The sequence below is a fragment of the Companilactobacillus ginsenosidimutans genome, assembly GCF_001050475.1.
In the GTDB taxonomy this organism is placed as follows: Bacteria; Bacillota; Bacilli; order Lactobacillales; family Lactobacillaceae; genus Companilactobacillus; species Companilactobacillus ginsenosidimutans.
Genome location: NZ_CP012034.1, coordinates 1553941 through 1669283, shown reverse-complemented (window position 1 = coordinate 1669283; position 115343 = coordinate 1553941). Strand labels below are relative to the sequence as shown.

The following is a 115343-nucleotide window of genomic DNA, read 5'->3' as shown; positions in this document are numbered from 1 at the left end:
TTAAAGAGGGCACTAGCGACAATGATCCCGAATACGTTGAAGCTGTGGAAAAAGTTTTACTACCACTAGCCACAGTCACGACGCCAAATATTTCTGAAGCAGAACAATTGAGTGGAGTGGAAATCACTAGCAACTCTGATATTGAGTTGGCTGCTGCGAAGATTCAACAATTTGGTGTCCGCAATGTACTCATCAAAAATGGTAGTCAAACCGGAGACGACTTTTTATTAACAGGGGAAAACAGTCAGTGGATTAAGGGGAAAAAGATTAATTCCACGACTACAAATGGTGCCGGATGTACATTATCTGCAGCCATTACAGCATTGTTAGCTAAGGATAAATCGATTTTAGAATCAATCACGATTGCGAAATCATTTGTTCACGATGCAATCGAATCGGGTGTTCCAATTGGCAAGAATTCAGGAAGTGTTTGGCAGGGTGCCACACGTTTAAGGGGAAATTAATATGAAAAAAAATAGAATTAGACAAGAAGTATTAGCGGCAGTATTGACTGCCTTGACGGTCGCAATGTCGATCTTGGTAGTTATTCCAGTACCAGCAACTCACGGATTAGTAACATTGTGTGAAGTGGGGATTTACACAAGTGCAATTTTATTCGGAAATCCAGTCGGACTGGTAGTCGGCGGAGCCAGCGGTTTTTTGATTGATATCATTTCAGGCTACCCAGTTTGGTGCTTATTCTCATTAGTAATTCACGGCCTTCAAGGCTTCACAGTAGCTTACATGTCGAAAAAACATAAGCTTGGACTATTGAACATGTTGTTACCATTACTAGCAGGTAGCGTGATTATGGTGGTCGGCTACTACCTATCAACCAGTCTATTATTCGGTTGGCCAGCTGGACTAGCATCCATTCCAGGAAACTTAGTTCAAGTAGGATTCGGTATTGCGGTCACAGTATTAGTAGTCGGAAGTTTAATCAAGATAAAACCCAATTGGGCTCGGGGGTAGAAAATTATGACTTTTGAAAATTTGGAGAAAGATTTAACAACAATTATTGAGGATGTACTAAAGGAAGCAAAACTAAGACCAAACGACCTATTCATTTTAGGATGTTCAACTAGTGAAGTAGTTGGTGGACATATCGGAAAAGATTCCAATCCTGAAATTGGTCAAAGAATCATCAAAACCTTGCTAGATGAACTAAAACCACGAGAAATAAATCTAGCAGTTCAAGGCTGCGAACACATCAACCGCAGCGTTGTAGTGGAAAGAAAAGTTGCCGAAGCAAAAGGTTTTGAAATAGTATCAGTAGTACCAGCAATGCACGCAGGAGGAGCTTGCTCAGTAGCAGCCTTCCAACAATTTGAAGACCCAGTAGAAGTAGAGCACATAGTAGCTCAAGCCGGAGTGGACATCGGCGACACGTCAATCGGCATGCACGTAAAATTTGTTCAAGTACCAGTAAGACCCACGATTAAAGAACTAGGAAGTGCACACGTAACAGCATTAAGATCACGTCCAAAGTATGTCGGTGGACCAAGAGCAAATTACGAACCAATCGAGCATCAAGAATTTGTGAATCAGAAATAATACATAATATTTATATTAAAATAGACCAATTTCATTTTGATGAGATTGGTCTTTTTTAGTTGGAAATTTAGAAAGGTAATCGCAAGAGTTTGCGTAATTTGTTTTGTAATATAATAAATGAGAAGATAAGTCTTATATCTCAATTGGAGGCAAAAATGCCACTAGAATATGTTGATCAAAATCTATTTGATAGCCCTGCACAAGTATTGGTAAATACTGTGAACACTGTTGGTGTGATGGGGAAGGGTATCGCATTGGAATACAAAAAATTGTATCCAGAAATGTTTAAAGAATACCAAGAGTATTGCCAAGATGGTAGTTTAACTGTTGGAAAACTATATTTATTCAAATCAGCAAATAAATGGATCTTAAATTTTCCCACAAAGGAAAACTGGAGGAGTAAATCAAAGATCGAATATATAGAGTCCGGTTTAAAGAAATTTGTAGAAACATATGCAGATAAGGGAATCGAATCTATTTCATTTCCACAATTAGGTGTAGGGAATGGCGGATTAGATTGGGACAAACAAGTTAAACCTCTCATGGAAAAATATCTATCAGATTTACCAATTAACATTTATATCCATATTTATACTGGATGGCAAAACCATCCTGAATATGTAAAGCAAATAAAAAAAGCTCTCAGAAAGGGATACAATTCAGTATTACTGGATGAATTTAAGTCAGATTTTATAGACGCATTTGAAGGTTCAGAAGAGGGAAAAAATCTAAACATCCAAGTCATGGAAGAATCTGACGATTTGCCAGATAACGAAATATTTGTCACTTTTTTAAACGATGAATTGTATTTGTCGCAACAAGATATTATTGATGTATGGGGCAGTTTATTCAGTCTAGGTAAAATTTATGATGAAATTTGGCCTATGAATATTACTCGAAGTAAGAACTTTGAATTAATCAAAAGTATTTTATCGAAAATAGATTATATTGAGTTAATATCTACAACATTTCTTGATAATTCATCGTCAAGAGTGCCTACGCTGAGACAATCAGGTTTACTAGATCGAAGTAAAGTAAATGTTAAACGTCAACCGTTTGCGATACATGATTCTACTCAACTTGATATTTGGAGAGATAAATAATTATGAGGTATAAGGATATTATCGAAGATTTGGTTAATGATTCAGAAAAGACTGGGCTCAGAAAGTCAAAACGACGTTATTGGCCAAAATACGCCTTTCATTTCACAGATATTGATAATGCAATGGAAATATTGAAAAACAAAAAGATACATTCTAGATACTTTGTTGAACATAATTCTCAGATGTCCAATGATAATGCAAATTTAGGCGTAATTAACCAGACTGATATTGAAGTAGAAAAAGTGATTAGACTATATTTTCGACCAAAGACACCTACACAGTATTACAACGAGGGATTTAAAACTGCTGCTGAAATCAAAGATCAGGATTTTTCGGCAAATTGTCCAATTCCAATTTTTTTCTTATTTGATATGTCGACTCTATTGGAGATTCCGGGAGTCAAATTCACAGATTTTTCGTTGGCAACTAAACGAACTCCACATTATATGAATACACCAGAAGAATTTGAAAGATTACCTTTTGATAAAATTTATTTTGATGATGTAATGACATCTGATATGACAAAAGAGGAAAGAAAAGAGCTAACTGATCAGAAACAAGCTGAAATAGTTGTTCCGGATCCACTAAAACTTAATACTCTAAGGTGGATTTATACAAGATCTGAAGCTGAGAAAGAAACCCTAATAAATTTGCTTCATAAGGAAAATATAACTAATTTAGATTCGAAAATACGTGTTGCATATACAAATACTTATTTTTCCAATAGAAATTATGTTAAAAAGGTTACTCTGAGTTCTAAGGGATATTCAATAGTTAATAATGTTGATGATAATCGTTATCAACCGTATCCTTTGGATTCCTGGGAGGATGTTAAATATGCAGTTAATCCAGATGATACTGATAATTATTTGAATGTACAACTTAAAATCTTCACAGATGGAAATGTGTACACTTGGCCTCAAAAAGGCAAGAAAGCCTTATTAAAGCAGCAAATGACGCGTAATTTTCAAAAGCCAATTGAATCATACACATTGCAAATGTTAATCGATAATCATATTGCATATGAAGGTAAATGCGATACAACCGATGATATGCCATATTAATTTAATGATTGATTAGTTGATATTAAAAGACCAATTCCAGTTTATTGTGGAATTGGTCTTTTACTTGTTAATCGTAGTTTTTAATTCAGATACCGTCTGAGAAACATTTTTAGATTTCATAATTTCACTAACAACAGCAACTCCAGCGATAGGAATATTGCTGAATGATCCAACATTTGAAGTATTGATTCCGCCAATGGCCACAACAGGGATGTCGACCGATTTTGTGATTTCATCCAGAGTCCTAATGTCAGTGTGTTTAGTAATAACCTTTGTCTCGGTGGGAAAGATAGCACCCGTTCCAAGATAATCGGCACCAAATTGCTCTGCATATTTTGCACGTTCAACTGTTTTAGCCGAAACACCGAGAATTTTGTCCGGTCCAAGTAATTTTCGTGATATATCAATCGGCATTTCATCGTCACCGATATGAACACCAGATGCTTCGACCGCTAAACAAATATCAATTCGATCATCGATGATTAACTGAACATGATATCTGTCAGTAATTTGTTTAACTTTGATAGCCAGATCAAATAGCCTTCTTGTTGTAACATCCTTCTCTCGCAATTGGACGATGGTAACACCAGAACGACAAGCTTCGTCGATTATTGAGAAAAATTTTTCATCAGAATAAGCGTATCTAGCTGTCACTAAATACAAACTCATATCAAGCATGTAGAGCACCTCGAATTGATTCATACCAGTATTCATTATTTATCAGTAAGGACAGTTGATTAAGTGTTTCTTGACGAAAATCAGCCAGGCCTTCAGTACTTTCTATGGCATTCTCAGCACAAATGTTCAAATAACTAATCGCGGCAACACCAGCAACTAATCCATCGTGCTCATGTTCAACTAACGCAGTCATTAATGCACCAACAATATCACCAGTGCCAGTAAATCTGTCTAGTTCGGGAACGCCATTTTTAAGCTCTAACCGGGAGTTTTTGGAAACAATCAAGTCGGTAGCTCCTGTGGCAATAAAGGTGGTCTCGGGATGATTTTGAGCTTTTTCAAACATTGCATTCATTAATTCATCGACAGAATTCGAAGATTGATCAGACGAAGCACTATCAACACCACGACCGTGACTTGATAATCCGCAAAAAGTTCGCATTTCGGAGATATTACCTTTGACAATTGTTGGTTTGAAATCCAATAGTTCCTTTGACAAATCAAAACGAATTTTAGAAATAACAATTCCAACCAAATCAATGACAAATGGAATTCTCATTGAAGACGCCATTTTGCCGGCTTCCAATAAAGCAATTTCTCGTTCAGGAGAAATGTGTCCTAGATTCAAAAACAGGCTATCGATTTGTTCAAAAAGTTCAGGAAATTCTCTGATATCAGCTACCATCACAGGTTTTGCATTAATATACAACAGAGCGTTAGCAACAGATTCAATTGTGATTTCATTAGTGATGCAGTGTACTAATGGACTATGACTAAGTGGAAACTTGCATTTAACAAGTTTAGATATCGAATCATTTTGGCTGTAATTTTCCATTCTTTATTACTCCTTGGAATAAAGATTGAGCTCGCAAAAAGGGACGAGTGTCCTTTAACTTGTACAAAACGATAAAGGCAATAATTGATCCAGAAATAGCTCCACCAAAGAATCTAGGAGTATATAAGAACCAATACATACCATTGCTATTACCAGTAAACCAAACCATAACCGGGAAAGAGGTGAGAGATCCAATTAAACCAGTCCCAATAATTTCGCCCAACATAGCACCCCAGATCTTATGAGTATAACGATAACCAAGACCAGCTAACAGTGCGCCAAAGAAAGCACCAGTCAAAGCGAGAGGTGGAATCCCCATCATAGTCATCCGAATAACAGCACAGACTAAAGCCATAACGGAAACATAAGATGGACCCATCAAAACAGCTCCAGTGACATTGATCACACTAGACATAGGAGCCATACCCTCAATTCGGAAAATAGGGGAAAGAACAACATCCAAAGCAATCATCATCGCTAGGATAGTAAGCTTTTGAGTCTTTGAAGAATTAACCATAAGTGAAACTCCTTAATATAATTTTGAATAGAAATAGACAGAGTTCCACAAACAAAAAAATGCCAGTCGCTAAAAAACGTAACGACAGGCACAAATCAACATAAAAAATCATTTCACATTTTCCTGCGCCGGTGTTAGCCGTATCAGGTTCAATGGGTATAATCTCAGCGTTTGTGCACCCCAAATGTTTCGTATTCAATTGTGATATCAGTATATCATGTTTAACGTATATCTCATGATAATTTATGAAATACAATAAATTGAATACAGTAATTATTAATAAGATTGTTAAATTAGGGAAATAAAAAAAGAAGTGAAATAAAAAAATAGCCACACTCCAACTGAATTAGTCGGAATGTGGCTATTGAACTGTGGTTAGGTTTAAGAACTGCTAATTTTAGAAGTTTGCTGTTGACTAGTTCGCAGGGTAGGTTCGCCGGTGGCTCAGCCGTGGCGTTGTTGTTGACGAGGCAAAGGCCTCGTTTACAACAAAGTCGAGTTTTGAGATTTTTCGGTTTGTGAAAAACCTCAAAATCGGCTCACAGCGTTCCAGCCACCGCCGAACCTACCCGGAGAACGGCAGTGAACCGCAATAACCTAAAATTTAGTTGTTCTTATACGATGCTGCAGTAGCATCGTCACAATACAACCAATGCCCAGGCAGAACCTCTTGGAAATGCTGAGCATCATTGAAATGCTTAGAATGATCAAAATCGATACGACGACGAGTCTTTTCGATCTCAGGATCAGGAACAGGAATAGCCGATAAAAGACTCTGAGTGTAAGCGTGAAGTGGATGGTTGTAAATCTCATCCGAGTCAGCCAACTCAACGATTTTGCCGCTGTACATAACAGCAATACGGTCACTAATATATTTAACCATCGACAAATCATGGGCGATAAACATATAAGTCAAACCGCGTTCCTTTTGGATATCTTGCATCAAGTTAACAACTTGAGCTTGGATAGACACATCAAGTGCTGAGATTGGTTCATCAGCGATGATGAACTCGGGATCAACAGCTAAAGCTCTGGCGATACCAATTCTTTGACGCTGACCACCAGAAAACTCATAAGGGTATCTAGTCATATGTTCAGGATTCAAATGAACCATGTCGAGTAACTCTTCAACTCTTTGTGTTCTCTCATCATCATTTTTAGCAATACCGTGAATGTCCAAACCTTCAGCGATAATGTCTTTAACTTTCATTCTAGGGTTCAAAGATGCGTAAGGGTCTTGGAAAATCATTTGCATGTCGCGGCGGAAATCTTTCATCTGGCTGCTGTGATTTTTGATCTTGCTAATATCTTTACCTTTGAACAAAATTTCTCCACTAGTTGGGTTGTACAAGCGGATAATACTACGTCCAGTTGTACTCTTACCAGAACCGGATTCACCAACTAGACCAAAGGTTTCGCCTTTATAAATATCAAAGGAGACGTCATCGACAGCTTTAACTTCATTAGGTTTACCGATGTTGAAATATTGTTTGAGGTTTCTAACTTGAACGATAGGTTCTCTTTCATCAGCCATTATTTAACGTCTCCTCCAATCATTGATTGATATTTTTCAAAACGCTTTTGGATTGATTCAGGTGGTGTAACTTTTGGTGCATCAGGGTGCAACAACCAAGTTGCAGCATAATGCGTTTTTGAAACTTTGAAGAATGGTGGTTGCTCTTCAGTGTCAATTTCCATGGCATAGGCATTTCTAGGTGCAAATGCGTCACCAACTGGTGGATGCAATAAGTTAGGTGGTGTTCCGGGAATTGAGTTCAAACGATTTTGTGTACTTGTGTCGAGGGTAGGCATTGAATCCAAAAGTCCCCAAGTATAGGGATGTTGTGGATCGTAGAAGACTTCGTCAACACTTCCGTATTCAACAAACTTACCAGCATACATAACTGCTACACGGTCAGCAATACCAGCCACAACACCAAGGTCATGGGTGATAAAGATGATGGATGTACCAATTTTTAATTGAAGCTCACGCAACAAGTCGATGATTTGAGCTTGAACAGTAACATCAAGCGCTGTGGTTGGTTCATCAGCAATTAAAATTTCTGGATAATCAACGATAGCGATTGCGATAACAATTCTCTGACGTTGACCACCTGAAAATTGGTGAGGGTAGTCTTTCATTCTAGCTTTAGGATTAGGAATACCAACTAATCTCAAAACTTCTTCGGCACGTTTCATTGCGTCGGCTTTTGACATTTCATTGTGAATCAAAAGTGGTTCTGCAACTTGCTTACCAATTGTCATTGTTGGATCTAGAGAAGTCATAGGGTCTTGGAATATCATCGAAATTTTATTTCCACGAAGGTTGTCCATTTCCTTTTCAGACTTTTTTAATAGGTCCTCGCCGTGATAGAGAATTTCTCCTTGGCTAATCTTGGCGTTTGAAGCTAATAATTGTAAAACTGAACGAACTGTAACTGATTTACCTGATCCGGACTCACCAACAATAGCAAGAGTCTCACCGTCATTTAGATGAAAATCAACGCCACGAATAGCTTTGACTGTACCGTTATAGGTTGAAAAGTCTACATGTAAGTTTTTTACGTCTAGTATTTTTTCCAAAACTATTCTCCTTAGTTAGATGATTGTGGATCAAAGGCATCACGAAGTCCGTCACCTAGAAGGTTAGTAGCAATCATGATGATTGATAAAATTATTGCGGGTGCCCACATTTGATATGGTAGGAATCTGAAGGCTTTTTGACCATCAGATAGCAAAGTACCAAGTGAGGCGTTTGGAGCGGGGATACCAATACCGATGAAACTTAGGAAAGCTTCGAAGAAAATGGCATTGGGAATAGTGAACATTGTTTGAATAATAATTGTTGAAGATAAGTTTGGAATCAAATGTTTTGTAGCAATCTTTGTGGATGATTCACCCAACGTTCTAGCTGCGAGAACATATTCTTGTTCTTTCAACTGGAACGTCTGAGCACGGATCAATCTGGCCATCGTGACCCATCCGGTCAAGGCAATCGCAATAACAATTGATGTTAGACCAGGTTTTAAAATGATCATCATTAAAATAACTACGATTAGGTTAGGGATTGAAGAAATGATTTCAACGATACGCTGAAGAATAATATCAGTCCTTCCACCTTTCCAACCGGAGATAATCCCGTATGGAATACCGATTATCAAGTCAACTAGAGTTGCTAGAACGGCAACGATAAGTGAAAGACGAGTTCCATAAATAATTCTTGAAAGTAGGTCACGACCTAAGTAATCAGTACCTAGGATGAAGAAAGTACCTTTAGGTGCGCCAACTTCTTTATAGGCGTCAACTTTTTTGCCGCCCATGTCTTGCATACCGTTGAATCCGGGAATATTCAAATTACCAATCTTAGGTGGCAAGTTTGAGTACTCAACTTTTTGTTCATTAGGATTTTGTGGTGCGACAACTGGTGCGAAAATTGAAATCAAGACGATGATTCCCAACAAAATTAAACATGTTGTTGCTACTTTGTTTGAGAATAGTCGACGACGAACATCTTGAAGGTAAGTCAGTGAAGGTGTTCCAAGTTTTTCTTGATCTGCATGATCGTCTTTTTTAAGTAGTTTAAATTTATCTTTGGCGATTTTTGGAACTTGTTCCATTATTCTTTACCCCCATTTCCTAATCTAATTCTTGGATCAATGAATCCGTATAAAATATCGACAATCAAGATTACTAAGATCAAAAGGAATGAATAGAAGATTGTTAGTCCCATGATTGTTGGGTAATCGTTAGTTGTGATTGATTTGACGAATTGTTCCCCGATACCAGGAATTGAGAAGATATTTTCAACAACCATTGAACCGGTCATAACTGATACGGCCATTGGTCCGATGATAGTTACAACTGGAATCAATGAGTTACGCAAAGCGTGTTTTGTAACAACTTGCCAATTTGAATTACCTTTGGATTTTGCTAATTCAATGTAATCACTACTCATAACATCAACCATTTCGGTACGCATGAAACGAGCAACATTACCAAGTGGTAGAGCTGCCAAAGCTAATGTTGGCAAGACACTTGATTGGAAGTTATCCCAAAGAGCAACTGGATAAATGTGCCATTTGAAAGCTAGATAGAATTGAAGCAAAACAGCCAACACGAATGAAGGGATTGATAATCCTAAAATTGAAATGAAAGTTGCTAATGTATCAACCCAAGTGTTTTTTCTGATAGCAGCAACGGCACCTAGAAGGATACCTAAAACTGTACCAAGAATCATAGCTTGAGCACCAATTTGCATTGATGGAGCAAGTCTTTGACCGATTAATTGTGTAACAGGTTCGTTGTTAAATTGGTATGAAGTTCCCAAGTTTCCTTGGAATAGTCCACCCATGTAACGAAGGTATTGAATGAAAACAGGTTGATCCAATCCATATTGCGCTTTAACGATCTTCAACTGACCTGGTGAAAGACGATTCTGGTTAGTGAACGGTGTACCAGGTAATAGTTTCATCAAGAAGAAGGTGACGGAAGCAATAATGAAAAGGGTCAGGAACAAGTAAAGAATTCTTTTGAGAATATATTTAGCCATGTTATTTCCCCAACTCCCTATTAATTTTTGTAAGCCGTAACTAAGTTATACATTCCGTTTGGTGATACACGATAATTCTTAACGTTTGGACGTGTTAAGTTAGCTTGATAGTATTGATACAACATAACGACACCTTGGTCCTCAGTTAAAATCTTAGTTGCTTGAACTAGGTCATTCCAACGAGCGTCTTTATTGTTGGCATCGACTGTGGCACTCTTCTTAACGTATTCGTCAAATTTCTTGTTAGAATATTTACCGTTATTTTGAGCATTCCCAGTCTCGAATAATTGTAAGAATGAATATGGATCTGGATAATCGGCATTCCAGGCTGTAACAACCATGTCGAAGTCACCATCTGTAGATTTAGTTAAACGTGATTTGAAAGGAACGTTATTTAATGTCAATTTCAAACCAGGTAAGTTTTTCTCCATTTGACCTTGGATATATTCATTTTGTTTCTTAGCTGTATCAGTATCATCACCAAGAAGTGTGAATGATAAGTTCTTTTGACCGGTTTCTTTGAGACCCTTCTTCCAAAGCTTTGTAGCAAGCTTTTGGTTGTAATCACTGTATGAAGCAAGTGGTTTGATGGCAGGGTCTTTAGTAAAGTCGACACCAGTCTTTGGATTGTAAGACATTCCTGATGGAATTAGTGTTGAAGTAAATCCAGCAGTGTTACCAAGAACATTCTTGTTTAATTGTGTACGGTTAAATGAAAGACTAATAGCACGTCTAATATTTTCATTATTAAAGAAAGGATCTTTCTTACGGTTCATTTCAATATAGAAAGTAGAAGCAAATTTATCTTTTGAGAAAGTTTTATATCCGGAAACTTGGCGAGCAGTGTCACCACCAATTTTTTCTAGACGATTGATACGATTTGAATCATACAAATTGAGTCCAGTGTTTGGATCCTTGTATACGTAGTATTGAACTTTCTTCAACTTAACGCTTTTAGCGTCCCAGAACTTGTTGTTTTTAACTTGAGTCCAACTATTATCTGAAACGTGCCAGTTAACTAGCTTGAAAGGTCCATTAAAGACCATACCAGCACTGTTTAGTCCATATTGTTTGCCAGCTTTTTCAACTGCAGGTTTGTACTGTGGAAAGAAAGTAGCATTGGCCATCAGTTGGTTAAAGTAAGGAATTGGGTCAGAAAGTTGAACTTGGAGAGTATATTTGTCTAATGCTTTCACCCCAAGTGAATTGACTGGCTTTTTACCAGCACTAATGTCGTCGGCGTTCTTTACACCTGAGAAAATATAGGCATATTGAGATGCTGTCTTTGGATCAACTGTTCTTCGCCATGCATAAACGAAATCCCCAGCGGTAACGGGTTTGCCGTTTGACCACTTAGTATGACGTAATTTGTAAGTATAAGTTTTACCATCGTTAGTTGGCTCAACCATACTATTGGCGACGGCTGGTTTTAATTTTTTACCATCGAAACGGTATAAACCATCCATTGTATTAGTTAAACCTTGTCCACCAATAACATCGGTATTGATTGACGAATCCATCGAGGCGATGACGTCAGATGAACTGATTGACAAGGTAGTTTTACTGTCCTTTTCAGTGGCAGAACCGCATCCGGATAACATTAGGACGATACCGAATAGTGGTATCAGCGCTAACAGATACTTCTTCTTTTTCATATTTTCCCCCTTGTGACATACATACTTTTAAGAATACTCTCCTTAAAATTAATGACAATACTTTTTGATTAAAATAATTCTAATTCTTGACAATTAATATTGTAGCTAATCATCAGAAAAAATACAAAATAAAAAAGCTCCTATTCAGGGGCTTTTTCTTGTACGAATCCTTTGTAGTTATTGATTTGTTCAGGACTGAGTTTAGCGGTTAGAAGTGAACCGTCATTGGTGAAATCTTTGGAAATGATTTGAGTATTTCTAAGGATTTCCTCAGCAATTTTTTGATTTTTATAGGGAATCATTAAAGTTACTTCTTCATAATTAGCGAAAAGCTTTAATTTAATCAAATCTACTAATTTAGCAATTGATTCTTTATCAATCGCTGAATAATAAATATTATCTCCCTCGATCATTGGAAATTGTTGTCCTGGCTTCAAGTCAGCTTTGTTAAAGGCATAAATCATAGGTTTGCCTTTTACACCAACTTCGTTCAAAGTTTTTTCAGTTACTTCTATCATATTGCGCCAGTGTTCATCAGAAACATCGATAACTTGAATTAGTAAATCAGCATCGGCAGCTTCTTTCAAAGTTGTTTTAAATGATTCAATCAAGTTATGGGGAAGCTTGCTGACGAATCCAACTGTATCAGATAGGAGGAAACTAGTATTATCTTCCAGATCAATTTTTCTGACACTAGTATCCAAGGTTGCGAATAACATATCTTTTTCAAAAACCTTACGGTCTTCGGAATCGTCTTTGTTGAAATTGAGTAATCCGTTCATAGTTGTTGATTTACCGGCATTGGTATAACCAACTAAGGAAACTAGTGGAACAGTGGTATTGGTGCGGCGACGACTTTGAACATCGATAGTTTTGTCGACGGCCTTTAATTGAGTTCTGAGATAGTCGATACGTTTACGAATGACACGACGGTCCATTTCTAGTTTTGTTTCACCAGCACCACGGTTAGCAAGGCCACCAGATGATGATTGCTGATCCAGTGGATTTCCTGATGGGTGAATTCTTGGAAGTTGATATTGCAATTTAGCAATTTCAACTTGTAGTTTAGCTTGCTTAGTGTGAGCTCGATTCGAGAACACTTGCAAGATCAATTCAGTTCGGTCCATGAAAGAAAGCTTAGTGCTTTTTTCCAAGTTACGAATTTGGGAAGGAGTTAGTTCATCATTCAAAATAATGGTAGTAACATCATCAGCGTTAGCAATTTCAGCAATCTCAGTAACCTTACCTTTTCCAAAGTAAGTAGCACCACTGACAGAATCAGCGTTTTGCTTAATAACATCAGCAACTTCCATGTTATTAGCGACCACCAATGAACCAAGTTCTTCCATAGTATAGTCAAAGTCAGGTTGCAGGTGACTAACACCCGCAATGATAACTCGTTCTTTAGTATTATTTAAGTCTTCCAAATTTGCCTCCAAATATCAGAGCGTGACAGAACTCGTTAAGCTTCCGAGCATTAACACAGAAGTCACAATATCCGTACTGTGGATATCGTGACTTGTGCTGTTAAGCGGAAGAAGCTGAGTTTTGTTACGCGTTTCCGCATACTTAGCAAAACCCGGATATACGCCACGGCTCCGTTTATTTATGTGTGTACTTATTAAAACTTCTTAAGCGCATAAAACGCATGGCAATCAAATCCCTTCAAAATTATTATTACAATGATAACACGATTGTTGAGTTATAACCATTTAGACCAATTACTTAACCTAAGTAGTTGTCTTATGTGTTATCGTTATGACGTATACAAAGGAAGTGAGAATGATGAGTTTAACATCCATAACAATCAGATTAGATAACAAACTTAAACAAGAACTAGATATCCACCTTGGTGAGATTGGTCTTAGCTTTGAAGATTATATGAAGCTTGCTGCTGAACAATTTGTAATTCAAAACAAAGTTCCCTTTGAAATTGTTATGCCAGAAGAGATTCCAAATAGAGTAACGAGGATAGCTATGGTCGAGGCAGAAGCAAAGGACTTGGGAATAATTCCTGATGACATACCTGAATTTACTAATGTAGAAGATTTGAAAAAATATCTAAACAAATAAAACTGCAATTATTAATTTAATTGCAGCTTTACTTTATATTCAATTTTTTCAAAATAAACAATACTAGACAGACTATGAATACAGCTCGGACAATCCAAGCGGTGATGAAAGTTCCAAATAATAAGTAGAAAGCCTGATGAATAAATGAATTACTTGTTATATCTGTTAATAATAATAACCAAGGCATAATGGTGTTCCTCTCTAATATTGTAGTAAGATTCTTCCAGACGAATGTGAGTTTTTGGATTTATTTTGAGCGGCAATGACGTCTCTGAAATTGAAAACTTCTTGAATGTAGGCATGTAATTCATTGTTAGCAAGTTGAGCAATTATTTTCTTGTAATCACTCGGCATAATTGGACCTTGTGTGAATGAAAAAGATTGATTTATTTTTGCCGTTCGGAAATTTGGTAGGGATAAAGATATGATTTGAAGATTGTTCAAATTTTGTGAGATTGTTGAAAGTAGTTCAGGTCTTCCAGCTGTATCTAACACTTTATTTATTTCTGGATGATCCTGTAGATGTCTATCTATGTCAGAAGTGTAGTCGATAAAGTCATCGGCTCCAATTCCTAGTAGGAAATTTTTATTTTGGGGATGTCCCAAAGCGATGACCTTGACGTTTCGCATCTTCAAAAATTGGATCATGTAAGTTCCGACACCACCGGATGCACCAGTAATTAAAACCGTATCGCCTGATCCTGCATGAATTTTTCTAACAGCGCTCAATGCCGCATCTGCCCCACCGAAGATTGTTGCACCCTCAGCCAAACTGACATTATCAGGCAAAGTGAACAAAATAGGGGATACCAACACACGATTGAATTGTTGAGAAGTACCAGACTGTGACACACCGATAACATTTTTCCCTATTAAACTTTTGCTTGCTAAAGCGCCGGTGCCCCTGACGATGCCACTGAAACTGTAACCGATGGTGAACGGAAGTTTGACTGGACGAATTGCTTGCAGCTCTCCAAGTTCGGTTCGCCAATCGTAAGGCAAAACAGGTGTGAATTTCGTTTCCACTAAAGCCGTAAAAGGTGAAATCTTGGGTTCGACGACGTTTCTGATTTTCAAATCTTCGATACCGTTAAAGGACTCTTGTAAAATAGCTTGCATAGTCACTGCCTCCGTAATCTTTAAGGGCATTGTATTTTATCTGAGAGATTTGGTGAAATCAGTATTCTGATATTTTAAAGATGTAGGAGGGAATGCGACCAATATAAAATAAAAATGGAGAGCTGACTTATGTCAGTTCTCTATTTTGTTGAATGTAACTTTTATTAATTTAAATATTTGTATCATTGAAAAAATCTTCGGTGGTTTCAGCAGTTATGAAGTTTGTTCTATCACCTCTACCTGCCTCATCGATGAATTTTTGAGTTTCATTATTTAATATCTCGTTGTCATACTCGTTTGCATATTTTTGAACTAATGCTTCAATGTATTCATTAAATTTAAGACCAGTTCTAGCTTTGATAACTTCTTCTGCCTTTTTTTTAGATTCTTTATTCAAAATTATTTCGATGCTCGTCATGTTCTCAGAATTTCTGTTTTTCATCAATATTCCTCCAATAGGTTTTCAACCCCTCATGTCGTATACACAATAGCACTCGTGATTCTAAACAACCATCCGTAATCCCATGACCAGTAGTAATACACCAATAAATGGTTTCACGTATGAATTAAATTTGATTGGATCTAATTTTGACAAAATTTTTGGCGCTAATAATCCCCCTGCGATGGCACCAATCATTAATGAAACACCGATTTTCCAATCGATATTTCCGGTTGATAAGTGGAAGAGTAATCCGACTCCAGTTGTTCCGACGAGAATATATGAGGAAGTTGCGGCAGCTCGAACCATGTCTAAATTCATAACCAATAGCCCGGCAATGACTGGTCCACCACCACTTAACCCGGCGATTCCGACCATGAGGCCACTGACAATTCCAAAGAAAGCAGTTTTTAAACCAGCGTGAGCAGTTTTCATATTGGTTTTTTGTTTACCGAAGAAACGTGAGTACAAGATTTGAATTCCTAGGACGATTAAGATAATTGCGACGATCCAAGTGTAAACATCTTTAGGTATGAAACGTGATACTAATGCCCCAACAATAGTTGCTGGAATTGCTGATAGCAACATTTGGTTTCCAATTTTAAATCGAATATTACCAGCTTTATAGTGTCCGAATGCGCCAACACAAAGTGAAGGGAAGGCTGTGAACAGTGAAGTTGCTGCAGCCACTGGTGCGCTTAGGTGGAAAACGCTAGTTAAGACGCCAATGTAAAGTGCTGCACCACCGCCACCAGTCGATAGAACGAATAAACCAATTGCAAAACCAATTAATATCAAGGAAACATATGTCATTGTGAAGCCTCCATAACTTTAATATTACTCTCTCTGACAAATTTGAGTATTATGTAAAGATGAACATGCTATAGTTATCGCGGAATAAATTAAAAACTATTTGGAGCTATAGGTTCTGTAAAGGACAATTTTTGACAGGTGATTTAGGATAACGTTGAAATTTAATAAGGACGAAAACCAATTTGGTTTTCGCCCTTATTTTTAGTTATTGAACTTATGCAATTCAAATACAAGATAAAATCCTATTATGAAGATTAACAGTTGGTAAAAATAGGGAATTAAATAAACAAGTACACCGATTAAGATTAATAAAGACCATGACAACAACATATTCAACGGCTTTCCACCAAAGAGTATAGGACGCATATGTTTCATGGCATTTGACTCAGCAAACATATATATGATTACGAGTGATAACAAATGAAATGGGATTCCCCACGCAAAGAGATAATTCAACATCCTGTTTCCCTTCTTCTATTTACAAAACTGGTTCATATCTGTTTGCAGTTTAATTCAGCTTTAACATATACGGAGTTTAAGAAAAACCCTACTAGTTATCATTTTAGCCAATAGGGTAATAATAATTAATCGTTATCGTATCCTTCATGATCTGGATAAACTAAATCAACCGACTGTCCTTTTTCTTGCAGACGCTTGATTCTATCTTCACCCCAGGTCGACATCGCGATTAAAACTTTATTCAAAGTTTCGCCATAAGGTGTGATTTCGTACTCAACGTGAGGTGGAACTTCATTGTACACATGTCTGGCAATGATTTCATCGCGCTCTAATTCGCGTAATTGATCTGTTAAAACTTTTTGGGAAATGCCTGGAACAACTCGAAGTAATTCTGCGGGTCTAATTGGGCCTGCACCCATGTGGCAAAGAATCAGGGGTTTCCATTTTCCTCCCATTACAGAAAGGGTCGCCAAGACGCCATTTTGGTAGCTTGCTTGTTTTTCAGCCATATAATTAACCTTACTTTCAAAAAAATTAATTCGAGCAAATCTTAGAGTCTCAATAAAACTTACTTTTAGGTAAGTTAGGTATATCAAAGTGCGTAATTGTAAAGATTTAGAATCCCGCTAAACTGTGTCCATAACCTAGTTTACAGGAGGATTTAACAATGGAATTCATCAAAAATAAAGTAGTCGTAATCACAGGAGCATCAAGTGGTATCGGTAAAGAAACAGCTACACAATTGGCAGAAAAAGGTGCCAAATTAGTTTTGGGAGCCAGAAGAGAATCGGCACTTAAAAATTTGTCTGATCAACTAACAACAACTTATCCTGATACAGAAGTAATCTATCAATCAGTCGATGTCACAAGAAATGAAGAGGTCAAAAGTCTAATTGATTTTGCCAAAGACCATTTTGGAAAAATTGATGTCCTATTTAACAATGCAGGTTTGATGCCTATTTCCGAATTACGTGATGGAAAAGTTTCTGAATGGGAACAAATGATGTCAGTCAACGTCATGGGTGCTTTATATGGAATCAACGCTGTTCTTCCTATTATGGAGGAACAAGGTGGTGGCCAAATAATCACAACCGACTCAGTCGCTGGACATTTTACAGGAGCAGGCTCAGCAGTTTATTCAGGAACAAAATACGCAATGCGTGCAATTATGGAAGGTTTGCGTGTCGAAGAAGTTGGCAAGAATATTAAATCAACAATGATTTCACCCGGACACGCACAGACGGCCTTGGCACAAACAATCTCGGATCCAGAAACAAGAGCTGCTGTTAAGGCAACTGAAATGAATGAAGGCTTGAACGTCAAAGATGTTGCCAATGCAGTAGTATATGCAATCAATACTGAAGACACCGTTGCGATCAACGAAGTTATTCTTCGTTCAACAAACCAACGCGATTATTAGTTATCCCAAGGAAAATCGAGTGACATATGCTTATTGAGCTCAACTTGTTCTTTAAGCTTCTCTCCACGTTCAAGTTTGCGTTGTTTATAGCCTGCGCAAACAAATATTTCTTCATCACTGACGGGGATTATCTCGGGAAGCTTTATGCTACGGTCAGTTAGTACGAAGGTTGAAAAACACGTGAGACCAAGGAAGCGCTCGCCAGTTTTTAAATGTTCACCAATAATTTTGGTAAAAACTTCGATCGAGGAACTACCAACACCAGTCACATAAGACTCAACACAACGTGAATCTTGTAAGACAAAGGGATGCATAAAATTAACTTGGTCAACAGAGGCAGTAACGGTTTCGATACGAGCAGCACGAGAAGCTGCAATAGAAGAATTATTATCAATAGCAGATAAAATTTGACCACCAAAAACAGTATTGTGTTCGTTTAAATCAGAAGCGAAAACACGGTGATTAGTAATTGAGAGGGTATCTTTACATTTCATTTGAGTCATATGGGAATTTCCTTCCATAAATATATATTTAATTTGATATTACTTCATTAAAGCCTAGATTGATACTGAAATTGTTTCGGCGTGATCTCAAACCGACGTTTGAAACACTGAATAAAGTAAGTTGTATTATCGATTCCAACAGACATACCAACGGATTTAATGGAATCATTAGTATTCTTCAACAAAGACTTAGCATATTCCAAACGAATATTCATCAGCTTTTGTTGCGGAGTCACACCAGTCAGTTGTTTATAAACATGACGTAAATAAGATTCAGAACCATGAATCTGGCTAGATAACGAAGATAAAGTGATGTTTTCAGAATAATGATTATTTAAAAATTCATCGATTTCTTGAACCCAAGTTTCATTAGAAACAATTGAGTTCAAAGGACGACACCTTTTACAAGGACGAAAACCATCAGCTTCCGCCAGTTTAGGGTCGTAATAAATTGAGATGTTCTCCCGTTTTGGAAGACGAGACGGGCAAGAAGGTCGACAAAAAATATGAGTAGTTTTAACCCCATACCAAAAGACACCGTCAAATTCCGCATCGTTATTCGAAATAGCTTTCCACTCAGATGAACTTGCCATGAGCAGCACCCTCCAAATCCAACAAAGCAATTTTACGAGAAATCCCACCGGCATAGCCAGTCAAGGATCCATTACTACCAACAACGCGGTGACAAGGAATAATAATTGAAATAGGATTATGCCCAACAGCACCACCAACAGCCCGAGCAGATGATTTGCGTCCACCACGAAGGTCAGTAATACGAGTGGCAATCTCTTTATAGGTAATAGTAGAACCATAAGGAACCGACTCCAGCACCGACAAAACAAGACCCCGAAATTCAGTAACTTCAGGGGCAAGTGGCAAAGAATCAATAGAAGGACGTTCCCCAGCAAAATAAGAATCCAACCAAGAAGCAGCAAGAGAAAGCGGATGAGACTCGCCAAAATCAACAGAGTCCAAGTCATAACCAGCCCCAAAATGAGCCTGATCAGAAAACCAAACCCCAACCAAAGCCTCATCCTTAGCCAGCAAAGTCATTTCACCAAGAGGTGAAGCATAAACCGATTTAAGATACATAGAAACGCCCCCTTTACTGATACGATAATACAACACAAAAGAATCAAGAAGTATCACAATCTGGCTTTTTAATATCAATAAATACAAAAAAATAGCGCATTCCAATTTTTGGAATGCGCTATTTTAGTGTCTTGACTTTAGATTTTACAATTCAAAATATCGATCTGTGCAGACTAACGATCAGACGAAAACAGTATTACAGTCTGTCCAATCTTATCGTAGGAATTACGCGGAGGAGCAAGCAAAAACCCACAACCAAGTAAGTTTTATTGGAGTACAAGCCCGGAGGTCAGGTTCCTGGGGGCCCAAGCCGTGAGATTTATGTTTGCCTGCCAAAGGGCAGGCTTACATAAAAACCGAGATTCGAGATTTTCCCGAACTTGGAAAAGCTCGAATTCGTGTTCACAGCGACCACGGCCCCCAGGAACCTGACCGCAGGGCGAAAGTGAACCTCCCAACAAAACTAAGCGAGGTTGTCTTTGCGGCGTTCTGCTCGAGCTATCAACGGTAAGATAACCCCGACAGCAATCATCAATAACGGTTCAATAATATTGAGCGCCAAAACATGATACCAAGTACCAGTACCATAAGCCTCATCAACAGGCAAAATCCCAAGAGTAGCAGCACCAAAAGTGATCAAGAAACACCAAGCACCAACAATAACAGCCCACTTCTGATTCTTAATATAAGTGAAATCAGAAGGGAACTTCTTAGGTTTCAAACGAACAATAATGAATGAACTAAATAAGAAACAAGTAGTGTAAGGCGAAACAATACCATTCAAATTCAACAGTTGATTAAAGATTGAATTCATATTTGGCAAAGTAGCACTAAGCACCATAATAACTGTACAAATACCGGTAGTGAGCCAATATCCATTGATAGGCAAACCACGTTTATCCGTCTTAGTTAGACCCTTAGGCAAATAAGATTTTGCCGTGTCAGACAAGAACATACGCGTTCCGGCATCAATTAGCACCGCAAGTTGGGCCATCATGTAGATAGCTTGCGTAATTGCGAATACATATAGGAAGAATCGACCCATTCCAAAGTCATTTCCCATGGCTTGGAAGGCGTAGTATGAACCATTCATTTTCAAGTCATTAGGCAAGTGATGGGCGTTGAAAAACACACCCAATGAGAATGATCCTAAGACTGTCAAGAATCCGGTCATAATTGCTAACATCCACATAGCTTTTGGAAAATCACGTTTACCATTTTTCATTTCCGTAACGTATGGTGCAGCAAATTCAGAGCCATTCATGGCAAAAATTACTAATCCGAAAGTTGATAAGTAGTGCAAATCAAATTTAGGAATAAATGATTTTAGCGTGAAAGGTTGAGTGTGCGGTGCGTTTCCTTGTCCAAGGTAAACTACAGTCATAATTACATACAAAACAGTAACGATGAACATTGCACCACCACCAATGATTCCTAACCATTGAAGTGAGTTCTTTAAATGATGTTGAATGAAAATGAATAATGTGAAGATTGCGGCTGTTAATAACGCAAACATACTATTACTCATCGTATTCGACATCGTATTGTTTCCGTGAATCAACCAACCGAATGAAATTAACATTGAGTTGGCAACATCGACGATATATGGAAGTCCTGAAACCCAGTAAGTCCAGGCACAAATGTATCCCCAGACATTTCCACTAGTACCACGAACCCATGATGACATACCGCCACCCTCGTGACTGAAGACTGAACCCATATGTCCAACCATCATTTCATAAGGAACAACGAATAAAAATAGCATTAAAATCCAAGTAGTAACGATACCGAGACCTTGGTTTTGAAAGTTATAAATAATATCATCAAAACCAATTACGGTAACAAAGTCCATCAAAGCTATGACAGGCCAGCTAATGTATGACTTTTTAGAGTCAAGTTCTGGCATTTTTTCCCCCAAAGCGAAACACCCCTATATACAAAAATTTTTACAACCTTAATAGTATATATTAGATTGTTCAACTTTTTTACTGATAAATCAATTGAATTTGAATATAAAACAATATCAAATTATTGCTAAGTGAGGTTGGCTTACAAAAGTGTAAGTTCTTGTAATATGAATCCAACGACTATTCCCACTATTTTTCATAAGATAGATATATCAGATGGAGGGATATACAAATGACAAAAATAGTTGATGTTAAAAACGTCGAAAAAATATACGGTAAGGCAAATGAGAAACAATTTAAAGCTTTATCAGATGTAAACTTTGAAGTTCAACCAGGTGAGTTCGTTGGTATTATGGGAGCGTCTGGATCAGGTAAAACTACTCTTCTAAATATTTTATCTACATTAGATACTCCAACTAGTGGGGAAGTAAAAATTGCTGGAGAAGATATTACCAAACTTAATACTAATGAAATGGCAGATTTTCGTGCCAACAAAATTGGATTTATCTTCCAAGATTTCAACTTGCTAGAAAATCTAACAGCATACGAAAACATTGCACTACCACTGGCATTACAAAATAAACCTGTAAAAGAAATTAAACCAGCAGTAATGAGCATTTCTGAAAAATTAGGTTTAACAGAAATTTTGAATCACTACCCAACAGAATTATCAGGTGGTCAAAAACAACGTGTCGCTGCCGCTCGAGCTTTGGTTCATAAGCCCAATATCATTTTTGGTGATGAACCAACAGGTGCCTTGGATTCAAAAAGTGCCCGCGCTTTGATGGACACTATGACAAAAATTAACCATGAAGATAATGTTTCTATCTTATTAGTAACCCACGATCCATTCTCAGCCAGTTTCTGTGACCGAATCTTGTTCATTAAAGATGGTGAAATTGGTCAAGAATTGAAAAACGAACAGAATTCACGAGGCATTTTCTACCAAGAAATTCTTGATTCATTAGGAACATTCGCAGAATAAGGGGGGAAAACTGATGTTAAACAAGTTAGCTTTAGGTGGTATTCGACATCGTCTAAGAGATTACAGTGTCTTGTTTTCTGGCTTGATGATTGCCGCAGCCATCTTCTATATGTTTATGACCTTAGCCATGAACAAACAATTTTTAAATTCTAATTCACCAGCCGCGGCGACAGTCTTTATCTTTGGAGTGGGTGCTGTACTTTTAGCAATAATTACTGTCGTCTATATAAATTACGCAAATAAATTCCTTTTGAGCATGCGTCAGAAGGAATATGGAATGTTTATGATGCTTGGTGCCAAAAGTAGCAAAATTTCTAAGATGATTTTTGTGGAAACATTCGCTATTGGCGCTATCGCATCAGCAATTGGTATCTTAATTGGAATTTTAGCAACCGGATTCGTTGGCGATATCTTAGTTAAAAATATGGGCATGCAAATTTCTCACTTTAATAGCTTTTACATGCCAGCACTACTAGTAACAATTGCATTCTTCGCTTTAATTTTCATTATTTCAGCAATCAGAAATTCAATTACACTTCGCATGACAAAAGTTTTAACACTGCTTCAAAAAGACAGTCAACCAACTAAAATTAAACGCAACACTGTTTGGACTGCGGCTCAATCAGTCATTGGAATAATTTTATTAGCAGTCGGATACTTCAGCATGATTTATATGGGAAAGAATCCCGGATTCATTATGATTGGTGTCGTAGTGGCTCTAATCACAATTGTTCTGGGAACATATTTCATTATCAATTCATTAACAACCACAATTATTAATGCGCTTAAGCGCAAGAAATCATTTTCTCAAAAAGGGTTGAACAATTTCACCTTGTCACAATTGAATTTCAGAATTGGTGACTATACAAGAATTCTTTCAGTTGTCTCAATTATGTTTGCTTTGGCACTTGGTGCAATTACGGTTGGATTGGGTTTCCGTGGCCAAATTGATACTACTGTGAACGGCCAACATTGGTATGACACTTCAATCATCAATATTGGTGACAAAGAGAATGCTCAATTGGACAAGATTAATGATAAATCTATCTACGAATATGATTATAAAAATGCTAAAGATGGAATTTATGTTAAACAGTCTGCCTTTAATGATCAGCCACTGAAAATTAAGGTTTTCAATGGTAATGTTATGGATTCAAAAACAGAAACAACTTCAAATGTTGAAAAAGCTAGCTTTGACCTGCAGTCATTATCAGCTACCGGTGAAGATCAAGCACCAGTCAAAGCTGTTAGCAACGAGAAATTCGATCAGATTTCAGCGAAAACTAACAAAGTGACATTTGTTAAAACAGATTCATTCAAGAAAAATTTTGCCGAAATGAAAGCCATCTCTAAAATTCAACAGAAACGTTTCCCAAAGCTGGTACAAATGCAGACTGATAAGTATTCGGCCTACACTGTCATCAACGGATTCTACTCTGGACTCGAATTCATGGGATTCTTCCTGGGAATTGCTTTTCTAGCCATGTTAGCTAGTTGTCTAATGTTCAAGATTTTATCTGGAGCAGCAGGAGACGTAAAACGTTACAACATGCTCTACAAGATTGGTACTAGACAAAGAACTTTACGTAAATCTATCAACAAAGAAATTGCCGTGTTGTTCGCAGTTCCTGGAGTGATTGGAATTGTCCACGTATTAGTTGGTGTTCAAATGTTTAAAGGACTATTGCCACACCCATACGTTGGGATTGAAATACCATTTGCCATCTTCTTAGTCTTGTACTTCCTGTACTATTTCGTCACGAGGTACTTGTATAAGAAGATTGTATTGAAGTAAATTAGTTCTTTCCTGTCGGTTTGCTGCCGTCGTTTTTCAGAAACATATTTCAATATTAATGACTAGAAAAACGTTTATTTATTCACTAAGTAATCACATATATGTTCCTTTTGTCTTGAAAATTGTTTGTCAATATATTGCGATATAAGGCTCTACAACACTCTTTCTGCTTGTTATACTCTTAACAAGCAACTCTCATGGCGAGAGATAAAGAGGAGATTTTTAATGAAATCGAAAGCTATTCTTTTGACTGGATTGATTCTGTCAGGATTTATTGTTCCAGCAAACTCAATTACAGAAGTTAAAGCATTAGATGTGGATGATGTATCAAGTATTAGCAAGAATGATTTAGGTCGCAATTCATCAATGTTTGACGAAGATAATAATGGAAATAATAAAGACCGTGGCAATTACCCATTACCAATCGATCACCCCCTTGCGGATAATGAAGTTATTATCGGAAAACCAATTGATAAAGATAAAATTAATGGAGACACTTTAATTTTGGTGCCGGTTAAGCGAAACACTGATGGTAAGATACTTGGTTATGACCGTTTCAAAATTGATGGTAGGTTCGTATCCAGTTTGTTGGATAGTACTAAGGGCTACTCGGTTGTTCCAGCTGGTGTAAACGTTTCGACTTCTTGGGAAGGTGTTTCAACATATCTTCCACAAAAGAATTCAACAGACAATAACGGCAATGTAGGGACAGTTCGCTTTCCAAAGTTTAAATATAACGACTCAACTAATACGATTGATATCTACGATAATAAAGACAATTTGATGCAAGACGGATATGTTGTATATCACCTTCAATATTCTTCAATTCAAGTAAATTACTTCTTGGAAGATACTAAAGAGAAGATTGCTACTAAGACTGTTCAAGTACCTGTTGAGGAAGGCTTTCAGTTTAATCCGTTGCATAAGGTATTAGAAACTCCTCATCCAGGTTATTTAAACTATTTAGATTACGACAAACCTAATTCGGATGGTAGCTTGTTAACATTCGATTATTTATACGGCAGATTTGATTGGAAAAACAAGAATCCCGAAGATGCTGTTTTCAATGTTTATCTTAAAAAGGCCAAGCCAGCAACAGTTGACGTGACTTATTACTTAAATGGTCGTCAATTACACCGAGTAACTAAAGATGTAGAGGTTAATAAATATTATCCTAATGGCCAGTCAGAGTTTGCTGCTAAACAGTTGGATGAAGTTAAAGACCTTTCTGTTGATACTGAGAAATCAGTTATCAGAACAAAGAATCCTAATTATTCGTTCGACAAACCTTTGTTTGAAAATGCAGAAGCTCTCACAAATATAAAAAATTCTCTTTTAAATGAATCTTTCAATGATGGAACTAATCCATTGAAGTCTTCCACTTCACTATTGTGGGCTTATGTAGCAATGTCTGGTGCCGGTGAGAAATTCCGTTACATGGCATTGTCTGATGGATTTTCCGGTGGAACCTATGAATCAAAATTGTATTTAAAGTCTGACTCGCACACCGTAAATGATTTAACAATATCAACTAACTTGGGAGATAAAGTTATTAAGGATGTTTTTGGAGAGATTGGAACAACTATTACTGTTGATGTACCCAAGGTTGATGGATATACACCAGATAAGACAACTATAAAGGCAAAAGTAAATGGCAATGGAACTATTACGACTGATGAAAAGGTCGTTTATTCAAAGATTGAAACGCCTAAACCAGATCCAGAGCCAATCGAACAAAACGAATTTGATGGGTTTATCGGAACTATGAATAACACGGTGAAGCTATATGAATTGTCGGATAATAAGTTAGTGGCATCCCCATTGCGTTCACTATCCAAGTTTTCTGATTGGAAAGCTGACAAAACATTAAAGTTTGAAAATGAAGTGTATTACCGTGTTTCAACAAATGAATGGGCTAAGGCTTCTGATGTGTACAGATACAAGTATTCAAATGGAATCGTTAGTACAACTGAGCACAACGAAACAAAGATGTTCAGCAGCAATTTAGAACAATCTAACCGTTTCCTAGCAAACGACACCAAATGGAAGTACGACAGGATTGCATATCTCGGATCCGATGAAATTAAACATTTCCGTGTTTCCACCAACGAATTCGTACATCACGAACATGTGACTAAATAATAGATACTAAAAAAACATCCCTCTAATTGACCTGGAGGGATGTTTTTGTGTGCTTATATATTGGGACTAATGTCTTATGTAGTTGTTGGTAGACCCCTGACTAAAATCACTGGGGATGTTCACCCCTCAACAAAATAATAGAAAGTAAATTAGCCACGTAACAATTGAGCATCTCCTTATTTAAGCGGAGGTAGTTGGGTCAACTTACTCGTTGTTTTCAAAAATGGTTGTAAGTACGTCTTCGGACGTTCTTTTTTTAATATTAGAATGTAATCGCTTACACAAAATGTTAAAAATATTTTTAGTTTTTTTGAAAATTCATTTTCGAATTGCCTTACCAGCGGTATCATTGACTTGTTTATTTGATTCAATTGAAATTTAAGTGTAGGTCGAAAATTATTTTGATTGCTAAATTGGATTAAAAACATTAAAATTTCTTTAATAGTCATTTTTAGTTGGAGTGTGGATTACTGGGTTTGGGGGTTGTCGATTTCTATGTTAATGCTCAAAAGTTACCCGGGTTTAACAACGCTCTTATAAACGAAGGGAGAAGTATCTATGTCAATGATTGAATTCCGCGATGTGCAAAAGTATTACGGTAAGTTTCATGCTTTGAAGGACATTAACTTGGAGATTGATAAAGGGGAAACTGTTGTTTTGATCGGACCTTCTGGTTCTGGTAAAAGTACTTTGGCTCGTAGTGTTAATGGTCTTGAAAGAATTCAAGAGGGTCAGCTTATTGTTAATGGTCGTGATATTGCTGACAAGAGTACTGATATTAATCGTATCCGTACTGATGTGGGGATGGTTTTCCAACATTTTAATTTATACGCTAATAAAGATGTGCTTGAAAACGTTATGATTGCGCCAAGAATCGTTTTGAAAATGAATGAAGAGGAAAACAAGAAAGCCGCTATGGCTTTGCTTGACCGTGTTGGTTTGGCTGATAAGGCTCACAATATGCCTTCACAAATTTCCGGTGGACAAGCTCAACGTGTGGCAATTGCTAGATCACTAGCTATGAAGCCTCGTTGTATGTTGTTCGATGAACCAACTAGTGCGCTTGATCCTGAAATGATTGATGATGTTTTGGGTGTTATCAAGTATGTTACTAGCCAAAGTGATATGACATCTTTGATTGTTACTCACGAAATGGGCTTCGCTCAGGAAGTTGCCAACCGTGTTATTTTCATGGCTGACGGCCAAATTTTGGAAGATGATAAGACAGACGTATTCTTCGATCACCCTACAAATGAACGTGCTAGACAATTCTTGAGTAAAATTATTAAGCACTAGGAGGGGAGTAGCGCATGAAAAAATTTAAATATGCTGCAATGCTTGTCATGTCTTTACTCGTCGCATTAGTGCTAGCGGGCTGTGGTTCTAAGCCACTCTCACAACAAAATGTTTTGCAAAACGCAAAAGATGCTAACACTATTAGTTGGGGTGTTAAGGCAGATACAAAATTGATGGGATTGGTCGATGTTAAAGACGGCCAGGAAAAAGGTTTCGAAATCGATATGGCTCGGGCTCTTACTAAGAAAATTCTCGGTAAGAATGGTAAAGCCAAGTTCGTTACTGTTACTTCGCAATCACGTATTCCTTTATTGAAGAACGGTAATATCGATGCAATTATGGCCACAATGACCATCACACCTGAACGTCAAAAGGTAATTAACTTTTCCAATTCATATTTCGATGCTGGACAAGCTATTTTAGTTAAAGATGATTCACCAATTAAGAAAGTTCAAGATCTGAATGGACGTACAATCATTGGTGTTGTTGGTTCCAACTCAGTTGAGAATGTTAAAAAATATGCTCCAAAAGCACGTGTTTTACAACTTCAAGATTATGCACAGGCATTAGTTGCTTTGAAGTCAGGACAAGGGGATGCTTTAACAACTGATAACGTTATTTTAGCTGGTATGGCAGTTGAAAATCCTGGTTACAAAGTTCAAGGTAAAGCCTTCACCACTGAACCATATGGTATTGGTATCAATAAAGACCAGCCAGAATTCAGACATGCTTTGAACAAAGCAATTAAAGAAGTTGAAGAAGACGGTACATATAATAGATTGATTAAGAAATGGTTCGGTAATGTTCCAGGATTCAATTATAGGGAGGTGCTACGCTAATGATTACAGCATTTACAAATAACTGGCAAAACTTCCTAACTGGATTTGGCTGGACAATTCTTTCATCTGTTGTGGCATTGTTCTTCAGTCTAGTTATCGGATCGTTGTTTGCCATTCTTGAAGTAGTACCAGTTAAATTTTTACGTGTAATTGGAAATATCTACGTTGAAATTTTCCGTAATATTCCATTACTAGTTATCACAATGTTTTTCTACTTAGTTATTCCTTTGTACTTCGTTAAAATCAATGGATTTACAGCCGGTACAATCGGTCTAACAATTTATACATCAGCATTTATTGCTGAAACTGTTCGTTCAGGTATTATTTCAGTTGATCCTGGACAAATGGAGGCATCACGTGCCATGGGTATGAAATATACGCAAGCCATGCGCTATGTCGTGTTGCCACAAGCTTTCAAAATGGTAATTCCACCACTAGGTAACCAATTCGTTAACTTAGTAAAGAATTCATCAGTCCTAGCCTTTGTTGCTGGATTTGACTTGATGTATCAAGGAAATGCTATTGCATCACAAACTTTCGATACTGTTAATACCTACTTGGTAGTTGGTCTATTTTATTTGATCATTACATTGCCAATCAGTTACTACATGCAGCATCTAGAAAGAAAATTGGCATAGAGGGGAGAATGAATTATGCAAAATTGGATTGATGCTTATTCAGCAGTAAACCTACGATTCCTTCTCCAAGGACTCTGGGTCACTGTAGAAATTTCAATTATTTCCGTTGTTTTCAGTTTGATTATCGGTTCTATTTTGGGAATTATTAGATATACAAAAATTCCTTGGTTGTCAAAAATAGTTGGTGTCATTATTGATATTATCCGTAACTTGCCACTACTTTTGATTATCTTCTTCGTTTACTTTGGACTACCAGCCTTCGGGTTTAAACCAGATACCATTCCAGCCGCCATCCTTGCGATGTCAGTCTTTGAATCAATGATGGTCGCAGAAATCATCCGTTCAGGTATTTTGGCTGTTGATCCCGGACAAATGGAAGCTGCACGTGCCATGGGAATGCGTTATCCACAAGCAATGTGGCATGTTGTCTTACCACAAGCATATAAAAAGATGATTCCAGCCTTAGTTAGTCAATTGATTTCATTGATCAAGGATACATCTTTGGCAACAATCATCGTTGTTCCAGAATTAATGCAACATGCGCAAGTTATCTATGGGCAAAATGCTAACTTTATCGTTCCAATGTACTTAGCTCTAGCAGTTTTGTACTTCATTGTATGTTATGCATTATCAATAGTTTCAAAACTAATCGACAGACGACTAGCTTAAGTTTAGTTTGACGAGTATCAAAATACTTGTTATGATTCTAGTCATTAAACGAGCAATTCAACATATAGTTAAACCGCTCTCTGTATTGAGTAATCCTGCACTTTAGTGTAAGAAAGCCGGTGGTTGATGCGAACCGGTCAGGGTGTTTAGGATGAAATACCAGATATGACTTGGTTTTCCAAGCGGAAGAGTACCGTTAACACTCACGAGTGAAGGTCTATTTGTGACCTTAAGCTGGGTGGTACCACGGTTACGTCAATCGTCCCTGTTGCAATTGTTGCAGCGGGGACGATTTTTTATTTGGAGAAATATTATGGAGAAAAAAATAAGTTTTCGAGAATCAATTTTAATATTAATCGTTATGTTGATTGTCCTAGGAACAGGGGTAATCGGCTTCGGATTATCACCACAAACACCAGTCTTAGCAGTGATTGCGCTAGTAGTCCTCTGGGCAAAAATCCGCCACAAGAGTTGGGATTCAATCCATGACGGAATAATGGATGGAGTAAAAAATGGTATCGTGCCAATTTTTATTTTCATCCTAATCGGAGCCCTAATTGGAACTTGGATAGCCGCTGGAGTTATTCCATCAATGATGGTCGCCGGATTCCACCTAATTTCTGCACAGTGGTTTGTGCCCTCAGTTTTCCTAGTATGTGCGCTAATCGGAACATCAATCGGATCAGCGTTCACCATCGTTTCCACAATCGGAATCGCCTTGTTCGGAATGGGAACAACCATGGGAGTGAACCCGGCCCTCGTTGCTGGAGCAATTATTTCTGGTGCTATCTTCGGAGATAAGACGTCACCGTTGTCAGATTCTACAAATTTGGCAGCAGCCATAGCTGATTCAGATTTATTTGCTCATATTAAAAATTTGATGTGGACCACAATTCCAGCCTTTGTAATTTCTTTTATTTTGTACTGGATTTTAGGATTAAATGAAGCAGGCGCCAAGCTAACTAACATTCAACCAACTCTTAATACATTAAACACGCACTTTGCGGTTTCTTGGTGGGCTGTTTTACCGATTATATTATTATTCGTCTGTGCAATAATGCGAGTTCCAGCTATCGCAACCTTATTACTCAACGTAACAGTCGCAATCGTGATGATTTTCGTCCAAGTTCCAGGGATGACAGTTCAAAAGATTGCGGGATTCATTCAAGATGGATTCGTCTCAAAAACAGGGAACGCCAATGTTGATGCCTTACTGACACGTGGAGGAATTAGTTCAATGATGGGAACAATATCGTTGATCTTTCTAACTTTGTCATTAGGTGGGTTATTGATGAAATACGACATTATTCAAACCGCCATCGAGCCCTTAGCCAAGCGTCTCAAGTCACCAGGGTCAGTAGTGACAGCCACAATTCTTTCAGGAATCGGTGTAAATATTTTCGTCGGTGAACAATATTTATCAGTTATCTTGCCAGGAAAAGCATTCAAAGAAACATATACCAAGCGTGGATTAGATAATTTAGCCCTTAGTCGTGTCCTAGAAGACGGGGGAACAGTTATTAATTACTTGATACCTTGGGGAGTTGCCGGAGCGTTTGCGGCCAATACATTAGGAGTTTCGACAATTGAATTCTTGCCATTCTGTTTCTTCAGTCTATTGTCACCAATCTTATCAATCCTAAGTGGATTTACCGGAATAGGTTTGAAAAAATTAAATTCAGCCAAAGAAGCCAGTATTTAAGCGGCTTCTTTTTTATTAAAAAATTGAATTTTCCTTATATCAAAATACAATAAGTTATTTTTGATAAATAGTTGTCAATAAATATATAAAAAGTACAGAATAGAGATGTAATAAAGAAATAATATACAGTAAAAAATGACACAATTCACAAATTGATTGTTACCTCTTACAATTAAAACGTGTTACTTTTAGTACGGTAAAAAATAGATAGAAGGTGTAGAGATGAATAGCCCTAAGCAACTCTCGTATGAAGATCAGCTAAACTTATTCGCTGAACGAGGGATGAACCTAGATCCCGAAATGCGAGACAAAAATATAAATGCAATCGAGGCGATTGGATATTATACATTGAAGCAATTTGCCTATCCATTTGCCTATCGGGACGGATATAACACCCCCGATTACGATGGACTGTCATTTGACTTTGTAGTTAAGAGATATTATCAGGATAAGAATTTAAGAATCAACTTGTTACATGCGATAGAGGATATTGAAGTTTCAATGAATAGCTTGATATCACACGTTTTAGGTGATAAATATGGTCCATTCGGACACCTAGATTTTTCGAAGTGGGCAGATAAGAAGATATCAGCGTATTCACTAGAGGAAAAACAGTTTTATTTTAAAAAATCATTACTTAGACAAGCATATAATTCCAATATATTGGATCTAGATTACCGAGAAAATTTAAACGCCGATAATTTTCCAACAGTCTGGTTAATGACAAACTTACTAACCTTTGAAACAACATCCAGTTTGATAAGAGTAATGTCAGACGAAAACATTAAATATTTCACGGATTACTTTGATTGTTCAAGAGAAGAATTAGTTTCATGGTTAGAATGTTTAAACTTCGTAAGAAATATATGTTGCCACAATTCAAACGTGCTAGATATATCACTGTCACAAAACGCAGTAGCACCAAAAGATTACAAAGAATATTTGTGGTTTAAGAATATAAACGGTAATGTCAGTTACACAAATAAAATTGCACTAGTCATCGTAATAGTAGTCCACATGATGTACGCAATTAACCCCAAGTATCGTTTCGATAATATAAAACGATCGTTTACTAGTATTACCCGTGATATAGATGGGTCAATCGAGAAATTGGGATTTAAGAGCATGGATGCTTTTTATGATGTTTTTCGAAAATAAAGAAAAGAGAGTGGAGGAAGCCGTTAAAATGCTGAGCATAGCCTAGAGGAGCGATTGATGCGGTTTGTGCATCCATCGATGCTCGTAGCTAAGCGGAGGCATTTGGCTTCCGGAACTCGTTTCCACTATAAAAATAGAACGGTTACCCAATGAATCGATAGCAAAGCAAATTCCCAGGAGCAAACAGCGGAGGGGAATTTGGCATCCATCGAACCAGCACTTAACTATTCTAATTTTTAGAAATAAATATATTTCCCTTCCTTCAATAACATTTCTCTCAAGCTCCTCATCACCACGAAACATAACCATCCTAAAGGCCACACAACCAAGTGGTCTTTTTTTTACCCAAAAATCAACGGATAAATTTTTATTTTATAAACCAAAATATTTATGCTTTTTAAAAAATCCTTAATCTTTTTCCTTTAAAATGTTGTATAATTAATTTAATTTGTTAGCGCTGTCAGCAAACTATTCATAAGACAGAGCTGCAAGCAATTTTAATTAGGGAAAAGGGGATTTTTTATGACATATAAGAAAGTTCTATTATCATCAACATTTGCTATTGCTATGACTTTAACAGGTGTTGCTGCTGTTCAAGGTAACGCTGATGCCGCTACTACTGACACAGACACTACACCTGCTACTGCCCAAGTTGCTGCTACAGATGCTACTGCTACAACTGCAGATGCTTCACAAGTTGTTATTCCAGCTGCTGAATTAACACCAGCTACTACAGATACAACTTCTGCAACTACTGACGATGCCGCTGCAACTACAAACGCCACAGCAGGAACTGCCGCAACTGCCGGAACAGCCGCTACTGCACCAACAGCTGGAACAGCTGCAACTGCCGGAACAGCTGCAACTGCACCAACAGCCGCCGTTGCTGAATCGGACTCCGCTACAGTTGCTAATACACAAGCAACTGCAACTGCTGATTCTAATGTTGAAGCTTCTGCAACTAATGCATATGACACAACAACAGCACCTGCTGGCACATCAAACCCAACAACTGATGTTGATTCTGTTGATACTATAATCAAGAATGCTGAGCAAACTCCAATCATTGGAAACGTTGTTGCCGGTGCTACTGGTTTGATTAAATCAACTACTAACAAAGGTGGAAACTTCGTTAAAAACATTCAAAACAAAGTTATCGATGGAGTTGGTCAAATTCCACTAGTTGGACCTTTGGCTTCAGGCGTTATGAAGGTTCTTCAACCATTAGACTTAGTTGATAACGCTGTCGGTGGTGCTTATGGTTTAGTTACTGGTAAGAGTGATTTGATTCCTGATCCAGACAATGCTGATGAAGAAACAAGTACTCCCGTTGTTTCAAATGCTAACTACACAAACAACGAAATCAACAGTACTGTAACTACTAAGGATTTAACATCACTTTATGACCAAGTTGGCCAACTACAAAGCCGTTCATTAGCACCAAATACAGACTGGTTCACAGATATTGTTAGAATTAATAACAACACTGGTGACACATTCTATCGTGTTTCGACTAACGAATATGTAAACGCTAATGATGTTATTTACAATGGTTAATTTATTTTTCGTATCCTCCTCAGTATCCGAAAATAAATAATAGATAAATAAAATCCCTCAATTTTGTAGTTGAGGGATTTTTTGTTAGTGCTATGATTAGTTCAATAATTTAATATCGAGGAAAAGCTATGTCATATAAAGTGGATTTTAAAGATGTATCAACCGTAGGTTTAGAAAGCTCACCGGTTTCCGAGTCTTTGGCGGGGTTGCGTGCCAATGAAGCTCGTTATTACTGGAATAAATTTAAGCATGAATTTGTTACATACACGCCGGAAGAAGATCCAGAGACACTTCCTGGGATTGAGAAAATCTTGTCAGAACGTGATATGAAATTTCCGTATAAGCCACTAGAAGTTACTCACTTTGAGGAAGATGGTATTAAGTTTGCCTATGTCTTTTACGAAAACGGACTGGCTGTAAACATTATGTACGCGGTCGAAGACGGTGGAAAAAGAGCTGTTGGATTCAAACTTTCAGATGGAATGGAAGTTCCCAAAGAGTTTGAAGGCAAGTTCAAATTTGCGCACCAAAAATCGAAATTGGCTGGTACGATTCGTGGCTCATTCTTTGTTATCAAAGGTGAATATTAGATAGAAAAAGCCCTAGTTTAAACTAAGGCTTTTATTGTATAAATTAAATCATAGGAGACACCCAATGGATAATCTCAAGTTACTTATTATGCAACTAGAAGCTATATCTCAATCTGGTTTGCACTATACCAAAGACGTTTTTGACAAAGAGCGTTATGAGCAGTTGAAGGACATCTCCAAAAAATTAACTCTGCAGCTGACTAATGGAAATGAGAAACAAATTGATGTGTTTTTTGATTCAGATAATGGATATGTGACACCAAAAGTTGACGTTCGTGCTATTACCTTTAACCAAAAAAGCGAATTGCTCATGGTTCATGAAAAAATGAGTGATACTTGGTCAATTCCTGGTGGCTGGGCTGATATTGGATACTCCGCAAGTGAAATAGCAATTAAAGAAATTCGCGAGGAGGCAAATATCCACGTCACTCCCAAACGTTTGATTGCTGTTCGCGATATTCAGAAACATGCGTACGAACAGAAGAACCTGAGCTATATTTACAAGCACTTTATTGAATGTGTACCGGATAATGATCATTTGGATGCGGTTGATAACTCCGAAACCAGTGATGCCAAATACTTTTCATTAGAAGATGCTTTAAAGTTGAAACTTTCTTTGAACCGTAACTTACCAGAAGATATTGAGATGGCTTTCAATTCTCATGAAAATTCAAATTGGCAAACAATTTTTGACTAGAATAATTTAGCCTTAGACCTATAGCCTGAGGCTTTTTATTATATTATAGCAAGCAAATGATATATAAAATGATAATATCGTCAAATTTATCATTACATAAATGAAATGATAGCGATATAATAATCACCGTGATAGCGTTTTCATGAAAACGTTTCAATTATAGGTATAGGGGTGATTGGATGGATAAAAAACAGAAGAGGATTGTTGTAGTTTTGACGAGCATTATTGCGTTACTATTTGTAGGTTTCTACACATACTTAGGTAATGCTTCGGCCGCTACAACTTCTGACTCTGAAGTTTCAGAAACTAATGTTTCTCAAGCAAATGCACAGACTTCTGAAGCTGTTTCAACTAGTGCGTCAGCTAGCAACGAGGTAAATGCTAACAAGACAACTTCATCTGACGATTCAGCAACAACTAGTCCTGATCCAAATGAAACTGAAATTGCAAATTCGCAATTATCAACTTCCGCCGCTGAAGATGGTATGGTTCTGTTGCAAAACAAGAATCAAACTTTACCAATTTCAACTGACGATACGGTTGCATTGTATGGTGCAGGTGCTTATGGAACGGTGAAAGGAGGAACTGGTTCAGGTAATGTCAATCCTAGAAAAGTGATTAACATTTGGGATGGCTTGAAAGATGCTGGCTATGATGTCACAACTGACGACTATTTAACTGCTACTGCTAAAGATTATGATGAGCAAAATGCTGCTTTTACAAAAGCTCATCCTATGATGGGAACATTTAATTATGCCGATAAACAAATTTCTCAAGCTACATTTGATAATGATCCTGCTGATGTAGGTATTTACGTTCTATCACGTAATGCTGGTGAAGGTACAGATCGTACTGATACTAAAGGCGATTACGAGATTACCAATGCTGAATTCAATAATATCAAGAATGTTGCTGCTAACTACAAGCAAAGTATTTTATTGCTAAATGTTGGTGGTCAAATCGATACTAAATTTATCGACCAAATTCCTGGATTGGATAGTGTATTACTAGTTTCCCAAGCTGGACAAAATACTGGTACCGCTGTTGCTGATATTTTGAGTGGCAAGGTTACACCTTCTGGTAAATTAGTTGATACATGGGCCAATAACTATTCAGATTATCCTAGTTCAGCAACATTTGCTGACAATGACGGTAACTCTGATAAAGAAGCTTATAACGAAGGTATTTATGTTGGATATCGTTACTTCGATACATACAACGTAACGCCGCATTATGAATTCGGTTATGGACTTTCGTATACAACATTTGCTACTAAGACTGATTCTGTTGCTGTAAAAGGTAACAACTTAGTAACTAAAGTTACTGTTACAAATACTGGTGACAAGTATTCTGGACGTCAAGTTGTCCAAGAATATTATTCAGCACCAAAAGGCTCTGTTGATAAAGCTTTCCAAAACTTGGCTGCATATGCTAAGACAGATGAGTTGGCACCTGGTCAAAGCCAAACTTTGACAATGTCATTCCCACTTTACAACATGGCTAGTTATGATACAGCTACAAGTAGCTATATTCTCGACCCTGGTCAATATATTGTCAGAGTTGGTGATAGCTCACGTAATACTGATGTTGCGGCCGTTTTGAATTTATCTTCAAAGGTAACTACAGAACAACTTTCATCAGAAATGCCTCCAGCTGTTGATCCAACAGTTTTGCATGGCGGCGACAATACATTTGTTCCTGCAAAGCAAGCTGCTGAATTAAGTAACGCTCCTGTTATCCAATTGAACGCAAATTCATTGAACATGGTTCGTGGAAATAATGCTTCAACTTATGACAAGAACGCTGTAACAACAATCGTTAACAAGAACACAACTACAAAATTGCCAACAACTGATTTGAATCAAACCATTCTTTCAATCAACGGAATTAGCGGTTCAAGCTTGAAAGATGTTTATGATGGCCAGATTACAATGGATCAATTCATTGCTAGTCTTTCAACAAAACAACTTTCACAAATCGTTAATGGTAATTTAGTAATGACTGCCAAACAATTAGCTTCAACATACAACATGATGAGTGGTGGTGTTGATACTATGCTAAACGGCGACAGTAGTGATTCTGATTCATCAAAAGTATTATCAATTATTGGTAGTGCTGCAACACAAGTTCCTGGCGCAGCTGGTCAAACAACAGATCAACTAATTAATAGAGGAGTTCCAGTTTCAGTTAATTCCGATGGTCCTGCTGGACTTCGTTTAACACCAGAAACAACTACTAATGGTCAAACAAGATATCAATACGCCACAGCATGGCCTATTGGAACTTTGCTTGCTCAAGCATGGGATCCCGAAATGATGTATCAAGTCGGAGATGCCGTTGGTAAAGAAATGAAAGAGTTCGGAGTAGATACTTGGTTAGCTCCTGGTATGAATATCCACAGAGATCCATTAAATGGACGTAACTTCGAATACTATTCAGAAGATCCACTTATTGCCGGAGTTAGTGCAACCGCTATGACAAAGGGTGTTCAATCAAATCCTGGCGTCGGTACAACTATTAAACACTTCTTCGCTAATAACCAAGAAACAAAGCGTCAAACAATGGATGACGAAATCGGTGAACAAGCCATGAGAGAAATTTATCTTAAAGGCTTTGAAACTGTCATCAAAGATGCACAACCTGAGTACGTAATGTCATCATATAATCTCGTAAATGGTACTTACAATGCCGCAAACTACGACTTGTTAACTAACATTCTACGTGGCGAATGGGGTTTCAAAGGTACTGTTATGACAGACTGGTATAACTTAAAGAGTTTGTCAGATCCTGCTTCATTGATGCGCGCTGGTAATGATCTGATCATGCCTGGTGGTACTCAAGAAGCATTGCAAATTGCTGCCACAAATTCTGCTGACGGTAACAAGTTGGCATTGGGTGATTTGCAAAAATCTGCTGCACGTGTATTGGGTACTATTATGCAGGCTTATACATTTGCTCAGAAGAATAACTTACAGGCTAAGTCATTAACTCCATCTGACGTGGATTCTATCATGTCTGCTAATGGTTTGAACTGGTAGGTTTTTTATTCCTCCTCAGGAAAAGTTTTGTGCTGGATAAATATGCCGTCTTCGGAGCTGAGAAATATTCATGGCTGTGCGGACCGGCCCGAGCCAAGGTCTCGGACCTCGGTTTGAAGCCTTACCATAAATCGGTAAGTCTCCAAACTCGCCCGGTGCTGTAATGGCTAAAGCTATAACACCACCTTCACAGCCAAGAATATTTTCAGCTCCTACGACTAGATTTTCTATAATAAATTGGACATCAAATTTGATTCATGATATTTGGTTTTGTACATATATATTTTATTTGAAAAATCACTAACCCTTAACCATACACAATTACATATATTACTTAAAAGTCATTGAGATTAATTTCTTGATGACTTTTTGTTATTTTCGGATTTTTAAATAGAACATGATATAATTTTCATTGCGCATTTACACCTAAAGTACATGAAATTTGTGTACTTTTTAGTTAATAAGTTGTGATGATGGAGGAATTTATGGTTACTAAACAAGTTGAAAATGGTATGTCGGAATTGGCTGGGCCTGTTCATCTCCAATTGAGTCAGTATGGAGTTGGGCAGATTCGAGCTGTTTTAAGTTTGCTGGATGAAGGTAATACTGTGCCTTTTATTGCTCGTTATCGTAAGGAACGGACGGGGACTCTTGATGAGGTTGCTATTCGTGATATTGAGGATGAGGCTAATCGTTTGATGAAATTGAATCAACGTCGCCAGGATGTTTTGAAACTTATTAAGGAGCAGGGTGAGTTGACTCCTGCTCTTCAACAGCAATTGGAACATGCTACTGTCTTGCAACAGGTTGAGGATTTATACTTGCCTTATAAGCAGAAAAGACGTACTAAGGCTACCATTGCTCGTGAAGCTGGTCTTGAGCCTTTGGCTAAATGGTTATTAACTTTTCCTAATGTCGGACTTGATGAGAAGGCAAAGACCTTCATCTCTGCTGATAAAGATTTACCGGATCTGGAGGCTGTTTGGGCTGGTGTTAATGAAATTCTTGCTGAAAAATTTGGTGATCGGGCGGACTTTCGTGAATGGATTCGTGAATATACTTGGAAAAATGGTCAGCTTACCAGCAAGGTTAAGACTCATGGTCGTGACTTGGATGAGCAACAAGTTTATGAAACATATTATGATTTTTCTCAGAGTTTGAAGGAAATACCACCTTATCGTGTTTTGGCCATTAATCGTGGTGAACATGAGAAAGTATTAACGGCCGGAATTATTATCGATTCAGATCCGATTTTACGTCACGAACAAGACAAATTGATTGGTTCGCATATGGGTCCAGCGGTTGATAAAATTGAATTTGCATATATTGATGCTTACAAACGATTTTTAGGCCCTGCGATTGAGCGTGAATTGCGCAAGAAGCTATCTGATGTTGCTAGTACTCACGCAATTCAAATTTTTGGAAAAAACTTGTATCATCTCTTAATGCAATCTCCTTTGAAGGGGAAAGTTGTGATGGGATTTGATCCTGCATATCGTACTGGTTGTAAGCTGGCAATTATGGATGCTAATGGTCAATTTTTGACTAAGCAAGTGATTTATCCTCATAAACCGGCTAATGACGAAAAACGTGCAGAAGCAAAAGTCGAATTTAAACAATTATTAGAGCAATATCATGTGCAAATGATTGCTATTGGTAACGGAACAGCCAGTCGTGAATCTGAGGAATTCGTTAGTTCAATTTTGAAGACTATGGACTATCCTGTGTACTATGTGATTGTAAATGAGGCGGGAGCTTCAGTCTATTCTGCCAGCGATAATGCTCGTGCCGAATTCCCTAAACTTCACGTTGAAGAAAGGTCAGCAATCAGTATTGGACGACGTCTACAAGACCCTCTAGCTGAATTGATTAAGGTTGATCCAAAGTCTATTGGTGTCGGACAATACCAACACGATGTGCCTGAAAAATCATTGGACTCACAATTGGATAGGGTAGTGGAAACTGCAGTAAACCAAGTTGGAGTTAACGTAAATACTGCTAGTCCAGAATTATTGACGCATATTTCTGGACTGACTTCGACAACTGCACAAAATGTCGTGAAGTATCGTAATGAAAATGGTTCTTTTGATGATCGAAAGTCACTAAAATCAGTTCCTCGATTAGGTCCTAAGGCATATCAACAAGCCGTAGGATTCCTAAGAATTATTGCTGGATCGGATCCATTAGACAATACTGATATTCATCCTGAAAGTTATCCAGCAACTAGAAAATTACTAAAGGAATTAGGTGTGACTCCAGATGAAATTGGAACTGTCGAATTACAGAACCAATTAAAGCAGTTGGATATTAAGGACTGGTCATCTGAACTTGATATTGGGGAAGAAACTTTGACCGATATTGTTGCTGGGCTAAGTAAACCTGGTCGCGACTTACGTGACAGTATGCCGGCACCATTACTTCGTCAAGATGTGTTGACCATGGCCGACTTAAAACCTGGAATGGAACTTCAAGGCACCGTTCGCAACGTTGTTGATTTTGGTGCATTCGTTGATATTGGGGTTAAACAGGATGGATTAGTACATATTTCTCAACTAGCTGATCGTTATGTGAGTGATCCAAGTACTGTTGTGACAATTGGTGATATCGTAAATGTTTGGGTAATGGATGTTGATGAAAATCGTCAAAGAATTCAATTGACCATGCGTAAGAGCCAATTGCAATCAGTATCTGAATAATAATTTAAACAATTAAACTTATTCATCAAAAAAGGGCTCAAGATTAATTTCTTGAGTCCTTTTTGCTTTTGTTTTTATAAAGGCTATTTGCTTAGCCAGTCTGATTTTCTTGTGTGGTTATCTTGTATCTTTCAGTTGATTAGATTTGAAGTTGTAGACGTCTAATAAACCTTGATGGTGCTACCCGTTTTGAAACTTTGGTAAATCTCCTAGTAAAAACTATCTTGATATTTTAGAACCGTCCCATCCGGTAAAAATACTACTTCTTTGTGTATGAGGTTTACCTGAGTCCAGGGTTGGTACAATAGGTCGCCACCAGTATTTCAGTTAAAACTTAGGTATTTTGTAAGAATCTGTGCAAATTGTGGAGCTGAAACTTGATTCATATGGATTGCATCTTCACCACTTAGATATAAGTAAGTTAGGGATGCTACATGGCCTCTGAATATGTGACCACCGTCCATTGCACTATCTCTGGATACTACGGTATCTGTTGATGTGTCATCATAATCACGTCCGATTACGTTATAAACATTCATGTTAGGATTTAGACGATCTGCTCCGGCTATTTGACTGATTAACAGTGGATCAGCTGGATCTCCGTTACCGGCTCTCATATTATATGGTGTTCCTACGGTGATGAGAGTTCCGAACATTGTTGAAGGATCAGCTTCCATATATCTAACTACAATGTTGCCACCATTTGATTGAGCAACGAAATCTGCGTGTGTGAATGGATCTTGTTTTTGATATGACTGGATTGCTTGTTGTAATCCGGCAGCATTTGCATAAACTGCATCGTCATTCCATAAATAATTGTCAAAAGCGATAGTTACGAAAGGTCTTTCATCACTTTGACCAGTTCTAACGTTGGTTCTTGTAACTGAGCCATTGTCATGCACTAGTAACTTGACAACGGTGTGAACATTGTCGGGATCCAATTGTTGATACATCTTATCCCAACTATCTTGGTTCGAGTAAGAACCTGGTACGAATAAAATCGGATCTTCAGAGGTGGCGGCCTGAGAGGTCTGAGGTGTTGCAAGTTGAGTAATAAAAATAAGTGAAAGTAATGAAACTGCTGCTATTAAGAATGCCGAAATTTTCTTTTTCATAATAAACACTCCGCGTTAGCGTGAGCCTCATCACGTTTATAAAATATCATCATTCTAATAAAAACCCTACTCAAAAATAACGAACAGGTTTAGTTATTTTTGAGCAAAAAAAGACACCCCAACGATTTGCTGGAGTGTCAAAGTTTTAAAATTAGTTGTTCATTAATTGATCGAGCAATTCTTTAGCTGATTCTTTTAAACTGTCCTTAGACTTGTCGTTACCAAGGTGAGTATAAATTTCACCAACATAAATCTTGTCTTTATAAAGTTGATTGAAAACTTTATCGATAATTGGACGTGTTTTTGCTTCTTCTTGAACAGGGCCAAATGGGTTAGCAAAGAATGTTGTACTCATACCAACTTCATCAGTTGTTCCAAGTGCCTTTCTCTTACCGGCAATGAATGTTGCTTTTGCGGCTTCTTCATCAGGGAATTGGTGCAAACCAATATCTGAATCGTAGTTGTTGGCGTAAACCCACATGTCGATGCTGTGATGCATTACGACACGTTTGTATGAGTTAGCAGGCAAGATAACACGAGCGTTCTTCAACTCAGGGTTCAAGTAGATACCACGATCCATGTTGTTGAAGGCAACAGCACTACTTAAATCATCCAAACGTACGAAGGCACCAGTTTCAGTTCCTTGTGCGTAAACTTCACCATTCTTATCGAATGCAAAACTACCCATGTCATCAAAAATTGTTTCGATATCAACAATTTTTTCATCAGCAATTTCTTGTAAAGCTTCAATAGATTCTGACTTTCCGGCACCTGAATCACCGAAGAAGACAACTGTCTTAACTTTTCCATTTGAGAATGTAATCTTAACCATTGAACCATGGATTGGAAGTCTATTTTCATAAATCATGTGAAGGTTGTGCAATGTTAAACACATCTTCTTCATGTAACCAAAGTAAGTAGTCTTATCGTTGTATGGAACTTCACCGACCCAAATATCATTAGCTTCATCATGGAAGTAGTGACATACGTCGCCTTCAGTTTCAGGTAGACCAAATAGCAAGATCTCGTCTGGTTTCTTACCTTTAACTTCTTCTTCACTGGCGATGTCGAACAAGTTACCAAGAGCGATCCCACTTACAAAGTAGTCACGTTGGAAGTAAATGTAAGCAAGACTTTCACCAATTTTAGCTGGGAAACAGAACCACTCGCTACGTGAACCATCAAACTTCTTAATTGGATTATCAGGAACGGCATCAAAGACACCTTCACGTTTGTTACTCTTTGTGTGCATCATCATTGGTGGACGAAGCATTAAGGTATCAATAAAACGAATGTTTTGTAGCTTTTCGTAGCCAGCAGGAGCAGGCCATTCGATTGATTGAACAATTGCACTGGCATTAGTACCAGCGTTGATTTGACGGTATGTGTGGTTTTGGAAACCTTGAAGTTTCTCTTCAACGGCACGATATAGATCGATAACTACTTCATTGAAATGATTATCAATATCCATGAAGTTACCTTTGATAACCGCATTATTATGTTTGTTAACTAGAGATACACGGAAGAAGTTTCTATAGAATGAATATAGATCCTCAACACTTTTAAGAATTTTATCCTTATCATATTGGTCATATTTATCTGTTTCATCGATAACGATGGCCTTTAGAATAGCAACGTAATCTTCTGGTGTTACTTGTACAACATCATTTGCTGCATTTTGTTTCTGCTCTTCTAGGAATAGTTTTACTAGACCTAAGAGTGCCTTACTGTTGATTAGTTGAAAAATGTCCTGAATATAGCCTTCGCTATAGTTAATAACTGATACGTTTGCATCTGGGTTCATATAAAACGCAGGGGTATCAATTGGTTGTAATGATTGCGACATTAAAAATTCTCCTTTCAAAGTTACATGTACCATCATTCTAAAACAAAATGGAGTAAATAAATAGTCCAAATTAAGTTTTTATTAGAAAGATTATAATATTTTAATTTTTGGAAACGTTACCTTGTTATTGTAGTCAATAGTTTTCTTGTATAAAAATCATTTATGGAAAAATAAAATTTGTTTTGGTGTGGAGGGGAGACCCGATTCCGGGGGAAATCGATTCTTTGGCCTGGAACGCTGCCGGGACGTTTGAAGCCATTTCAAAGTACGAAATGTCTCCAAAGCGACCCTTTCACTAAGCCGACTTCGCCGGCAAAGTGAAATGTGGCGGCTGAGGCCGAATCGATTTTCCCCCGGAATCTAAATAGTATTCCAAATTTATTATTTCCGCTGGACTCCTTGTTGTTTAGTGGGGATAGATATTATGTATGTCAAGAAATTACAATGTACTAATTAGTATGCCAACTCCAAGTCACCACTGTTCTTATTTTATGGATATAGGTATAGGTCCACTTGTGTCAGTGATCATCTTCAAGTCCAAAGTTGAGCTAAAGTTATTCAACTAAATCAAATCCATACAAAATAAAACAAGGCTGAAAACTTTTATTGTTTTCAGCCTTGTTTTGGTTTTGAATTTTTTTGCGCGTATCAATGCGTATTTTGTTTATTTAAAAAACATATATCGAATTTTGAAGAAAGCGATATCATTTGTTTTTTAAATACAATTCAACTATATGCTTTTAATTGTCTTTTTCTTATTTAGTACACCTCCTCATTTGGACGAGCAATATTTTCTGGGAATGGGTGCTCATAAGCTACTTTGTTGATTTCTGGTAGTGGGATTGCTGGTAATGATCCTTCTGGTACTGGTTCTTTGTAGTTGGCGCCACATGATTGGTAATCGGGTAGTAGGCCTAATTTGATGAATACTTGTTGTTGATAGGCTATTTCGGCATTCCATTCTACGGTTTCCATTACTCTTGTTGCTACGTGTAGGTCTGTTGCTGTGATTAGTATTCCGTGGCTGTTCAATAGGAAGATGTTTTCCATTGCTTTGTCACCGATTTTGATTAGTTCGTCATAAACTGTATCTGCTAAAGCTTGTGAACATGCTGGAGCATATGGTAGGCATTTGATGTCTCCTAGTTCTCTGGTTACTTCGGTTACGTTTGGCATGTCTAGTCCTGATGTTGCCCAGAACATAGCTTTTGGTGCGTGTGAGTGGTAAACACATCTGATGCCTGGGTGAGCTGTATAGGCTCTTTCGTGCATGTTTACTTCACGTGTTACGTCGCCGACACCGTCAATTTTTTCGTATGTAATTCCATCAATTACTAGGATTTGAGCTGGTGACAATTCTGCGAAGAATGTTTCTGACATAAATGTGGGAGTTAATAGAATGTAGGGATGGTCTTCTTTATCGAAGACTTTCACTGACATGTTTCCTCCAGCAATATTTGTGTCTTTTCTATCGAACATTTTTCTAACTGTGTTAGCTAAATCTTCTCTTTCTGTTTGAAACATCATTTTCATAATAAATATGCTCCTTCATGCGTTATTAAATGAATTCAATTTTTATTGTAGATAAAGCATGAATTTTTTAATTCACCATGATTATATCCTGTAACTGACTATTAGTATCCAGTGTCTGGTAAAATTGAATTATGTTCAATTTCTCACACAGTAGCTGTTCATAAATGTTCAAATATATTCAAGGGGACCTTGGGAGGGTTAATTATGTATAAAACAGAACGACTTTCAAAGATTATGGAAATAATGTCACAGAAGAAAGTTCTTAATATGAGAGCTTTAGAGAATCTGACTTTTGAGAGTAGATCTACTTTGCGACGTGACTTAATTGTTCTCGAAGGAGAACACAAGATCAGAAGAAATTTTGGTCAAGTTGAATTGGTTAATGGAAATAATATTGAATTTGGATACCACACTCGTTCAACTGAGAATACTAATTGTAAACGGACAATTGCTGAATTAGCAGCTGATTTCATTGGTAATAATCAAGCACTTATTATTGGTTCGAGTACAACTGCTTCCTATTTAGAGCCATTTTTGGCAGAGAAGGATAACTTAATAGTAATAACCAACGGATTGCCACTGGCTGTGAAGTTAAATACTAATCCGAAAATCAAAACGTATATTGCTGGAGGTAAACTCAGACCATTCTCCGGTTCGATAGTGGGCGACACTGCACGTGAGTTCTTAGGCGACTTTCATGCTGACATTGCGTTCATATCTTGTGCTGGTGTGAATATGGATGGTGTTTATATGGCTAGTGATGAACAGACAGCTATAAAGAAACAAATGATTCATCAAGCTGATCAAGTAATTCTTCTTTGCGATCATACGAAGATTAATAAGTCTGATTATTACCGCATGTGTAGCCATTCATCTATCGATATAGTCATCACAGATTCAAGACCAACTGATGCATTTCTTCAAAATATGAAACAAGAATGTGTGGAAGTTGTCTATTAATTGAACAGTTGAATAGAAAAACCATACTTTTGTGAATAAATTAACGAAAGATTTTTGAACAATGTTCAAGAAATGTGAAACTCGTTGTCATCCAAATGTAAGCGTTTTATAGTACTCAGTGTAGATAAAGAACGTGAATAAAATTTGGAGGGTCTTACAATGTTAAAAACAGAATTTCCTAAAATTGGTATTCGTCCCACAATCGATGGTCGTAGACGTGGTATTCGTGAATCGCTTGAGGAACAAACAATGCAGATGGCAAAATCTGCTGCTGAATTAATTGAAAGTACATTGAAATATCCAGATGGAACTCCAGTTAAGACAGTTATTGCTGACACGACGATCGGTGGCGTCCATGAAGCAGCAATGTGTAAAGCTAAATTTGATAAAGAAAATGTTTGTGGTACTTTAACTGTTACACCTTGCTGGTGCTACGGTAGTGAAACAATGGATATGTCCAAAGATTTACCTCACGCAATTTGGGGATTCAATGGTACAGAACGTCCAGGTGCTGTTTACCTAGCTGCAGTTCTAGCCGCACATACTCAAAAAGGAATTCCTGCTTTCGGTATTTATGGAGAAGATGTTCAAGATGCTGACGACACTTCAATTCCAGAAGATGTAAAAGAAAAAATTATTCGTTATGCAAAGGCAGCATATGCTGTTGGAATTATGCATAACAAAGCTTATCTATCAATTGGTAACGTTGCCATGGGTATTGGTGGTTCAATCGCTGACGCTGATTTCTTCCAAGACTACTTAGGTATGCGTAATGAATATGTTGATATGTCAGAAATCGTTCGTCGTTGGGATGAAAAGATTTATGACGAAAAAGAATTTAAGAAGGCTCTTGCTTGGGCTAAAGAATATACACCAGTTGGTAAGGATGTCTACAACGAAGATGATCCTAATAAGTTTACTGATGAAGAAAAAGAAGAACAATTAGAAAAATGTGTCAAGATGTACATGATTGCCAAAGACTTGATGGATGGTAATACAACACTTGCTGATCTTGGATTCAAAGAAGAATCAGAAGGTCACTATGCAATTGCTGCTGGATTCCAAGGTCAACGTCAATGGACAGACCATTTCCCAAATGGTGACTACATGGAAACAATGATGAACTCACAATATGACTGGAATGGAATTCATGCACCACACGTATTCGCAACTGAAAACGATAGTTTGAATGGAACAACAATGCTATTCAACTACCTATTAACAAACACACCTCAAATTTTTGCCGATGTACGTACATTCTGGAGTGCCGACGCAATTGAAAGAGTTTCAGGAACAAAACTTACTGGACTTGCAGCAAACGGATTCTTACACCTTTCAAACTCAGGTGCACAAACTGTTGATGCAACTGGTCAAGAAAAGATTGATGGCAAACCAGCAATCAAACCATTCTATGACTTAACAGAAGACGAAGCTAAAGCTAACTTAGATAAGACTCGTTGGGTTCCAGCTAATATTGGATACTTCCGTGGCGGTGGTTTCTCAAGTAACTACGTTACAGAAGGTGGCCCAGATGGCATGCCTGTAACAATGGCACGTGTCAACCTTGTTAAAGGTGTTGGACCAGAACTACAAATTGCTGAAGGTTATGCAGTTGATCTACCTGAAAATGTATTTAATGTCGTTAACGACCGTACAGATCCAGGTTGGCCATCAACATTCTTCGTTCCAAAATTAACAGGTAAAGGCGCATTTAAGTCAGTTTACGACGTAATGAACAACTGGGGTGCAAACCATGGTGCTATTAGTTATGGCCATATTGGTGCTGATTTAATCACATTAGCTTCAATCTTACGTATCCCTGTAAATATGCATAACGTTGACGAAGATAAGATCTTCAGACCACGTTCATGGGCTTCACTTGGAACAGAAAACCTTGAAGCAGCAGATTTCAATGCATGTAAAGCATTTGGACCACTATACGATTAAAATGAATGGATGTGTATCTAAATGAAACATAATGTGATAGCAGTCGATTTGGGTGCAAGTTCAGGTAGAATTATCTCCTCATCATTAGAAAATGGAAAATTGGAATTAAAAGAACAATTTCGTTTTTCTAACCAACCAATTAATATTACAAACTCACTTTATTGGGATTATTTGAAAATATTCCAAGAAATCAAATATGGGTTAGCAATTGCTCAACGTGATTTGGAAAAAATTGACAGTTTGAGTGTTGATACCTGGGGTGTTGATTATGGGTTTGTAGGTAATGATGGAAACATGTTAGCTACTCCTCACAGTTATCGGGATACTAGAACAAAAAAATATTCTGATGCGTTACATGAAAAAGTTTCGCCTCAAGAGATGTTTGAACAATCTGGTATTCAACCTGATTTAATTAATTCAAACTATCAGCTATTTGCTGATATGAATTTACATCCTTATCTTAAAAATGAAGTATCGCACATTATGTTCATGCCAAATTTAGTCGAATATTTCTTTAGTGGAATTGAGTCAAACGAATATACTATTGCTTCAACTAGCGGATTGCTGGATGGGGAAACTCGAGAGCTCAGTACTGAAGTTTTGGACCAATTGGGTCTGAAAAAAGAATGGTTTGGGGAGATCTCAAAGGGTGGAAAAGTTCTAGGTAAGATTTTGCCCGAAATTTCTAAAGAGATGCACCTTGATCCAGACATTCAAGTGATTAATGGCATTGGACATGATACAGGTGCTGCAGTTTACTCATTACCTATGACCGGTTCAGAAAGAAAAAATGCAGCATTTATCAGTTGCGGAACTTGGTCAATCGTAGGGCAACAAACTGCGAGTCCGGTAATCAGCTCAGATGCATTTGAAGCTGGTTTAACGAATGAAGGTTGTTTCGATGGAAGCAATCGTCTTTTGAAAAATATTACTGGGTTATGGATTGTTCAGGAATTACAAAAGGAATGGTCATTTAAAGGGGAAATGGTGGAGTTTGGCGAAATGGTCAAACAAGCTGAGAATGCTGAACATATTGGTAGTTACATCAATCCAAATGCGGCATGTTTCTCTGAACCAAGTGATATGGAAGAAAGAATTATTGAGTTCTTGAAGAAAACTAATCAACGTTTGCCACAAAGTCGTGGTGAATTATTACTAATTGTTTTTGAAAGTTTAGCTTTAAGTTATCATCAAACAATTATTGAATTAGAGAAGGCAACAAATGAATCAATTGACACAATCTATATGTTTGGAGGGGGGACGAAGAATAGCTTACTGGTTCAACTAACAGCAGATTTCTGTCAAACAAACGTAGTAATTGGTCCGACAGAAGCAAGTGTTCTTGGAAATGTTCTTTCACAATATAAAACTTTAGGATTGATTAAGGATGAAGATGAACGTATCGACATTTTAAACAATTCATTCGAAAGCAAATGTGTAACCCCACAAAAGCTTAATTCAATTAATTTAGATGAACGTTCTAGAGATTTTGAAAAAATACTTCATGATTATGAAGTTGAATAGTGGAGGTTACGAATGTGGAACTTAATGAACAAGAAACTTCAGTAGAAGAAACAGTTAAGCCGAAAACTGCCCCTGTCGTATACATCTTTGCAATTCTGGGTGGATTTGCTGGGTTATTATATGGATACGATTCAGGTGCAATTTCCTTGGCTCTCCCTTCAATCACAAATTCCTTTGGATTGAATGCAACAACAAAAGGTTTAGTAGTTAGTTTCTTACTCTTCGGTGCCTTACCATCAATCGTGGTATTTACCGGACTTGAGAAAAAAATTGAAAGACGTAATGTCTTGATTATCGGTGGTATCGTCTTTATTGTCGGTAGTTTATTATCAGCATTTGCAACATCGACAGCATATTTAATGGCTGCTAGATTCATCCTGGGAATCGCAGCTGGTGTTGCCAACATGTATGGATTAATTTACTTATCAGAATTGGCACCAAAGCATATTCGTGGATTGATGTCCTCCCTGTATCAGTTAAGTGTTAACGTTGGTATCTTGGCCGCCTATGGAGTCGGAGCTTACAATTTACCAACAAATGACTGGAGATGGACTTTAGGATTAGGAGTCATTCCTGCTGCCATCTTCACAATCGGTATGTTTTGTAGCCCACAAAGTCCTCGTTGGTTGATCAGAGATCATCAAGTTGACAAGGCAAGAAGAGTTTTGAAAAAGGTTCGTGTTTCAGATAAAGAAATCGAAGGTGAAATCACTGATATTCAAAACAGTTTGAAGACTAAAGAAGCTGGTCTAAAAGAACTATTCGGAACATTCAGACCTGTATTAACACTGTTATTCGTCTTAACAGCTTTCCAAGTATTTACCGGAATTAATGCAGCCGTATATTATGCACCTGAGATTTTCCACAATTTAGGTTTAGCAAACGCAAGTATTATTGCTGACTTTGGTGTTGGTGGAGCCTTGGTTATTTCAACTTTAGTTTCACTACCATTTATTGATAGACTCGGTCGTAAGAAGTTATTGGAAATTAGTCTAGGTGGTCAGGTATTGCCAGCCATTGCTCTATGTATTTGGTCAAACAATGCAACAGTTGCCATCGTTTCAATTTTCTTGTATGTATTTATGTTTGGTTTCGGACTTGGTCCAGTATTCTGGTCATACGTACCAGAAATCTTACCTCTAAAAGCCAGAGCCCTAGGAATGGGTGTTATCACTTTCACTCAATATTTATTCAATGCTTTGTTCTCATTAGTATTCCCAATCATACTTGAAGCAATTGGAATTAACATTTTCTACTTCTTCGCAGCATTATCGCTATTCGCTGTTTGGTACATCCACAAGTATGTTCTAGAAACTAAAGGTAGATCACTTGAAGATATTGAAAAATACTGGGAAACGAAAGAAGGATAAACATATGTTAAACAACATTCCAAAAGAATTATCACCAGAACTAGTTAAATGCCTCATGGAGATGGGGCATGGCGATGAAATTTTGATTGCGGATGGAAATTATCCAGCTATGACCAACAGTCAAAGAGTAATTCGTGCTGATGGAATAGGGGTTCCAACCTTATTAGAGGATATTTTACAATTGATGCCTCTAGACCCTTATTCTGATTATCAAGCGATTTTAATGGAGACTGTTGAAGGTGACCCAAGACCAACCATTTGGGACACTTATAAGGAAGATCTTGATAAAGCTTATCCGGGATACAACATTAAAACGATTGAACGACAAAATTTCTACAAGTATTCCCGCGATTGCTTTGCCATTATCCAATCTGGTGAAACCGCATTGTACGGAAACTTAATCCTCAAAAAGGGTGTAGTTGTTCCGAAATAACACTATCGATTTTCTTTCATTAGAAATACTTATATCCCCATATATGTATACCGCCTAAACAAAAAAGACCATCACTGTTATCGCCCAGTGATGGTCTTTTTGAGTACTTAGTTTAACATTTTATTATATGTGGTTACTTTTCGTTCATCGCCATCTACTTCCATGATAGTTAAGCTGGCGTTTCTTGGACTGACTGTGATGTCGAAGTTCCCAGCGTTATAACGGTCAGTGATTGAACGGATGGTTGTTCCGTGTGATACTAGTAGGATTTTGTCACCATCTTTGGCTACGTCATCTAGCTTCTTGAAGCCTTTGTTTACTCGTTCCCAGTATTCCTCAGCGTTTTCAGCGTCGTGGAATGGGTCAGCTTCTTTGAGAAAATCTTTACTAGCGTCCATGCCGCATTTTGCTACTAACTCACCATAAGTCTCGGCACCGTGAGGTTGTCCTACGATGAACCAAGTTTCCGGTGAATTGTTACCTTCGAAATAGCCGTAAAATTCTTCTCGAAATTCTGGGAGCTTAACTGGTGTGATTTTATCGTGATCCTTGTTAGCATCGACGATGATTTTACATGTGTCAATGGCGCGTCTGGCGTCTGATGAGAATGCCGCACTGAAATCGACGTCTTTCAATGCTTCAGCTGCTTTTTTGGCGACCTCAACACCGTCTGGAGCAAGGGGTGAATCTGACCAACCTTGCATTTTGTCGTAACGGTTGAACCAGGTTTTACCATGTCGAACAATATAAACTTGATATTTTGCCATTATTATCTCCTTGGTTATTTATTATTTTAAAACTTTATTGTAGGTTGAAATTGAATTCACGCCATCTTCACGGTCAAGAATAGTTAGACTGGAATTTTTTGGCGTCTCATTTATTTCTAGTTCAGGTATGTGATAGCGTTCTGCCAACGAGTAAATAGTTGTGCTGTGTGATACTAGCAACACTTTGTCGCCATCTTTGGCAACTTTGTCTAGCTTTTCAAACCCATGATCGATACGTTTCCAATATTCTTCGGAATTTTCTGCGAAGTGGAATGGATCAGCTTCCTTCATCAAATCAAATGTGGCATCCAAACCATATTTATCAACTATTCCTAAATAGGTAGGAGTTCCATGCTGGTCACCCGTGATGAACCATACTTCTTTGGCAAACATGCCTTCAAAATATCCATAAAATTGTTCACGGAATTCTTTAATTGTGTGACGCTTAAGATCGTTTTTATTTTCGTGCATGATAATTTTAGCAGTCGCCATTGCACGACGTGTATCTGAGGAGTAAGCCAAATTAAAATCGACGTCACTCAATGCCTTAGCAGCTGTTTTGGCAACCTCAACGCCCTCAGGAAGTAGAGGTGAGTCAGACCAACCTTGCATTTTGTGGAGCTTGTTGTAAAAAGTGCGCCCATGTCGAACAAAGTAAATTTGATATTTTGTCATAATTATCTCCTTTTTCCAAGTATATTAAGTTTACTACACCCAAACTCACAATTTCTATTTATTAAGCTGTCGTGGTAAAATTTAGACACACGAAAAATGAACTTATATTGATAATTAATAATATAATATTCGGATTTAGCCTATTTTGTTATAAAAGCTGAAAGGGGAATCAACTTTGCTTAAAATAAAATTGAATGAAATGCAATTTCATGCGCATATTGGCGTTTATCCAGAAGAACGCGCAGTTGGCCAAGACATTATCGTCAATGTTGAGCTTGATGCCAAGCCGGTCGACAATGAAGTTCTACTGGAAGACAAATTGGAAAACACGATTAATTATGGTCCTGTTTATAAAATGGTCGCTGAAATTGTTTCACGACCAGAAATCAAACTAATTGAAACCTTGGCGGTAACCATTTTACAATCAATTAAAGCCGATTATTCTGACCAATTGGACAATGTTATTGTCAGTATAAAAAAGAAAAATCTACCAATTAACGGAATTATCGATAGTGCTGAAGTGGAAGTGTCGGATAAATAATGCCAGAAACAATTGCCTACATTGGTATTGGCAGCAATATGGGAAAGTCTGAAGATATTGTTGCTAGTGCTATTAAAGATTTACAGAACCATCCTGAGATAACAGGTGTGAAGAGTTCTTCCTATTATTTGACTGACCCAGTCGGGGGAGTAGAGCAAGATCAATTCATCAATGCTGTTATCAAGATTGACACCAGTTTGGATGCTCATGAACTATTAAACTTTCTACATGAGTTAGAAATTAAATATAAGCGTGTGCGCACGGTTCGTTGGGGTCCGCGGACGTTGGATCTGGATATTGAATTGTTTGGGGATGAAATTATTCACGACTCTGAATTGGATGTGCCTCATGCTGAAATGTTCAATCGGCTTTTTGTGTTAATTCCGCTGCTGGAAATTATCGATGCTGATAATCCATATAAAAAACGTATACAGGCAGCAGCTGACAAATTAAATGGGCAACAATATATAGTGAAAATAGCTAAGGAAGCGTAAATATGACTCCTGATAATCAGAAAATAATTGAAGATAGTGTTAAAAATATTCTTAAGGCAGTTGGCGACGACCCTGATAGGGAGGGTGTTCAAGAGACACCTGCACGTGTTGCCAGAATGTATTCCGAAATTTTTAGTTCACTTGAGGAACCAGAATTCAATGATTCAAAAATTTTTCAATCGAGTAATTTAGTTGATGGTGAAAATGTCATTGTGAAGGATATCCCTTTTTATTCAATGTGCGAACACCATTTGTTGCCGTTCTTTGGAAAGGTGACTGTGGGATATGAGCCTAAAAATGGGAAGATCATTGGTTTGAGCAAGATTCCACGTTTGGTGGATTTTGTTGCTAGAAAGCCCAATGTTCAAGAAAATATTACTAGTGAAATCGGTACGAGATTAAATAAGCTGCTTGCACCACAAGGGGTTGCTGTGATTGTTACGGCTAGACACATGTGTGTTGAGATGCGAGGGGTTCAAAAAACTGCTAGTAAGACTACTACCACGTTTTACAGCGGAGTTTTCCGTGATCGAGACAAAAAGATGGAATTTCTTGAGGAAATTAAATATAACTAGGAGATCTTGCGATGACTGAAAAAATTCAGTTCGATAAGATAATTTCACAGATACCTGATGTAATGAAATATAAAGATACCGGTTCAAGAATTCCGCTGTTACAAGAAGTTTTGGCGGCTGCCGGCTCACCAGATATGGAATTTGAAACGATCCATATTTGCGGTACTAACGGTAAGGGTTCGACTTCGACGATGATTCGGCATCTTTTGACTGGCGCTGATTTCGACGTGGGTCTATTTTCTAGTCCACCGATGTATGATGACCGCGAACAGATTCAACTAAATGGTGAATTGATTTCTTATACGGATTTTATTGAATGCTACCAAGATTTGGTAGTTGCTTTTGAGAAAATTAATCTAACTCAAGCTGATTTCTCAATGTTTGAAACCTGGTACTTGATTTCGACAATTTTTTTCGCAAAAAAACATGTAAATTACGTAGTTTATGAGTGTGGGCTTGGTGGTGAGTTTGACGCTACTAATGCTACCCGCAATGTTAAGTACGCCATTTTCACGAAGATTGCGATGGACCACATGAATATCCTCGGTTCAACGATTGAAGAAATTGCGACGACTAAGTCAAAAATTATCAAGCCAGGCATGACGGTAATTAGTTATCCCAAACAGTCACCAAAAGTGATTCATATTTTACAAAATGAGGCAGACCGGCAAAATGTCCGACTCTATAATTCTAGTCAGAATACAGTTTTATTGGATGAAGAAGATTTAACTCACTCAATCATTAGCTTGTATTTTGAGGATAAGAAATTATCTGACCAATACTTTAACTTGGGTGGATTGTATCAAATTACTAATTTGCAAAATGTTTTGAATTGGGTTGCCGTTTTTAATCAGAACTCAGGTAGGAAGATCACTTTAGAGAATTTACAAAGGATGCTTCAAGAAGTGACATTGCCGGGCCGAATGGAACTGATTCAAAAAACGCCACCTGTTTTGATTGATGGTGCACACAATATTAACGCCATCAATGGCTTAGTTGATAGTTTAGAAAAAATCAATTCGACTGATGATTTGGTTTTTGTGGTGGGATTTCTAGCAGATAAACAGTATCAAAAATGTGTTGATCGATTATTAGATTTGCCGGCGACTTTTATCATTACTAGTCCAGACAATGATAAGCGCCACTTGGCTGCAACCGACTTGATGAAAACTTTCTCGGATAGTCCTAAGAGTGTGGACGACCGACTGATTTTGACTGACTCAATTAAGCAGGCTGTTGAGTCTGCGCGTAAGTTGCAAGCTGAAAATAATAGTTTGTTGATATTCACTGGTTCGTTTTACTTAATTAATAAAATCCGACCAATTTGGTTTGAGAAGTAAGGAGTTTCCAATTGACGAAATGGTTAATTGCATCAAATAACCCGCTCAAAGCAGTTGATTTACAAAAAGATTTAGAATTCTTTGGCCTTGAAACTGCTCAGTATACCGACTATTTTGAAGCTGTTAAATTTCCAGAGGAAAGTACTGATAGCTATGAAAATAATGCGGTTCATAAGGCTGAATTTTTATCAAATAAAATTTTACGTCCGGTAATTGGTGATGATAGTGGGATTGAGATTCCAGCGTTACCAACTGCTTTGGGTGTAACTACTAAGCGTGACCTTCATAAAGATCCAACTCGCAGTGATAACAAAACTTTATTGGAGTTAATGAAGGATGTTCCTGAAGAAGAACGTACTGCTAGAATGATCACCTATTTGGCAGCGATTGATCAAGAAGGAAAAATCATTACAGCTAAGGGTGAAGTTACTGGTCGAATTTCAACTGAGGATAAAGGTGAGTATTCCAGTGGCTTTGATAAAATCTTTTACTTACCAGATTTGGGTAAGACCCTGGCTGAATTACCTGACGAAGAACGTATTCCCCTGACACATCGTGGCTTGGCCGCAAAAAATTTGATGGAAAAAATTAGAGGTTAATATGAAAATTCAAGAACTTGCTACTAACTCAACTGATTTTAATGCTCAAGCTTTATTGAAAATTACTAAAGAACAACAATTGATAATAGTAGAATTCACTGAATTATCGGAATCAGATGGCAATAAATTGTCTGATCTTATTGCTCAGTTGGACAGTTTTGGGCAACTAGATGCTGGTAAGTTTACAGCGATGATTAATTTGCGTGCATTTCAACAATTGATCAAGATTTGGAATAAATTTTTCAACACTGACAAATCCCAGCTAGAACAAATTTTTGATGCGCACAAAATGATTTGGAAAACTGGTGATTATCGTTATGACTTAACTAATACGGCAATGATTTATGGAATTATGAATAATACTCCCGACTCATTTTATGATGGTGGATATTATCAAGGTTCCGACGTTTTGTTAAAACACGTTGAAGATATGTTGGAAAATGGTGCCGATGTAATTGAGGTCAATGGTCAGACGACTAGACCTGGTTTTACGGAGGTTTCACCCGAAACTGAAATAGAGCGTACGATTCCTTTGATTCAAGATATAAAAAAATATTTTCCAGATACAAATATTGCTATCGATACTTATAAATTACCGGTTATGGAAGCTGCATTAGCGGAAGGTGTTTCGATTATTAATGATGTTAATGCTTTTGTCGATAATCCGGACAAACTCAAATTAATGGCTGGTACTAATGCTGGATTATTAACTATGCACAGTAGCCGTGGTCATGAGTACAAGAATTTGACCAAAGGGATGCACGAATTTTTTGAAGAAAATATCGGTGAGTTGGTGTCTGCTGGTATTGATGCGGACCGTATTGCGATTGATCAGGGAATTGGTTACTCGAAGGTTGTTCATGGTGCTCAGGATTATTCAATGATTCGTAACTTGGATCAATTTAATGATTTGCAACGTCCGATGATGGTGGCAATTTCTCGAAAAGGCTTTTTCGGTGACTTACTTGGTATTGCTAAGGATGACCGTTTGCCAATGACTTTGGTGACGGAAGCGGCGATGTACCTTGAAGGTGGTCGAATTTTGCGTGTGCACGATGTTGAAGAAACACAGCAATTGGTAACTTTGCTTGACCAAATTCAAGATAGTTTCTGGATTGAAGGATTGGGAAATTCAAATAATCTATAAACTAATTTCACACAATAAATTTAATCTTTGTGTACACTAATCGTTATACGGAGGTACTTTATTATGAAAATTGCTGTAATTGGCGCAAATGGTAAACAAGGTTCGATGATTGTTAAAGAGGCCGTTGGCCGTGGAATTGATGTCACGTCGATTGTACGTGATGCCTCAAAAGCTCAAACTGAAAAATACATCGTTAAGGATGTCTATGATTTAACAAAGGATGATATTAAATCATTTGATGCCGTGGTTGATGCCTTAGGGTTCTTCGGACCAAAAGTTAAGGAGTATGTTCCATCAACTGAACATTTGATAGATATTTTTAAAGGTGTGGATACTCGATTGTTGGTAGTTGGAGGAGCTGGATCATTATACTTAGATCCAGAACATTCAAAACAACTGTATCAAACGGAAGAATTTCCGGCTGCAGTTAAGCCATTGAGTGAAGAAATGGGTAATGCTCTGAATATTTTGAAAAAGAGCGATATAAATTGGACTTATATTAGTCCCGCAGCAAATTTTGATTTTGAAGGTGAAAAAACTGGTAAGTATGTTCTTGCCGGCGAAGAATTGACCTTCGATAAGACTGGTAATAGTGAAATTAGTTACGCTGATTATGCGATTGCTATGGTTGATGAGATTGAAAAAATTGCACATAAAAATGAACGTATTAGCGTTAGATGGTAGGTGACTCAATGAGTAATATATTAATTTCTTACACAAGTATGACTGGACACAACGAGAAGATTGCTAAGCATCTTGAAAGCTATTTGAAGCAGAAGAATCAGGATGTAACTTTGGAACAATTGGTCGATGGCGATGCATACAGTTTACCTGATTATGATGCTGTGATTGTGGTTACGTACACTTACCATGATGGTGACCTACCCGACGAAGCTCAAGATTTCTTTGAAGATTTGAAGGATGTTGATTTAGAAGGAACTGAATTTGCGGTTGCTGGATCAAGTTCCAAAACTCATATTCATTTCGGACGTGCAGTTGATTATTTCACCATGCAACTGAATTCGAGCAATGGTGACCAGGCTGCTGACTCAGTAAAAATAAATCAAGAACCGGATGAAGACGACTTGAAGCGTGTGGATCAACTAGCTGACTACGTTTTGAAATCATTAAATTAGGATAAGGCTTGTTACCAAGCCTTTTTTTCTTGCTCAATTTTTTGTACTATTAAAGCTGAGTTCAACTTTTAAAAATGAATAGAGGAGAACACATGATAGGGTTAATAATTTTGATTTCAATTATTTGGGGAATTGTAAAATTTTTCACCCGAAGAATGAGTAAGAGTGACATTGCATTTTTAGTCATGGTGGCCATTGCTGCTTTAATTGCAGTTGGTCCATATATTTCTAGTCCCAAGCATTCAACCGAAACGGATGCCGCAAAGACAGAAATGATCACTGGCAAACAGTATAAAGCTGCTCAAAAAGAGCACAAAGAGTTAGTTGCCAAGGATAAGAAACTGGATAAGGTGTTGAAAGACACTAATGCTCAGAAGAAAAAACTTTCATCTCAAGAATCCGACAACAAATCTGGTGACAAACAAGTAACTAATGAGTTTGCGGCTGAAGATGCACATGAGGATTCAACTTCTTCCTCGAAAAAATCTGGCAAATCTGGTAATGACATGATTACGGGGGATGATCACCGAATTGTCGGCAATGTGAATTCCCACGTTTATCACATGCCGGGTCAACGTGGATATTCTATGAAATCCAGAAATGCCGTTTATTTCCAAACTGAACAAGAAGCTCAAAATGCTGGATATAGGAAGGCTAGACAATAATGAGAAAATATTTGAAGTTATTTGTAATTCTAATATTGGGCTTAGTATTGGTAGTTGGTCCAAGCACGCAAACAGTTGCGACTGCTAAAGAAAATGTCCAAAGCAGCAGTTTCCAGCAAAAAGCTCAGAAATTAATTAAATCTAATAAGAAATTAAAAAAGACAATCAAGTCCAAAGAGGACAAGATTGCCAGTAATCAGAAATATATTAGTAAACACAGTAACAAACAGTACAAGAACGACCATTCAAATACTTCATCCAATGAAAACTTGGCCAGCCTAAATTACTCGGGTACGCAAGAAATCATTGTTAATGGAAACACTCCTAAGTTTGATCAAAAAGATTTAAGTACATCAAAGGGTGCCTGGCAAAAATACAGTGACTTGGATAAATTGAACCGAGTTACTGGTGCGAACGCAATGTTGAACAAATCGTTGATGCCGCACGCTAAGAGGGAAAGACTTTTCGTTAATCCAACTGGCTGGCACAATAAGAAAACTAAATCCGGATGGCTGTATAACCGCAGTCATTTAATTGGATACCAATTTACTGGTCAAAACAATAATCCTAAGAACTTGATGACCGGAACTGCTTCATTGAACAGTCCTGAAATGCAGGCTCACGAAATGGATGTTGCATATTATTTGAAGGGTAACCAAAACCGATATGTCAGATATCGTATAACACCTATTTTTAGAGGTAACGAGCTGTTAGCCCGTGGTGTTCATATGGAAGCCCAATCGATTGGAAACGATGCAATTCGTTTTAATGTTTATATTTTCAACGTTCAATCGGGAGTTACATTGAATTATGATGATGGGACAAGTCGAATTGGAAATTAAATCTTAGAATCTTGATACAAAAATATGGTCGAGAGCTGTTATAGCTTTCGACCATATTTATTTTGCTTATATTTTATTAGTCGTTGAAATTATTGTTTTCAACGTCTTTAATAAATGTCTTTAAGTGATCGAAGTAAACGGGTGCGTTATCGATCATGTGGTGGTGTCCACCGTTTGGTGTTGTTACTAGTCTGGCATGTGGAATTTCTTTTTGCATGATTTTTGCAGTTGAGATTGGCATTGTTTCGTGTTCACCGAATGTAATCAAAGTTGGAACTGTGATTTCCTTTAGGTGTTTTCTAAAGTGCCAATCTTTGAGTTTTCCTGTTATAACGAACTCGTTGTTACCTTGGAATGCTCCATAAACATCAGTTGCCATTGTTGGAATCAAATGTCTGATAGCTTCTGGCTGTTTACGGTCGATATATTCAGCATTTAGAATATCAACGTAACTTTGATAAGTGGCGTCATCAAGGTCGTTTTCGGCCTCTTTTTTCTCCATGTACTTAACTTTCTCTGGGCCAAGTGCGTCGAGTCTACATTGGTTGATACTTACAACGTAATCTTGGATTTCATCGACCATACTTGAGATGATGGCACCTTTAAGGTGATCACCGTATTTAGCAGCGTACATTTGAACCAAAGCGCCACCCCATGATTGACCAATTAAGTAAAAATTGTCTAAACCTAATTTTTGACGAACTTCTTCAACTTCGTCTAAGAAATAGTCATATGATAAATATTTTTCGGCAATTTCAGGGTCGCTGTAATCAGGTTGGTCTGAATACCATGATCCAAGTTGGTCATACATTGAAACTTGAACGCCTAAATCAGCAAGTTCCTCGCCAAAATTTTCCCAGTATTCGTGATTTCCGCCGGGTCCACCGTGTAAACAAAGGAGTTGAATGTCTCCGTGTCCTTGTGTGTTAGTCCATAAGTGATAACCATTATCTAAAGTAATGATTGTTGTGCCTTGCTTCATAAGGATTTTCCTCCTGAAAAAATTGAATATATATAGTATATTACTATGCTTTCGACTTTCAAAATTATTAATAAAGTAAAACTCAATTTATCATATATGACGAATTGATAAATAGGTAAGTATATTATATGAATATATGATATTATTAACGTATATATTGAGGGGGCATTACAATGAAAAAAAGCATTGTTAAGTTATTAGCCATCGGAATGATGCTCGGGGCAGCATTCGTTCCAGCCACAGTGGCAAGTAACGGGATACTACCACAAATCACAACAACTCAAACGGCTAAAGCCGCAACTACGGATGAACAGGCACAAACTATTTCTTATAAAGTTTTGAAAACTGGAACAAACAATCCTTCAGTTTCAAGCAAATACTTTACGAAAACAGCTACAGTAACTCCAAATGGAGATGGAACTTATAAAGTTACTTTACCAGTTGAAGTTCCTGCAATTGCATCAGTAGATATTCAAACGATGAACGGACAACAAGTTACTGATTCAGCTAAATATCCTAAAGATGGTTCAAATTATATGGATGTTAGTTTCAACATTAACAGTCTTTCTGATTTGAATACAAAAATGAATAGTCAAATGCAAATCAAAGTTCTTGGTCTAGGATTGATGAAGCCAACTGCTGATTTTGTCTTTGACACTAGCACTTTAAAACCAGACACTTCAGCAAATACGTCTGATTCAACAGATACAGATGCACCTGTAACAAAACCAGCGGATCCTATTATTAAGGACCCAACAGGAACTGATACAACTACTCCGGATACTTCAACAGATAACTCTGGATCACAAGTTGTCATTGGGGATCCTGTTACAACTGATTCCAATGCAGCAACTGCACAAGAACAAGACATTCCTTATCAAGTTTTGAAAGCTGATGCGTCACAAGGTGAATCTGTTTCTACACAATTCTTCACTGGAAAATCTAAAGTTACTCCAAATGGTGATGGTACATACAAAGTTACTATGACTATGACTTATCTAACAACATTTGGTACAGAACCTGTAACTATTAATTCAATTAATGGTGGTTCAATTAATCCTGACAAGAAGACTTACAGTCAAGATGGTAAAAACTTTATGGACTTCAGTTTTAATATTAGCAGTATGAAGGCATTAGACAGCTTGATTCCTTGTGCAATGTCTATTGATGTTTCAAACCTTGGATTCAATTCAGATGAAAGTGTTAACTTCAAATTTGGCGCTACTTCATCTGGTGTTGCTGCTTCAAGTAACGTAGCTGCCAATAATGGTGCTGGTTCTGGATCATCAACTTATGGCTCAACTCAAAACTGGCCAACAGGTACAACGGGTTCAGCAACAGCTGCTAACCCTTCAACAAGTAACAGTACATTGCCACAAACTGGTAATACATCAAATTCAGTTATCTTAACAGTAATTGGTTTAGCTGTTGCTTCAATGAGTGTTATTTTATTCAAAAAGACAAACGGTTTTAAAGCCTAACAATTAGCGATATTTCCTTTTGGAAATGTCGCTTTTTTTATTTTTAGCAAAAAAAGCTTTTCTATATCAAAATTATTACTCCTATATTCGGGTGTATAAATAATGTAATTACTAATTATAATAATTACTGAATATTTGGAGTGATATTAATGATTGAACGATTGACTTATCCCGCTGTAATGCATAAAGCAAGATTCGACGATAAAGAGTTATTTCATGTTAATTTTCCAGATTTATCAGCAGCAAATACATACGGAGTAAATCTCCATGAGGCAAAGCTCAACGCTGGGATCCTGTTGAAGTTGTTACTTGATGGCGAAGACCATTTGCCACCATCATCCAGCTTGACTGAAATCCAAAAGCATTATCCTGGTAGCTTGGTTTCACTGATTTCTGTAACTAGATATAACGAAGAAGAATAAAAAGGAACCACTTGAATTTAAATTCAGGTGATTCCTTTTTTCATACACTCTCAGCAATTAATGGATAAGAGTTATCCAAGATATACCCAAATCCTCGAACTGTCTTAATCCAAGTTGGGTCTTGCGGATTAGCCTCTAGCTTGTCTCTAAGGTGACTTATGTGAATATCAATAATACGTGAAGAGCCAATTGTATCGTATCCCCAGACACCTTCTAATAGTTGATCACGACTTAATACTTGTCCACGATGTTTCATTAAGTACCACAGTAAACTAAATTCCTTTGGAGTAAGCCCTAAATCTACGCCGCCATTGGTTACTCTATATTGTTTAAAATCTATTTCTAACTTGTCACATTTCACTGATGCGTGTTCCTTGCGACTTGGTGTAATTGTAACTGAATCAATATCGTCAACCGCAGATGTGCGATTGTAAACCCATAAAAGCTGTTTTAATCTTGCCATTAATTCAACGTAGTCAAGTGGTTCAATTAAGTAAGCATCGAGATTAAGACTATAGCAAGTTAATCTTTCTTCATGATTTTCTACTGGAGCAAAAACAATGATAGGTCCGTCAATATCTTTTCTGATTAATTTAAGTTGTTTGATATATTGCTTCAATGGTGCTGCTGATAAATCCCAAATTACGCCTGATACTTCTTCGTCTTGTACGAGGTCTATAGTTTTGCGGGGATCAGTCATGTTGCTAATAAACCAGCCTTGGTCATTGCAATGGCGATTTATTTCAATGAATAATGATAAGTTATTACTCAGAAGAACTAAGGGTTTCATTTATTCATTTAACCTCCACAGATTTTGGAAATTTTGAATCCGTTGACTAAGGAAAGTATAACAAGTAGGCGGGGTAACTGTCTTTTTTTGGGAACCGAGAAAGCATTGTTTCTGAGTATGAAAAAATACAAATATTTATGTATTATGATTTATAAATTTGCGGAATTCTGTAACACAAAATTTACACGTTATTTACATTTGCTTTATATAAAATTTACGTTCAACAAGTACAGTATAAGCAGACTTAAAGATTGGCTATGAAGCTAATTAATATACGTAAGGAGTCCTATTTATGAAAAAGAGACATATTTTCTCAACTTTATTAATGTTAGGTGCCGTTGGTGCTGTTCTTGCTGGTTGTGGTTCAAACAACGCCACATCAACTAAGACAAACGGAAGTTCAAGTGCTAGTGATCACACAGGTAAGATTACTGCTGTTGGTTCAACTGCTCTTCAACCATTAGTTGAAAAGGCTGCTGGACAATTCCAAAACGATAACAAGAAGATTACCATCACTGTTCAAGGTGGAGGATCAGGTACTGGTCTTAGCCAAGTTCAAGATGGCGCAGTTCAACTTGGTAACTCAGATATCTTTGCTGAATCAAAGCAAGGTATTGATGCTTCTAAATTAGTAGACCACAAGGTTGCTGTTGTTGGTATGGCTCCAGTTGTTAACAAAGATGCTGGTGTTGATAACGTATCAATGGCTCAATTGAAAGACATCTTCACAGGTAAGATTACTAACTGGAAAGAAGTTGGCGGTAAAGACGAAAAGATTACTGTTATCAACCGTGCTGAAGGTTCAGGTACTCGTGCAACATTCGAAGATGCAGTATTGAAGGGTGACAAGGCAGTTAAGTCACAAGAACAAGATTCAAATGGTACAGTTCAAAAGATTGTTTCATCAACACCAGGAGCAATTAGTTACTTAGCATTTTCATATCTAAATGATTCAATCAAACCATTGTCAATTGACAAGGTTAAAGCAACTGATGAGAACGTTGAATCAAACAAATGGAAGATCTGGTCATATGAACACATGTACACAAAGGGCAAAGCTAACGCAGCTACTGCTGATTTCTTGAAATACATGGATTCTAAAGATGTTCAAGATACATTAGTTAAGAAAATGGGTTACATCAGTATTCACAATATGAAAGTTCAAAAAGATGCAAAGGGTGCCATTACTGATAAGTAATAACAACACTTTGTATAATTAAAACTTTGACCAAATTAGTGGGGAGATTTTGTCAAACTAGTTGGTCGAAGTTTTTTTTTGTATAAAAATTTGGAGGATTCGAATGAAAGAGATTCAAAACAGGTTGCTATCTAAGTCAAAAGCAACCCGTGAAGACCATTTCGGTCGAGCTATTTGCTACGTATGTATAGGTATGATCATCGCATTAGTAGTTTGTATTTTGTATTTTATTACTTCACGTGGTATAGCAACTTTTACGCAAAATCATGTTAATTTATGGGGATTTTTGACAGGTTCTAATTGGAATCCTGGCGCAGTTGATGCACATGGAAATCCAGAAGTTGGCGCTTTGCCAATGATTGTAACTTCGTTTGCAGTTACAGTTTTATCAGCAATCATTGCAACTCCTTTTGCTTTAGGAATGGCCATCTTTATGTCCGAAATTGCTGGAAAAAAGGGAACAAAATATTTACAACCGGTTATTGAGTTACTAGTAGGTATTCCATCGGTTGTTTATGGTTTTATTGGTTTATCTGTTGTTGTACCAATCATTAGACATATGTTTGGTGGAACAGGTTTCGGTATTTTAGCTGGTACAATCGTACTTTTCGTTATGGTTTTACCAACTATTACATCATTATCAGTTGATAGCTTAAAAGCTGTACCAATGAGTTATCGTCAAGCTTCATTGGCACTTGGAGCCAACCGCTGGCAAACAATTTACAAAGTTATTTTAAGAACTGCTGCACCAGGTATCTTGACGGCCGTAATTTTTGGTATGGCACGTGCTTTTGGTGAAGCTTTAGCTGTTCAAATGGTTATCGGTAATGCAATCTTGATGCCGAAAAACCTAGTATCACCCGCATCAACTTTGACTAGTAAATTAACCACAGATGTTGGAAATACAGTAATGGGAACATTGCCAAATAACGCACTTTGGTCATTAGCATTGATTCTCTTATTCATGTCACTATTCTTCAACTTATTAGTTAGATTTATTGGTAAGAAAGGCAGTATTAAAAAATGAATCCTAAACGTACAAATAATATCGCAACAGGTGTCATCTACGGATTAGTAGGTATCGTTGTTTTAATTCTGTTGTTTCTTATTGGATATATTCTATGGAATGGTGTTCCAAACATTTCTTGGCATTTCCTAACATCATCTGCTCAGGCTTTTAGCTCAGGTGGTGGTATCCGTGATCAACTTTTTAACTCACTTTATCTACTGGTTTTAACCTTATTAATTTCGTTCCCAATTGCATTGGGATCAGGTATTTATTTAGCTGAGTATGCTCCAGACGACTGGTTTACTAGTTTGATTAGAACAACAATCGAAGTTTTAAGTTCGCTACCTTCAGTTGTTGTTGGTTTATTCGGTTACTTGTTCTTAGTTATTCAATTAAAACTAAGTTTCTCAATTTTATCTGGTGCCATTGCATTAACATTTTTCAACTTGCCACTTTTGACAAGAAGTATCGAAGAATCTCTTAACAGTGTTTCAAATTTACAAAAACAAGCAGGGATGTCTCTTGGACTTTCTGATTGGAGAACTATCACTAAGATTATCTTACCAGTTGGATTACCTGGTATTTTGACTGGTGTTATCTTAAGTGCTGGACGTGTCTTTGGTGAAGCCGCAGCTTTAATTTATACTGCTGGTCAAAGTGCGCCAACTGTAGATTATGGAAACTGGAATTTATTTGATCCATCAAGCTTTTTGAATCCGATGCGTCCAGCTGAAACATTGGCTGTTCACATTTGGAAACTGAACACCGAGAGTGTTACACCAGATGCGCACTTAATCTCAAGTGCATCATCTGCCGTATTAATTATCGTAATTTTAGCATTCAATTTAGGGGCCAGATTCATTGGAAATTGGCTATACAAGAAGATGACAGCGACGAGGTAGGCATATTATGAAAACATACAATCTTGAAGAAAATTCCATTGCGAAGGTTAGCGATGAAATTGAAATCTCATCAGAAAATCTACAAGTTTACTATGGTAATAGCCATGCCATCTTTGACGCAAATCTTCAGTTTGCAAAAAATCAAGTTACTTCATTGATTGGGGCATCTGGATCAGGTAAATCTACATATCTTAGATGTCTAAATCGTATGAATGACAAATTGGCCCGTGTTGATGGAAAAATTATGTACAAAGATACTGACATCAATGCTAAAAAAGTTAATGTGTACGAAGTAAGAAAGCAAATTGGAATGGTATTTCAAATGCCAAATCCATTTGCTAAATCTATTAAAGAAAATATCTTGTTTGGCTTACAAAGTAACGGAATCCACGATAAGAATGTTTTGGAAGAACGACTTGAAAGTAGTTTGAAAGAAGCAGCTTTGTGGGATGAAGTAAAAGATGAATTAAGTAAGAGTGCTTTGGCCCTTTCGGGTGGACAGCAACAACGTTTATGTATTGCTCGTTCAATTGCTATGCGACCAGAAATTCTTTTACTTGATGAACCGGCCAGTGCCTTAGATCCTATTTCTACACTGAAGATTGAAGAAACTGTTAAGGCACTTAAGAAGAAATATACAATTATCATTGTTACTCACAGTATGGCACAAGCCACTCGTATCAGTGATTACACTGCGTTTTTCCACTTAGGTCACGTTGTAGAATACGATAAGACAACAAAATTATTTAACGATCCATCAATGCCAGCCACTTCTGATTATTTATCTGGTGATTTTGGTTAGGCCAAAAAATGATGGATCCAGAACCGGAGGACAATAAATGCGTAAGCTATTATCAAGTGAATTGGCTCAGTTACATGATCAATTCATGCAAATGGGAATTAATACCAGCGAACAAATTTATCAAGCTACCAAGGCGTTTACGACCCATGATAAAAAATTGGCTAAGGAAGTAATTGAAAATGACCAAAACACTAATAGAGAGGAAGTCAGTCTCGAAAAAGAAGCTTTTGATTTTATTGCTTTGCAACAACCAGTGGCAACGGATCTACGAGTTATCATGGTTATTTTAAAAGCTAGTTCAGACTTGGAACGAATTGGTGATCATGCTGTTAGTATCGCCCAAGAGACAATTCGTGTGGACAAAAATGGTCGATTACCGATTGTTGAAAAACGAATTGCGGATATCACTGCAAAAATTCGAACCATGTTAGAACAAGCTTTGGACTCTTACGTTAGAAATGATCAAGAAGCTGCCAGAGATGTTGCTAAGGAAGACTTAAAAGTCGATAAGCAGTATATTACAACCAGAACTTTAATAACTAATGCTATGCAAAGTGATGTTTTACACGCTAACACTGGATCTAGTTATTTGATGGTTGATCGAATGCTCGAACGAATTGGCGACCACATTGTGAATCTTGCTGAATGGACTGTTTATAGCTCCACTGGAGAATTAACAGAACTAAATCAAGGTAAACATAATGACGAATTAATCAATCAATTGATTGATGAAGACAACGATGAAAACTAAAAAAATCACTTGCCGTTTTTGGCAGGTGATTTTTTGGTTTCTGATTGTGTAATTTCAAAATGAACTAATTGTTGTGCTCCATCTTTTCCTAACATGCTGGCAAGAGCTTTCGCCATTTGGCTATATTGCCGTAATAAATAATCTTTGTCCTCTAATCCAGCCATGAGTTTTACCTCTTTTCAAAAATTAAAGAACGTGTAAAACAAAGTGGAAGATTAACCAAACTAATACTGCGCCAATTCCGAGTCCGATAATAGCGCCAATGATAGACTGAACAATAACTTTTGATTTGCTTTGTTTGGCTGATTCAATAGGTTTTCCAGCGACGTAACTTATAACTTGTTTGAATGTCTTCAAATTAGCAGTATTGGTGACTTTCATAAATTTGAAGATAATGTATAGCCCAAACACTGTGGTGGCGCCAACTAATAATGAACCAATAGGAACTGACCATTTCAATACTAAGAGACATGCGTAGGTTAAAATCATGATTCCGATGATGCCAAAGCCTAGCCAACATATTTGAGTTTGCTTGATTTTGTTTTTCATCAGTGGAATATCCTCCTTAATTAGATCATCTAGAGAGATTTCAAAGATATCAGATAGCATTGTCAAACTAGTAATGTCAGGATAAGTTCGACCAGTTTCCCAATTTGAGATGGTCTGGCGACTAACCTTTAATTTGTCAGCTAAATCATCCTGGGACCAGTGATTGTTTTGTCGTAGTTGAGAAATGTTTTTTCCGATATGCATTGAATCTCTCCTCAGTTCTAATTAAGCACTCATAGTTAATGTAAGTCTGCCAAAAGCCTTTTACATATACAAAAAAGTAGTGCAACGCCGTTACACTACTTTACTATATCTTGTTCTTTATTTATTGCTGTTTGAGTAAGGAGACTTACTAAATCATCAATCAGCTCATCTGAAATATTAGGATCAGTTTGGAACTCTTCTTTGAGTTCTTGTCTGATTTGGTCCATCCGATTAGGTTGAACCACTGAAATGCCATTTAGCTTCTTAACCGCAGCGACCTCTTTGACAACATTAACTCGCTCAGAAATCAGCTTTAGAATTTGACGATCGAGACTGTCAATCTCACTTCTTAAAGAGACTAATGAATCATCTTCCAAAGAAAGCATATTAGTTAGTTCATGAACGATTTTGTTAGGACTCTTACCGTTAGTCATAATCACAGCATTAGCCACCTCATTATAAAGAGGTTGGCGGAATTCCCAACGGTCAGTCAATTCTTTCATCGAAAGTTGACGGAGTAGGGGACGGTCAGTGTCAGAAGACAAACGTTGCAAAATAGTTGCAAAATCGGCCTGCAAGAAAATAACCGTTGCACCACTGTCTTTGATAACTTGACGGTTAGTGTCAGATTCAATAATTCCACCACCAGTACTGATAACACCGGGACTAGCAAGGCGATTTTCGAGAATCTTAGTTTCCATTTTACGGAAACCACTTTCACCATTTGCGTTCATAAAATCATTAATGGAAGATCCAGTTTCTTTGACGAATTCATCGTCTAAATCTAAAAATTTCTGATTAGTAGCTTGGGCGAGTTGTTGTCCAACAGTCGTTTTGCCAGCGCCCATGAAGCCAATTAACATAACAGTGTCAGCCATTTTCAGACTCACCTACCTTTTTTCTAATTTCTTGAGCTTTAGATATTTTCTTATTTAAACCTTCATTGTCGTCGTTTGCGAGATCCTCACGATAGTCAGAAAGAGTTTGAATCATGTCATCCAAACCAGCCAAAATTTGTTCTTTATTAGAAACAATAATGTCAGTCCAGAGACTAGGGTTAGATTTTGCAATTCTAGTTGTATCAGAAAAGCCACCAGCAACACGATTTTGCCAGTTCAATTTGTTATCAGGAAGCATTTTATCAACGGAATCAGTCAGAGCATAAGCCACAAGGTGAGGCAAAGCACTAATAGCAGCAGTTAAATTGTCGTGTTCATCAGCAGATAATTGTTGGAAGTCAGATTCCAATGGGGCCAAAAGGTTTGTAACTTTCTCTGCCAAACTAGTGTCACCAATTAAGAAAAATGGAGTGCCTTTGAACATGTTTTTATCACGACCGACGATACCTTTTCTCTCTGTACCAATCATTGGGTGTCCACCAATGAAGTTAGGTAGTCCTTTGGCTGCTTGGAGAATTTCACCCTTAGTCGAACCGATATCCATAACAATTGTGTTTTCGCTTAAATTCATTTTTTTCAATGCATCCAATTGCTTAATAATTACAGAAACTGGAGTACACAAAATGATTAAGTCAGCATCTTGAGCAGTTTTTTCATTCCAAGTACCAACTTCATTAATTACATTTTCAGAGAGGGCAATTCTAGTTGTTGAGGGATTATCATCGATACCAACAACATAATAGTTATTGTCTTCTAATTTTTCGGCTAATGAGCTTCCCATTGAGCCAAGGCCATCTACGATTACTTTTGTCATGATTTTACGAGTCCTTCCAAGTTATTGAAAAATGTTGGATATGAGATTTTTACACTCTCATCATCATCTAAAGTAATAGTACCATTGGTGACCAAGGCTGCAATAGATAGCATCATCGCAATTCGGTGATCTCCGTGTCCAGAAACGTGAACTCCGCTACTGGCAAGCTTTGCGGGACCATCAATAATAAATCCGTCGTCTGTTGGAATTACATTTGCACCTAGCTTATTTAATTCTTCTTGAACCGTGTCAATTCGATTGGTTTCCTTAACTTTTAATTCGGCGGCATCTTTGATAACTGTTTTGCCAGTTGCTTGAGTAGCAGCTAAAACGATTACGGGGATTTCATCAATTAAGGAAGGAATGATGTCACCGCCAACTTCGACTCCATGAAGTTGGCTAGTTTTAACGGTAATATCAGCAATTGGTTCACCGAAATCAGTTTTCGTATCGATGGTAATGTCTCCACCCATATCTTGAAGAACTTTGATGATGCCGATACGAGTGGGATTAACCCCGACGTTTTTGATGGTCAATTTACTATTAGGAGTAATGAGACCGGCTACTAGCCAGTAGGCTGCTGATGAAATATCACCAGGGACCTCGATTTCAGTTGCCTGCAATTTTTGATTGGCGGGGATGTGAATCGTGTCGCCAGAAGTCTCAACTTTTACACCAAATTTTGGAAGCATTTGTTCGGTATGATTTCGAGTATGGAAGGAATCAGTGACGAATGTATCTGATCCAGCAGCTAAGCCTGCCAAGAGGATGGCACTTTTAACTTGAGCTGAACCTACTTTCAAAGTTTGATGAATCTCAGTGTCTAATTTTGACGCCTCAATTGTTAATGGCAAATGACCATGGTCGGAAGTAAAAGTACCTCCGATTTCGGATAAAGGTACAGTTACTCGATCCATCGGACGAGTTGAAAGGCTGCTATCGCCGGTAATCGTGGCGTTCAAACCTGCACCAGTAATTAGTCCGGTTAAAAGTCGGGTAGAGGTACCCGAGTTTCCCATGTCTAATGGCTGATTGGGGCTTTTCAAACCAGCAACACCGGTTCCAACAACTTCGGTGATGTTGTTATCTTTTTCGGTTATTTTTGCTCCTAAGGATTTCAAAACACTAATCGTACTAGAGACATCAGCAGAGTCTAAACGTCGTAAAACTTTTGTCGTTCCGGTTGCCATAGCTCCAAACATCATGGCACGATGTGAAATACTTTTATCTCCGGGAACTACGACACTTCCGTGTAGTCCATTGGCTGTTGTTGGTAGTTGTTTCATTTTGATCTCCTTAGGATTTGGTTATTTAACTGTTAGTCCTGAAACAAATTCAGGCATTTCAGTTAACTTAGTTGGGACAATGATAGGTTCTCCGATGTTTTTGAGTGCTACAAGATTCAATGTTCCGTGGTCATTTTTTTTGTCGTTTTTGAGATGGTCGAAAAACGCATCTGTACCGATTAGATTAGATGATGTTGGTAATCCAACAGATTCCAATCTTGTTTGAATTGCTGAGGTCACAGAAGCGGGTGTGACACCAGTTTTTTCGAAACATTGGGAAATAGTCACCATACCAATTGCAACGGCTTCACCATGCATTAATTTTCCGTCAGCGAGAAGCTCGATGGCATGTCCTAATGTATGACCGAAGTTTAAAATTCGACGGAGGTTGCTTTCTTTTTCATCTTTCATGACCACATTGGCTTTGAAATTGACTGACCGTTCAATTAAATCGGGTGCGTTTGATAAAATATCGTCCACTTTATTAATTTTTCCAGTCAGGTCGAAAAAGTCGCCACCTTCGAGGGCACTGCACTTAACAACTTCGCCGTATCCTTCGACAAGATTGCGTTCAGATAAGCTATTCAAGAAGATTGGATCGATGATAACTAAATCTGGTTGGTAGAAGGATCCGATGATGTTTTTGACTTTGCCAAGATTAACGGCGGTTTTACCACCGACGCTTGAGTCAACCATAGCAGTCAATGAGGTAGCAATTTGGATAAAGGCGATACCACGCATGTACAAACTTGCGACGGTTCCGGACAAATCACCGACAACTCCACCACCTAGTGCAATTACACCGTCACCGCGGGTGAATCCGTTGTCTGCCATGGTTTCGATGATTTCACCGACAAACTTTAAACTTTTCGATTTTTCGCCAACGGGTACGGTTGCGGTTATGACGTCAAAATCAGCTTTTTTCAATTCATTAATTGTTGTATGAAGGTATAAGTCGCCAACTTGTTCATCAGTAACCACGATGACTTTTCGTTTTGACCAAACCTCTTTAACGGTCTCACCAATTTTGCGGCCAAGTCCCATTTCAATTTTCACGTCATACTTTTTAGTAGGTAGAGTTACGGTAATCATTTATTTTTCTTCTTTCACTAGATTGTGGATGTCTGTAGCAACTTTTGCTAGATGATCAAATTGTGCTGGAGTTAGAGCTTGTTTACCATCAACGAAGGCTTCCTTAGGGTGGTTGTGGATTTCAACCATCAAACCGTCAGCACCAGCAGCGGCCGCAGCAAGACCAATTGGTTCAACAAATTTAGTAACACCAGCAGCGTGAGATGGGTCACCGATTACTGGGTAGTGAGTTAAGTCTTTCAAAACAGGGATAGCAGAAACATCGAATGTATTACGAGTGTATTTGTTGTCGAAAGTTCTAATTCCACGTTCCATCAAGATAATTTGATGGTTACCACCGGCAGCAATGTATTCAGATGCGTTCAATAAGTCGTCAATCGTAGCTGACATACCACGCTTTAGAACAACTGGTTTGTTAGTTTTACCAACAGCTTTTAACAAAGCAAAGTTTTGCATGTTACGTGTACCAATTTGGAACATATCAGTGTATTTGTCGATCATTTCTAGGTCTCTGGTATCCATGATCTCAGTAACCATGTCCATGCCTAATTTATCGGCAGCTTCACGGTGCCATTTGAGTCCTTCTTCGCCAAGACCTTGGAAACTGTATGGGTTTGTACGAGGTTTGAATGAACCACCACGTAGCAATGTAGCACCAGATTCTTGAACATCTTTACCCATTAAGAGAACATGTTCAGCTGATTCAATTGAGTCAGGACCAGCGATTAATGCGAATCCTCCGTCACCAATTACACTATGTTCAGTTTTGATAACAGTATTTTCTGGGTGGAAAAGTCGACTTGCTTGAATTGCGGCAGGGTGCTCAGTAATTACTTGTTCAACATTATCAATTTCGAAAGGTACGTCACCTAAAGCATTTTGGTCAACAAATCCGACACGATTGTTATGTTGGAAAACATGTTCCAATTTCTTAGCATTAGCTTGTTCCATTACTTTGTTAGCGTCTTCTACATTCTTTAATTCGATAATCATTATTATTCCTCTTTTTGTTTTAGTTTAGTTGTGAACCATTTCGGTCATAAGTTGTTCAGGTGCAGTTTGTCCAAACCAGATTTGAAAGCTAAGCACGCCTTGGGCTATTAGCATGTTTAATCCATTTTCAGCAGTCAATCCGGCATTTCTAGCGTTTTCCATGAATCTAGTTGGGAAATCTCGGTAAATAATATCAATCACGTGACAAGAACTCTTTGCCTGTAAAAAGTTTTCTTGGCTAAGGACGCTTTCATTGTCACGCATTCCAGCGTTAGTGGCATTGATGATTAAATCAGTATCACCTAGATCTTGTTCAATATCAGATAGTTTTTTAAGTTCAATCCCAAACAATTCTTGCATTTGTTGAGCGTGGCCAGAAAATCGTTGTGAGTTGCGATTGAAAACTTTTAATTCAATGTTGTCAGGTTTACTAGCGATAATTGCTCGTGCGGCACCGCCAGTTCCGATTAGAACAACTTTTTTAGGATCATTCTTAATTGTGTGCCAGAAGCCAGCACCATCAGTTGAAGTTCCGACCCACTTGCCGTTGATACGTTTAACGGTATTTACTGATTGGAGTTTTGCGGCAATTGGATCGACCTCATCTAAGTAGTTGATGATGGCCTTTTTATATGGCATGGTGACGTTAAAACCTTGGATGTTACGTAATTTAAGTTTCTTGATTTCTTCATCCATTTTTGTAGGTGCGAATTCAAAAGCTTTGTACATTGCATCAATATTTAAATTTTCCATAGCGGCATTTTGCATTCGTGGTGATTTAGAATGCAGTGCAGGGTAGCCGATTAACCCGTATAAAGCTTTTGGCATGTTATCCCACCTTTTCCATTTTGAAGAGTAAATTCTTAACTGATGAAACTACGTTATCAACTGTGAAGTCGAAGTCTTCGATAACTTCATCAGGTTTAGCTGATTCACCGAAAGTTTCAGTTCCAATGATCTTGCCATCAAGGCCAACAACATTTGCCCAGCCAAGTGGTGAAGCCATTTCGATAGCGATGCGGCGGCGTTGGTTGTTAGGAAGAACACTTTCACGGTATAAAATATCTTGTTGCAAGAACTTAGCTTGATCCGGCATAGATACAACTCTAGCAAAGATATTGTCTTTTTCTAGTTCTTTTTGTGCAGCTTTAGCTAATTCTAGTTCGGTACCAGTAGCAAGAAGGATTGCTGACAAGTTACCTTTTTCAAAGTTAGCAACGTAGCCACCACGTTTTTCTAGCAATGTAGCTGAGTTGTCAGCTGGCAATTCTTGAATGTCTTGACGGCTCAAGAACATTACGGTTGGGCGATTAGTTGATTCGATAGCCATCTTCCAAGCAGAAACAATTTCATTAGGACTTCCTGGTCTAACAACATTTAGGTTAGGGATGCTTTGAAGTCCAGAAAGTTGCTCGATAGGTTGATGAGTTGGTCCATCTTGTCCAACGGCGATTGAGTCGTGAGTGAAGATGTAGATAACAGGAAGTTTTTGCAAAGCACTCAATCTAATACCAGCTTTTAAGTAATCTGAGAAAACTGCGAAAGTTGAACCGAAGACTTTCAAACCACCGTGTAGGGCGATACCATTCATGATTGTACTCATTCCGAATTCGTGAACACCGAAGGGGATGTTTTTACCAGTTGGATTGTCGGCTGAGAAAGTTCCGCCATCTTCAATTTCTGTTTTAGTTGAGGAAGCAAGGTCGGCAGCTCCACCAATTAAGTTTGGAACTTGTTTGGCGATGTCGTTCATAGCAGTGTGACCAACTTTTCTACCAGCATCTTTTTCGCCAGGTTTGAAAGTAGTTAATTTTGTTCCATCAACTGAAACAGGAACTTCGAAGTCGTGGAGGATTTCAGCCTTTTGTGAAGATTCAGCTAATTCTTTACCCCAAGCGACATGTGCTGCATGGCCCCGGTCGAAAACTTTTTCCCGGAAGGAAGTTGTTACGTCGTCAGGAACTGTGAATGGAGCTTCATGCCAGTCTAGATTGTCTTCCAATACTTGTAGAGCATCGTCATTTAGTGGGGCGCCGTGAATTTTGTTGGTTCCTTGGTTAGGAGCACCTTCACCAATGATAGTTCTGATTTCGATGAATGCTGGATTTGGTGAAGCCTTTGCTTTAGTGATTGCTTCATCGATTGCGTCGATGTCATCACCATCTTCAACTAGGAAGGTATCGAAGCCGTATGCTGCGAAACGATCTCTTTGATTAGTTTTGAATGAGCGACTAGTTGGTCCATCCAATGAAACATCGTTTGAATCGTATAACACGACTAGTTTATTTAGATTATTGATACCAGCAAATTCAGCAGCTTCGTGAGAAATTCCTTCCATTAAATCACCATCACCGACAATTGCGAATGTGAAGTGATCCATCAAGTTACCAAATTTTGCCTCTAGTCTCTTTTGAGCGACAGCCATACCAACGGCCATACCAACGCCTTGTCCAATTGGTCCAGTAGTTGCATCAACACCAGGTGTTGCACCAAATTCGGGATGTCCTGGTGTACGTGAACCACGTTGTCTGAATCGTTTCAAATCATCCATACTTAAATCGAATCCTGATAGATGAAGGTGACTGTATAGCAGTGCTGAACCATGTCCAGCTGAGAGAACTAATCTGTCACGATTAATCCAATCTGGAGTTTCGGGATCAACGACTAAATGTCTTGTGGCTAATGTGTAAAGCATAGGTGCCACACTGAGAACGATTCCGGGGTGACCAGAATTTGCGTTTGAGATAGCTTCAACAGCTAACATTTTTAAAGCATGTATATTTCTCGTATCTTCATCCATAATAATTTCTCCTTTAGAATTCTTTGATTTCTTCTTTGTAAGCTTTTAGTTGTTCTTTTAATCTTCCTAAGTTGTCGCTATCGAACTTGTCTAAGATTGCTTTGGCAATTTCGATTGCTACCATACTTTCGGCAATTACGGCTGCGGCGGTAACTGCCGTTGTGTCTGATCTTTCAATACTTGCTTTGTGTTCTTCGTGCGTATCAATATCAACGGAATGCATTGGACGATATAAGGTAGGAATTGGTTTGACAACGCCTCTTACAGCAATCATTTCACCGGTTGTCATTCCACCTTCGAATCCACCAAGGTTGTCTGAGCCTCGATAGAATCCTTTGTCCTCTGACCAAAAGATTTCGTCCATTACCTGACTTCCAAATTTCTCAGCGTTGTTAAATCCGCCTCCGAAATCAACTCCCTTAAAGGCATTGATTCCAACAATTGCTCTGGCGATTTTTGCATCAAGTTTGTCGTCGGCAGTTACATAAGAGCCAAGTCCTGCAGGAACTCCTGTGGCGAAAACTTGAACAGTGCCTCCAACAGTGTTTCCTTCTTTTTTAGCTTGGTCGATAACTGCTTGCATTTTCTTGTCGGTTTCCTCATCTAAGGTTCTAGTTGGGAAACTTTCAGATACTTGGCGAATGTCATCTAGTTTCTTAAAATTCTCTAATTTATCTAAGTTAGTTTTTGCTGAACCGATGTTTAAAACAAATCCATGAACATCGATGTCTATTTCTTTTAGTAGTTGTTTTGCGACTGCTCCAACTGCCACTCTCATGACTGTTTCTCTAGCTGACGATCGTTCCAAGACATTTCTTAAATCCTTGAAGTGGCGATACTTCATGCCACCGACTAAGTCGGCATGTCCTGGTCTAGGTCTCATTACTTTTCTAACTGAATTTTCATCAGTCTCAACGTCGTTAGGTGCCATGATGCTGGCCCAGTGGTTATGATCGTCGTTGTGAACGTTCAATGTAATTGGCGAGCCCAGTGTTTCTTGATGTCTAACTCCAGAAAGAAATTTGACTGTGTCGCTTTCAATGACTTGGCGTTGACCACGTCCATAACCATGTTGGCGACGAGCTAATTCTTTATTGATGTCTTCTTCGGAAATGTGTAATCCCGATGGGATACCCTCTATAATTGCGATTTCCTCTGGTCCGTGGCTTTCTCCTGCTGTCATGTATTTCATTGAAAATTCCCTCTTTGGTTTTAGTATTTTTTATATTTATTCTTTTGTTACCAAGAAGTGCGAAGCACTTCTTGGTATGAAAAAAGCGGTCGATCAAGTGTTGGAATACACTTGGTCGACCGCTAATAAACAGTCAATGAAAAATTGTCCTACTCAACCAAGTGTAATTTTTATAATCACTCGATCAAGTAAACACGTTAAAAGGCTACTTTATCGAATGTGCCGTGACCGACACACCCGAAGGTCGCGATCACTCGTTGATAAAGTAGTAATACCATGAAGATGATATGCTTAACGTGTTTTGTTTAGCTGACAATTTCATTTCTTAGTCCTGCTTTCATAAATTTAATTAATTTCTAATTTTCATATACAATAGCACAGGAATTATGAGGTTGCAACAGCTCAAAACAAATTTTCATGAAAATATCGAGTGCCAAAATTAGATCGAATTAGTTTTATCCCTATTATTATAATGGTTTCGGCCTCTTTTTAGATGTGAAAGATAATTATAAAAAAAATTACTAAATTAATTTAAAAACTTGATGAGCGTCAATTTTATTTACCTCAAAACCCCATACAATGTGATTTGTAAGTTGAAAGGGGAACAAAAACATGAAATTTAATATATGGTTACAAAAACATCAAAATCAATTAACTGCTGTTATTGGTATCTTAATTGTTGCTAGTTTGTTCTTTACATATTTAGTTAAAATTGAACTGGTTGCTAACATCTTAATGATTATTGCCAGTATCTTAGGTGCTATTCCGATCGCAATTCACGCATTCTCAGCTTTAAAGAATAAGGTCATCAGTATTGACCTGTTAGTAACAATCGCTGTTATCGGAGCTTTCATAATCGGTGAATATATAGAATCAGCCGTTGTTACTTTCTTATTCCTATTCGGAAATTATTTGGAACAGAGAACATTACAAAAGACACGTTCCTCTGTTAAAGATTTGACTCAAATGGCACCAACACAAGCCGAATTAATAGATGATGAAGGAAATATTTCGACTGTAGATATTGACGACTTAGACGCCGGAGACCACGTTGTGGTTAAACCCGGTGGACAAATTCCTGTTGATGGAAAAATCGTTGACGGAACTGGATACGTTAATGAAGCTTCTATTACGGGTGAGTCTGCTCCAGTTGAAAAAGAAGACGGCGATTCAGTTTTCGCTGGATCACTAATTGATAATGGAACAATCACGGTCGAAACTTCGACAGTTGGTGAAGATACAACTTTTGGTAAAATTATTGAACTCGTTGAAGAGGCTCAAGATAGCCAGTCTCCTGCTGCTAGATTTATTGATAAGTTTGCTACATATTACACTCCCGCTGTTTTAGTAATCGGAATTCTAGTTTGGATTTTTACTCAGAATTTTGAGTTAGCCATCACTGTCCTAGTTCTTGGATGCCCTGGTGCCTTGGTCATTGGTGCTCCAGTTTCAAACGTTGCCGGAATTGGTAACGGTGCTAAAAACGGTATTTTGATGAAAGGTGGAAATGCGGTAAATAGCTTTTCACACGTTGATACACTTGTTTTGGATAAAACTGGTACATTAACAACTGGTAAGATGACTGTTTCAAAAATGGATTCATTCGGAACTGACAAGAATGCTGACATGGCAATCTTATCAGCCGTTGAAAGCAATTCAGATCACCCATTAGGACGTGCCATTACAAAATACGTTTCTAATGAAGGAATCAAAGATTTGCCAAAGATCCCAGAGCTTGATACTGTAAAAGGCCAAGGAATGGTTGGTTCAGACGATTCACAAGAAATTTTAGTTGGTAATGAAAGATTGATGCAAAATAATGGAGTGGAAATTACTCCAGAAAACAGAGCAGCAATCGATGCCAGATTAGACGACGGAGATTCAATCGTTATGATGGCAATTAACAAAGAAATTAGATTAATTGTTGGTGTTAATGATGAGTTAAGACCAGATGCATTTGAAGGACTCACAGCACTTAAGAAAGCCGGTATGACAAAGATTGTAATGTTAACTGGTGATAACAGATTGGCTGCTCAACGAGTTGCAGAAAAACTACCAATCGATGAAGTTCATGCTGAATTACTACCTGAACAAAAAGTTGAATTTGTTAAACAATTTAAAGCTGAAGGTAGAAATGTAGCCTTCGTTGGTGACGGAATTAATGATAGTCCATCACTTGCCACAGCTGATATTGGTATCGGAATGGGAACAGGTACTGACGTTGCCATCGATACAGCTGATATTGTCTTGGTAAAATCAAGTTTCAAATCACTTGCACATGCATATATTTTAGCCAAGAAAACAGTTGCCAATACTAAAGAAAACATCACCATTGCTGTTGGAACAGTTGCTTTACTTCTATTAGGTTTGTTAGTTGGAATAATCCAAATGGCAAGTGGAATGTTCGTTCACGAAGCAAGTATTTTAGTAGTTATCTTTAATGCGATGAGATTATTAAGATAAATTTGATTTTCTTGACATAGATCAATTTAAAACTCGCAAATAGGTACTATGATAGGTTTAACGATTAAGGAGGAAACAAATTATGGCAAAAGCAATTTTACAATTAGGCGAATTAACATGCCCATCATGTATGACAAAAATTCAAAAGGCAGTTCAAAATCAAGACGGTGTTTCTGACGTCAAGGTTTTGTTCAATGCTGGTAAAGTAAAGGCTGACTTTGATGAAAGCAAAGTTTCAGCTGACCAATTAGGAAAAGTTATTACTGAATTAGGATACGAAGTTAAGAAGATCAAAGTTAAGGAGGCTGCATAATGTCAGAACAAGCAACTATTGAAGCAAAGTTTCAAGCAGAACAAAAACAAGTCGATATTGACCACCACACACCAACAGCTGGAGCAATGACTAATCATGTTTTATCAAATCGTATGATTATGAATATGAAATTGCACCAAATTGAATGGTTCGTGAAAGGCCCAAATGCTGAAAGTTATAAAGCAGTAATCGGACAAACAATTTTTGAAAACTATGACTGGTATGAGAAGATTGCTGAGCAACTATTAGATGAAGGTGAGATTCCATCTTCGACAACTGACGAGTATAAAGAATATACTATGTTGGAAGAACACGGTGAGAACAAATATCTCGACGCAGACGAAATGCTTCAAACGGTTGTTGATGATTTCGTAACTGATAATATGTTTGTGACACGTGCAATTAAATTGGCTGAAAAAGAAGGCCGTCCAGCTTTCAACAAATTATTGATTGATTTATATGGCTGGAATAATCACCAAATCCGTATCTATCAAGCACTTCTTGGCAAAACTGCTACTGAAGGACTTGAAGACGACGAAGATGACGATGACGAAGATTAAATTTTTACAATAAGGAGCAATCACTATGGTAAAACTAGCCCACGAACACACAGATGAAGACTGTTTGTCACTTGTTACAATTTTTCAATCATTACCAGAACGCGATATTGCCACATTGGCAGAAATTGTTTCTGAGCATCACTATAAGAGTGGTGAATTCTTATACCATGCCGGTGACAACGCAGACTCATTGATGATCATTGCTCATGGACAGGCAAAAGTTTTCCAGATTGCTGCAAACGGTAAGGAACAAATGATTCGGATTCTCCAAACAGGCGATTTTGACGGAGAGGCAGCACTATTCGAAAACGACGAACGTAATAGTTTTGCCCAAACGTTAATGGATACCGATGTCTGTTCAATTTCCCGAAACGACTTCCAAAAGTTGATGAAAACTTCCCCTGAGTTAGCAGTCAACATGGTAAATGCTTTCGGACAACGAATCACACAACTCGAGCAACAAAACACTGAGGTAACGACTGCCAGTGTTGAAAGCCGGCTCGCCAATTACTTGTTAGAAACAAGTGCCGGACTCGATGAAGAACGATTTACACTCCCCTTAAAGAAGAAAGACATTGCGACCTATTTAGGCACAACGCCTGAAACAATTAGCCGGAAATTAACCAAGATGGCCGACGACAATCTGTTAGAAAATAAAGGATTAAAAGTAAAAATCCTCGATTCAGATGGATTAGCCATGTTGATATAGAAATATAAAATAAGCTCGATTTCTAAATGGAAATCGAGCTTATTTTTTTGAGTCAAAATGATTTGAGATTGACTGGTATCGGGCATAGGAGAACGAATGTGGCATGGTGGAGCACTCATTTTGTTGTTTTGAAGTAATGGGGTCTGGTATGTGTTATAGATGTAGGTAGACCAATTGATTCTTATTTTGAAAGATAGAAGATTTTTTTGAATATTCCTCGTAATTTCTAGTATCAAATTAAATAGAAATTACGAGGATAAAGTCGTTATCAATAATCAAAACAATGAAGTAGATATTTTGATAGACAAGTTGACGGATTGTTTGGAAGATTCAAGTACAGGTCAACGATATAAAACATATTACAAGGAAATATCGGTAAATATTCAATTTTCAAAACGGTTGAAGAAATTAGGCTGGAGATTTGATTGGGAAATGGAAAATAGGCCAGAAAATAGCATTATCCAATTATCGACAGTTGGATCAGACCAAATTCAAGGACTCATTTGTTTTGAGATTGATGATGGTTTTGTAAAAGTGAAATTAGTTGAATCTGCTCCGAAAAACATAGGTCACGGTAACGGTTTAGATGGAGTTGGTGGACACCTATTCGCCATTGCGGCTAGAGCAAGTGTTGATAATGGTGGTCAAGGGTATGTTAGGTTTATGCCAAAGACAAACCTTCGAGATTATTACTCTTCACATTTAAGAGCAGAAACTTTGCCTAATGGCTATATGATTTTAAATTCAGTGACAAGTAAATGGCTAGTAAATAAATATTTGGGAGATGTCGAGAATGAGTGAACGTAAATTAGATTATGAAAATATGGATTTGGATGAATTGATCGACGAGAATAATCGATTAATGTTAAAGTATCCACCACATGAAGAGACACCAGAGGAAAAGGAAAGATTCGTGAAAGAATTGAATAAATACAGAGAAGCACACAAAGAAGAAACAGCAAGGATTATGAAAGAATACGCTGAAAACAAATTTAATAAGAAATGTTAGTGATTATTTCTTTTCATTTAAGATAAATATGAACAATTACACGGAAAACTGCTGAGTGTGGTATCACTTTAAAATGCCGATTTTAATATTGGAAATGTCGAGAATGAGTGAACGTAAATTAGATTATGAAAATATGGATTTGGATGAATTGATCGACGAGAATAATCGATTGATGTTAAAATATCCGCCACATGAGGAGACCCCTGAGGAAAGGCAAAGATCAATTGACGCAATTAAAAAACATAAAGAAGAGCACAAAGAAGAAAATGCACGAATAGTAAAAGAATTCAAAAGTAAATGGAAATCATAAGTATTTAATATAAATTAGTTTAAATATGAACAATTACATCAAAAATATAGTCTTTTTCATTGAAACGTTTACTCGTGGTTTTACCTTAAAACAGTAGTTAAAATATTAATAAATAAGATGTTTTTTAAGGAGACGATTGTTCGTTATGTCCAAGGGAGAGGATCTAGTTAATAGTATTTTAATTCGCAAAAAGATTTCATTCGTTAGAGAAAAAATTTTTAAGGATTTAAAATCGCCAAATGATAGTTCGTTCTTACCGGTTGACTTTGCTTTGGATATTGGTGGGTCTCAAGCAATAGTTGAATATAATGGGTCACAGCATTACGCTCCAATCAACAAGACTCCAGAGGCCATGGATGCCTGGAATCGAGTTTCTAAAAATGGACAAGCGCGGATTCTCTATTGTAAGCAGTACAATGTTCCCTTGTTAGTAATTCACTATGGAGATTTTGAACGAGTTGAAGAGATACTTGAGAAATTTATTTTGGATGTGAAGGATAGTAAAACTGGAACATAGGCCAACTATACTAAACACTCTCGAGGTTATTTTTCAGGACAGCCCTATCGTAGATCTGATATCGTTGATGAGGTAGAAACAACCAAATGTATCAAGAAATATAAACAACTCTCCAATGTGTTTCAATTAAGTGCCGATTCAGTAATTATTTCAGCGCTGACATATGAAAATTTAAAAATAAATAACCAACATTACTCTGATAAGGTGAAAAAATATCAGTCTGTCGTCGGAGAATTTATTTTAAGAATTGGAAATCTTGAAGATACGGTTGAAGAATTGCAAAATGAGAATTCTCAATTGAGAAATTTGCTGGAAGATAAGAAAGCTGAACTTGCGGCAGAGCATGCTCAAAATAAGTTTAGTGGCAAATTTCGTGTGAGTGAGTCAAGAAATTCTAATTTAACTGATGAAGCTAGAGGCTTTATTAGTTCACTAAAGAAAAAATTTGGGACTGACTGTAAGTTGGTTCATGAGTATATTGACCAGAATTATCACGAGAATATTTCCGTGAAGACGATTCGAAAAATTTGTGGAGAATGAAATGTCGGGAGGCAAGTTTCGATGAATAATGATATGAAAGAGTTAGACGCATTGATAGCGGAAAATAACCGACTCTGGCATGGTGAAATCCATGTAGCAACTAAAGAAGAAATGAAAATACTTGCTGAAGAAGTCCGAGAGGAAAAGTGGAAATTACATTTGAGACAGAAAGCCAAATGGAATGAATAAAGACGCGAAGGAATTAGATGCTCTTATAGCTGAAAATAATCGGTTGTGGCACGGACAAGTACACGTTGTTACTGAAGAAGAGCGTAGAGCCCTTAACGCCGAAGCACGTGAAGCTCGAAGAAAACTATATTCGGAGAGAGAAAAATAAATTCACTTTATTAAAATTAAATTAGAAAACGGTGTTGACAATCAATCGAAGGACTCGTATATTTGTGTCAATTAAATAACTTGTGTTGACGAGAAGAGTAAGAAAATTATTAGAGTTGGATAGCGACCACTGTTAGTGAAAGAGTGGACTTAAAAGTTTTCCGAACATGAGCTCCGAGCAATTACCAATAGTGCAAGCTTGAGGTACGTGGGGAACACGATAAAATCCCGGGCATGTTTGTGCCTTAGAGGCGTTAGTGGCAACATTAACACGAATTTGGGTGGTAACACGATTAATAGTCGTCCCTGTACAGATGAATTCTGTGCGGGGGCGACTTTTTTGTTCAAGAAGAGGAGGAAAATTCTTATGACTGAATTTGATACAAAGTTGGTTCACGGAAAACCACAACATGACAATAATACAGGTGCTGTTAATGTGCCGATATATAATTCATCAACTTACATTTATCCAAAAGTTGGTGCCAAAGTTGATTACGATTACGAACGCTCTGGTAATCCAACAAGAAATTATTTGGAGGAGCAAGTTGCGTTGCTTGAAAATGGCGTCCGTGGATTTGCCTTTTCTTCAGGAATTGCGGCAATTCACGCTGTGCTTTCAATTTTTAAAGCCGGCGATCACATCATCATTGGTAAAGAAATTTATGGTGGAACATTCAGATTGGTTAACGAATTTTTCAAACGTTGGGATTTGAAATTTACTGAAGTAGATACCCAGAATTTGGAAGAAGTTGAACAAGCAATTCAACCTAATACCAAGGCAATTTACTTCGAAAGTTTTACCAATCCATTATTGAAAGTAACCAGCGTTAAAGATGTTTCTAAAATTGCCAAGCAGCATGGCTTGCTGACAATTGTTGACAACACTTTCTTAACACCATACTTGCAGAGACCTTTGGATTTGGGGGCTGACGTAGTTATTCATTCAGCAACGAAATACTTGTCCGGACATTCCGACGTCTGCGCTGGAGTGGCCGTTGCCAAGGATCCAAAGATTGCTGAGAAAATTTACTTTAACCAAAATAGTATTGGTGCTGTACTTTCTCCAGAAGATTCCAATTTGGTTCGTCGTGGGATTCAAACTTTGGGGGTCAGAATGGACCGACATTTGAGCAACGCAGCAAAGATTGTTAAGTTCTTGCAGAGTCGTCCCGAGGTTTCAAAAATTTATTATCCGGGAATCGAAGGTAGTCTCGACCACGAAATTGCTGAAGATGAAACGAACGGATATGGTGGCATTGTTTCCTTTGAAATTCGTGACGATTTTGATGCGACAAAGTTTGTTGAGGGGCTGAGGATAATTCAACTCGCTGTAAGCCTTGGTGCTGTGGAGAGTTTGGTTGAGGTTCCTTATAAGATGAGCCACGCTGAATTGTCAGAAAAAGATTTGAAAGCTGCAGGTATTAGTCACCAGCTTTTACGTTTGTCAGTAGGAATCGAAGATCCCAAGGACTTGATCAGCGATTTAGCTTGCGGATTTGAACAACTTTTAGCTAATAAAATAGTTTTGCGTTTGAGTAAGTAATTTACTACTACACAGAGAGTCGTGTTTGTTGAGAATCGACGATTAGTGATTACTGAATATGGTTCGCAAATTGATATGCATTAATGCGTCGGTTGCCGCCGTTATCGGGTGAAGAATTTTTTCTTATTGAGGAGTGCCTCGTGAGAGGTGCTCGAATAAAGGTGGTAACACGTGAGAACGTCCTTTGTCATTGTGACAGTGGGCGTTTTTTTGTTTCAAAATTACTGGGGGGATTTGAGGATGAAGATTAAAAAATTTATTGGGTTAATTGTTGGTGTGCTGGCTATTACATTTGTATTAGTAGGTTGTAGCAACAATTCAAGTAAGAGTGCCACAAGTAAGGATTATAAGTACGGTTCAATTACAGTTCCGGCCAAAGATGGTTCGGTATGTAATGCGCCTAATTACATTGCTTATGAAAAAGGATTTTTTAAGAAAAATGGTTTGAAGGCGGACTTAGTTGCTAATCCGCGCGATATTAGTGATTTGGAAGCTGGATTTGCTAGTGGTAAATATGATGCTCAAAATGGTGATTTTCAATATTTACCAGCAATTCAAAATGGTGCACAAATTAAAGCTGTCGGCGGTATCCATCAGGGATGTATCAAATTACTTGTTCCAAAGGGTTCAAACATTACTAGCGTCAAAGATTTGAAAGGTAAGACTATTGGTATTCCGGCTCAAGGTTCAACGCCTCAATATGTAACATCTATTGCTTTGACTCATGCAGGATTAGATCCTAAAAAGGATGTTACTTGGAAAGTATTTAGTACTGATTTATTGGCAAAAGCCGCTGAAAAGGGTGAAGTTGATGCCATTGGTACCGTTGATCCATATGCTTACCAAGCTCAACAAGAAAGTGGTTTTAAAGCAATTATCGATAATAATAATTCAACTGGTAGCGACAAAATGGCTGCCATGGGAATGAAGAAAATGGGCTCATGCTGTTATCTTTATATCTCAAATCGTTTAATTCAATCTAATCCAGCCAAGGCAAAAGCTATTGCCAAGTCTTATCAAGAAGCTGCTGAATGGATCAACAAGCATCCTGAAGAAACTGCCAAGATCGAACTTACTAAAGGCTATGTTTCTAAAACTAAGTTTATTAATCAGAAAAATGTAACTCAAATCATTAAGGATGAACATTTTCATTTGAACGTATCTCAAGGTAAACAAGATTTGAATTATTATATTTCCCAACTTAAAAAAGCTGGTTATTTGAAGAAGGATACTAAGAATTCTCAATTACTTAAGCAAGCATATTGGGATCCAAAATTGAGTGAGTAGGTGGGATGGAAATGGCAGATACAGCTACATCAACTAATAAGCAACCACAAAAATTAGCTGAAGAAGAAGTAACGGAAACTAAGTATTGGAAGCCCTGGCGAAGCAGTTGGAATATTGTCAGTTTAGTTACTATTGTGGCAGCTTATATTGAGAATCAAGTCGTGCCGTCACAGGAATTTGTCAATAATGGCGCATACAAAGTTTTCCTTGCGGCATACTTCGTTTATTTATTAGTCGTCTATGCTTTAGGAGCAGTTATTCACGGAAAAATTAGATTGTACAGTGGGCATTTTGCTCAACTCAACGCTTCATTGGGGTTGTTACTGATTATTCAAGATTTATTGACGGAAAAGTTTGCGATTATCAAACTACCATTTTTCGTTAGCTTCTCGCAAGTTTTAGACCAAATCCAGACAGATCATGCATTATTGTGGGCATCGACTTGGTCATCTCTCGGTCTCTGGTTGATTAGTTTCATCATTGGAACATTGATTGGAGTGGTTTTAGGTCTATTCATGGGAAGATATCGTCAGTTTAATTACTGGTCATTCCCATTTTTGAAAGTTATCGGTATTATTCCAGCAGCAGCCTGGATGCCGTTAACGATGGTGATTTTTCCAACTAGTTATATGGCAGAAATTTTTCTAATAGCTTTCTCTGTTTGGTTTCCGGTAGCATTTATGACTATTGGTGGTGTTCAGAGTATATCGGTAGATTATTTTGAATCCGCCAAAACTTTAGGATTTTCGGAGTCACAAATTATACGTAAAGTGGTCATTCCTGGAGCTTTGCCAAATATCTTCATTGGTATATACACGGCTATGGGACTGTCATTTACAATGCTGGTTATTTCAGAAATGATCGGCGCAAAAGTAGGCCTTGGTTGGTACATCAACTGGGCAAAAGGTGTTGGGAACTACACCCAAGTGTATGCGGCTATCGTTATTATGGCGGTGCTATTCTCAGTTATTTTCAGTTTGATCACAAAAATTCAAGAGTACAGTTTGCGCTGGCGCCAAGGGACTAATTAGGAGGTAAATTATGGCTCAACTTACGATAGATAATGTAAATCGAATTTTACATGATAACAATGGACAACGAATCAATGTCCTAGAAGATATCAACTTTAACGTTGAATCTGGTGAATTCATTTCCATAATTGGTCCTTCTGGATGTGGTAAGACGACATTGTTGCGATTGATTTCAGGCTTGGATACACCAGAACAAGGTCAGGTTACGGTCGATGATAAATTGATTACAGAACCTGATGTTTCAAGAGGCTATGTTTTCCAACATGGTAGTTTATTTCCATGGGAGACGATCAAAGAAAATATTAGCTCAGGTTTAAAAGCCGTCGACGGCCACAATTATGATAAAAAGTTGGTTAATCAATATATTGAATTGATGGGTTTGAAGGGATTTGAAAACGCTTATCCTCATCAGGTTTCCGGTGGTATGGCTCAACGGGCCGCATTAGCTAGATCAATTGTTTTGAAACCTGAATTATTGCTTTTGGATGAACCAATGGGAGCCTTAGACGCTTTCACTCGTGCGGATGTTCAAGATGTCATTCAACGGGTCTGGCAACAGACTAAAACTACGATGATTTTAGTTACTCACGATATTGATGAAGCTATCTATCTGGGTACACGTATTATTGTTATGACACCTCGTCCTGGTCGTATCAAAGAGATTGTGACAAATCCATTGGAATTTCCGAGAAATCGGACTAGTGATGAATTTTTACAATTTAGACGTGAAATTCAAGATAAATTGAATTTTGGTGTCACGGAATAAAAAAATGGATCCGATACAAATCGTAATGATTTGATCGAATCCATTTTTTTGAATGTTGCCCTATGGGTTGGTAAGCACACCAACTCTTATATGTAGGGGAGGATAGAACAGGCTAAACGATTGAATGTTCAGCTTGTTCTTCGTGGAAGTCCATCTCTTTGATACGTGATTTTCTTCTAAGGTAGAACAACATTGTCAATCCCATAAAGACTAATGTGATTGCGAATAATATTAACAATTCCGGCCAGGATGAATTGCCGGTCATCAAGGTATCTCTAAACCCGTCTACTGAATAAGACATAGGTAGCCATGGATGGATGGCATTGAAGAAACCGTTTGATAACTGAATTGGGTAAGTCCCGGCGGAACCACCCAATTGGAGAACTAGGAGAATCATACTTATGAAGGATCCTACTTTTCCTGCGACTAAATTCAACCACGAAACTATCTCCATGAAAGTAGTTCCGGTCAAGAATATCATCAATAATGTTGCGAACGGATGAACTGGTGCAAGTCCGTCAATCGTTGTAAGTAGCAAGTAGATCAAGAGACTTTCAAACAAGGCAAAACCTGTTTTGAGGGATGCTTTACTTGCCCACCAACCCATAGCACTGTGTGGGTATTTTCTAGGTGTGTACAAGTCGAACATCAGGTTAAATGCCAGTGCTCCAACGAATAGTGATACGGAAATCATATATGGAGCCATACCAGTACCGTTATTTGGAGCATCATCACGTTCGGTGTGTTTTGTAGTTGTTGGTTGTGCTACTTGGTCATAAGTTAACTTAGTAGGGTTAACTTTTGACTCTTTGGCACCGTTAGCAAGCGATGTGGTTAAATCAGTTGTTCCGTCACTCAATTGATTCAAACCAGTTCCCATTTGTGAGGATCCTGATTGAAGTTGTTGAGCACCGCTATTGATTTGCGTTGCACCACTAGCCAATTGACCAGCACCTGAAGTAATAGTAGCACCATTAGCATCAAGTTGTGAGAGACCAGAATTTAATTGGTTGGCCCCGTCACTCAATTGAGCAATGCCACCTGTAAGTGTTGGCACTTGTCCATTCAGTGAATTCAATCCACTGTTTAGAGAACTTGCGCCATTATTTAAAGTAGCATTGTTGTTCATCAATTGAACTGTACCAGCTGAAATTTGATTTGCACCTGAAGCAAGTTGATTGCTATTTGCTTGCAAGCTACTAATTCCAGTTGATAACTGTCCCATTCCATTCGATGCAGTTTGAATTTGACCAGTTAATTGTTCTGATGCGTTAGCTAACTGTTGGATGACAGTAGTTAAATCAGAAGAACTAACTGTAGCACTTGGTGTTGCCAAATTATTCAAGTCTGCACTTAAAGCATTTGCGGAACTCTTCAAGGCTGAGTTATCACTCGAACCAGAGTCAGAACTGTCAACAGCCGCAAGCATTGCAGCTTTTTGATCCTCAGTTAATCCTTGCTGGTCAGCCGTGGCAGAAAGCTTTTCTTTCAAAGCTGAGTTAGAATTTTGACTTTGATTGTCGATCTCTTGTTGAAGAGTAGCTAAATCTGCTTTGATAGCAGCAACTGAAGATGAATTGCTACTATCAAGTTGTCCTTGCAAGTTGTCGATTGAACCACTAACTTGGTTCAGTTGACCAGAACTAGTGCTACCATTGCCGATTTGCTTCAATTGTTGAGTCAATTCATTACTAGCTTGATAAATTTGACCTAAGCCTGAATTCAAAGTATCCGCATTGGTTGCCAGAGTTCCAGCACCGCTTGCAAGTTGACTAGTTCCGGAACTTAACGATGAAGCTCCGGAATTTAGTGAGCTGACGCCATTAGTGTAACTTTGTACACCAGATGCCAACGTGCCACTACCATTGGCTAACTGTCCAACACCACTAGCTAGGGTAGATGTACTTCCGTTTAACGTCTGCAATCCAGTTGCCAAAGTTTGACTTCCGGATGCGGCGGATGAAACGCCACTAATGTATGTGCTCAACCCATTATTCAAGGTTGTTGCTCCATTGGCGAAAGTTAGGGTGCTCGATGCCAGTTGGTCTAATCCAGTCGTCATCGTGTCGTTAGCTGACACTAACTTGGTCGTTCCGTCACCTAATTTTTTACTACCAGAGGCGGCGTCTGACATTCCCTTGCTTAACTTTTTAATAGAAGAGAACATCGTTTTCGAGTAAGTTTTGGTTACTTGTTGAGAAACACTATTTGCCGCTGACTGTGCAGCCGAGCTGGTCATTTTGGAGGCTACGTAGTTATGACCGGCACTGGTTTCATAATGCAAAACCATTTTCTCTGGTTTCTTATTCAACAAGGTTGTAGCGTTTTTGGAAAAATCTTTTGGTATGGTAATGACCATAAAGTATTTTCCATTATTCAAGCCGTCTTTGGCTTGCTTTTTCGAATTCAAGACTGTGAAGTCCATTGCTGATGACTTCTTTAAGTTGGTTGCTAGGTCTTTCCCAACTGCCAACTTGGTTCCTTGATATGTAGTCGAACGGTCCTCGTTGACCACGGCTACCGGAATATTTTCCAGTTCACCATACGGATCCCACATAGATTTCAAAAATGTTACCGCATATATAGAAGGAATAAAGATAATCGCAATAAGGACGATTGTCATGAATTTGTGCTTCTTAAGGTAATCCCATTCTGCACGAATCATTTATAATTCCTCTTTTTCTAAAATTTCATAATACACATTGTGTGTATTAATGATAATATAAGGTATAGATAGTAATTTCAACCACAGAAATTAAAAAAGTGGTAAGTAAGACAATATTTTTCACGAATTGAGGTAAGAATTAAATCATGGTAGTTGATAAGCGAGTACTCAGAACTGATAAAGCGCTTAAAGATGCCTTTAGAGCTTTATCTAAGACAAACAGTTATCACGAAATAACTGTCAAAAAACTTACAGAAAAAGCCGGAATTAATCGAAAAACCTTCTATTTACACTACGATTCAATAGATGATTTTTTGGACACATTCGTCAATGAGCTTTCAGACGAATTGCTAAAAATAATCACGGAACAAAAATACACCGACAATGTATTCGATCCCGGAGAAACTTTCGATGCCCTATTCGACTTCTTCGACCAATCCAGAGACTTCTACACCTTCATCCTAACGTCAGATGAATACAGCTTCATGTCCAGAAAAGTAGAAAACAAAGTAACAAAAGGCTTCACAGACGCAATAGAAAAAGCCTTCCACATAACCCACCCAGACGCCCTAATCAGCGCAAACTTCGTCGTCAGAAACACACTAATGCTGTTTAGGTTGTATGACCGTGGAGATATTTTGTTTAAAAAAGCTGAGTTTAAGGATTGTTTGATGAGACTAGACAGATCTGGACTCAAAACCTTTATATAGAGCGCAAAAAAGCACGCTCTTGAGGTAGAGTCGTAAGGCGCGACATAGCGGAGTGGGGTGCGTAACACCCCCGCAGCTCTGTCCGACTTAGGACCTCTACCTCAGTGCTTTTTTGCGCGTTTCGGATACATAAAAGTGAACAAGGAAACTAAAATCATCCCCAAAAAGTCGTTCAACACAAAACCCACCGATTGCAAGTTACCCCAAAAATCAAATACAGGTGCGTAACGCCCCGCAGCTTTGTCCAGCTTACACGCAGTGTCCAGTTTGTTTTTTAGCGTTTCCGCTATAAATCAGTAAAGCGAAAGCACTAAACGTATCTACATATCTGTAATCCGCAGAAAGCAACCATTAAAACCAATCTCCACCCAACAAAAAGTATACCGAATATACCAAATGTTATATACAAAAATCAAAAATTAAATCAAATAAAAAAATCCTGGATAATCAACCAATAAGATTATCGAGGATTTTTGCGTCTAATCAATCACAATCTTTGTATTATTAAGTAAAATCGCCAATTAACTTTGTTAAACAAAGTTAAACCAAATTTCTTCTAATTAAAAATCGAAAATCATTATAAAATTCTTATAAAACAAACTTAGTCATAAATGTTTGTTTAATTGCTTTTATGGTAGTAAAGTTCAATTTATACAGGAATGGTAATTTGCTTGAAGATACAATAACCATTACAATTAATTTAATTTATTTCTAATTTCATGGAGGACATTATTTATGGATTACACTTATTTTCAAATTAGCGAGCAGTCGCTAGTAGTCGAATTTCCGGAACAAATAAATGTTGAAGAAAATAAATTAATCCAATCTGTTGCTCGTGAACTGATTGCAGACAATGCAGTTGGTGTAACAGGTGTCATTCCTGCTTATCATACTTTGACAATCAATTTTGACTTTGATCTTACATCGTATAACGACTTGGTCAATCAAATTGATGAGATTATCTCAAATTCAAATGATCAAACGACTACGGGCAGAACAATTATTGAGCTGCCCGTTTGTTATAACCAAGACTTCGGTCCTGATTTACAAGACGTCGCTGATTTTGCCAAAGTTAGTGTAGATGAATTGATCAAAATGCACACGAGCACTGATTACTTCATATATATGATGGGATTTTTACCCGGGTTTGCATATATGGGTTCAGTTCCTGAACAAATTGCCATGCCAAGACTTGAAGTTCCACGTAAAAAAATAGCTCCTGGAAGTGTCGGGATTGCCGGTGCTCAAACGGGGATGTATCCAGTTGAGTCTCCTGGCGGGTGGCGCTTGATTGGTCGGACCCCAGTTAAACTGTATGATCCAGCTAACCCAGTTTTGAAATATCAATCAGGAAATTATATCCGCTTCAAACAAATTTCAGAACAAGAATATGCTGATATTCAAAAAGCTGATGCTAATGGTGAATATGAATTAAATGTCATTACCGAAGGAGGTCGCAACGATGGCTAATTTTGTCAAAGTAATCAAACCAGGATTGTCGACCACCGTGCAAGACCTTGGCAGACCTGGACATCAAATTGAAGGATTTCCAGAATCTGGAGCCATGGATAAATTTAGCTATAAGTTAGCTAATTTGCTAGTTAATAATCATAAAAATTCAGCTTCACTAGAATTTGTCTTAGTTGGACCAACGTTGAAATTTAATTGTGATTCATTCATCGCCATTACTGGCGGACATGTGGATGCTAAATTGAATCAACAACCGATCAAGCAAAATGAAGTTGTTGAGGTTCAAGCTGGATCAATTTTGGAAATAGGACAGATGACGTCTGGAAATTATGGCTACTTAGCTTTCTCAAACGGTGGCGTGATTAGTCAGCCGGTGTTGGATAGTCGTTCAACTACACTCAGAACACAGATGGGTGGAATCGACGGTCGGACATTAGCTACCAACGACAACATTCCAATTCGTGACAGTGTTGTTATGCCAAGTCTTCAAGCTAGAAAAATTAAGGTCGACTTCCAAACTTCAACCACAGTTCATTTCGTTAAAGGTCCGCACTGGAACATGTTTTCAGAACAAGCTCAAAAACAGTTTGTTAGTCAGAAATATCAGATATCTGAGCAAATGGATCGAATGGGATATCGCCTGACCGGACAACCTTTGGATGTGCCGGCTAAAAGCCTCCTCTCCGAAGGAACAGTTTTCGGAAACGTCCAAATAACTCGGGATGGCAGTCCTATTGTGTTGCTGGCTGACCGTCAAACTACTGGTGGTTATCCGGTTATTGGAACTGTCATTCGTGCTGATTTGAATAAATTTGTTCAAATGAAATCGGGAGTTAATTTTAAATTTGTCGAAACTGACATTCAAACCGCTACCGATAAATTAGTTGAACAACAACGAATTATTAATGATACATATGAAAAATGGTATGCCAATCGCTATGTTGAACCAATTGGTCCAATTAGACGCAATTCAATTGAAATAGAACGCTTGATACGCAGCAATAAATAGGAGGAATCGCTAGATGGAATTAGACAGAGTTAAGGAATTAGTTGAGATTTTAAACAATTCAAATTTGAGTCATCTTGAGATAGACGACAAGCTAGGTCACATCGTACTCGAAAAAGATATCACCGTGCATGCTGAACCGGCAACATTTCCAGTGGTCAATCAAACTGCCGCAGCCGAATCCGATGTCAAAACAATCAATGCACCATTCGTTGGGACCTTCTACACATCCGAGCAACCTGACAAAGATCCGCTTGTAAAACCTGGCGATAAAGTCGAACAAGGCCAAGCAGTCGGAATCATCGAAGCAATGAAAATGATGAATGAAGTCAAAACCGATTTAACCGGCACTATCGACAAAGTATTAGTCACAAATGGCGAAGCAGTAGAGTTCGACCAACCACTATTTACATTGAAAGATTGAGGTGAGGCAGTTGAAAAAAATGTTGATCGCCAATCGTGGCGAAATAGCTGTCAGAATTATTCGTGCCTGCAAACTTTTGAATATCCTGAGCGTCGCCGTCTATTCGACCGCCGATAAAAATGCCATGCATGTGGCGATGGCCGACGAAGCTATCTGTATTGGGGGACCAAATCCGGAAGATAGTTATTTGAATCAAGATAGCATTATCGCTGCGGCTCAAATAACACACGCTGATTCAATTCATCCAGGATATGGATTTTTATCAGAAAATGCTGATTTTGCCAAATTGTGTGAAGACCAAGGAATCAAATTCGTTGGTCCCAGTTCAAAAGTGATTTCAATCATGGGTGAAAAAGCAGCCGCTAGAGAAACAATGATTAAAGCCGGGGTACCGGTAATTCCCGGTTCGGAATCAGATTTTTTAAACTTTGAGGACGCAAAACAGGCCGCCGAAAAGATTGGTTATCCAGTCATGCTAAAAGCTAGTGCTGGTGGTGGCGGTAAAGGAATGCGAGTTATTGAATCAGTCGCCGACTTTGAAAACCAATTCGACCTCGCTCAAGCAGAGGCTCAGAGTGCTTTTGGAGACGGCCACATGTATCTTGAAAAATTTCTGCCACATCCTAGACACATCGAAGTTCAAATTGCGGCCGATCAATTCGGCAATGCCATTGCTATCGGTGAGCGTGATTGCAGTTTGCAACAGCGCCACCAAAAGGTGATAGAAGAAGCACCCGCAAGTACTTTGGATGAAAAAACTCGCCAAGAGATGTATGCAGTTTCCGTGAAGGCTGCCGAAGACATCAATTATGAAGGCTTAGGGACGATGGAATTTTTGTTCGATGGACCAGAACATTTTTACTTCATGGAAATGAACACTCGGGTTCAAGTTGAACATCCCATCACCGAATTAACTAGTGATGTCGACTTAGTCGATCTGCAAATAAAAATTGCTCAAGGTGAACCAATTCCATTCGCAGAAATTTCAAAGCATAACTTTGCTTTGGAATGTCGGATTAACGCGAAAACTGCCGGTAAGATTGTTGCTTTACACTTACCTGCAGGACACGGAATCAGAACAGATAGTGCCTTATATCAAGGTTACTTTGTTCCATCTAATTACGATTCAATGATTGCTAAAGTTATTTCCTTTGCTCCAGACCGTGAGACGGCTATACGTCAAATGGCCGAAGCACTTGATGAAACAGTCATTGCCGGAATTAACACGAATTTAGATTTCCTAACACAAGTTATCGATGAACCTGATTACAAAATTAATAATACTGATATTGGTTGGTTAGATAGGTTAGCCACCAAATAGTTGGAGGCTTTCATATGGCATCAGATGATATTAAATCACTTTCTCCAGTCGAATTACGTCGACTAATTCGAGAAGGTAAATACACTGACAACACTAGTGGCTTGGCACCAGGATATACGCAAGCCAACTTAGTTATTTTGCCAAAAGATTTAGCATACGATTTCTTATTGTTTACGCAACGAAATCCTAAACCTTGCCCAGTTCTTGAGGTCAGTGATGTTGGTAGTAAAAAGCTAACAGAGATGGCAACGGATGTAGATATCGCCAGGGATTTTCCCAAATATCGAATTTATAAAAAAGGCGTCCTAACTGATGAGGTTACTGACGTGGATGACGTTTGGCGAGACGATTTAGTCTCATTCATTATCGGCTGTAGTTTCTCATTCGAATCCGAGATGATTGCGGCTGGAATTGAAGTTAGAAATATTACTGAAGGTGTCAACGTGCCGATGTATGACACCAATATACCTTTGAAATCGGCGGGTCAGTTCCACGGAAACATGGTCGTTTCCATGCGACCAATCCCAGAAGATCAAGTGATTGAAGCAGTCAAAGTTACTAATTCCATGCCAAAAGTTCACGGTGCTCCAATCCAAATTGGTAATCCTGAACACATTGGAATTACTGCCCTTGCTCATCCTGATTATGGGGATGCTGTCACGATTAAAGATGGCGAAGTGCCAGTCTTTTGGCCATGTGGTGTTACTCCACAAAACGTCATCATGCAGACAAAACCAGATTTTGTCATCACTCATTCACCTGGTCACATGTTAGTGACTGACGTGAAAAATACAGCTTTGAAATATTTATAGGGGGTCAATCATGACGAAAATTGATATGAATAGTGATTTAGGAGAAAGTTTTGGACGATATAGTTTGGGTCGTGACTCTGAGATTATTCCATTAGTTAGTTCAGTAAATATTGCCTGTGGATATCACGCAGGAGACCCAGATGTAATGGCTAAGACAGTTCAACTTGCTGAAAAAGCTGGCGTTGGTGTCGGCGCTCATCCGGGCTTTCCAGACTTACAAGGATTCGGTCGTCGCAAGATGGATATGTTGCCTGAAGAAGTTAAGAATATGGTGACTTATCAAGTTGGAGCACTATTAGCTTTTACCACTAATAAGAAACTTCAACACGTAAAGCCACACGGTGCTCTTTATAATATGGCCGCAAAGGATCATGACTTGGCCGTCGCAATTTGTGAAGGTATCAAACAAGTTGATCCAGAACTGCCAATTTATGGATTGGCCAATAGTGAACTGATCTCAGCTGCTAAAGAAGTTGGGATTCCCTATGCTCAAGAAGCATTTGGTGACCGTAATTACAACGCAGATGGAACGCTCGTAAGTAGAAGTCTTCCAAATGCCGTAATTAAGGACCCTAAAGAAGTTGCACAGCGAGTTAAGCTAATGATTCAAAACGAAGAGATCATCGCCTTAGACGGCAGTAAGATTGCTCTAAAGCCCGACTCAATTTGTGTCCATGGTGACAATAAAGCTGCTTTAGCAATTGTTGAAGAGTTAAGAAGCACTTTAACTAGTGCCGGAATTGAAATTAAACCGTTTTAAAATTTAAAAAAGGTAAAATAGCCTATGAAAAATAAAGAAACAGAATTTGTAGATAAGAAAATGATTAAGCCTCGTTCATCGCGTTCCATAGCTATGGGTGCCGCATTCCTAATGGCTATGGCCGCAGTTGGACCAGGATTTTTAACTCAGACGGCTACGTTTACCGGTCAAATGGGAGCCAACTTCGGCTTCGCAATTTTGATTTGTATTGTGGTTGATTTCATTGTTCAAATGAATGTCTGGAGAATTATTGTTGTCAGTGGAAAACGTGCGCAAGTCATCGCTAATGAAGTCTTGCCAGGACTAGGTTATGTCTTGTCGTTCCTAGTTGCCGTCGGTGGTCTACTGTTCAACATTGGTAATATTGGTGGTGCCGGATTAGGTCTAAATGTCCTATTCGGGATATCACCGGAAAATGGTGCCGTAATCGCCGCCTGTATTGCGATTGCAGTCTTTGTTGCTAAAAATGCTATGACGGTCATGGATCATACAGTCCAGGTTCTAGCTGTTGTTAAAATTGCTATTTTGATATACATAATCTGCGTCATGTCAGTTCCGTATAAAGCTGCTGTGACACATACTTTCATGCCAACGGATATTAATTTCTACTCAATCGTTACTATCGTTGGTGGTACTGTTGGTGGATATATTTCCTTCTCTGGTGGTCACCGTTTGATTGAGGGTGGCATGAAGGGTGAAAAGGAGCTCAAGTACGTTAACGAGGGTGCGATTACTGGTATCGGTGTTGCATCGCTGATTCGTATACTCTTGTTCCTTGCTGGTTTGGCGGTTGTTACGATGGGTTACAAACTTGACCCCGCCAATCCTGCAGCATCTATTTTCAAATACGCTGCTGGTAATTTCGGATATAAGTTCTTCGGTATTTTGTTATTCGCCGCAGGTATGACTTCAACACTAGGCTCAACCTTTACCTCAATTTCATTCTTGAATTATACGGAAAAAGCCGCTGCCCAAGAAAAAATAGCCAAGTATAATCGGCTATTCGTTATTAGTTTTATTGTAATTTCAGCAGTTATTTTCTACTTTGTCGGACAACCTGCCAAAATCCTAGTTGTCGTTGGTGCTATCAATGGTTTCATTCTTCCAGTAGCCTTAGCAATTTTGCTAATCGCCGCCAGAAAAAAGAAAATCATCGGCAGTTATCATCACCCATGGATTTTGAGCTTAACCGGTTGGCTAGTAGTCCTATTCATGCTCTACGCCAGCGTTGAAGCAGTTATCAAGCTCATTCATTAGTAAAAACTTTTCTAACTTCGCCACTGTTAATCAGGTGGCGATTTTTTTTGTCATCAAGGAGTATGAGTGAACCATCTCCGCCGATATCTTGGGCGATGCCGGTAGTAACAGTATTTCCGTTGACGATTTCAACTTTCTTGCCGAGAGTGGAGCAAGCTTTGCGATAATCAGGTAGAAAATCACCAGATTGGTAAGTTTGATAGTGCCTGAAGAAATTAGTTAGTAATTCGGCGATGATTTTATTTCGATCGATGTCAGCGTCAGAACTGGCGGATTTGGCGATACTTTTTAATTCTGAAGGAAATTGTGAAGTATTGATATTGAGTCCAATTCCTAAAATGATATGGGAGATTTCACCATGACTATTACTGTGTGATTCAGCCAGAATACCACCACATTTTTGTTTATCGAGGAGAATGTCGTTGATCCATTTTAGAGTGAAGTTTTGAGTGGGAAAGCGTTGTTGCAAAGTTTCAACAACAGACAATCCTGTGCTCAACGTTAACAGTCCTGGGTCCACATGTTCGTTTATAGGCAAAACCAAAGTTAAATAAATCCCAGAATTGTCTGGAGAATAAAAGTCACGTTTAAACCTGCCATATCCCGCTGTTTGATGTTCGGCAATAATTAAAGTGGGATGCTCGTTTGAGAAGCTTGCGATGTTTTCTTTGGCATAGGTGTTGGTAGAATTCAGTGTTGAGAAAACTTCAATACTGACAGGTGTTTTGCAATTATACTGGGTAAGAATTTTTTCAGCGATGATGGGTTGATTTGTCATGGCGGTTCTCCTTTTGTTGCTAGTTTACCATTGGATGAGCACAATAAAAAAATCCCAATCCGATTGGATTGAGATTTGAAATTAATTTTATTTTGTAAATGTGGCACCCTGTGAATTGGTAATTGAATCGTCACCATTAATAGTGAAGGTTGTTGACCAACCACCACCTTGGCCGCCTGAATTGTTGAAGTAAACGGAAATTGTGTCAGAAGTTTGTCCAGTAACTTTCCAGCTACCTGAGTCGTCTCCTAATGTGTAAGTTCCGTCTGAGTAACAGTCGAACTCATTACCGTCATCATCAGTCCATGTTCCGTATAGATCACTCTTACTTGCTGAACTAGAACTTGAATCGCTGTCGTCGTTATCATCAACGTCGCTGGAACTTGAATGACTGCTTGAACTTGAGTTGTCGGAGTCATCATTGCTGTCAGCGTCGTTATCGTCATCATCGTCTGAATCTTTAGTTCCGTTGACGTTCATTGATTTGAACTCGGGATTTCCGGCTAGAGGGATGGTGATTTTCTTCGACTTAGACTTGCCGTCGGCACTAACCTGAACGGTGTAAACACCAGGAAGTTGGTCTTCGACTTTGTAGCCGTCGTCAGTTTTAGCTGCTGAAACAGTTTTGTTGTTAACTTTGATTTCTGGGTCGCTCACATCAGTATCAATGTTGATTGGTTGAGTCTTGATTTGGACTTTGTACTTAGGGAACATTCCCAGGTATTTACCAACTTCAACGACCTTGAAGTTAGTATCGCTGTCGTTTGAATCGTCGACATCGTCAGCTTTGGCGTCACCGTTGTCGTTTTGCACGATACGTTTGATTTGGTCCTTGGCGCTGCTATCTTGTTGGAAGAGGGCGCTAAGTGGTTCTAAGTCGCTACTAGAAATTGTTTTCCCATTAGTATCAACTGAGGCGTCAGACATCTGAGATGTATCACCGCTGCTCATCGCGTTAGCTAACGAACTAAGTTGGCTTGATTTGCTGAACATTTGTGAGCCGATGAAGTATCCACCAACCAAAATTATCAAAATAACAATAATTGAAACTAAACCACGATGATGCTTTCTTCTAGGTTTCTTTGAAGGCTTAGCTTGATTATTCTGCGCCTGATTTTGTTGAGGTTGTACAGGTTGTTGCATTTGTTGTTGGTTAGGCTGTTGGTTGAATTGTTGACTCTGTTGCGGATTAGGTTGTTGATTTTGTGGAGCAGACTGTTGAGTACCTTGTTGTTGTGCAGGATCAACAGGTGCTGCTTGCTGGTTTTGTGCTGAACTAGTTTGCTGGTTTTGAACTGGCTCAGTTGGTTGAGCAGTTGGGTCTGGTTGAACGGACTGTTGCTCGTTTGTTGCTTGATTGTCTGCTGAAGTATTTTGTGCTGCAGCTTGTTGTCTTTGTTTGTTGAATTCGGCTAAACCATAGCCACAGTTCGGACAGAAAACGTCGTCGCTACTTATCTTTGTCCCACAATTAGGACAGAATAAATTTTCACTCATATTTTTCCCCTTATTTAATCTCCTGATTCAATACTTTCGTCAATGCCTTGGCGATTTGGTCGTGGCCGGCTTGATTTGGATGAAAGTCATCTTTACTACCCCAAACGTTGTAGCTGGTGTTATTAGTTGAACCAGTCACATTCGGATTACCTTGCCAAATTTTCGACAAATTGACCACTGGTAAATTACGATCTTTCCCCTCTTTAATAACGACCTTATCAAAACGTAAGTCATTTTGAACATAGTCGCCATTAGAAGGAGACCAGGTTGTCATCAAAATAATTTTTGCCTTAGTTTGCGATTGAAGTTGATCCAAGATTTGATGGATTGAATTCTGATATGCAGGTAAGGCCTTAGGATTTGTGACATCTGCCGCATCATTCGTTCCAAATTCAACGGTTATGATATCAGGCTTTTGCGCAATAATCGTATTCACATTTGGGAGACCAAAATTCGTCGCTGTTTTGCCAACAGACGAAGCGCCCTCCTCGGTGACCTTTTTGCCGGTTTCCTTGGCAATAGTGCGTGTAAATTGGCTACTGAAACGATTTTCCTTTGAATCTGCTAATAGTCCCACCGATAATGAATCACCTAAAGGTGAGTAGACTAGTGTTTTCTTAGGAGAGTCTTTTAATTCAGTTGCCAAAGTTTTTTTAGTTGGTTTTGTTTTCTTAACAGTTTTCTTCTGCTCAGTTTTAGGACTTGAATGTTTCGAACTTGATTGTTTCGACGAACATCCGGTGACTAAAACGAACATCAATAAAAATGCTAAAAGAGAAAGCCAACGTGCTTTACTCATTTTCCCCATAATAACTTCCAAACATATATAAATATAATAATATTATAGCAAATGTTCATAGTGATAAAACATGATTTTAGAGCTTTCTTGAGGTTGACACTAATTTTTGCCAATTTTAGAAAGAAATTTTTTGCCCGTTGGAACATTCTTTCATTAATTACGGTGGTAAAATTTTTAACAACAAATTTTTGAAGGATAGTGATATTTTGATTAAGCTTGTGGATTATATAGTAAACACTATCACTGCTTAAAATCGCTATATCATGGCTTTTACAGATGATGAAACTGATGTTAATTTTTTGAATAATTATGTTAATAATGCTATTATTATATGACTGAAATTTAAGAGGTAACTATGGCAAACAATTCTGAATTAGAACATTTAGACGAAAAGAAAATTGAACAAGACCACCTTGATGAGGTGATTGAACTTGTTAAAAATACTGAAAATAGGCTTCAAGAACACATTGATATTGCTGAACAAGACCTTGAAGTGATCAATAATGCTTTCGACGATATCCATGTTGGTATGGATGGCGATGCGATTTCATTTGATGCTGCCTTGTCGATTCACCAACAACAACAGATGCTTGACGAGCGTAACAATAGTTGGCAACAAAATCGTCAACGTATGGAAATTTTGAAGCGTTTGGAGAAGACTCCTTACTTTGCGCGTCTGGATTTTCAAGAGAAGGGTGAACCTAAGCGTGAGACTATCTATATTGGGATGAGTTCTCTAACTGACAGTAACGATCACTTCTTGATTTACGATTGGCGTGCTCCAATTTCTTCTATTTATTACGATGGAAATTTGGGTGAGGTTCATTACCAATCTCCAGATGGTGACCAAGAGGTCGACCTATTCTTGAAACGTCAATTCTTGATTGAGAACGGTAAGATTACTTCTTACTTCGATACTCAAGAAACTATTGGAGATCAAATGTTGCTTGAAGTGTTGGACGAGAAATCTTCAACTCACATGAAGGGTATCGTTAAGACTATTCAAGCTGAGCAAAATAAGATTATCCGTGATACGACTTCGAAATTGTTGTTCGTTCAAGGTGCTGCCGGCTCTGGTAAGACTTCGGCTATTTTGCAACGTATCGCATATCTTCTATATAGATATCGTGGCAATCTGACATCAAGCCAAGTGGTTATGTTCTCGCCAAACATGCTTTTCAACGACTATATCAAGGACGTTCTTCCTGAAATGGGTGAACAAAACATGGTTCAGATGACCTTCATTCAATATGTTGCTCGTCGTCTACCTAACTTGACTGTTGAGACTTTGGCTGAAAAATTTGAACACGATGATAATCAAAAACGTAAGCAAATTTCTAAGTTTGTCTCAGATAATGAATTTTTCAAAATCCTGACAAATTATAGTAACTTGTTGAACCAAAGTGGAATGAGTTTCCGTGACTTGAAGTTCAAGGGTAAGGTTTTCATTCCTAAAGAAAAAATTGCTGAGATTTATTACGGATTCGGTCCGCAATATAATCTTGGTAACCGACTTGATGCGACTGTTGACCGACTTGTTAAGATGTTGCATCGTAAGATTGGTGCCGAAATGCGTTCGAAATGGGTTTCTGAACGTATCGAAAACTTGAGTCAAGAAGAGTTACAAGCTATGTATCGTACGGCTGACCAGGAATTCAAAAACGGCGATCAAGAGCAGAAGTTCTTGGCTCGTCAAATCGTAACTAAGACTATGCAAAAAGTTTATGAACAAATTATCCATTTCCGTTTCGTTAATGTATCTGCCAACTATCTTCACTTTTTACAAGCAGTTCCAAAGATTGCTGATTTGGCAAAATACGATGTTACTGAAAAGCAATGGGATGACTACGTTCAAGAATTCATCGATGGTATGAATAACAAGACGATTTCTATCAATAACATCACACCTTACTTGTACTTGTACGATTTGATTTCTGGAAAACATGGTGAGTTGGATATGAAGTTTGTCTTCATTGATGAAATTCAAGATTACACACCATTCCAATTGGCATATTTGAAATATAATTTCCCACGTGCAAGATACACGATGTTGGGTGATTTGAACCAGTCAATTTTCACGAAGAAGAACAGTCAAACACTGTTAACTGAGGTTCAAAGCTTGTTTAACGCTGACGAAACCAAAGTTGTTCAATTGACACATTCATATCGTTCAACCAAACAAATTACAAATTACACCAAATCAATTTTGACTAATGGCCAAAAAATTGAGCCATTCAATCGTGACGGTGACCTACCTAATGTCATTATGTCTGACAGTATTAAGGGTTCGGTTGCCCGTGTTATGGATCAATTGAATAAAAATGATGAGGACAATTATACAACCGCCATCATTACTAAAACTCTTGAAGAAGCTGATTCTTTGCAAAAGATTCTTGTTAAAGAGGGCGTCGCTGCTACTTTGATCAAGTCGGAAAACCAACGTTTGGCTGCCGGAACTATTGTGCTTCCTTCTTACTTGGCTAAGGGACTGGAGTTTGATGCTGTTATTGTTTGGGATGCTTCTAAGGATAAGTTTGATGAGGACGAGCAGCAGTTGATTTATACTATTACTTCTCGTGCTATGCATAAGCTTACTATTACTGCTATTGGCGAGTTGTCCCAGCTGTTGCAGAGGGTTCCGGATAAGTATTATATTGTGGAATAGGTTTTGAATTGCCGTCTGCGGGGCTGAGAATATTGGCCTGCTGTGCGGGACGGCCAGAGCCGAAGTGCGGTCTCTGGCCTCGGTTTGGAGCCTTTCGAAGTTCACGAAAGTCTTCAAACTCGCCCGGTGGTGTAATGGCTAAAGCCATAACGCCACTTTCACTGCAGGCAATATTCTCAGCCCCTCCGACTGGGGTTGTGGTTGACGATAATACTGGTCCGTGTTGGTACATTTATTCCAATTCGGATTTTTAAATAATATAATCTAACAAGCGAAAAAGGAGCTGTATCACACGGGAAAATAAGTGTGATACAGCTCCTTTTTTATTTATACTTCTTATTCATTGGACATAGTTTTCTTACTTGTGCCGTTCCAAATAATTTCTCCAATAATTTCCGTCTTGTTGTAATAGATCATCATTGTAGAAAACGAAATCTTTGTGGGGGACGTGTTTGTTTAGTGCTTTTGTGCCGTTTAGGAAGGTTGGTTGTTTTACTCTTTCTAGGTTGGCTTTGTAGTTTTCGTACATTTTTACTTGATAGGTTCCGGCTATTCCTAGTAGGACTAGTATTATGATTGGTATGAAAAATTTGAAATTGTATATTTCGAATGTTGATAGTATGAAGTTTGCGGCTATTAGGTATAGGAATACGTAGGGTATGAATTCTGGGCGGCAGGATATTGGGGTCATTACTACTAGGATTGGGGCGAATGAGAATCCTGCGAGCAGATAGTATAGGTACATTAGTTTGTTTTTGTTAAACTGAGCTATGATTGAAAATCCTAGGAATAGGATGAACCAAAGGCTGATTATTGTGTCTATTTGATTGAATACTGTTAATCCGCCTTTGAATAGGAACATTTGTCTTGGTTTTAAATAGGCTAGATAAAATTTTGAAAAGGCGAAATGTAACATGAATAAGATGCTCATAACTATTTCAATCCATTTTACATAGTTGTTTAAATTTTTCCGGATTGATAATAAAATAATAGCTATGCAGATGGAGAAAATTATTAGCAGGTTGAACGAAATTAACCAGTAGTGGGTGAAGTTATAGAACATTTCCCATATTTTGCTTGGTGCATAACTGGTTTGTCGGTAGTTGGAATCGTTGTTGGTGAAGTAGGATAGATTGGTGAACATGATTAGTGTGGATAATACTGATCCTGCTAGATATCCGATTTGATAGGGTTGTGGGTGTTTGCGTGAGTTTAGTACGATGAGGATTCCTACAAAAATTTGTAGAATTGTGGTGGTTTCTAGGAATAGTCCGCCACTTAATCCTAGGATAAAAGCTAATACTGTTAAAATTTTAGAATTTCTGTCAGTACCTAGTTTTTTACAGATAACTAGGTAGGTTAAAATGATTGCGACTGGTGGCAGATAGACGATGAATGCGTTGTTCCACAGCAAGATATTTTGTCTGAAACCGAATGGTAATGTGAAGGCGATGGAGATTGCGAGTAATAGTGGTATGATAGTTTTTTCTCGCTTTAATAGTTGCCAAATGCTCCAAATTGCCAGTGTCCAAAAGAATGCATATAGGAATATGGCAATTGGCATTTTGTGCATCATTAACATTTCTAAAATGTTGGATAGATAACGACCGTTTGTACTGCCACCGTAAATTGCATCTGTTGAGTAAAACGCATGGTGCAGTAAGTATAAGCCTTTATCTCCATACCAAAAGTAGTCATCACCAACTGGGATGAGAAATATCCTAAATATAGCAAAATAAATAAACACGCATAAAAACGTGATGGTCGTAAATATAGATGATTTCTTAAGTTTCATAATTTTCCCCAATAATATGAACTAATTTAAAATTATTGTACATTAAATATGACCGATTTTTGATCCAAATATAAATATTTATAATATTGAAATAAATACAGGAGATATAATCGTGACTAATTCAGAATACTGGAACCGCATTGATGAGAAAGCTAAATCAGAGAATCGCCCATTTTTCAGCTTGGCACCAATGGAAGCCGTAACTGGCTCAGTTTTCCGCAGAGTAGTGGCTAAGGCCGCTGCACCAGATGTGTTTTACACAGAATTTACTAATGCCCTGAGCATCACACACCCAATTGCAAAGAAAACCACTAAAGGTCGCCTTTTCATCGATCCAGCAGAGAATCCTAAGCCTATCGTTCAGCTTTGGGGTAATAGCGAAGAAGATTTTGCCAAAGCCGTTGCAGAAGTTGAAAAAGACGGTTACGAAGCAATTGACTTAAATATGGGCTGCCCAGATATTGCAGTCATCAAAAATCACAGTGGAAGTGACCTAATTCGCCACTTTGACACCGCTCAAGCAGTAATCGATGGTGCACGCAAAACTGATTTGCCAGTCACGATCAAAACTCGAATCGGTTATAGCGAAGTCGACGAATACAAAGAATGGATTCCATTTTTGTTGAAGCAACAAGCACCAGTTTTGACTGTCCACATGCGTACTCGAGAAGAAATGAGTAAAGTTCCAGCTCATTATGAATTAATCGATGATCTCGTAAAAATGCGTGACGAATTAGCGCCTGATACCTTATTGCAGATAAACGGTGACATTGCTGACTATCAAGCAGGAATGAAGTTAGCTGCCGAACATCCCGGGGTCGACGGAATTATGATTGGACGTGGAATATTCACTAACCCATATGCATTTGAAAAAGTACCCCGTGAACATTCAAGTGAAGAACTATTGAGCTTGTTGAAGTACCAGCTAGATTTGTACGACGAGTTCGTTGCCAAAGGAATTCCCGGACATTTTGCTCCTTTACAACGATTCTTCAAAGTATACGTTCGAGGGATGAAGCATGCCGCTGAGATTCGCAACGATTTGATGTCTACCAAGACAACAGATGACGCCAGATCAGTAATTGCAAAAATTGAAGCTGGCGGATATATGTAGCAAAAATGGAAGTGCAATTTTATATTGTCACTTCCATTTTTTTGTACTTGTAAAAACAATCCAAACCTTTATTATGTAACTCGTAAAAGCTATTTTATTGAGGTATATTATGAAATTTGTACTAACTGGATCTCTAGGTCACATTGGATTACCACTAACCAAACAATTAGTCGCTGATGGACATGACGTGACTGTAATTAGCAGTAATAAAAACCGTGCTGCAAGTATCGAACAACTAGGTGCTGACGCCAAAATTGGCAACATGTTGGATGAAAAATTTCTCACTGACTCTATTAAGGGTGCTGACGGTGTCTACTTGATGATGTCGTTCGCACATTCTGATGAGCAGGGGATGCCGAACCAATTGTCGAAAATTATTGGAGCTACGTATTCGAATGCGATTCGAAATAGTGGTGTTAAAAACGTCATCAATCTCAGTAGTGTCGGGGCCGACCAGGGTCCAGAAGTCGGCACTTTGCATATTTATCAAAATATCGAGAATGCTATTAACGAAGTTGAAGGAATCAACGTGACGCACATTAGACCAACTTCGATGTATTACAACTTACTTGGTGACATCACAACAATCAAACGTGCCGACGCCATATATGCCAATTATCCCGGGGATGTGGTTAATTCATACGTCGCACCAGAGGACATCGCCCCAGTAATCGCGGAACGACTGGAAAATCCAAAGTCAGGTGTGAACGTTAAATACGTTGCCAGCGACGAAAAAACCGGCGCAGAAGTTGCCCAAATTTTAGGAGACACCATCGGTAAAAAAGTTAAATGGATTGAAATCACCGATGAACAGAAACTCCAAAGTTTAATGAACGCCGGTATTTCCGAAGAGCTAGCCACCGGAATAACTAGAATGGGAGCAGCTCACAAACTAGATGCATTCTATGCGGATTATCACAAAAATCATCCAACATTAGGATCAACAAAGTTAACCGATTTTGCCAAAGAATTCGCAAAAATATATAACAAATAAAAATAGTTGTGACGCCCCATAAAATAAGTGGTTCAATATAACCAAAAAGCAATACGGAGGGATTCAAATGACAGAAAATAATCTACCAGAGGCAATCAAAAATTTCGTATCTTACACAAATAGTGCAGACTCAGAAAAATTCGTCAGCCTATTCACCCCAAACGCAGTCCTAAACGATTGGGGAACCGAATATCACACCCCAAAAGAAATAGCCAAATGGAATCAAACCGACAACATCGGCAAAAATTCCCAATTTGAAATAGTAGACTCAAAAGAAGACGGAACAAACCAATGGATAGTAACTCTAAAGGTAAGTGGCAACGGCTTTAATGGAGTAAGCCCATTCAAGATGATCGTAAAAGACAACAAGTTGGAAAGTGTTCAGATCTTACCCGATTAAACATTGGATTTGATAATTGATACTGAAACAGATTTTAATGACTTAGATTGTACGGATTTGATTTTTTTAGAACATGTTTATAAGACACTTATAACTGAAATATAAGACACAAATCCAACCAGAAAATAACTAGACACAAGTAAAACAGTGAGCCCCAACACTTACAAAAAAAAGTGATTGATGATGTCACCCCAGTCCGGAGGTAAGTTTCGCCGAGGGCTCAGCCGTGGAGTTTGCGTTAGCTTGCCATGGGGCAAGGTTAGGCAAAAGCCGAGTTTTTAGATTTTTCGGGCTGTGAAAAAGCTAAAAATCGGGTCACAGCGTTCCAGCCCTCGCCGAAACTTACCGGAGGACGGAAGTGAACCACCACCAAATAATTAACACCGACTCAGAACAAACAAAAAAAGACATCCCACAAAAAAGGATGTCTTCATCTTTACCCACCAAAAAAACATTAAAACCAAACCGGCATCATCAAAGAAGCCAAAGCAACACCATCATACTTAACCTCTTTACCCTTCAACTGATTAAACAAAATAATAGCAGCCTTAGGATAACCCTCTTTACCAGCCAAGTAAGCAAGAGTCAATGACTTGCACAACTTAGAAGATGTCAAATCAGGGTCGCGGTTCTTTTCCAATTGTTGAGCAGAATTAAAAATAACTGTCTTCAAATCGGCACGTTTTTGCACTTCTGGATCTGAATAAGCTTTGCTCAATTGGTCTAACATTTGTTCTACTTTTTCATCATTTTTAGCCATGTTTAAAACTTCTTTCAAATTTATCCTAGAACGGTCAAAACTACCATGTTTAAGCGTTTTGATAAAGTAATTAGTTTGTCATAAGTTGGATCGACAGATGCTTCTTTAATTTTAGTTTTGAGTTGTTTTTGTTCAAAAGGAGTAAAGAATATCTTTAAGTCATGATTACCATATAATGTTGATAAAACAGCAAATGTATCCGGTGAAATTCTGTCAGCGTTCAATATTTCGTTGCGCATTTCCTTAACTAAATCAGTCTTAACTTGGTAGTTAGGGATGTAGTTATTAGTTTTGCGGAATACTCCTGTTACAGCTTTTGTGACATCAACCTTATCAACTAAGGAATCACCAATTTCGTTGTAGATCTGTTTTGTAATGTGCTCGTGAGTTGCCATCGCGCGCAAGACATGAGTTACACTCTTACCTTGATTTTTATTAATGATTTGGAAAAATTCATTCAAATATGCCTTGTCATCAGGTAGAAGCTTGTTGATAATTACACTATTATCCGTGAGGTCAATAACGTCGTTTAAAGCCAAATCGAAAAAAGAGGCTTCAGCTAAAAAAGCTCGGCGGCGCGTATTCTTGAAAATACGCACGCTACCTTTTTCATTACATGATAAAATAAAATACTTTTGAGGGATATTTAAGTCCATAAATGCTCCTTTAGTTGGAAACTAATGCAGATTGATTAGTTAAAGACCCTTGGATCTTTGGTACCAACATATCTTCCAGTAAATCGTAGCCCTTGTTAGTGAAGTGTAGACCGTCAGCTTGCAACAAAGAATTGACATTTGTTTGAGATGCCATCTTATGTAATAAATCAATATAAGGCAAATTGTATTGTTTACCCAAATGCTCAGTTACTAGCTCAAATTGTAATTGACGAGTCCAAGGGCGGTCAGGATTTTTCTGCCAATTAGTATATGGAGGCGAAATCAAGATTGATTTGTCAGCGCCAACTTCTTCCAATATATATGAAAGATTTGCGGCAAACTTGCCAGGCTTAATCTCGTCAACCGTCGAAATGTCGTTAGCACCAAGGCCCAACACACAAATGTCAGGCTTAACGTTAGCAACTTTCTTCGTTACTGCAACAGCATTACTTGTCTTGTATCCGGGTACAGACAAATTAATAATCTTGTCGTCCGGAAAGGCACGTCTAATTCTATTAGTTAGCTCACTGCTAACCATGCCATCATGGTATCCTGCCATGATAGAATCGCCAAATAATACTATTCTTTTCATTTGATATTAGTTCCTCTATAAAAATGTTCTATACTATATACTAGAATACCAGAAAATCAACAAAAGTTAATTAACAATCAATAAGTAGGTCAGAAATATGCAAGATTTGTCAAATTACTATCATTTTTCTCGCGATGAGTGGCAAAATTTCCATGGTGAAAAACACACACAAGCCATCACCGACGCCGAATTGTTAAAAATCAAATCACTAGACGACGAAATTTCAATCGACGACGTCAAGGTTATTTATGCACCAATCCGCCATCTGTTGCACGTCTATCTGAAAAATTATCGCAAACTCGTCAAGTTGAAAAATGAGTTTATCAATAATGAAAATAAGAAAGTGCCGTTCATTATCGGAGTTTCAGGATCAGTCGCAGTTGGTAAAAGTACCACCGCGAGATTATTGAAGATTATGCTTGAGAGGGCATACCCGCAATACGTAGTGGGTCAAATGACGACCGACGGTTTTTTGTATCCCAGTAAAGTCCTCAAGAAAAAAGGTTTAATGGAGAAAAAAGGTTTCCCGGAAACTTACGATATGCCGAAATTAATCCAATTTCTGAGTGATGTCAAAACTAATAATGGACCAGTGAAATATCCATTATACTCGCACAATATTTATGACATCATTCCGGGTAAATATGAAGAGGTTAATAATCCGGATATTTTGATTGTTGAAGGTATCAACGTTTTGCAGCTGCCTTCAAACGCCAACATTTATGTCAGTGACTTTTTCGACTTCTCAATTTTCATTGACGCACACGCTGACGATATTGAGGAATGGTTCCTGAATCGATTTATTAAGCTACTCGATATGGCGAAGGACGATGTTAATAGTTATTATCATCAATTCACCACCATATCGCGGAATGACGCCGTACAAATGGCAAAAGATGTATGGAACGATATAAATTATCCTAATTTGCTGAATTATATTGAACCCACTCGCTCTCGTGCTAACTTAATTTTGCATAAATCGTCGAAACACCAAATTGATACGGTATTTTTGCGGAAATATTAGTTTCTGGGAGTTCTAGGGTTGTACTGAAAACGCATTATCATATACAATAGTATAAATTTATAAAAAAAGGGGATTGTGATTTGAGCAAACAGTGGCCTGATGCTGACGGCATCGTTGTTATCGATTATGGTAGTCAATACAATCAATTGATTACGCGTCGTATTCGTGATTTTGGTATTTATTCTGAGCTTATGCCTAACACGATTACTGCGGCTGAAATTAAAGAGATCAATCCTAAGGGTATTATCTTGTCTGGTGGACCAAACTCCGTCTACGACAAGGATGCTTTTACTATTGATCAAGAGATTTACAAATTAGGAATTCCTATTTTGGGTATTTGTTACGGAATGCAACTCATGTCCTACAATTTGGGCGGGGATGTTGAGTCCGCTGACAACCGTGAATATGGAAAAGCTGACATTGAAGTTACTGATGATTCAACTGTTCTATTCAATGGTCTACCTAAGAATCAATTCGTTTGGATGAGTCATGGTGACTTAGTCCGCAAAGCTCCAGAAGGTTTCAAAGTTGTAGCTACAAGTAAGAATGCACCTATTTCATCTATCGCAAATGATGAAAAGAAGATGTATGGTATTCAATTCCATGCCGAAGTTCGTAACACTGAATTCGGATTAGACATTTTGAAGAAATTTGCTTTCGACGTCTGTGGTGCCGAAGCAAATTGGTCTATGGATGATTTCATCGACCAACAAATTGAAAAAATCCGTGCTGAAGTTGGCGACAAGAAGGTCTTACTAGCCCTATCTGGTGGTGTTGACTCATCAGTTGTTGGTGTTTTACTACACAAAGCAATTGGTACTCAACTAACAAGTATTTTCGTTGACCACGGTTTGCTACGTAAGAACGAAGCTGACCAAGTTATGGAAAGTTTGGAAGGTAAGTTTGGCCTAAACATTATCAAAGTAGACGCGCAAAAACGTTTCTTAGATAAACTTGATGGCGTAACTGACCCCGAAAGAAAACGTAAAATCATTGGTAACGAATTCATCCAAGTGTTTAACGACGAAGCTTCAAAGCTTGAAGGAATCGACTTTTTAGCACAAGGAACACTTTACACAGACGTTATCGAAAGTGGTACAAGTACCGCTCAAACAATCAAATCACACCACAACGTAGGTGGACTTCCCGAAGACATGCACTTCAAGTTAATCGAACCCCTACGTACATTGTTCAAAGATGAAA

114 protein-coding genes and 1 riboswitch (2 of these 115 only partly in view) are annotated in these 115343 nt (G+C 38.0%); of the genes, 72 read left to right on the top strand and 42 right to left on the bottom strand.

The genetic code is table 11. From position 1 onward, the window contains the following. The 5 genes from thiD to ABM34_RS08525 all read left to right on the top strand — a co-directional run. Positions 1-464, top strand: partial view of a bifunctional hydroxymethylpyrimidine kinase/phosphomethylpyrimidine kinase gene (gene thiD, locus ABM34_RS08545; protein ID WP_048704997.1) — the 3' portion only. The gene continues 316 nt to the left of window position 1, outside the view; only the last 464 of its 780 coding nucleotides appear in the window; the start codon falls outside the window, past its left edge; the stop codon is at positions 462-464. 1 nt (position 465) lies between these two features. Then, positions 466-972, top strand: coding sequence for an ECF transporter S component (locus tag ABM34_RS08540; RefSeq protein WP_048704996.1), 507 nt, complete (start codon positions 466-468; stop codon positions 970-972). 6 nt (positions 973-978) lie between these two features. Beyond that, on the top strand, positions 979-1554 hold the full coding sequence (locus tag ABM34_RS08535) for a TIGR01440 family protein (RefSeq protein ID WP_048704994.1): 576 nt from the start codon (positions 979-981) through the stop codon (positions 1552-1554). A 155-nt stretch (positions 1555-1709) separates the two neighbouring features. After that, positions 1710-2657 carry a macro domain-containing protein gene (locus ABM34_RS12945; RefSeq protein WP_053084465.1) on the top strand — a complete coding sequence of 316 codons (948 nt, stop codon included), beginning with the start codon at positions 1710-1712 and terminating at the stop codon, positions 2655-2657. A gap of 2 nt (positions 2658-2659) precedes the next feature. After that, positions 2660-3721, top strand: coding sequence for a DarT ssDNA thymidine ADP-ribosyltransferase family protein (locus ABM34_RS08525; RefSeq protein ID WP_048704992.1), 1062 nt, complete (start codon positions 2660-2662; stop codon positions 3719-3721). A gap of 60 nt (positions 3722-3781) precedes the next feature. On the opposite strand, the gene thiE is transcribed toward ABM34_RS08525, so the two are convergent. The 9 genes from thiE to hflX form a co-directional block, all read right to left on the bottom strand. After that, a complete protein-coding gene (gene thiE / locus ABM34_RS08520; RefSeq protein ID WP_048704991.1) occupies positions 3782-4399 on the bottom strand; it encodes a thiamine phosphate synthase in 618 nt (205 codons plus the stop codon). After that, entirely contained in the window at positions 4392-5234 is an 843-nt protein-coding gene (gene thiM, locus ABM34_RS08515) for a hydroxyethylthiazole kinase (protein WP_048704989.1), read from the bottom strand. The genes thiE and thiM overlap by 8 nt, the downstream gene beginning before the upstream one ends. Beyond that, the gene (gene thiW / locus ABM34_RS08510; RefSeq protein ID WP_048704988.1) at positions 5212-5751 is read right to left on the bottom strand and encodes an energy coupling factor transporter S component ThiW; all 540 of its coding nucleotides are present in this window, start codon (positions 5749-5751) and stop codon (positions 5212-5214) included. The genes thiM and thiW overlap by 23 nt, the downstream gene beginning before the upstream one ends. A 103-nt stretch (positions 5752-5854) precedes the next feature. After that, a riboswitch (TPP riboswitch) is annotated at positions 5855-5944 on the bottom strand. A gap of 411 nt (positions 5945-6355) precedes the next feature. Beyond that, positions 6356-7285, bottom strand: coding sequence for an ABC transporter ATP-binding protein (locus tag ABM34_RS08505; RefSeq protein WP_048704986.1), 930 nt, complete (start codon positions 7283-7285; stop codon positions 6356-6358). Continuing rightward, entirely contained in the window at positions 7285-8334 is a 1050-nt protein-coding gene (locus ABM34_RS08500; RefSeq protein WP_048704984.1) for an ABC transporter ATP-binding protein, read from the bottom strand. The genes ABM34_RS08505 and ABM34_RS08500 overlap by 1 nt, the downstream gene beginning before the upstream one ends. Positions 8335-8345: 11 nt before the next feature. After that, the gene (locus tag ABM34_RS08495) at positions 8346-9368 is read right to left on the bottom strand and encodes an ABC transporter permease (RefSeq protein ID WP_048704982.1); all 1023 of its coding nucleotides are present in this window, start codon (positions 9366-9368) and stop codon (positions 8346-8348) included. Beyond that, entirely contained in the window at positions 9368-10300 is a 933-nt protein-coding gene (gene opp3b / locus ABM34_RS08490; RefSeq protein ID WP_048704980.1) for an oligopeptide ABC transporter permease, read from the bottom strand. The genes ABM34_RS08495 and opp3b overlap by 1 nt, the downstream gene beginning before the upstream one ends. 20 nt (positions 10301-10320) lie before the next feature. Continuing rightward, positions 10321-11955, bottom strand: coding sequence for a peptide ABC transporter substrate-binding protein (locus ABM34_RS08485; protein ID WP_048704979.1), 1635 nt, complete (start codon positions 11953-11955; stop codon positions 10321-10323). 140 nt (positions 11956-12095) lie between these two features. Continuing rightward, a complete protein-coding gene (hflX, locus tag ABM34_RS08480; protein ID WP_048704978.1) occupies positions 12096-13382 on the bottom strand; it encodes a GTPase HflX in 1287 nt (428 codons plus the stop codon). Between the two features lie 355 nt (positions 13383-13737). Here hflX and ABM34_RS08475 point away from each other — a divergent pair, with 355 nt between their 5' ends. Then, entirely contained in the window at positions 13738-14028 is a 291-nt protein-coding gene (locus ABM34_RS08475; RefSeq protein ID WP_335337486.1) for a type II toxin-antitoxin system RelB/DinJ family antitoxin, read from the top strand. 201 nt (positions 14029-14229) lie between these two features. Here the strand turns inward: ABM34_RS08475 and ABM34_RS13240 are convergent, their stop codons facing one another. The 4 genes from ABM34_RS13240 to ABM34_RS08450 form a co-directional block, all read right to left on the bottom strand. Then, complete coding sequence (locus ABM34_RS13240) at positions 14230-15147, bottom strand: MDR/zinc-dependent alcohol dehydrogenase-like family protein (protein ID WP_048704975.1); 918 nt, start codon at positions 15145-15147, stop codon at positions 14230-14232. Positions 15148-15316: 169 nt separating this feature from the next. After that, positions 15317-15589, bottom strand: a complete 273-nt coding sequence (locus ABM34_RS08465; protein WP_048704973.1) for a hypothetical protein — start codon at positions 15587-15589, stop codon at positions 15317-15319. A 60-nt stretch (positions 15590-15649) separates the two neighbouring features. After that, entirely contained in the window at positions 15650-16399 is a 750-nt protein-coding gene (locus ABM34_RS08460; RefSeq protein WP_048704972.1) for a sulfite exporter TauE/SafE family protein, read from the bottom strand. 584 nt (positions 16400-16983) lie between these two features. After that, positions 16984-17367, bottom strand: a complete 384-nt coding sequence (locus ABM34_RS08450) for a winged helix-turn-helix transcriptional regulator (RefSeq protein ID WP_048704969.1) — start codon at positions 17365-17367, stop codon at positions 16984-16986. Positions 17368-17525: 158 nt separating this feature from the next. Here ABM34_RS08450 and ABM34_RS08445 point away from each other — a divergent pair, with 158 nt between their 5' ends. Then, on the top strand, positions 17526-18278 hold the full coding sequence (locus ABM34_RS08445) for an SDR family oxidoreductase (protein ID WP_048704967.1): 753 nt from the start codon (positions 17526-17528) through the stop codon (positions 18276-18278). On the opposite strand, the gene ABM34_RS08440 is transcribed toward ABM34_RS08445, so the two are convergent. From ABM34_RS08440 to ABM34_RS08425, 4 genes are all read right to left on the bottom strand, one after another. Continuing rightward, positions 18275-18781, bottom strand: coding sequence for an acyl-CoA thioesterase (locus ABM34_RS08440; RefSeq protein WP_048704965.1), 507 nt, complete (start codon positions 18779-18781; stop codon positions 18275-18277). The two genes, ABM34_RS08445 and ABM34_RS08440, sit on opposite strands and share 4 nt — an antisense overlap. A gap of 47 nt (positions 18782-18828) precedes the next feature. Then, positions 18829-19374, bottom strand: coding sequence for a bifunctional transcriptional activator/DNA repair enzyme AdaA (locus ABM34_RS08435; RefSeq protein WP_048704964.1), 546 nt, complete (start codon positions 19372-19374; stop codon positions 18829-18831). After that, a complete protein-coding gene (locus ABM34_RS08430) occupies positions 19358-19873 on the bottom strand; it encodes a methylated-DNA--[protein]-cysteine S-methyltransferase (RefSeq protein WP_048704962.1) in 516 nt (171 codons plus the stop codon). Before ABM34_RS08430 ends, ABM34_RS08435 begins: the two co-directional genes overlap by 17 nt. Positions 19874-20336: 463 nt before the next feature. Continuing rightward, positions 20337-21779, bottom strand: a complete 1443-nt coding sequence (locus ABM34_RS08425; RefSeq protein WP_048704960.1) for an APC family permease — start codon at positions 21777-21779, stop codon at positions 20337-20339. Between the two features lie 233 nt (positions 21780-22012). Between ABM34_RS08425 and ABM34_RS08420 the strand changes: the two genes are divergently transcribed. The 14 genes from ABM34_RS08420 to ABM34_RS08350 all read left to right on the top strand — a co-directional run bounded on the left by ABM34_RS08420 (position 22013) and on the right by ABM34_RS08350 (position 41582). Beyond that, positions 22013-22765 carry an ABC transporter ATP-binding protein gene (locus ABM34_RS08420; protein ID WP_048704958.1) on the top strand — a complete coding sequence of 251 codons (753 nt, stop codon included), beginning with the start codon at positions 22013-22015 and terminating at the stop codon, positions 22763-22765. A gap of 13 nt (positions 22766-22778) precedes the next feature. Then, positions 22779-24560 carry an FtsX-like permease family protein gene (locus ABM34_RS08415; RefSeq protein ID WP_048704957.1) on the top strand — a complete coding sequence of 594 codons (1782 nt, stop codon included), beginning with the start codon at positions 22779-22781 and terminating at the stop codon, positions 24558-24560. Positions 24561-24785: 225 nt separating this feature from the next. Next, positions 24786-26702, top strand: a complete 1917-nt coding sequence (locus tag ABM34_RS08410) for a hypothetical protein (RefSeq protein WP_048704955.1) — start codon at positions 24786-24788, stop codon at positions 26700-26702. Positions 26703-27260: 558 nt separating this feature from the next. Next, on the top strand, positions 27261-27998 hold the full coding sequence (locus tag ABM34_RS08400) for an amino acid ABC transporter ATP-binding protein (RefSeq protein WP_048704951.1): 738 nt from the start codon (positions 27261-27263) through the stop codon (positions 27996-27998). Positions 27999-28012: 14 nt separating this feature from the next. Beyond that, a complete protein-coding gene (locus ABM34_RS08395; RefSeq protein ID WP_048704949.1) occupies positions 28013-28837 on the top strand; it encodes a glutamate ABC transporter substrate-binding protein in 825 nt (274 codons plus the stop codon). Further along, on the top strand, positions 28837-29475 hold the full coding sequence (locus ABM34_RS08390) for an amino acid ABC transporter permease (protein WP_048704947.1): 639 nt from the start codon (positions 28837-28839) through the stop codon (positions 29473-29475). The genes ABM34_RS08395 and ABM34_RS08390 overlap by 1 nt, the downstream gene beginning before the upstream one ends. 15 nt (positions 29476-29490) lie before the next feature. After that, positions 29491-30144 (top strand): amino acid ABC transporter permease, encoded by a 654-nt coding sequence (locus tag ABM34_RS08385; RefSeq protein WP_048704945.1) that lies wholly within the window; start codon positions 29491-29493, stop codon positions 30142-30144. 313 nt (positions 30145-30457) lie between these two features. After that, complete coding sequence (gene nhaC, locus ABM34_RS08380; RefSeq protein WP_048704943.1) at positions 30458-31846, top strand: Na+/H+ antiporter NhaC; 1389 nt, start codon at positions 30458-30460, stop codon at positions 31844-31846. Positions 31847-32068: 222 nt separating this feature from the next. Next, positions 32069-33004: an Abi family protein gene (locus ABM34_RS08375; protein ID WP_048704940.1), complete on the top strand. Its 936-nt coding sequence runs from the start codon at positions 32069-32071 to the stop codon at positions 33002-33004. Positions 33005-33526: 522 nt separating this feature from the next. Beyond that, a complete protein-coding gene (locus ABM34_RS08370) occupies positions 33527-34561 on the top strand; it encodes a hypothetical protein (protein WP_048704938.1) in 1035 nt (344 codons plus the stop codon). 128 nt (positions 34562-34689) lie between these two features. Continuing rightward, a complete protein-coding gene (locus ABM34_RS08365; protein ID WP_048704936.1) occupies positions 34690-35151 on the top strand; it encodes a hypothetical protein in 462 nt (153 codons plus the stop codon). 64 nt (positions 35152-35215) lie between these two features. Next, positions 35216-35848, top strand: a complete 633-nt coding sequence (locus tag ABM34_RS08360; protein ID WP_048704933.1) for an NUDIX hydrolase — start codon at positions 35216-35218, stop codon at positions 35846-35848. Positions 35849-36027: 179 nt separating this feature from the next. After that, positions 36028-38886 (top strand): glycoside hydrolase family 3 protein, encoded by a 2859-nt coding sequence (locus ABM34_RS08355; RefSeq protein WP_053084464.1) that lies wholly within the window; start codon positions 36028-36030, stop codon positions 38884-38886. A gap of 485 nt (positions 38887-39371) precedes the next feature. Then, a complete protein-coding gene (locus tag ABM34_RS08350; protein WP_048704931.1) occupies positions 39372-41582 on the top strand; it encodes a Tex family protein in 2211 nt (736 codons plus the stop codon). A 323-nt stretch (positions 41583-41905) separates the two neighbouring features. Here ABM34_RS08350 and ABM34_RS08345 read toward each other — a convergent pair whose 3' ends face one another. The 3 genes from ABM34_RS08345 to ABM34_RS08335 form a co-directional block, all read right to left on the bottom strand. After that, a complete protein-coding gene (locus ABM34_RS08345; protein WP_048704929.1) occupies positions 41906-42697 on the bottom strand; it encodes an alpha/beta hydrolase in 792 nt (263 codons plus the stop codon). 151 nt (positions 42698-42848) lie between these two features. Continuing rightward, a complete protein-coding gene (locus ABM34_RS08340; RefSeq protein ID WP_048704928.1) occupies positions 42849-44543 on the bottom strand; it encodes a phosphoenolpyruvate carboxykinase (ATP) in 1695 nt (564 codons plus the stop codon). Between the two features lie 759 nt (positions 44544-45302). Further along, complete coding sequence (locus tag ABM34_RS08335) at positions 45303-46076, bottom strand: class II aldolase/adducin family protein (RefSeq protein WP_048704927.1); 774 nt, start codon at positions 46074-46076, stop codon at positions 45303-45305. Positions 46077-46280: 204 nt separating this feature from the next. Between ABM34_RS08335 and ABM34_RS08330 the strand changes: the two genes are divergently transcribed. From ABM34_RS08330 to ABM34_RS08310, 5 genes are all read left to right on the top strand, one after another. Then, entirely contained in the window at positions 46281-47036 is a 756-nt protein-coding gene (locus ABM34_RS08330; protein ID WP_048704926.1) for a DeoR/GlpR family DNA-binding transcription regulator, read from the top strand. 159 nt (positions 47037-47195) lie between these two features. Continuing rightward, positions 47196-48983, top strand: a complete 1788-nt coding sequence (locus ABM34_RS08325; RefSeq protein WP_048704924.1) for an L-fucose isomerase — start codon at positions 47196-47198, stop codon at positions 48981-48983. A gap of 21 nt (positions 48984-49004) precedes the next feature. Further along, positions 49005-50507: a rhamnulokinase gene (locus ABM34_RS08320; protein ID WP_048704923.1), complete on the top strand. Its 1503-nt coding sequence runs from the start codon at positions 49005-49007 to the stop codon at positions 50505-50507. Positions 50508-50521: 14 nt separating this feature from the next. Further along, a complete protein-coding gene (locus ABM34_RS08315) occupies positions 50522-51877 on the top strand; it encodes a sugar porter family MFS transporter (protein WP_083988288.1) in 1356 nt (451 codons plus the stop codon). Positions 51878-51881: 4 nt separating this feature from the next. Then, positions 51882-52310, top strand: coding sequence for an RbsD/FucU family protein (locus ABM34_RS08310; RefSeq protein WP_048704921.1), 429 nt, complete (start codon positions 51882-51884; stop codon positions 52308-52310). 107 nt (positions 52311-52417) lie between these two features. Here ABM34_RS08310 and ABM34_RS08305 read toward each other — a convergent pair whose 3' ends face one another. Both ABM34_RS08305 and ABM34_RS08300 read right to left on the bottom strand, forming a co-directional pair. Next, on the bottom strand, positions 52418-53077 hold the full coding sequence (locus ABM34_RS08305) for a histidine phosphatase family protein (protein ID WP_048704919.1): 660 nt from the start codon (positions 53075-53077) through the stop codon (positions 52418-52420). A gap of 21 nt (positions 53078-53098) precedes the next feature. After that, positions 53099-53752 carry a histidine phosphatase family protein gene (locus ABM34_RS08300; protein ID WP_048704918.1) on the bottom strand — a complete coding sequence of 218 codons (654 nt, stop codon included), beginning with the start codon at positions 53750-53752 and terminating at the stop codon, positions 53099-53101. Positions 53753-53927: 175 nt separating this feature from the next. Here ABM34_RS08300 and folB point away from each other — a divergent pair, with 175 nt between their 5' ends. The 10 genes from folB to ABM34_RS08250 all read left to right on the top strand — a co-directional run bounded on the left by folB (position 53928) and on the right by ABM34_RS08250 (position 61091). Beyond that, entirely contained in the window at positions 53928-54293 is a 366-nt protein-coding gene (gene folB, locus ABM34_RS08295; protein ID WP_048704916.1) for a dihydroneopterin aldolase, read from the top strand. Next, entirely contained in the window at positions 54293-54787 is a 495-nt protein-coding gene (gene folK, locus ABM34_RS13235) for a 2-amino-4-hydroxy-6-hydroxymethyldihydropteridine diphosphokinase (protein ID WP_048704914.1), read from the top strand. The genes folB and folK overlap by 1 nt, the downstream gene beginning before the upstream one ends. Before the next feature lie 2 nt (positions 54788-54789). Then, the gene (folE, locus tag ABM34_RS13230) at positions 54790-55362 is read left to right on the top strand and encodes a GTP cyclohydrolase I FolE (RefSeq protein ID WP_048704912.1); all 573 of its coding nucleotides are present in this window, start codon (positions 54790-54792) and stop codon (positions 55360-55362) included. Positions 55363-55373: 11 nt separating this feature from the next. Further along, on the top strand, positions 55374-56702 hold the full coding sequence (locus tag ABM34_RS08280) for a bifunctional folylpolyglutamate synthase/dihydrofolate synthase (protein WP_048704911.1): 1329 nt from the start codon (positions 55374-55376) through the stop codon (positions 56700-56702). Between the two features lie 11 nt (positions 56703-56713). Further along, complete coding sequence (locus ABM34_RS08275) at positions 56714-57301, top strand: non-canonical purine NTP pyrophosphatase (RefSeq protein WP_048704909.1); 588 nt, start codon at positions 56714-56716, stop codon at positions 57299-57301. A 1-nt stretch (position 57302) separates the two neighbouring features. Next, positions 57303-58448: a dihydropteroate synthase gene (gene folP, locus ABM34_RS08270; RefSeq protein ID WP_048704907.1), complete on the top strand. Its 1146-nt coding sequence runs from the start codon at positions 57303-57305 to the stop codon at positions 58446-58448. Between the two features lie 63 nt (positions 58449-58511). Beyond that, the gene (locus tag ABM34_RS08265) at positions 58512-59132 is read left to right on the top strand and encodes an NAD(P)-dependent oxidoreductase (protein WP_048704905.1); all 621 of its coding nucleotides are present in this window, start codon (positions 58512-58514) and stop codon (positions 59130-59132) included. A gap of 8 nt (positions 59133-59140) precedes the next feature. Next, positions 59141-59584, top strand: a complete 444-nt coding sequence (locus tag ABM34_RS08260) for a flavodoxin domain-containing protein (RefSeq protein WP_048704903.1) — start codon at positions 59141-59143, stop codon at positions 59582-59584. Between the two features lie 92 nt (positions 59585-59676). Continuing rightward, complete coding sequence (locus ABM34_RS08255; protein ID WP_048704901.1) at positions 59677-60249, top strand: sunset domain-containing protein; 573 nt, start codon at positions 59677-59679, stop codon at positions 60247-60249. Further along, positions 60249-61091 (top strand): DNA/RNA non-specific endonuclease, encoded by an 843-nt coding sequence (locus ABM34_RS08250; protein WP_048704900.1) that lies wholly within the window; start codon positions 60249-60251, stop codon positions 61089-61091. Before ABM34_RS08255 ends, ABM34_RS08250 begins: the two co-directional genes overlap by 1 nt. Positions 61092-61167: 76 nt before the next feature. On the opposite strand, the gene ABM34_RS08245 is transcribed toward ABM34_RS08250, so the two are convergent. Beyond that, positions 61168-62073 carry a proline-specific peptidase family protein gene (locus ABM34_RS08245; protein WP_048704897.1) on the bottom strand — a complete coding sequence of 302 codons (906 nt, stop codon included), beginning with the start codon at positions 62071-62073 and terminating at the stop codon, positions 61168-61170. Between the two features lie 173 nt (positions 62074-62246). Between ABM34_RS08245 and ABM34_RS08240 the strand changes: the two genes are divergently transcribed. Together ABM34_RS08240 and ABM34_RS08235 are read left to right on the top strand one after the other, a co-directional pair. Further along, on the top strand, positions 62247-63554 hold the full coding sequence (locus ABM34_RS08240) for an NEAT domain-containing protein (RefSeq protein ID WP_048704896.1): 1308 nt from the start codon (positions 62247-62249) through the stop codon (positions 63552-63554). A gap of 149 nt (positions 63555-63703) precedes the next feature. Beyond that, positions 63704-63976, top strand: coding sequence for a type II toxin-antitoxin system HicB family antitoxin (locus ABM34_RS08235; protein WP_048704894.1), 273 nt, complete (start codon positions 63704-63706; stop codon positions 63974-63976). Positions 63977-64016: 40 nt separating this feature from the next. Here the strand turns inward: ABM34_RS08235 and ABM34_RS08230 are convergent, their stop codons facing one another. Further along, positions 64017-64766 carry a winged helix-turn-helix transcriptional regulator gene (locus ABM34_RS08230; protein ID WP_048704892.1) on the bottom strand — a complete coding sequence of 250 codons (750 nt, stop codon included), beginning with the start codon at positions 64764-64766 and terminating at the stop codon, positions 64017-64019. A gap of 292 nt (positions 64767-65058) precedes the next feature. Between ABM34_RS08230 and ABM34_RS08225 the strand changes: the two genes are divergently transcribed. The 5 genes from ABM34_RS08225 (at position 65059) to phoU (ending at position 69428) form a co-directional block, all read left to right on the top strand. Continuing rightward, entirely contained in the window at positions 65059-65964 is a 906-nt protein-coding gene (locus tag ABM34_RS08225) for a phosphate ABC transporter substrate-binding protein PstS family protein (RefSeq protein ID WP_048704891.1), read from the top strand. A gap of 103 nt (positions 65965-66067) precedes the next feature. Next, positions 66068-66991, top strand: a complete 924-nt coding sequence (gene pstC / locus ABM34_RS08220) for a phosphate ABC transporter permease subunit PstC (protein ID WP_048704890.1) — start codon at positions 66068-66070, stop codon at positions 66989-66991. Further along, positions 66988-67875, top strand: a complete 888-nt coding sequence (gene pstA, locus ABM34_RS08215) for a phosphate ABC transporter permease PstA (RefSeq protein ID WP_048704889.1) — start codon at positions 66988-66990, stop codon at positions 67873-67875. The genes pstC and pstA overlap by 4 nt, the downstream gene beginning before the upstream one ends. A gap of 7 nt (positions 67876-67882) precedes the next feature. Then, positions 67883-68677, top strand: a complete 795-nt coding sequence (gene pstB / locus ABM34_RS08210; protein WP_048704887.1) for a phosphate ABC transporter ATP-binding protein PstB — start codon at positions 67883-67885, stop codon at positions 68675-68677. Between the two features lie 37 nt (positions 68678-68714). Beyond that, a complete protein-coding gene (gene phoU, locus ABM34_RS08205; RefSeq protein ID WP_048704886.1) occupies positions 68715-69428 on the top strand; it encodes a phosphate signaling complex protein PhoU in 714 nt (237 codons plus the stop codon). A 5-nt stretch (positions 69429-69433) separates the two neighbouring features. Here the strand turns inward: phoU and ABM34_RS13225 are convergent, their stop codons facing one another. The 10 genes from ABM34_RS13225 to aroC form a co-directional block, all read right to left on the bottom strand. Then, positions 69434-69592 (bottom strand): hypothetical protein, encoded by a 159-nt coding sequence (locus ABM34_RS13225; RefSeq protein ID WP_157023275.1) that lies wholly within the window; start codon positions 69590-69592, stop codon positions 69434-69436. A gap of 22 nt (positions 69593-69614) precedes the next feature. Next, the gene (locus tag ABM34_RS08200) at positions 69615-70181 is read right to left on the bottom strand and encodes a helix-turn-helix transcriptional regulator (protein ID WP_048704885.1); all 567 of its coding nucleotides are present in this window, start codon (positions 70179-70181) and stop codon (positions 69615-69617) included. A gap of 95 nt (positions 70182-70276) precedes the next feature. Further along, positions 70277-71059 (bottom strand): shikimate kinase, encoded by a 783-nt coding sequence (locus ABM34_RS08195; RefSeq protein WP_048704883.1) that lies wholly within the window; start codon positions 71057-71059, stop codon positions 70277-70279. Then, positions 71052-71894 carry a prephenate dehydrogenase gene (locus ABM34_RS08190; protein ID WP_048704881.1) on the bottom strand — a complete coding sequence of 281 codons (843 nt, stop codon included), beginning with the start codon at positions 71892-71894 and terminating at the stop codon, positions 71052-71054. The genes ABM34_RS08195 and ABM34_RS08190 overlap by 8 nt, the downstream gene beginning before the upstream one ends. Beyond that, positions 71891-73180, bottom strand: coding sequence for a 3-phosphoshikimate 1-carboxyvinyltransferase (aroA, locus tag ABM34_RS08185; RefSeq protein WP_157023273.1), 1290 nt, complete (start codon positions 73178-73180; stop codon positions 71891-71893). The genes ABM34_RS08190 and aroA overlap by 4 nt, the downstream gene beginning before the upstream one ends. Positions 73181-73201: 21 nt before the next feature. Next, entirely contained in the window at positions 73202-74272 is a 1071-nt protein-coding gene (gene aroB, locus ABM34_RS08180; protein ID WP_048704878.1) for a 3-dehydroquinate synthase, read from the bottom strand. Further along, complete coding sequence (gene aroF / locus ABM34_RS08175) at positions 74273-75265, bottom strand: 3-deoxy-7-phosphoheptulonate synthase (protein ID WP_048704877.1); 993 nt, start codon at positions 75263-75265, stop codon at positions 74273-74275. A 24-nt stretch (positions 75266-75289) separates the two neighbouring features. After that, on the bottom strand, positions 75290-76093 hold the full coding sequence (aroE, locus tag ABM34_RS08170) for a shikimate dehydrogenase (RefSeq protein ID WP_048704875.1): 804 nt from the start codon (positions 76091-76093) through the stop codon (positions 75290-75292). Position 76094: 1 nt separating this feature from the next. After that, positions 76095-78065 carry a transketolase gene (gene tkt, locus ABM34_RS08165; RefSeq protein WP_048704874.1) on the bottom strand — a complete coding sequence of 657 codons (1971 nt, stop codon included), beginning with the start codon at positions 78063-78065 and terminating at the stop codon, positions 76095-76097. 13 nt (positions 78066-78078) lie between these two features. Continuing rightward, complete coding sequence (gene aroC, locus ABM34_RS08160) at positions 78079-79257, bottom strand: chorismate synthase (protein WP_048704873.1); 1179 nt, start codon at positions 79255-79257, stop codon at positions 78079-78081. A gap of 612 nt (positions 79258-79869) precedes the next feature. Here aroC and ABM34_RS08155 point away from each other — a divergent pair. The 15 genes from ABM34_RS08155 to ABM34_RS08095 all read left to right on the top strand — a co-directional run bounded on the left by ABM34_RS08155 (position 79870) and on the right by ABM34_RS08095 (position 90641). Next, positions 79870-81720, top strand: coding sequence for a heavy metal translocating P-type ATPase (locus tag ABM34_RS08155; RefSeq protein ID WP_048704868.1), 1851 nt, complete (start codon positions 79870-79872; stop codon positions 81718-81720). Positions 81721-81802: 82 nt separating this feature from the next. Next, positions 81803-82033 carry a heavy-metal-associated domain-containing protein gene (locus tag ABM34_RS08150; RefSeq protein ID WP_048704866.1) on the top strand — a complete coding sequence of 77 codons (231 nt, stop codon included), beginning with the start codon at positions 81803-81805 and terminating at the stop codon, positions 82031-82033. Beyond that, positions 82033-82593, top strand: a complete 561-nt coding sequence (locus ABM34_RS08145; RefSeq protein ID WP_048704865.1) for a ferritin-like domain-containing protein — start codon at positions 82033-82035, stop codon at positions 82591-82593. Before ABM34_RS08150 ends, ABM34_RS08145 begins: the two co-directional genes overlap by 1 nt. A gap of 25 nt (positions 82594-82618) precedes the next feature. Next, a complete protein-coding gene (locus tag ABM34_RS08140) occupies positions 82619-83302 on the top strand; it encodes a Crp/Fnr family transcriptional regulator (protein ID WP_048704863.1) in 684 nt (227 codons plus the stop codon). A gap of 297 nt (positions 83303-83599) precedes the next feature. Continuing rightward, the gene (locus tag ABM34_RS08135; protein ID WP_048704862.1) at positions 83600-84103 is read left to right on the top strand and encodes a hypothetical protein; all 504 of its coding nucleotides are present in this window, start codon (positions 83600-83602) and stop codon (positions 84101-84103) included. Continuing rightward, positions 84096-84311, top strand: a complete 216-nt coding sequence (locus ABM34_RS08130) for a hypothetical protein (RefSeq protein WP_048704861.1) — start codon at positions 84096-84098, stop codon at positions 84309-84311. Before ABM34_RS08135 ends, ABM34_RS08130 begins: the two co-directional genes overlap by 8 nt. A 103-nt stretch (positions 84312-84414) precedes the next feature. Further along, positions 84415-84621: a hypothetical protein gene (locus ABM34_RS08125; protein ID WP_048704859.1), complete on the top strand. Its 207-nt coding sequence runs from the start codon at positions 84415-84417 to the stop codon at positions 84619-84621. Positions 84622-84766: 145 nt separating this feature from the next. After that, entirely contained in the window at positions 84767-85138 is a 372-nt protein-coding gene (locus ABM34_RS08120) for a hypothetical protein (RefSeq protein ID WP_048704858.1), read from the top strand. Positions 85139-85255: 117 nt separating this feature from the next. After that, a complete protein-coding gene (locus ABM34_RS08115; RefSeq protein WP_048704856.1) occupies positions 85256-85678 on the top strand; it encodes a hypothetical protein in 423 nt (140 codons plus the stop codon). A gap of 21 nt (positions 85679-85699) precedes the next feature. Next, positions 85700-85867: a hypothetical protein gene (locus ABM34_RS13220; RefSeq protein ID WP_157023270.1), complete on the top strand. Its 168-nt coding sequence runs from the start codon at positions 85700-85702 to the stop codon at positions 85865-85867. Beyond that, positions 85860-86015, top strand: a complete 156-nt coding sequence (locus ABM34_RS13215) for a hypothetical protein (RefSeq protein ID WP_157023268.1) — start codon at positions 85860-85862, stop codon at positions 86013-86015. The genes ABM34_RS13220 and ABM34_RS13215 overlap by 8 nt, the downstream gene beginning before the upstream one ends. 366 nt (positions 86016-86381) lie before the next feature. Beyond that, positions 86382-87557 (top strand): trans-sulfuration enzyme family protein, encoded by a 1176-nt coding sequence (locus ABM34_RS08110; protein WP_048704853.1) that lies wholly within the window; start codon positions 86382-86384, stop codon positions 87555-87557. 240 nt (positions 87558-87797) lie between these two features. Beyond that, positions 87798-88844 (top strand): ABC transporter substrate-binding protein, encoded by a 1047-nt coding sequence (locus ABM34_RS08105; protein WP_048704851.1) that lies wholly within the window; start codon positions 87798-87800, stop codon positions 88842-88844. An 11-nt stretch (positions 88845-88855) separates the two neighbouring features. Then, on the top strand, positions 88856-89875 hold the full coding sequence (locus tag ABM34_RS08100) for an ABC transporter permease (RefSeq protein ID WP_048704850.1): 1020 nt from the start codon (positions 88856-88858) through the stop codon (positions 89873-89875). Between the two features lie 10 nt (positions 89876-89885). After that, positions 89886-90641, top strand: coding sequence for an ABC transporter ATP-binding protein (locus tag ABM34_RS08095; RefSeq protein ID WP_048704848.1), 756 nt, complete (start codon positions 89886-89888; stop codon positions 90639-90641). A 112-nt stretch (positions 90642-90753) separates the two neighbouring features. Here the strand turns inward: ABM34_RS08095 and ABM34_RS08090 are convergent, their stop codons facing one another. After that, a complete protein-coding gene (locus tag ABM34_RS08090; protein WP_048704847.1) occupies positions 90754-93306 on the bottom strand; it encodes a YhgE/Pip domain-containing protein in 2553 nt (850 codons plus the stop codon). Between the two features lie 146 nt (positions 93307-93452). On the opposite strand from ABM34_RS08090, the gene ABM34_RS08085 reads away from it, so the two are divergent. From ABM34_RS08085 to ABM34_RS08050, 8 genes are all read left to right on the top strand, one after another. After that, positions 93453-94016, top strand: coding sequence for a TetR/AcrR family transcriptional regulator (locus ABM34_RS08085; protein WP_048704845.1), 564 nt, complete (start codon positions 93453-93455; stop codon positions 94014-94016). A gap of 735 nt (positions 94017-94751) precedes the next feature. Beyond that, a complete protein-coding gene (gene pxpB / locus ABM34_RS08080; RefSeq protein WP_048704843.1) occupies positions 94752-95486 on the top strand; it encodes a 5-oxoprolinase subunit PxpB in 735 nt (244 codons plus the stop codon). Further along, positions 95479-96495 (top strand): 5-oxoprolinase subunit C family protein, encoded by a 1017-nt coding sequence (locus ABM34_RS08075; RefSeq protein ID WP_048704841.1) that lies wholly within the window; start codon positions 95479-95481, stop codon positions 96493-96495. Before pxpB ends, ABM34_RS08075 begins: the two co-directional genes overlap by 8 nt. A gap of 13 nt (positions 96496-96508) precedes the next feature. After that, positions 96509-96916 (top strand): acetyl-CoA carboxylase biotin carboxyl carrier protein, encoded by a 408-nt coding sequence (locus tag ABM34_RS08070; protein ID WP_048704840.1) that lies wholly within the window; start codon positions 96509-96511, stop codon positions 96914-96916. Between the two features lie 10 nt (positions 96917-96926). Beyond that, the gene (locus ABM34_RS08065) at positions 96927-98237 is read left to right on the top strand and encodes an acetyl-CoA carboxylase biotin carboxylase subunit (protein ID WP_048704838.1); all 1311 of its coding nucleotides are present in this window, start codon (positions 96927-96929) and stop codon (positions 98235-98237) included. A 14-nt stretch (positions 98238-98251) separates the two neighbouring features. Then, positions 98252-99049: a putative hydro-lyase gene (locus ABM34_RS08060; protein ID WP_048704837.1), complete on the top strand. Its 798-nt coding sequence runs from the start codon at positions 98252-98254 to the stop codon at positions 99047-99049. Between the two features lie 10 nt (positions 99050-99059). Beyond that, positions 99060-99809, top strand: coding sequence for a LamB/YcsF family protein (locus ABM34_RS08055; RefSeq protein ID WP_048704835.1), 750 nt, complete (start codon positions 99060-99062; stop codon positions 99807-99809). 24 nt (positions 99810-99833) lie between these two features. Then, the gene (locus ABM34_RS08050; RefSeq protein WP_048704834.1) at positions 99834-101066 is read left to right on the top strand and encodes an NRAMP family divalent metal transporter; all 1233 of its coding nucleotides are present in this window, start codon (positions 99834-99836) and stop codon (positions 101064-101066) included. Here the strand turns inward: ABM34_RS08050 and ABM34_RS08045 are convergent. The 3 genes from ABM34_RS08045 to ABM34_RS08035 all read right to left on the bottom strand — a co-directional run bounded on the left by ABM34_RS08045 (position 101056) and on the right by ABM34_RS08035 (position 104140). Further along, positions 101056-101844, bottom strand: a complete 789-nt coding sequence (locus tag ABM34_RS08045) for a biotin--[acetyl-CoA-carboxylase] ligase (RefSeq protein WP_048704832.1) — start codon at positions 101842-101844, stop codon at positions 101056-101058. The two genes, ABM34_RS08050 and ABM34_RS08045, sit on opposite strands and share 11 nt — an antisense overlap. Positions 101845-101931: 87 nt before the next feature. Next, on the bottom strand, positions 101932-103341 hold the full coding sequence (locus tag ABM34_RS08040) for a zinc ribbon domain-containing protein (protein WP_048704831.1): 1410 nt from the start codon (positions 103339-103341) through the stop codon (positions 101932-101934). A gap of 10 nt (positions 103342-103351) precedes the next feature. Continuing rightward, on the bottom strand, positions 103352-104140 hold the full coding sequence (locus ABM34_RS08035; protein WP_064505445.1) for an SGNH/GDSL hydrolase family protein: 789 nt from the start codon (positions 104138-104140) through the stop codon (positions 103352-103354). Positions 104141-104495: 355 nt separating this feature from the next. On the opposite strand from ABM34_RS08035, the gene helD reads away from it, so the two are divergent. Next, entirely contained in the window at positions 104496-106805 is a 2310-nt protein-coding gene (helD, locus tag ABM34_RS08030) for an RNA polymerase recycling motor HelD (RefSeq protein WP_048704829.1), read from the top strand. A gap of 358 nt (positions 106806-107163) precedes the next feature. Here the strand turns inward: helD and ABM34_RS08025 are convergent, their stop codons facing one another. Further along, complete coding sequence (locus ABM34_RS08025) at positions 107164-108600, bottom strand: hypothetical protein (protein ID WP_048704828.1); 1437 nt, start codon at positions 108598-108600, stop codon at positions 107164-107166. Between the two features lie 112 nt (positions 108601-108712). Between ABM34_RS08025 and ABM34_RS08020 the strand changes: the two genes are divergently transcribed. The 3 genes from ABM34_RS08020 (at position 108713) to ABM34_RS08010 (ending at position 111108) form a co-directional block, all read left to right on the top strand. After that, positions 108713-109714, top strand: a complete 1002-nt coding sequence (locus ABM34_RS08020; protein ID WP_048704826.1) for a tRNA dihydrouridine synthase — start codon at positions 108713-108715, stop codon at positions 109712-109714. Between the two features lie 109 nt (positions 109715-109823). Beyond that, a complete protein-coding gene (locus ABM34_RS08015; RefSeq protein WP_048704825.1) occupies positions 109824-110708 on the top strand; it encodes an NmrA family NAD(P)-binding protein in 885 nt (294 codons plus the stop codon). A gap of 67 nt (positions 110709-110775) precedes the next feature. Continuing rightward, positions 110776-111108, top strand: a complete 333-nt coding sequence (locus ABM34_RS08010) for a nuclear transport factor 2 family protein (protein ID WP_048704822.1) — start codon at positions 110776-110778, stop codon at positions 111106-111108. 454 nt (positions 111109-111562) lie between these two features. On the opposite strand, the gene ABM34_RS08005 is transcribed toward ABM34_RS08010, so the two are convergent. The 3 genes from ABM34_RS08005 to ABM34_RS07995 are packed head-to-tail and all read right to left on the bottom strand — an operon-like array spanning position 111563 to position 113116. Beyond that, positions 111563-111868, bottom strand: a complete 306-nt coding sequence (locus tag ABM34_RS08005; protein ID WP_048704821.1) for a bacteriocin immunity family protein — start codon at positions 111866-111868, stop codon at positions 111563-111565. 20 nt (positions 111869-111888) lie between these two features. Beyond that, entirely contained in the window at positions 111889-112524 is a 636-nt protein-coding gene (locus ABM34_RS08000) for a GPP34 family phosphoprotein (protein WP_048704819.1), read from the bottom strand. Positions 112525-112534: 10 nt separating this feature from the next. Continuing rightward, complete coding sequence (locus tag ABM34_RS07995) at positions 112535-113116, bottom strand: SGNH/GDSL hydrolase family protein (RefSeq protein ID WP_083988287.1); 582 nt, start codon at positions 113114-113116, stop codon at positions 112535-112537. Between the two features lie 97 nt (positions 113117-113213). Here ABM34_RS07995 and coaA point away from each other — a divergent pair, with 97 nt between their 5' ends. Beyond that, entirely contained in the window at positions 113214-114140 is a 927-nt protein-coding gene (gene coaA / locus ABM34_RS07990; RefSeq protein WP_048704817.1) for a type I pantothenate kinase, read from the top strand. 80 nt (positions 114141-114220) lie between these two features. Beyond that, a protein-coding gene (guaA, locus tag ABM34_RS07985; RefSeq protein ID WP_048704815.1) for a glutamine-hydrolyzing GMP synthase crosses the window boundary here: on the top strand, positions 114221-115343 show its 5' portion. It continues 428 nt past the right edge of the window; the window shows 1123 of its 1551 coding nt (coding positions 1-1123); its start codon is at positions 114221-114223; its stop codon lies off the right edge, out of view.

Coding starts and splice junctions, on each gene's coding strand:
- ABM34_RS08540 (WP_048704996.1), top strand. CDS start 466: ATGAAAAAAAATAGAATTAGACAAGAAGTATTAGCGGCAGTATTGACT.
- ABM34_RS08535 (WP_048704994.1), top strand. CDS start 979: ATGACTTTTGAAAATTTGGAGAAAGATTTAACAACAATTATTGAGGAT.
- ABM34_RS12945 (WP_053084465.1), top strand. CDS start 1,710: ATGCCACTAGAATATGTTGATCAAAATCTATTTGATAGCCCTGCACAA.
- ABM34_RS08525 (WP_048704992.1), top strand. CDS start 2,660: ATGAGGTATAAGGATATTATCGAAGATTTGGTTAATGATTCAGAAAAG.
- thiE (WP_048704991.1), bottom strand. CDS start 4,399: ATGCTTGATATGAGTTTGTATTTAGTGACAGCTAGATACGCTTATTCT.
- thiM (WP_048704989.1), bottom strand. CDS start 5,234: ATGGAAAATTACAGCCAAAATGATTCGATATCTAAACTTGTTAAATGC.
- thiW (WP_048704988.1), bottom strand. CDS start 5,751: ATGGTTAATTCTTCAAAGACTCAAAAGCTTACTATCCTAGCGATGATG.
- ABM34_RS08505 (WP_048704986.1), bottom strand. CDS start 7,285: ATGGCTGATGAAAGAGAACCTATCGTTCAAGTTAGAAACCTCAAACAA.
- ABM34_RS08495 (WP_048704982.1), bottom strand. CDS start 9,368: ATGGAACAAGTTCCAAAAATCGCCAAAGATAAATTTAAACTACTTAAA.
- opp3b (WP_048704980.1), bottom strand. CDS start 10,300: ATGGCTAAATATATTCTCAAAAGAATTCTTTACTTGTTCCTGACCCTT.
- ABM34_RS08485 (WP_048704979.1), bottom strand. CDS start 11,955: ATGAAAAAGAAGAAGTATCTGTTAGCGCTGATACCACTATTCGGTATC.
- ABM34_RS08475 (WP_335337486.1), top strand. CDS start 13,738: ATGATGAGTTTAACATCCATAACAATCAGATTAGATAACAAACTTAAA.
- ABM34_RS13240 (WP_048704975.1), bottom strand. CDS start 15,147: ATGCAAGCTATTTTACAAGAGTCCTTTAACGGTATCGAAGATTTGAAA.
- ABM34_RS08465 (WP_048704973.1), bottom strand. CDS start 15,589: ATGAAAAACAGAAATTCTGAGAACATGACGAGCATCGAAATAATTTTG.
- ABM34_RS08460 (WP_048704972.1), bottom strand. CDS start 16,399: ATGACATATGTTTCCTTGATATTAATTGGTTTTGCAATTGGTTTATTC.
- ABM34_RS08450 (WP_048704969.1), bottom strand. CDS start 17,367: ATGGCTGAAAAACAAGCAAGCTACCAAAATGGCGTCTTGGCGACCCTT.
- ABM34_RS08445 (WP_048704967.1), top strand. CDS start 17,526: ATGGAATTCATCAAAAATAAAGTAGTCGTAATCACAGGAGCATCAAGT.
- ABM34_RS08440 (WP_048704965.1), bottom strand. CDS start 18,781: ATGACTCAAATGAAATGTAAAGATACCCTCTCAATTACTAATCACCGT.
- ABM34_RS08435 (WP_048704964.1), bottom strand. CDS start 19,374: ATGGCAAGTTCATCTGAGTGGAAAGCTATTTCGAATAACGATGCGGAA.
- ABM34_RS08430 (WP_048704962.1), bottom strand. CDS start 19,873: ATGTATCTTAAATCGGTTTATGCTTCACCTCTTGGTGAAATGACTTTG.
- ABM34_RS08425 (WP_048704960.1), bottom strand. CDS start 21,779: ATGCCAGAACTTGACTCTAAAAAGTCATACATTAGCTGGCCTGTCATA.
- ABM34_RS08420 (WP_048704958.1), top strand. CDS start 22,013: ATGACAAAAATAGTTGATGTTAAAAACGTCGAAAAAATATACGGTAAG.
- ABM34_RS08415 (WP_048704957.1), top strand. CDS start 22,779: ATGTTAAACAAGTTAGCTTTAGGTGGTATTCGACATCGTCTAAGAGAT.
- ABM34_RS08410 (WP_048704955.1), top strand. CDS start 24,786: ATGAAATCGAAAGCTATTCTTTTGACTGGATTGATTCTGTCAGGATTT.
- ABM34_RS08400 (WP_048704951.1), top strand. CDS start 27,261: ATGTCAATGATTGAATTCCGCGATGTGCAAAAGTATTACGGTAAGTTT.
- ABM34_RS08395 (WP_048704949.1), top strand. CDS start 28,013: ATGAAAAAATTTAAATATGCTGCAATGCTTGTCATGTCTTTACTCGTC.
- ABM34_RS08390 (WP_048704947.1), top strand. CDS start 28,837: ATGATTACAGCATTTACAAATAACTGGCAAAACTTCCTAACTGGATTT.
- ABM34_RS08385 (WP_048704945.1), top strand. CDS start 29,491: ATGCAAAATTGGATTGATGCTTATTCAGCAGTAAACCTACGATTCCTT.
- nhaC (WP_048704943.1), top strand. CDS start 30,458: ATGGAGAAAAAAATAAGTTTTCGAGAATCAATTTTAATATTAATCGTT.
- ABM34_RS08375 (WP_048704940.1), top strand. CDS start 32,069: ATGAATAGCCCTAAGCAACTCTCGTATGAAGATCAGCTAAACTTATTC.
- ABM34_RS08370 (WP_048704938.1), top strand. CDS start 33,527: ATGACATATAAGAAAGTTCTATTATCATCAACATTTGCTATTGCTATG.
- ABM34_RS08365 (WP_048704936.1), top strand. CDS start 34,690: ATGTCATATAAAGTGGATTTTAAAGATGTATCAACCGTAGGTTTAGAA.
- ABM34_RS08360 (WP_048704933.1), top strand. CDS start 35,216: ATGGATAATCTCAAGTTACTTATTATGCAACTAGAAGCTATATCTCAA.
- ABM34_RS08355 (WP_053084464.1), top strand. CDS start 36,028: ATGGATAAAAAACAGAAGAGGATTGTTGTAGTTTTGACGAGCATTATT.
- ABM34_RS08350 (WP_048704931.1), top strand. CDS start 39,372: ATGGTTACTAAACAAGTTGAAAATGGTATGTCGGAATTGGCTGGGCCT.
- ABM34_RS08345 (WP_048704929.1), bottom strand. CDS start 42,697: ATGAAAAAGAAAATTTCGGCATTCTTAATAGCAGCAGTTTCATTACTT.
- ABM34_RS08340 (WP_048704928.1), bottom strand. CDS start 44,543: ATGTCGCAATCATTACAACCAATTGATACCCCTGCGTTTTATATGAAC.
- ABM34_RS08335 (WP_048704927.1), bottom strand. CDS start 46,076: ATGAAAATGATGTTTCAAACAGAAAGAGAAGATTTAGCTAACACAGTT.
- ABM34_RS08330 (WP_048704926.1), top strand. CDS start 46,281: ATGTATAAAACAGAACGACTTTCAAAGATTATGGAAATAATGTCACAG.
- ABM34_RS08325 (WP_048704924.1), top strand. CDS start 47,196: ATGTTAAAAACAGAATTTCCTAAAATTGGTATTCGTCCCACAATCGAT.
- ABM34_RS08320 (WP_048704923.1), top strand. CDS start 49,005: ATGAAACATAATGTGATAGCAGTCGATTTGGGTGCAAGTTCAGGTAGA.
- ABM34_RS08310 (WP_048704921.1), top strand. CDS start 51,882: ATGTTAAACAACATTCCAAAAGAATTATCACCAGAACTAGTTAAATGC.
- ABM34_RS08305 (WP_048704919.1), bottom strand. CDS start 53,077: ATGGCAAAATATCAAGTTTATATTGTTCGACATGGTAAAACCTGGTTC.
- ABM34_RS08300 (WP_048704918.1), bottom strand. CDS start 53,752: ATGACAAAATATCAAATTTACTTTGTTCGACATGGGCGCACTTTTTAC.
- folK (WP_048704914.1), top strand. CDS start 54,293: ATGCCAGAAACAATTGCCTACATTGGTATTGGCAGCAATATGGGAAAG.
- folE (WP_048704912.1), top strand. CDS start 54,790: ATGACTCCTGATAATCAGAAAATAATTGAAGATAGTGTTAAAAATATT.
- ABM34_RS08280 (WP_048704911.1), top strand. CDS start 55,374: ATGACTGAAAAAATTCAGTTCGATAAGATAATTTCACAGATACCTGAT.
- folP (WP_048704907.1), top strand. CDS start 57,303: ATGAAAATTCAAGAACTTGCTACTAACTCAACTGATTTTAATGCTCAA.
- ABM34_RS08265 (WP_048704905.1), top strand. CDS start 58,512: ATGAAAATTGCTGTAATTGGCGCAAATGGTAAACAAGGTTCGATGATT.
- ABM34_RS08260 (WP_048704903.1), top strand. CDS start 59,141: ATGAGTAATATATTAATTTCTTACACAAGTATGACTGGACACAACGAG.
- ABM34_RS08255 (WP_048704901.1), top strand. CDS start 59,677: ATGATAGGGTTAATAATTTTGATTTCAATTATTTGGGGAATTGTAAAA.
- ABM34_RS08250 (WP_048704900.1), top strand. CDS start 60,249: ATGAGAAAATATTTGAAGTTATTTGTAATTCTAATATTGGGCTTAGTA.
- ABM34_RS08245 (WP_048704897.1), bottom strand. CDS start 62,073: ATGAAGCAAGGCACAACAATCATTACTTTAGATAATGGTTATCACTTA.
- ABM34_RS08240 (WP_048704896.1), top strand. CDS start 62,247: ATGAAAAAAAGCATTGTTAAGTTATTAGCCATCGGAATGATGCTCGGG.
- ABM34_RS08235 (WP_048704894.1), top strand. CDS start 63,704: ATGATTGAACGATTGACTTATCCCGCTGTAATGCATAAAGCAAGATTC.
- ABM34_RS08230 (WP_048704892.1), bottom strand. CDS start 64,766: ATGAAACCCTTAGTTCTTCTGAGTAATAACTTATCATTATTCATTGAA.
- ABM34_RS08225 (WP_048704891.1), top strand. CDS start 65,059: ATGAAAAAGAGACATATTTTCTCAACTTTATTAATGTTAGGTGCCGTT.
- pstC (WP_048704890.1), top strand. CDS start 66,068: ATGAAAGAGATTCAAAACAGGTTGCTATCTAAGTCAAAAGCAACCCGT.
- pstA (WP_048704889.1), top strand. CDS start 66,988: ATGAATCCTAAACGTACAAATAATATCGCAACAGGTGTCATCTACGGA.
- pstB (WP_048704887.1), top strand. CDS start 67,883: ATGAAAACATACAATCTTGAAGAAAATTCCATTGCGAAGGTTAGCGAT.
- phoU (WP_048704886.1), top strand. CDS start 68,715: ATGCGTAAGCTATTATCAAGTGAATTGGCTCAGTTACATGATCAATTC.
- ABM34_RS13225 (WP_157023275.1), bottom strand. CDS start 69,592: ATGGCTGGATTAGAGGACAAAGATTATTTATTACGGCAATATAGCCAA.
- ABM34_RS08200 (WP_048704885.1), bottom strand. CDS start 70,181: ATGCATATCGGAAAAAACATTTCTCAACTACGACAAAACAATCACTGG.
- ABM34_RS08195 (WP_048704883.1), bottom strand. CDS start 71,059: ATGGCTGACACTGTTATGTTAATTGGCTTCATGGGCGCTGGCAAAACG.
- ABM34_RS08190 (WP_048704881.1), bottom strand. CDS start 71,894: ATGACAAAAGTAATCGTAGATGGCCTTGGCTCAATGGGAAGCTCATTA.
- aroA (WP_157023273.1), bottom strand. CDS start 73,180: ATGAAACAACTACCAACAACAGCCAATGGACTACACGGAAGTGTCGTA.
- aroB (WP_048704878.1), bottom strand. CDS start 74,272: ATGATTACCGTAACTCTACCTACTAAAAAGTATGACGTGAAAATTGAA.
- aroF (WP_048704877.1), bottom strand. CDS start 75,265: ATGATTATCGAATTAAAGAATGTAGAAGACGCTAACAAAGTAATGGAA.
- aroE (WP_048704875.1), bottom strand. CDS start 76,093: ATGCCAAAAGCTTTATACGGGTTAATCGGCTACCCTGCACTGCATTCT.
- tkt (WP_048704874.1), bottom strand. CDS start 78,065: ATGGATGAAGATACGAGAAATATACATGCTTTAAAAATGTTAGCTGTT.
- aroC (WP_048704873.1), bottom strand. CDS start 79,257: ATGAAATACATGACAGCAGGAGAAAGCCACGGACCAGAGGAAATCGCA.
- ABM34_RS08155 (WP_048704868.1), top strand. CDS start 79,870: ATGAAATTTAATATATGGTTACAAAAACATCAAAATCAATTAACTGCT.
- ABM34_RS08150 (WP_048704866.1), top strand. CDS start 81,803: ATGGCAAAAGCAATTTTACAATTAGGCGAATTAACATGCCCATCATGT.
- ABM34_RS08145 (WP_048704865.1), top strand. CDS start 82,033: ATGTCAGAACAAGCAACTATTGAAGCAAAGTTTCAAGCAGAACAAAAA.
- ABM34_RS08140 (WP_048704863.1), top strand. CDS start 82,619: ATGGTAAAACTAGCCCACGAACACACAGATGAAGACTGTTTGTCACTT.
- ABM34_RS08130 (WP_048704861.1), top strand. CDS start 84,096: ATGAGTGAACGTAAATTAGATTATGAAAATATGGATTTGGATGAATTG.
- ABM34_RS08125 (WP_048704859.1), top strand. CDS start 84,415: ATGAGTGAACGTAAATTAGATTATGAAAATATGGATTTGGATGAATTG.
- ABM34_RS08120 (WP_048704858.1), top strand. CDS start 84,767: ATGTCCAAGGGAGAGGATCTAGTTAATAGTATTTTAATTCGCAAAAAG.
- ABM34_RS13220 (WP_157023270.1), top strand. CDS start 85,700: ATGAATAATGATATGAAAGAGTTAGACGCATTGATAGCGGAAAATAAC.
- ABM34_RS13215 (WP_157023268.1), top strand. CDS start 85,860: ATGAATAAAGACGCGAAGGAATTAGATGCTCTTATAGCTGAAAATAAT.
- ABM34_RS08110 (WP_048704853.1), top strand. CDS start 86,382: ATGACTGAATTTGATACAAAGTTGGTTCACGGAAAACCACAACATGAC.
- ABM34_RS08105 (WP_048704851.1), top strand. CDS start 87,798: ATGAAGATTAAAAAATTTATTGGGTTAATTGTTGGTGTGCTGGCTATT.
- ABM34_RS08100 (WP_048704850.1), top strand. CDS start 88,856: ATGGCAGATACAGCTACATCAACTAATAAGCAACCACAAAAATTAGCT.
- ABM34_RS08095 (WP_048704848.1), top strand. CDS start 89,886: ATGGCTCAACTTACGATAGATAATGTAAATCGAATTTTACATGATAAC.
- ABM34_RS08090 (WP_048704847.1), bottom strand. CDS start 93,306: ATGATTCGTGCAGAATGGGATTACCTTAAGAAGCACAAATTCATGACA.
- ABM34_RS08085 (WP_048704845.1), top strand. CDS start 93,453: ATGGTAGTTGATAAGCGAGTACTCAGAACTGATAAAGCGCTTAAAGAT.
- pxpB (WP_048704843.1), top strand. CDS start 94,752: ATGGATTACACTTATTTTCAAATTAGCGAGCAGTCGCTAGTAGTCGAA.
- ABM34_RS08075 (WP_048704841.1), top strand. CDS start 95,479: ATGGCTAATTTTGTCAAAGTAATCAAACCAGGATTGTCGACCACCGTG.
- ABM34_RS08070 (WP_048704840.1), top strand. CDS start 96,509: ATGGAATTAGACAGAGTTAAGGAATTAGTTGAGATTTTAAACAATTCA.
- ABM34_RS08060 (WP_048704837.1), top strand. CDS start 98,252: ATGGCATCAGATGATATTAAATCACTTTCTCCAGTCGAATTACGTCGA.
- ABM34_RS08055 (WP_048704835.1), top strand. CDS start 99,060: ATGACGAAAATTGATATGAATAGTGATTTAGGAGAAAGTTTTGGACGA.
- ABM34_RS08050 (WP_048704834.1), top strand. CDS start 99,834: ATGAAAAATAAAGAAACAGAATTTGTAGATAAGAAAATGATTAAGCCT.
- ABM34_RS08045 (WP_048704832.1), bottom strand. CDS start 101,844: ATGACAAATCAACCCATCATCGCTGAAAAAATTCTTACCCAGTATAAT.
- ABM34_RS08040 (WP_048704831.1), bottom strand. CDS start 103,341: ATGAGTGAAAATTTATTCTGTCCTAATTGTGGGACAAAGATAAGTAGC.
- ABM34_RS08035 (WP_064505445.1), bottom strand. CDS start 104,140: ATGAGTAAAGCACGTTGGCTTTCTCTTTTAGCATTTTTATTGATGTTC.
- helD (WP_048704829.1), top strand. CDS start 104,496: ATGGCAAACAATTCTGAATTAGAACATTTAGACGAAAAGAAAATTGAA.
- ABM34_RS08025 (WP_048704828.1), bottom strand. CDS start 108,600: ATGAAACTTAAGAAATCATCTATATTTACGACCATCACGTTTTTATGC.
- ABM34_RS08015 (WP_048704825.1), top strand. CDS start 109,824: ATGAAATTTGTACTAACTGGATCTCTAGGTCACATTGGATTACCACTA.
- ABM34_RS08010 (WP_048704822.1), top strand. CDS start 110,776: ATGACAGAAAATAATCTACCAGAGGCAATCAAAAATTTCGTATCTTAC.
- ABM34_RS08005 (WP_048704821.1), bottom strand. CDS start 111,868: ATGGCTAAAAATGATGAAAAAGTAGAACAAATGTTAGACCAATTGAGC.
- ABM34_RS08000 (WP_048704819.1), bottom strand. CDS start 112,524: ATGGACTTAAATATCCCTCAAAAGTATTTTATTTTATCATGTAATGAA.
- ABM34_RS07995 (WP_083988287.1), bottom strand. CDS start 113,116: ATGAAAAGAATAGTATTATTTGGCGATTCTATCATGGCAGGATACCAT.
- coaA (WP_048704817.1), top strand. CDS start 113,214: ATGCAAGATTTGTCAAATTACTATCATTTTTCTCGCGATGAGTGGCAA.